115 protein-coding genes, 1 pseudogene and 1 riboswitch (2 of these 117 only partly in view) are annotated in these 114065 nt (G+C 48.5%); of the genes and pseudogenes, 39 read left to right on the top strand and 77 right to left on the bottom strand.

From position 1 onward, the window contains the following. On the bottom strand, positions 1-258 hold the 5' portion of the coding sequence (locus tag ACFVRY_RS01915) for a histidine phosphatase family protein (protein ID WP_387496561.1). It extends 363 nt beyond the left edge of the window; 258 of the gene's 621 nt are visible here — the first part of the coding sequence; it begins with the start codon at positions 256-258; its stop codon lies off the left edge, out of view. 117 nt (positions 259-375) lie between these two features. Here ACFVRY_RS01915 and ACFVRY_RS01910 point away from each other — a divergent pair, with 117 nt between their 5' ends. Beyond that, positions 376-1299, top strand: coding sequence for a LysR family transcriptional regulator (locus tag ACFVRY_RS01910; RefSeq protein ID WP_387496558.1), 924 nt, complete (start codon positions 376-378; stop codon positions 1297-1299). Between the two features lie 125 nt (positions 1300-1424). On the opposite strand, the gene deoD is transcribed toward ACFVRY_RS01910, so the two are convergent. The 5 genes from deoD to ACFVRY_RS01885 form a co-directional block, all read right to left on the bottom strand. Beyond that, positions 1425-2132: a purine-nucleoside phosphorylase gene (deoD, locus tag ACFVRY_RS01905; RefSeq protein ID WP_066370252.1), complete on the bottom strand. Its 708-nt coding sequence runs from the start codon at positions 2130-2132 to the stop codon at positions 1425-1427. A gap of 26 nt (positions 2133-2158) precedes the next feature. Continuing rightward, a complete protein-coding gene (gene deoB / locus ACFVRY_RS01900; protein ID WP_387496555.1) occupies positions 2159-3340 on the bottom strand; it encodes a phosphopentomutase in 1182 nt (393 codons plus the stop codon). Positions 3341-3357: 17 nt separating this feature from the next. Then, a complete protein-coding gene (locus ACFVRY_RS01895; protein ID WP_387497725.1) occupies positions 3358-3759 on the bottom strand; it encodes a cytidine deaminase in 402 nt (133 codons plus the stop codon). A gap of 53 nt (positions 3760-3812) precedes the next feature. Next, positions 3813-4478 (bottom strand): deoxyribose-phosphate aldolase, encoded by a 666-nt coding sequence (gene deoC / locus ACFVRY_RS01890; RefSeq protein ID WP_387497723.1) that lies wholly within the window; start codon positions 4476-4478, stop codon positions 3813-3815. Between the two features lie 165 nt (positions 4479-4643). Next, complete coding sequence (locus tag ACFVRY_RS01885) at positions 4644-5579, bottom strand: DNA-binding transcriptional repressor DeoR (RefSeq protein ID WP_387496553.1); 936 nt, start codon at positions 5577-5579, stop codon at positions 4644-4646. A 198-nt stretch (positions 5580-5777) separates the two neighbouring features. On the opposite strand from ACFVRY_RS01885, the gene ACFVRY_RS01880 reads away from it, so the two are divergent. After that, entirely contained in the window at positions 5778-7079 is a 1302-nt protein-coding gene (locus tag ACFVRY_RS01880) for an MFS transporter (RefSeq protein WP_387496550.1), read from the top strand. Between the two features lie 408 nt (positions 7080-7487). Here ACFVRY_RS01880 and ACFVRY_RS01875 read toward each other — a convergent pair whose 3' ends face one another. Beyond that, positions 7488-9266, bottom strand: coding sequence for a sensor histidine kinase (locus ACFVRY_RS01875; RefSeq protein ID WP_387496548.1), 1779 nt, complete (start codon positions 9264-9266; stop codon positions 7488-7490). Between the two features lie 2 nt (positions 9267-9268). Beyond that, entirely contained in the window at positions 9269-10018 is a 750-nt protein-coding gene (locus ACFVRY_RS01870; RefSeq protein WP_387496546.1) for a response regulator transcription factor, read from the bottom strand. 473 nt (positions 10019-10491) lie between these two features. On the opposite strand from ACFVRY_RS01870, the gene ACFVRY_RS01865 reads away from it, so the two are divergent. The 3 genes from ACFVRY_RS01865 to ACFVRY_RS01855 all read left to right on the top strand — a co-directional run bounded on the left by ACFVRY_RS01865 (position 10492) and on the right by ACFVRY_RS01855 (position 14427). After that, positions 10492-11559 carry a M23 family metallopeptidase gene (locus ACFVRY_RS01865; protein ID WP_387496543.1) on the top strand — a complete coding sequence of 356 codons (1068 nt, stop codon included), beginning with the start codon at positions 10492-10494 and terminating at the stop codon, positions 11557-11559. A gap of 126 nt (positions 11560-11685) precedes the next feature. Next, positions 11686-12702 carry an ABC transporter substrate-binding protein gene (locus ACFVRY_RS01860; RefSeq protein ID WP_387496540.1) on the top strand — a complete coding sequence of 339 codons (1017 nt, stop codon included), beginning with the start codon at positions 11686-11688 and terminating at the stop codon, positions 12700-12702. A 108-nt stretch (positions 12703-12810) separates the two neighbouring features. Further along, complete coding sequence (locus ACFVRY_RS01855) at positions 12811-14427, top strand: helix-turn-helix domain-containing protein (protein ID WP_387496537.1); 1617 nt, start codon at positions 12811-12813, stop codon at positions 14425-14427. A gap of 43 nt (positions 14428-14470) precedes the next feature. On the opposite strand, the gene ACFVRY_RS01850 is transcribed toward ACFVRY_RS01855, so the two are convergent. From ACFVRY_RS01850 to ACFVRY_RS01830, 5 genes are all read right to left on the bottom strand, one after another. Then, positions 14471-15703, bottom strand: coding sequence for an aminopeptidase (locus ACFVRY_RS01850; RefSeq protein ID WP_387496534.1), 1233 nt, complete (start codon positions 15701-15703; stop codon positions 14471-14473). A 58-nt stretch (positions 15704-15761) separates the two neighbouring features. Continuing rightward, entirely contained in the window at positions 15762-17102 is a 1341-nt protein-coding gene (locus ACFVRY_RS01845; RefSeq protein WP_387496532.1) for a sensor histidine kinase, read from the bottom strand. 1 nt (position 17103) lies between these two features. Then, positions 17104-17829, bottom strand: a complete 726-nt coding sequence (locus ACFVRY_RS01840) for a response regulator transcription factor (RefSeq protein ID WP_387496529.1) — start codon at positions 17827-17829, stop codon at positions 17104-17106. Positions 17830-17977: 148 nt separating this feature from the next. Further along, positions 17978-18601 (bottom strand): hypothetical protein, encoded by a 624-nt coding sequence (locus ACFVRY_RS01835; protein ID WP_387496527.1) that lies wholly within the window; start codon positions 18599-18601, stop codon positions 17978-17980. A 118-nt stretch (positions 18602-18719) separates the two neighbouring features. After that, positions 18720-19067: a hypothetical protein gene (locus ACFVRY_RS01830; protein WP_387496524.1), complete on the bottom strand. Its 348-nt coding sequence runs from the start codon at positions 19065-19067 to the stop codon at positions 18720-18722. A gap of 82 nt (positions 19068-19149) precedes the next feature. Between ACFVRY_RS01830 and ACFVRY_RS01825 the strand changes: the two genes are divergently transcribed. Together ACFVRY_RS01825 and ACFVRY_RS01820 are read left to right on the top strand one after the other, a co-directional pair. Next, on the top strand, positions 19150-20292 hold the full coding sequence (locus tag ACFVRY_RS01825) for a VanZ family protein (protein ID WP_387496521.1): 1143 nt from the start codon (positions 19150-19152) through the stop codon (positions 20290-20292). A gap of 71 nt (positions 20293-20363) precedes the next feature. Further along, positions 20364-21800, top strand: coding sequence for a serine hydrolase domain-containing protein (locus tag ACFVRY_RS01820; RefSeq protein WP_387496518.1), 1437 nt, complete (start codon positions 20364-20366; stop codon positions 21798-21800). A gap of 76 nt (positions 21801-21876) precedes the next feature. Here the strand turns inward: ACFVRY_RS01820 and ACFVRY_RS01815 are convergent, their stop codons facing one another. Beyond that, complete coding sequence (locus ACFVRY_RS01815) at positions 21877-22635, bottom strand: exodeoxyribonuclease III (RefSeq protein WP_387496515.1); 759 nt, start codon at positions 22633-22635, stop codon at positions 21877-21879. Positions 22636-23029: 394 nt separating this feature from the next. On the opposite strand from ACFVRY_RS01815, the gene ACFVRY_RS01810 reads away from it, so the two are divergent. Continuing rightward, positions 23030-24193, top strand: coding sequence for an MFS transporter (locus ACFVRY_RS01810; protein ID WP_387496512.1), 1164 nt, complete (start codon positions 23030-23032; stop codon positions 24191-24193). 67 nt (positions 24194-24260) lie between these two features. Then, on the top strand, positions 24261-24602 hold the full coding sequence (locus ACFVRY_RS01805; RefSeq protein ID WP_387496510.1) for a hypothetical protein: 342 nt from the start codon (positions 24261-24263) through the stop codon (positions 24600-24602). Between the two features lie 83 nt (positions 24603-24685). On the opposite strand, the gene ACFVRY_RS01800 is transcribed toward ACFVRY_RS01805, so the two are convergent. Beyond that, the gene (locus ACFVRY_RS01800) at positions 24686-25546 is read right to left on the bottom strand and encodes a helix-turn-helix transcriptional regulator (protein WP_387496507.1); all 861 of its coding nucleotides are present in this window, start codon (positions 25544-25546) and stop codon (positions 24686-24688) included. A 124-nt stretch (positions 25547-25670) separates the two neighbouring features. On the opposite strand from ACFVRY_RS01800, the gene fabF reads away from it, so the two are divergent. Next, complete coding sequence (fabF, locus tag ACFVRY_RS01795) at positions 25671-26909, top strand: beta-ketoacyl-ACP synthase II (protein WP_387496504.1); 1239 nt, start codon at positions 25671-25673, stop codon at positions 26907-26909. A gap of 88 nt (positions 26910-26997) precedes the next feature. Here the strand turns inward: fabF and ACFVRY_RS01790 are convergent, their stop codons facing one another. The 3 genes from ACFVRY_RS01790 to ACFVRY_RS01780 all read right to left on the bottom strand — a co-directional run bounded on the left by ACFVRY_RS01790 (position 26998) and on the right by ACFVRY_RS01780 (position 28725). Beyond that, positions 26998-27267 (bottom strand): NifU N-terminal domain-containing protein, encoded by a 270-nt coding sequence (locus ACFVRY_RS01790; RefSeq protein WP_387496501.1) that lies wholly within the window; start codon positions 27265-27267, stop codon positions 26998-27000. A gap of 14 nt (positions 27268-27281) precedes the next feature. Next, complete coding sequence (locus tag ACFVRY_RS01785) at positions 27282-27428, bottom strand: hypothetical protein (protein ID WP_387496498.1); 147 nt, start codon at positions 27426-27428, stop codon at positions 27282-27284. Between the two features lie 229 nt (positions 27429-27657). Further along, the gene (locus ACFVRY_RS01780; RefSeq protein WP_387496495.1) at positions 27658-28725 is read right to left on the bottom strand and encodes an ABC transporter ATP-binding protein; all 1068 of its coding nucleotides are present in this window, start codon (positions 28723-28725) and stop codon (positions 27658-27660) included. Between the two features lie 234 nt (positions 28726-28959). Here ACFVRY_RS01780 and fabV point away from each other — a divergent pair, with 234 nt between their 5' ends. Further along, positions 28960-30150, top strand: coding sequence for an enoyl-ACP reductase FabV (fabV, locus tag ACFVRY_RS01775; protein ID WP_387496491.1), 1191 nt, complete (start codon positions 28960-28962; stop codon positions 30148-30150). Positions 30151-30250: 100 nt separating this feature from the next. Here the strand turns inward: fabV and ACFVRY_RS01770 are convergent, their stop codons facing one another. From ACFVRY_RS01770 to ACFVRY_RS01750, 5 genes are all read right to left on the bottom strand, one after another. Further along, positions 30251-31264 carry a phosphotransferase family protein gene (locus ACFVRY_RS01770; protein WP_387496488.1) on the bottom strand — a complete coding sequence of 338 codons (1014 nt, stop codon included), beginning with the start codon at positions 31262-31264 and terminating at the stop codon, positions 30251-30253. Positions 31265-31373: 109 nt separating this feature from the next. After that, positions 31374-32342 carry a sugar phosphate isomerase/epimerase family protein gene (locus ACFVRY_RS01765; RefSeq protein ID WP_387496485.1) on the bottom strand — a complete coding sequence of 323 codons (969 nt, stop codon included), beginning with the start codon at positions 32340-32342 and terminating at the stop codon, positions 31374-31376. A gap of 31 nt (positions 32343-32373) precedes the next feature. Beyond that, the gene (locus tag ACFVRY_RS01760) at positions 32374-33456 is read right to left on the bottom strand and encodes a Gfo/Idh/MocA family protein (RefSeq protein ID WP_387496482.1); all 1083 of its coding nucleotides are present in this window, start codon (positions 33454-33456) and stop codon (positions 32374-32376) included. Between the two features lie 47 nt (positions 33457-33503). Next, positions 33504-34601: a Gfo/Idh/MocA family protein gene (locus ACFVRY_RS01755; RefSeq protein WP_387496479.1), complete on the bottom strand. Its 1098-nt coding sequence runs from the start codon at positions 34599-34601 to the stop codon at positions 33504-33506. Then, positions 34594-35361 carry a sugar phosphate isomerase/epimerase family protein gene (locus ACFVRY_RS01750; protein WP_387496476.1) on the bottom strand — a complete coding sequence of 256 codons (768 nt, stop codon included), beginning with the start codon at positions 35359-35361 and terminating at the stop codon, positions 34594-34596. Before ACFVRY_RS01750 ends, ACFVRY_RS01755 begins: the two co-directional genes overlap by 8 nt. A 315-nt stretch (positions 35362-35676) precedes the next feature. Between ACFVRY_RS01750 and ACFVRY_RS01745 the strand changes: the two genes are divergently transcribed. Then, on the top strand, positions 35677-36495 hold the full coding sequence (locus ACFVRY_RS01745) for a helix-turn-helix domain-containing protein (RefSeq protein ID WP_387496473.1): 819 nt from the start codon (positions 35677-35679) through the stop codon (positions 36493-36495). Here the strand turns inward: ACFVRY_RS01745 and ACFVRY_RS01740 are convergent. Together ACFVRY_RS01740 and ACFVRY_RS01735 are read right to left on the bottom strand one after the other, a co-directional pair. Beyond that, positions 36492-36746: a hypothetical protein gene (locus ACFVRY_RS01740; protein WP_387496470.1), complete on the bottom strand. Its 255-nt coding sequence runs from the start codon at positions 36744-36746 to the stop codon at positions 36492-36494. The genes ACFVRY_RS01745 and ACFVRY_RS01740 overlap by 4 nt on opposite strands. Before the next feature lie 115 nt (positions 36747-36861). Next, a complete protein-coding gene (locus ACFVRY_RS01735; RefSeq protein ID WP_387496467.1) occupies positions 36862-37305 on the bottom strand; it encodes a hypothetical protein in 444 nt (147 codons plus the stop codon). A 278-nt stretch (positions 37306-37583) separates the two neighbouring features. Between ACFVRY_RS01735 and ACFVRY_RS01730 the strand changes: the two genes are divergently transcribed. Further along, positions 37584-38225 (top strand): TIGR00266 family protein, encoded by a 642-nt coding sequence (locus tag ACFVRY_RS01730; protein WP_387496464.1) that lies wholly within the window; start codon positions 37584-37586, stop codon positions 38223-38225. A 54-nt stretch (positions 38226-38279) separates the two neighbouring features. Here ACFVRY_RS01730 and ACFVRY_RS01725 read toward each other — a convergent pair whose 3' ends face one another. Next, positions 38280-38867 carry a TetR/AcrR family transcriptional regulator gene (locus ACFVRY_RS01725; protein WP_387496461.1) on the bottom strand — a complete coding sequence of 196 codons (588 nt, stop codon included), beginning with the start codon at positions 38865-38867 and terminating at the stop codon, positions 38280-38282. A gap of 94 nt (positions 38868-38961) precedes the next feature. Between ACFVRY_RS01725 and ACFVRY_RS01720 the strand changes: the two genes are divergently transcribed. Beyond that, complete coding sequence (locus ACFVRY_RS01720) at positions 38962-39516, top strand: hypothetical protein (protein WP_387496458.1); 555 nt, start codon at positions 38962-38964, stop codon at positions 39514-39516. A 102-nt stretch (positions 39517-39618) separates the two neighbouring features. Here ACFVRY_RS01720 and ACFVRY_RS01715 read toward each other — a convergent pair whose 3' ends face one another. Next, positions 39619-40212 (bottom strand): YdeI/OmpD-associated family protein, encoded by a 594-nt coding sequence (locus tag ACFVRY_RS01715; RefSeq protein WP_387497721.1) that lies wholly within the window; start codon positions 40210-40212, stop codon positions 39619-39621. A gap of 113 nt (positions 40213-40325) precedes the next feature. Between ACFVRY_RS01715 and ACFVRY_RS01710 the strand changes: the two genes are divergently transcribed. Then, entirely contained in the window at positions 40326-40568 is a 243-nt protein-coding gene (locus ACFVRY_RS01710; protein WP_387496455.1) for a hypothetical protein, read from the top strand. Between the two features lie 106 nt (positions 40569-40674). On the opposite strand, the gene ACFVRY_RS01705 is transcribed toward ACFVRY_RS01710, so the two are convergent. Beyond that, the gene (locus tag ACFVRY_RS01705; RefSeq protein ID WP_175374628.1) at positions 40675-41145 is read right to left on the bottom strand and encodes a Fur family transcriptional regulator; all 471 of its coding nucleotides are present in this window, start codon (positions 41143-41145) and stop codon (positions 40675-40677) included. Between the two features lie 285 nt (positions 41146-41430). Between ACFVRY_RS01705 and ACFVRY_RS01700 the strand changes: the two genes are divergently transcribed. After that, positions 41431-42006 carry a hypothetical protein gene (locus ACFVRY_RS01700; RefSeq protein ID WP_387496452.1) on the top strand — a complete coding sequence of 192 codons (576 nt, stop codon included), beginning with the start codon at positions 41431-41433 and terminating at the stop codon, positions 42004-42006. A gap of 87 nt (positions 42007-42093) precedes the next feature. After that, positions 42094-42765 (top strand): S-layer homology domain-containing protein, encoded by a 672-nt coding sequence (locus tag ACFVRY_RS01695; protein ID WP_387496450.1) that lies wholly within the window; start codon positions 42094-42096, stop codon positions 42763-42765. Between the two features lie 94 nt (positions 42766-42859). Here the strand turns inward: ACFVRY_RS01695 and ACFVRY_RS01690 are convergent, their stop codons facing one another. Together ACFVRY_RS01690 and ACFVRY_RS01685 are read right to left on the bottom strand one after the other, a co-directional pair. Further along, positions 42860-43219: a DoxX family protein gene (locus ACFVRY_RS01690; RefSeq protein ID WP_387496447.1), complete on the bottom strand. Its 360-nt coding sequence runs from the start codon at positions 43217-43219 to the stop codon at positions 42860-42862. A 25-nt stretch (positions 43220-43244) separates the two neighbouring features. Next, on the bottom strand, positions 43245-44750 hold the full coding sequence (locus tag ACFVRY_RS01685; protein WP_387496444.1) for a DHA2 family efflux MFS transporter permease subunit: 1506 nt from the start codon (positions 44748-44750) through the stop codon (positions 43245-43247). Positions 44751-44930: 180 nt separating this feature from the next. On the opposite strand from ACFVRY_RS01685, the gene ACFVRY_RS01680 reads away from it, so the two are divergent. After that, entirely contained in the window at positions 44931-45572 is a 642-nt protein-coding gene (locus ACFVRY_RS01680; protein WP_387496441.1) for a TetR/AcrR family transcriptional regulator, read from the top strand. 631 nt (positions 45573-46203) lie between these two features. Here the strand turns inward: ACFVRY_RS01680 and ACFVRY_RS01675 are convergent. Both ACFVRY_RS01675 and ACFVRY_RS01670 read right to left on the bottom strand, forming a co-directional pair. Continuing rightward, positions 46204-46698 carry a hypothetical protein gene (locus tag ACFVRY_RS01675; protein ID WP_387496439.1) on the bottom strand — a complete coding sequence of 165 codons (495 nt, stop codon included), beginning with the start codon at positions 46696-46698 and terminating at the stop codon, positions 46204-46206. Between the two features lie 292 nt (positions 46699-46990). Then, a complete protein-coding gene (locus tag ACFVRY_RS01670) occupies positions 46991-47479 on the bottom strand; it encodes a hypothetical protein (protein ID WP_387496436.1) in 489 nt (162 codons plus the stop codon). A gap of 105 nt (positions 47480-47584) precedes the next feature. After that, positions 47585-47691: riboswitch (TPP riboswitch) on the top strand. A gap of 62 nt (positions 47692-47753) precedes the next feature. Here ACFVRY_RS01670 and ACFVRY_RS01665 point away from each other — a divergent pair. The 6 genes from ACFVRY_RS01665 (at position 47754) to thiE (ending at position 52770) form a co-directional block, all read left to right on the top strand. Next, entirely contained in the window at positions 47754-48563 is an 810-nt protein-coding gene (locus ACFVRY_RS01665) for an ABC transporter ATP-binding protein (protein ID WP_387496433.1), read from the top strand. Beyond that, a complete protein-coding gene (locus ACFVRY_RS01660) occupies positions 48544-49320 on the top strand; it encodes an ABC transporter permease (protein WP_387496430.1) in 777 nt (258 codons plus the stop codon). Before ACFVRY_RS01665 ends, ACFVRY_RS01660 begins: the two co-directional genes overlap by 20 nt. Further along, entirely contained in the window at positions 49317-50354 is a 1038-nt protein-coding gene (locus ACFVRY_RS01655) for an ABC transporter substrate-binding protein (protein ID WP_387496427.1), read from the top strand. Before ACFVRY_RS01660 ends, ACFVRY_RS01655 begins: the two co-directional genes overlap by 4 nt. An 83-nt stretch (positions 50355-50437) precedes the next feature. After that, entirely contained in the window at positions 50438-51229 is a 792-nt protein-coding gene (gene thiM, locus ACFVRY_RS01650) for a hydroxyethylthiazole kinase (RefSeq protein WP_387496424.1), read from the top strand. A gap of 57 nt (positions 51230-51286) precedes the next feature. Then, positions 51287-52102 (top strand): bifunctional hydroxymethylpyrimidine kinase/phosphomethylpyrimidine kinase, encoded by an 816-nt coding sequence (gene thiD, locus ACFVRY_RS01645; protein WP_387496421.1) that lies wholly within the window; start codon positions 51287-51289, stop codon positions 52100-52102. Continuing rightward, positions 52099-52770: a thiamine phosphate synthase gene (thiE, locus tag ACFVRY_RS01640; RefSeq protein ID WP_387496419.1), complete on the top strand. Its 672-nt coding sequence runs from the start codon at positions 52099-52101 to the stop codon at positions 52768-52770. Before thiD ends, thiE begins: the two co-directional genes overlap by 4 nt. Before the next feature lie 88 nt (positions 52771-52858). Here thiE and ACFVRY_RS01635 read toward each other — a convergent pair whose 3' ends face one another. The 11 genes from ACFVRY_RS01635 to desA all read right to left on the bottom strand — a co-directional run bounded on the left by ACFVRY_RS01635 (position 52859) and on the right by desA (position 66601). Then, on the bottom strand, positions 52859-53563 hold the full coding sequence (locus ACFVRY_RS01635) for a pseudouridine synthase (RefSeq protein ID WP_387496416.1): 705 nt from the start codon (positions 53561-53563) through the stop codon (positions 52859-52861). A 43-nt stretch (positions 53564-53606) separates the two neighbouring features. Next, positions 53607-53810 carry a DUF3934 domain-containing protein gene (locus tag ACFVRY_RS01630; protein ID WP_387496413.1) on the bottom strand — a complete coding sequence of 68 codons (204 nt, stop codon included), beginning with the start codon at positions 53808-53810 and terminating at the stop codon, positions 53607-53609. Positions 53811-53951: 141 nt separating this feature from the next. Beyond that, positions 53952-55040: an aspartate-semialdehyde dehydrogenase gene (gene asd, locus ACFVRY_RS01625; RefSeq protein WP_387496411.1), complete on the bottom strand. Its 1089-nt coding sequence runs from the start codon at positions 55038-55040 to the stop codon at positions 53952-53954. Between the two features lie 149 nt (positions 55041-55189). Continuing rightward, entirely contained in the window at positions 55190-56407 is a 1218-nt protein-coding gene (locus ACFVRY_RS01620; RefSeq protein ID WP_387496408.1) for a VWA domain-containing protein, read from the bottom strand. A gap of 2 nt (positions 56408-56409) precedes the next feature. Beyond that, on the bottom strand, positions 56410-58794 hold the full coding sequence (locus ACFVRY_RS01615; RefSeq protein WP_387496405.1) for a DUF5682 family protein: 2385 nt from the start codon (positions 58792-58794) through the stop codon (positions 56410-56412). Next, positions 58791-59891 carry an ATP-binding protein gene (locus tag ACFVRY_RS01610; RefSeq protein WP_379466179.1) on the bottom strand — a complete coding sequence of 367 codons (1101 nt, stop codon included), beginning with the start codon at positions 59889-59891 and terminating at the stop codon, positions 58791-58793. The genes ACFVRY_RS01615 and ACFVRY_RS01610 overlap by 4 nt, the downstream gene beginning before the upstream one ends. Further along, on the bottom strand, positions 59892-61730 hold the full coding sequence (locus ACFVRY_RS01605; protein WP_387496403.1) for a HEAT repeat domain-containing protein: 1839 nt from the start codon (positions 61728-61730) through the stop codon (positions 59892-59894). A gap of 30 nt (positions 61731-61760) precedes the next feature. Then, positions 61761-63203, bottom strand: a complete 1443-nt coding sequence (locus ACFVRY_RS01600) for an SWIM zinc finger family protein (RefSeq protein WP_387496400.1) — start codon at positions 63201-63203, stop codon at positions 61761-61763. Positions 63204-63664: 461 nt separating this feature from the next. Then, positions 63665-64267, bottom strand: coding sequence for a response regulator transcription factor (locus ACFVRY_RS01595; protein WP_066370481.1), 603 nt, complete (start codon positions 64265-64267; stop codon positions 63665-63667). After that, on the bottom strand, positions 64264-65400 hold the full coding sequence (locus ACFVRY_RS01590) for a histidine kinase (RefSeq protein ID WP_387496397.1): 1137 nt from the start codon (positions 65398-65400) through the stop codon (positions 64264-64266). Before ACFVRY_RS01590 ends, ACFVRY_RS01595 begins: the two co-directional genes overlap by 4 nt. Positions 65401-65536: 136 nt before the next feature. Further along, entirely contained in the window at positions 65537-66601 is a 1065-nt protein-coding gene (desA, locus tag ACFVRY_RS01585) for a Delta(5) desaturase DesA (protein ID WP_387496395.1), read from the bottom strand. Between the two features lie 285 nt (positions 66602-66886). On the opposite strand from desA, the gene ACFVRY_RS01580 reads away from it, so the two are divergent. Beyond that, entirely contained in the window at positions 66887-67099 is a 213-nt protein-coding gene (locus ACFVRY_RS01580; protein ID WP_387496393.1) for a hypothetical protein, read from the top strand. Between the two features lie 154 nt (positions 67100-67253). Further along, positions 67254-68154 (top strand): annotated as a pseudogene (locus ACFVRY_RS01575) (manganese catalase family protein). A 106-nt stretch (positions 68155-68260) separates the two neighbouring features. Here ACFVRY_RS01575 and ACFVRY_RS01570 read toward each other — a convergent pair. Then, positions 68261-68419 carry a hypothetical protein gene (locus ACFVRY_RS01570; protein ID WP_175374604.1) on the bottom strand — a complete coding sequence of 53 codons (159 nt, stop codon included), beginning with the start codon at positions 68417-68419 and terminating at the stop codon, positions 68261-68263. A 418-nt stretch (positions 68420-68837) separates the two neighbouring features. Next, a complete protein-coding gene (locus tag ACFVRY_RS01565) occupies positions 68838-70343 on the bottom strand; it encodes an MFS transporter (RefSeq protein WP_387496390.1) in 1506 nt (501 codons plus the stop codon). 122 nt (positions 70344-70465) lie between these two features. On the opposite strand from ACFVRY_RS01565, the gene ACFVRY_RS01560 reads away from it, so the two are divergent. Beyond that, positions 70466-71287, top strand: coding sequence for a MerR family transcriptional regulator (locus ACFVRY_RS01560; protein WP_387496387.1), 822 nt, complete (start codon positions 70466-70468; stop codon positions 71285-71287). A 101-nt stretch (positions 71288-71388) separates the two neighbouring features. Next, positions 71389-73053, top strand: a complete 1665-nt coding sequence (locus ACFVRY_RS01555; protein WP_387497719.1) for a ribonuclease J — start codon at positions 71389-71391, stop codon at positions 73051-73053. Between the two features lie 82 nt (positions 73054-73135). Here ACFVRY_RS01555 and ACFVRY_RS01550 read toward each other — a convergent pair whose 3' ends face one another. Then, complete coding sequence (locus tag ACFVRY_RS01550) at positions 73136-74134, bottom strand: aldo/keto reductase (RefSeq protein ID WP_387496384.1); 999 nt, start codon at positions 74132-74134, stop codon at positions 73136-73138. Positions 74135-74230: 96 nt separating this feature from the next. Next, complete coding sequence (locus ACFVRY_RS01545; protein WP_387496381.1) at positions 74231-74581, bottom strand: stalk domain-containing protein; 351 nt, start codon at positions 74579-74581, stop codon at positions 74231-74233. Positions 74582-75446: 865 nt separating this feature from the next. Here ACFVRY_RS01545 and ACFVRY_RS01540 point away from each other — a divergent pair. Continuing rightward, complete coding sequence (locus ACFVRY_RS01540; protein ID WP_387496378.1) at positions 75447-76118, top strand: tetratricopeptide repeat protein; 672 nt, start codon at positions 75447-75449, stop codon at positions 76116-76118. A 187-nt stretch (positions 76119-76305) separates the two neighbouring features. Here ACFVRY_RS01540 and ACFVRY_RS01535 read toward each other — a convergent pair whose 3' ends face one another. The 5 genes from ACFVRY_RS01535 to rpiA form a co-directional block, all read right to left on the bottom strand. After that, on the bottom strand, positions 76306-79470 hold the full coding sequence (locus tag ACFVRY_RS01535) for an MMPL family transporter (protein WP_387496375.1): 3165 nt from the start codon (positions 79468-79470) through the stop codon (positions 76306-76308). Continuing rightward, a complete protein-coding gene (locus ACFVRY_RS01530) occupies positions 79467-79910 on the bottom strand; it encodes a MarR family winged helix-turn-helix transcriptional regulator (protein WP_387497717.1) in 444 nt (147 codons plus the stop codon). The genes ACFVRY_RS01535 and ACFVRY_RS01530 overlap by 4 nt, the downstream gene beginning before the upstream one ends. A 186-nt stretch (positions 79911-80096) precedes the next feature. Beyond that, positions 80097-80537, bottom strand: a complete 441-nt coding sequence (locus tag ACFVRY_RS01525) for a GNAT family N-acetyltransferase (protein ID WP_387496372.1) — start codon at positions 80535-80537, stop codon at positions 80097-80099. 18 nt (positions 80538-80555) lie between these two features. Then, complete coding sequence (locus ACFVRY_RS01520; protein ID WP_387496369.1) at positions 80556-81017, bottom strand: VanZ family protein; 462 nt, start codon at positions 81015-81017, stop codon at positions 80556-80558. Then, the gene (gene rpiA, locus ACFVRY_RS01515; RefSeq protein WP_387496366.1) at positions 81014-81700 is read right to left on the bottom strand and encodes a ribose-5-phosphate isomerase RpiA; all 687 of its coding nucleotides are present in this window, start codon (positions 81698-81700) and stop codon (positions 81014-81016) included. The genes ACFVRY_RS01520 and rpiA overlap by 4 nt, the downstream gene beginning before the upstream one ends. Before the next feature lie 320 nt (positions 81701-82020). On the opposite strand from rpiA, the gene ACFVRY_RS01510 reads away from it, so the two are divergent. Next, positions 82021-82218, top strand: coding sequence for a hypothetical protein (locus ACFVRY_RS01510; protein ID WP_387496363.1), 198 nt, complete (start codon positions 82021-82023; stop codon positions 82216-82218). A gap of 3 nt (positions 82219-82221) precedes the next feature. Here ACFVRY_RS01510 and ACFVRY_RS01505 read toward each other — a convergent pair whose 3' ends face one another. Further along, the gene (locus tag ACFVRY_RS01505; RefSeq protein ID WP_387496360.1) at positions 82222-82713 is read right to left on the bottom strand and encodes a GNAT family N-acetyltransferase; all 492 of its coding nucleotides are present in this window, start codon (positions 82711-82713) and stop codon (positions 82222-82224) included. Positions 82714-82780: 67 nt separating this feature from the next. Next, positions 82781-83230, bottom strand: coding sequence for a hypothetical protein (locus tag ACFVRY_RS01500; protein WP_387496357.1), 450 nt, complete (start codon positions 83228-83230; stop codon positions 82781-82783). Between the two features lie 278 nt (positions 83231-83508). On the opposite strand from ACFVRY_RS01500, the gene fsa reads away from it, so the two are divergent. Next, positions 83509-84156, top strand: coding sequence for a fructose-6-phosphate aldolase (fsa, locus tag ACFVRY_RS01495; RefSeq protein WP_387496354.1), 648 nt, complete (start codon positions 83509-83511; stop codon positions 84154-84156). Positions 84157-84307: 151 nt separating this feature from the next. Here fsa and bcbE read toward each other — a convergent pair whose 3' ends face one another. The 3 genes from bcbE to ACFVRY_RS01480 form a co-directional block, all read right to left on the bottom strand. Next, the gene (gene bcbE / locus ACFVRY_RS01490; protein ID WP_387496352.1) at positions 84308-85588 is read right to left on the bottom strand and encodes a bacillibactin exporter BcbE; all 1281 of its coding nucleotides are present in this window, start codon (positions 85586-85588) and stop codon (positions 84308-84310) included. A gap of 180 nt (positions 85589-85768) precedes the next feature. Beyond that, entirely contained in the window at positions 85769-88117 is a 2349-nt protein-coding gene (helD, locus tag ACFVRY_RS01485; RefSeq protein WP_387496349.1) for an RNA polymerase recycling motor HelD, read from the bottom strand. Between the two features lie 321 nt (positions 88118-88438). Next, positions 88439-89467: an FUSC family protein gene (locus ACFVRY_RS01480; protein ID WP_387496346.1), complete on the bottom strand. Its 1029-nt coding sequence runs from the start codon at positions 89465-89467 to the stop codon at positions 88439-88441. 226 nt (positions 89468-89693) lie between these two features. Between ACFVRY_RS01480 and ACFVRY_RS01475 the strand changes: the two genes are divergently transcribed. Next, positions 89694-90188, top strand: coding sequence for a hypothetical protein (locus ACFVRY_RS01475; RefSeq protein ID WP_387496344.1), 495 nt, complete (start codon positions 89694-89696; stop codon positions 90186-90188). 50 nt (positions 90189-90238) lie between these two features. On the opposite strand, the gene ACFVRY_RS01470 is transcribed toward ACFVRY_RS01475, so the two are convergent. Next, complete coding sequence (locus ACFVRY_RS01470) at positions 90239-90841, bottom strand: phosphatase PAP2 family protein (protein ID WP_387496341.1); 603 nt, start codon at positions 90839-90841, stop codon at positions 90239-90241. 158 nt (positions 90842-90999) lie between these two features. Here ACFVRY_RS01470 and hfq point away from each other — a divergent pair, with 158 nt between their 5' ends. After that, positions 91000-91221 (top strand): RNA chaperone Hfq, encoded by a 222-nt coding sequence (gene hfq, locus ACFVRY_RS01465; RefSeq protein WP_217492827.1) that lies wholly within the window; start codon positions 91000-91002, stop codon positions 91219-91221. Between the two features lie 118 nt (positions 91222-91339). Here hfq and ACFVRY_RS01460 read toward each other — a convergent pair whose 3' ends face one another. Beyond that, complete coding sequence (locus ACFVRY_RS01460) at positions 91340-92461, bottom strand: lactonase family protein (protein ID WP_387496338.1); 1122 nt, start codon at positions 92459-92461, stop codon at positions 91340-91342. A 218-nt stretch (positions 92462-92679) separates the two neighbouring features. Here ACFVRY_RS01460 and ACFVRY_RS01455 point away from each other — a divergent pair, with 218 nt between their 5' ends. Both ACFVRY_RS01455 and ACFVRY_RS01450 read left to right on the top strand, forming a co-directional pair. Then, positions 92680-93018 (top strand): LytTR family transcriptional regulator DNA-binding domain-containing protein, encoded by a 339-nt coding sequence (locus ACFVRY_RS01455; protein WP_387496335.1) that lies wholly within the window; start codon positions 92680-92682, stop codon positions 93016-93018. A 196-nt stretch (positions 93019-93214) separates the two neighbouring features. Further along, complete coding sequence (locus ACFVRY_RS01450) at positions 93215-94381, top strand: peptidyl-prolyl cis-trans isomerase (RefSeq protein ID WP_387496332.1); 1167 nt, start codon at positions 93215-93217, stop codon at positions 94379-94381. A 106-nt stretch (positions 94382-94487) separates the two neighbouring features. On the opposite strand, the gene ACFVRY_RS01445 is transcribed toward ACFVRY_RS01450, so the two are convergent. The 9 genes from ACFVRY_RS01445 to ACFVRY_RS01405 form a co-directional block, all read right to left on the bottom strand. Then, entirely contained in the window at positions 94488-95087 is a 600-nt protein-coding gene (locus tag ACFVRY_RS01445; RefSeq protein WP_387496329.1) for a nitroreductase family protein, read from the bottom strand. Positions 95088-95360: 273 nt separating this feature from the next. Then, positions 95361-96881 (bottom strand): copper amine oxidase N-terminal domain-containing protein, encoded by a 1521-nt coding sequence (locus ACFVRY_RS01440; RefSeq protein WP_387496326.1) that lies wholly within the window; start codon positions 96879-96881, stop codon positions 95361-95363. A gap of 91 nt (positions 96882-96972) precedes the next feature. After that, on the bottom strand, positions 96973-97641 hold the full coding sequence (locus tag ACFVRY_RS01435) for a TraX family protein (RefSeq protein ID WP_387496323.1): 669 nt from the start codon (positions 97639-97641) through the stop codon (positions 96973-96975). Between the two features lie 339 nt (positions 97642-97980). Beyond that, positions 97981-98970: an aldose 1-epimerase gene (locus ACFVRY_RS01430; protein ID WP_387497715.1), complete on the bottom strand. Its 990-nt coding sequence runs from the start codon at positions 98968-98970 to the stop codon at positions 97981-97983. An 86-nt stretch (positions 98971-99056) separates the two neighbouring features. Continuing rightward, positions 99057-99773: an MgtC/SapB family protein gene (locus ACFVRY_RS01425; protein WP_387496320.1), complete on the bottom strand. Its 717-nt coding sequence runs from the start codon at positions 99771-99773 to the stop codon at positions 99057-99059. A gap of 192 nt (positions 99774-99965) precedes the next feature. Then, positions 99966-100757 (bottom strand): SDR family oxidoreductase, encoded by a 792-nt coding sequence (locus ACFVRY_RS01420; protein WP_387496317.1) that lies wholly within the window; start codon positions 100755-100757, stop codon positions 99966-99968. Positions 100758-100954: 197 nt separating this feature from the next. Next, complete coding sequence (locus ACFVRY_RS01415; protein WP_387496314.1) at positions 100955-101749, bottom strand: ABC transporter ATP-binding protein; 795 nt, start codon at positions 101747-101749, stop codon at positions 100955-100957. After that, positions 101742-102662 carry an ABC transporter permease gene (locus ACFVRY_RS01410; RefSeq protein ID WP_387496311.1) on the bottom strand — a complete coding sequence of 307 codons (921 nt, stop codon included), beginning with the start codon at positions 102660-102662 and terminating at the stop codon, positions 101742-101744. Before ACFVRY_RS01410 ends, ACFVRY_RS01415 begins: the two co-directional genes overlap by 8 nt. Positions 102663-102722: 60 nt before the next feature. Then, a complete protein-coding gene (locus tag ACFVRY_RS01405) occupies positions 102723-103799 on the bottom strand; it encodes an ABC transporter substrate-binding protein (RefSeq protein WP_387496308.1) in 1077 nt (358 codons plus the stop codon). 336 nt (positions 103800-104135) lie between these two features. Here ACFVRY_RS01405 and ACFVRY_RS01400 point away from each other — a divergent pair, with 336 nt between their 5' ends. Beyond that, positions 104136-105062, top strand: coding sequence for a C40 family peptidase (locus tag ACFVRY_RS01400; protein WP_387496305.1), 927 nt, complete (start codon positions 104136-104138; stop codon positions 105060-105062). A gap of 102 nt (positions 105063-105164) precedes the next feature. On the opposite strand, the gene ACFVRY_RS01395 is transcribed toward ACFVRY_RS01400, so the two are convergent. Further along, a complete protein-coding gene (locus tag ACFVRY_RS01395) occupies positions 105165-105569 on the bottom strand; it encodes a DUF2500 domain-containing protein (RefSeq protein WP_387496302.1) in 405 nt (134 codons plus the stop codon). 181 nt (positions 105570-105750) lie between these two features. Here ACFVRY_RS01395 and ACFVRY_RS01390 point away from each other — a divergent pair, with 181 nt between their 5' ends. Then, entirely contained in the window at positions 105751-106125 is a 375-nt protein-coding gene (locus ACFVRY_RS01390; protein ID WP_387496299.1) for a hypothetical protein, read from the top strand. Between the two features lie 46 nt (positions 106126-106171). Further along, a complete protein-coding gene (locus ACFVRY_RS01385; RefSeq protein ID WP_387496296.1) occupies positions 106172-107038 on the top strand; it encodes a YitT family protein in 867 nt (288 codons plus the stop codon). A 132-nt stretch (positions 107039-107170) separates the two neighbouring features. Here the strand turns inward: ACFVRY_RS01385 and ACFVRY_RS01380 are convergent, their stop codons facing one another. From ACFVRY_RS01380 to ACFVRY_RS01365, 4 genes are all read right to left on the bottom strand, one after another. After that, on the bottom strand, positions 107171-107458 hold the full coding sequence (locus ACFVRY_RS01380; protein WP_387496293.1) for a stage VI sporulation protein F: 288 nt from the start codon (positions 107456-107458) through the stop codon (positions 107171-107173). A 66-nt stretch (positions 107459-107524) separates the two neighbouring features. Next, on the bottom strand, positions 107525-109576 hold the full coding sequence (recG, locus tag ACFVRY_RS01375; RefSeq protein ID WP_387496290.1) for an ATP-dependent DNA helicase RecG: 2052 nt from the start codon (positions 109574-109576) through the stop codon (positions 107525-107527). Between the two features lie 12 nt (positions 109577-109588). Further along, positions 109589-110449, bottom strand: coding sequence for a DegV family protein (locus ACFVRY_RS01370; RefSeq protein WP_387496287.1), 861 nt, complete (start codon positions 110447-110449; stop codon positions 109589-109591). A gap of 89 nt (positions 110450-110538) precedes the next feature. Beyond that, the gene (locus ACFVRY_RS01365) at positions 110539-112314 is read right to left on the bottom strand and encodes a DAK2 domain-containing protein (protein ID WP_387496284.1); all 1776 of its coding nucleotides are present in this window, start codon (positions 112312-112314) and stop codon (positions 110539-110541) included. Between the two features lie 189 nt (positions 112315-112503). Here ACFVRY_RS01365 and rpmB point away from each other — a divergent pair, with 189 nt between their 5' ends. Then, the gene (rpmB, locus tag ACFVRY_RS01360) at positions 112504-112692 is read left to right on the top strand and encodes a 50S ribosomal protein L28 (RefSeq protein WP_066370676.1); all 189 of its coding nucleotides are present in this window, start codon (positions 112504-112506) and stop codon (positions 112690-112692) included. 99 nt (positions 112693-112791) lie between these two features. Here rpmB and spoVM read toward each other — a convergent pair whose 3' ends face one another. The 4 genes from spoVM to rsgA all read right to left on the bottom strand — a co-directional run. Further along, complete coding sequence (gene spoVM / locus ACFVRY_RS01355) at positions 112792-112872, bottom strand: stage V sporulation protein SpoVM (RefSeq protein ID WP_006675261.1); 81 nt, start codon at positions 112870-112872, stop codon at positions 112792-112794. Positions 112873-112891: 19 nt separating this feature from the next. Then, complete coding sequence (locus tag ACFVRY_RS01350; protein WP_387496281.1) at positions 112892-113014, bottom strand: hypothetical protein; 123 nt, start codon at positions 113012-113014, stop codon at positions 112892-112894. A gap of 101 nt (positions 113015-113115) precedes the next feature. Next, positions 113116-113781, bottom strand: coding sequence for a ribulose-phosphate 3-epimerase (rpe, locus tag ACFVRY_RS01345; RefSeq protein ID WP_387496278.1), 666 nt, complete (start codon positions 113779-113781; stop codon positions 113116-113118). 2 nt (positions 113782-113783) lie between these two features. Then, on the bottom strand, positions 113784-114065 hold the end of the coding sequence (gene rsgA, locus ACFVRY_RS01340) for a ribosome small subunit-dependent GTPase A (protein WP_387496275.1). Its footprint extends 624 nt past the window's final position; the window shows 282 of its 906 coding nt (coding positions 625-906); the start codon falls outside the window, past its right edge — the gene reads right to left on this strand; the stop codon is at positions 113784-113786.

Genomic DNA, 114065 nt, shown 5'->3' with positions numbered 1-114065 from the left:
GTTTATTTCTTTTAGCTCAGCTTTGGTCCGAAGTTCCTCAGTACTGTCACCCTGAATGATATAGGCCGTGCTTATTGCCCTAGGACTATTACTACTGTATATGGCCTCAAATGGCACCTTCTGCAACCGTTCTTGAAGCCACTTCGCCTGCTGTTTTCCTGTAATAGTTAGCGGAGAATCCTGATGTCCCTGCATCCGCCCCTGCAAATTCCACTCTGTCTGACCATGTCTGGTCAAATACATTGTAGTCTCAGTCATGTTGTATCTCTCCTTCGCTGTGAATGTAATTGGAGTATACTATGTATATCTATAGATAAAAATTATATTATATCTATAATATATAACTTCAGTATATAAAGAGGTGCGGCGTAATCTATGTTAAATCTTCATGTCTTGAGACTGTTCTACACAGTTGCCACTACAGGCAGCGTAACTCGAGCCTCGCAAAAGCTAAATATCAGCCAGCCTGCCATTTCGGCCCAAATCCACAAGTTTGAGAAGGAACACAATATTGTATTGTTTGAGATACAAGGTAGGCAGCTTGTACTTACACCGCTTGGAGAGCAGCTGGTCCAGCCGCTTCAAAAGCTATTTGCACTTGAAGAACAAGTGCAGCTACTCATCGAAGACCATCACAACCATCCCAAGGGCAAGCTGCGTATTGCCGGCAATTACCTCTCTACCAGCATCCTGATTCCCTCTTGGGCCGCCTTGTTCAAGAAGAACTATCCGGAGGTAGAGGTCCATATCAGCACCACTACTTCCCGAGAAGCGCTTGAGAAATTAATGAATTTTGAAGCAGACGTTGCGATCTACGGTCTCGGAGACATGCCTCTGCCGGCTGCGCAAGGACTCCACTGGACTGAATTGTATGCTGACGAGTTCTTGTTCGTGGTGTCTCCAGAGCATAAATATGCCAACCAGGTAATCTCGCTGCAGGGCATGATGGCTGAGCCCTTTATCATGCGGGAGGCAGGCAGTGTAGCGAGGGAACGGCTCACACAGTTATGCAAGGAGCACCACCTCCCCGCTCCTAATATTGAACTACAATTCACTGGAATGAGCGGGTCCATTCATGCGGTTAGTGCCGGTTATGGAGCGAGCTTCATTTCATTACTAGTCGCCAATTCCTATATAACCCATGGAAAGCTTGCCAAAGTGAATGTAACGGATGTGAATTTGAAGAACACTATAGTCATGTGTACTAGACAGCAGGAGCATACCGAGCCACTAGTGGAGAAATTCGTAGCGATTGCCATGCACAATAAAGGCTCCATGAGTAGTGAACATATTTTATGAAAAGGCATGAATAAAGAGCTTGTTATAGCCTCAGCCTCCATTCGATTAATGTATTCTGCATATAAAAAAGACATCCTTGGCGACCGTTTCCGGTACAAGGATGTCTTTGCTTGCGGTTATGGCTATTACAGGGAGTGCACTGTATCCAGCGCTACTTCCATCATATCGTTGAACGTGCTTTGACGTTCTTCGGAGGTTGTTTCTTCTCCGGTCAGCAGGTGGTCGCTTACAGTCAGAATTGTAAGGGCGTTTACGCCATATTTTGCAGCCAATGTGTAAAGTGCAGTGCTCTCCATCTCTACACCCAGCACACCATGATCCATCAGCTTTTGCACAATGGCTTTGTCATCCCGGTAGAATGTGTCCGAACAGAAGACGTTACCGACATGCATTTTCAGACCTTTAGCAGTACCACGCTCATAGGCAGACTTGAGCATTTGGAAATTCGCGATCGGCGAGAAGTCGTACCCCCCGAATACGTGACGGTTCACGCTGGAATCCGTACATGACGCTTGAGCGAGAATAACCTCACGAACACGAACGCTTTCCTGCATAGCACCACAGGTACCGACGCGAACCAGGTTCTTCACGCCATACTCGCGGATCAATTCATTAACATAGATACTGATGGAAGGTACGCCCATTCCTGTACCTTGTACAGAAATCTTCTGTCCTTTATAGGTTCCGGTAAAACCGAGCATACCGCGGACCTGGTTATAGCAGGTAACATCCTCAAGATAAGTCTCGGCGATAAACTTCGCACGAAGCGGATCTCCCGGCAATAGTACCGTTTCGGCAATCTCGCCTGCTTTGGCTCCAATATGAACACTCATGGTCATTTCTCCTTTAGGCTGGTTAATTATTTCAGATCCGCTAAAAAGCTCTTACCATACTCCGGCATGGTGACGTTAAAGTTCTCCGCCACGGTTGCTCCGATATCTGCAAAGGTCTTCCGGATTGGCAAGGCTTGTCCGCCTCCCGCAAAACGCGGCGAATAGACCAGAAGCGGCACATACTCACGAGTGTGATCCGTTCCTCGGTAGGTTGGATCATTGCCGTGATCCGCTGTGATGATCAGAAGATCGTCGCTGGTCATTTTGGCGAACACTTCAGGCAGCCTGGTATCGAAATCCTCCAGAGCATCGGCATAGCCCTGCGGGTCCCGGCGGTGGCCGTACAACGCATCAAAGTCTACCAGATTTAAGAAGCTGAGTCCATGGAAAGGTTCATCCAGCGTGGCAATGATTTTATCCATCCCGTCCGAATTGGACACCGTACGGATACTCTGTGTAACACCTTCACCATCGTAAATATCCGCTATTTTCCCCAAGGCAATCACATCAAAGTCAGCATCCTTCAAGGCATTCATCACCGTCGGGCTGAATGGCTTCAACGCATAATCATGACGGTTCGCGGTACGTTTGAAGTTACCCACCTCACCGACGAACGGTCTGGCAATAATTCTACCCAGCATATAAGGATCTTCGAGCGTAATTTCCCGGCAATATTCACAAATCTCATACAGCTCTTTCAACGGCACTACGTCCTCGTGGGCTGCGATTTGCAGCACGGAATCCGCCGAGGTGTATACGATGAGCGCCCCTGTCTTCACATGCTCCTCACCAAGCTCGTCCATAATTTCTGTTCCGCTGGCCGGCTTGTTGCCGATGACCTTGCGTCCGGTCTTTTGCTCGATTTGGGCAATCAGCGCTTCCGGGAAGCCATGCTCAAATACGCGGAAAGGTGTATCAATGTACAGGCCCATGATTTCCCAGTGACCGGTCATTGTATCCTTACCACGTGAAGCCTCCTGCATCTTCGTATAATAGGCCAATGGCTGATCAGCAGCAGGTACGCCCTGAATTTCTTCGATGTTGGATAACCCGAGTGCTGCGAGATTCGGCATGTTCAGCCCCCCGCGCTCACGGGCTATATGTCCCAGTGTATCTACATCAAAATCATCAAACTGGGCAGCGTCAGGCGCTTCTCCTATCCCTACAGAGTCCATAACAATTAGATGGATTCGTTTAAATGGCTTCATTCGTGAAGACCCCTTCTCTATTTACTCATATCATCCGCTTGGAAGGCACCCGGCAACAGCTTGGCCATGGTCCACTCCTCGGTATTTCCGTTTAGATTAGTCAGATAAATCTTGGTATTCTCGTCGCAGAATTCGGCCAGCACTTGACGACAGGCACCACACGGTGACACTGGACCTTCAGTATCCGCCACTACAGCAATAGCTTCAATTACATGCTCTCCCTCGGAGACTGCTTTGAAGATGGCTGTACGTTCTGCACAATTGGTCAGCCCATAGGATGCGTTCTCAATATTGCAACCTTTGTAAACTTTCTTGCCGCCGGTAAGAACCGCGGCTCCCACTGCAAATTTAGAATAGGGTACATAAGCAGCATTGCGTGCTTCTATAGCTTCCTTAATCAACTGTTCTTTCATTATGATTCCCTCCTGAGAAGGCCTGTCCCTTGTAGGAACAGACCTGTGATTGTAACGGTTTAGTAGGAAGAGGTGGACTGCTCGCCTTCCATGATTTTCACGCCGGAACTGGCTCCGATTCTGGAAGCGCCCGCTTCGATCATGTTCTGCATGTCCTGAAGATTACGTACACCGCCGGACGCCTTAACGCCAACGTTCTCGCCTACAGTCTTGCGCATCAACGCAACGTCCTCTACAGTAGCACCACCCGTCGAGAAGCCAGTCGATGTCTTCACGAAATCTGCGCCTGCCTTAACGGACAATTGAGATGCGATTACCTTTTCTTCATCCGTAAGCAGACTAGTTTCAATAATAACCTTTACAATGGCTTTGCCAGCTGCTGCATCGACTACAGCTTTGATGTCTTGCTCCACATAAGCATGGTCGCCATCTTTCAGTGCACCGATATTGATGACCATATCCACCTCAGTAGCTCCGGAAGCAATCGCATTTTGCGCTTCAAAAGCCTTAGTAGCGCTAGTGCTCGCTCCCAGCGGGAATCCGATTACGGTACAGACTTTGACTTTGGTACCAGCCAACCCTTCAGCAGCATAGCTTACCCATGTCGGATTAACACACACAGATGCAAATTCATATTTCTTAGCTTCCTCTATCAACTTCGAAATCTCCGCTTTCGTTGCGTCTGCACGCAGAAGCGTATGATCAATCATTCCTGCTAAATTCAACATTTACTCCATCACCTTTCCCGTGAACAATTCTTGAGTCTATGCTACCATATCACGCGTTTGAACACTTGTAAACACACGCATGAAATTACGTTCATGAGCTGATCTACACGTTCATATAAAGTATAGCCCCTATATCCTTATGCTAAAAAAACGAACGTCCCCTTAGCGCAATAACGCTTGTGCTGTGAACTGGTCCGTGATCAGAATATTGGCATATCTGCCCGTGAGCGCAGCGTGGATCGCTTCGGTTTTGCGCTGACCGCCGGCGACCAGAATGGACTTCTCTTTTTTGCCCAATTCAGCAAGATCAATACCGACCGTACGGTTGTTTAACTCTTCACTGCAAATCATCCCATCCTTATCAAAAAAGCGTGAGCAAATATCGCCCGCCCCTGTACGGCGCAGCAATTCCTGCTCTTCCTTATTGAAATACCCGAGACGGAACAGCAGTGTATCCTCCTCCACCGTCCCCACTGTAAAGGCAGCGATATTCGCTTGGCGACCAAGCTCGATGATCCGCCGAATATGTCTGTCCTCCTCTACCATGGTCCTCACGGCAACACTGTCAAATATTACAGGCAGAGGCAAATAGCGCGCGATCGTCCGAAAAGCTTCGGCGAAGAGATTAACAATCTCCGCCGCATAATTGTTGACCTGGGAATGGCTCACGCCGCCCTTCAATTGAACAACTTCCACACCCTTTACAGGCTTGGAATGCAGTTGAAGCGCTACAGCATGCATTGTGGTGCCCCAAGTCACGCCGATAATATCGCCGTCCTGTACAATCTCATGGATATAGTCCGCTGCTTTTTTACTGATATGCTTCTTGATTTCCTCTGCGTCATTGGTGGGCGAATTGCACAAGACAACGGTATCCAGCCCGTATTTTCGTTTCAAATCGCTGGCGAGTAGGTCCAGATCCTCACTGGGATCAATGATTGTGATATTCACGTATCCCTGATCCTTGGCATATTGCAGCAGTCTGGAGACGGTCGGGCGAGATAAGCCCATTTTGACGGCAATCTGCTGCTGACTATAGTCAGACTGATAATAGAGTCTCGCTGCTTGTATGCTCAAACGTTGCTTTTCAATGTCCATGGTCACCCCAACTACCTTAGTATGTTTTGTCCCGCAAGATCCTATAGCGATTTTAAACCATAATGAAGGATGAAAATAGAGGAAAATAAATTGACAATAAATAGTGCCAATCCTATAATGATCTTAATTCAATTATTTAATTGAATTATTGAGGATTGTAATTCTCTATTTCATTAAATTCAGGGGGAAAACGTTACAATGAGTACAGAAATAGATGCTAATGCATCAACCAAAGCAAACTCATCCAGACTGCAACAATATGTTCAGTCTCCGGAAGAGCAGCAGCGCTTGTATCGAAGGTCGTTGTTCGTTGTCGTGCTATCACAAATGTTTGGGGGCGCGGGACTGGCTGCCGGTATTACCGTAGGAGCGCTGCTCGCCCAGGAAATGCTGGGTGCAGATAGCTTCACAGGGATTCCTACTGCTCTCTTTACGTTTGGTTCTGCCGCTGCAGCGTGGATCGTTGGCAGACTCTCGCAACGGTTTGGACGGCGGCTCGGACTGGCTGGAGGTTTTCTGACTGGCGGACTCGGAGCCATTGGCGTTGTGCTGGCAGCTCTAACCACTAATCTTCCACTACTATTTATTTCTTTATTCATCTACGGTGCCGGGACAGCTACGAACTTGCAGGCTCGTTATGCAGGAACCGATTTGGCCGATTCGAAGAAACGGGCTACAGCGGTAAGTATAGCTATGGTCGCAACCACATTTGGCGCGGTTGCAGGTCCCAACTTAGTTGAACCTATGGGCAGATTTGCAGCGATGCTGGGAGTCCCTGCTCTGGCTGGTCCGTTCATTCTTGCCGCTGCAGCTTATATTGTAGCCGGATTGGTATTTTTAATATTCCTGCGTCCTGATCCTTTACTGGTAGCTAAAGCCATCGCAGAACATCAGAGTATGGATAAGCTGCAACAGTCTCAAGAAAAACTAAGAGCTACATCCGTTAATAAACACGGGATCGCTATTGGGGCAATCATCATGATCCTAACGCAAATTGTGATGGTTGCGATTATGACCATGACCCCTGTACATATGAAACATCATGGACATGCGTTAGGGCAAATAGGGCTTGTTATTGGCATTCATGTAGGAGCTATGTATTTGCCTTCGCTCGTAACAGGCTTGCTAGTGGATAAAATTGGTCGCAGGGCAATGGCGATTGCCGCGGGTGTTACCCTGCTTCTAGCCGGGATCTTGGCAGCCATCGCACCAGCACAATCTACGATCGTGCTGATCATCGCTCTGGCCCTGCTTGGACTGGGCTGGAACTTCGGCTTGATCAGCGGGACAGCGTTCGTAGTCGATGCCACTACTCCATCCAATCGGGCCAAAGTTCAAGGATCTGTGGATGTCCTAATCGCCCTGGCTGGTGCCTCTGGCGGAGCCTTATCCGGAATGGTGGTGGCCCACTCCAGCTATAGTATCCTTTCTCTAGCCGGAGGAATTCTTGCCCTGCTGCTTGTGCCTGTATTGGTGTGGCCTCGTGCCCAAAGATCATAGGGAACGGAATCTGCGCCAAAAGCAACCAGGCAGCGTTGTGCTTCCGTGCTAAAATTGTTCGTTGAAAAGGAAAAAAAGAGCACTCAACTCACGTTGAAGTGCTCCTACAAAAAAACGTTCATTCCACCAAAAATTCGACCAAAGACATTAAAATAGATCATGAGAATTGACAGTATAAGAGCTATCGGTAGAACGTACATAAACTGCATTTTCTTTTTCGGAATGCTAAATAGCAAAACAAGGATCATGACTAGATAGATCCCTATAAGGTATGGAATTAAGTAGTAATGAGTGCTACCCCTCTGTTATCTCAGTAAATTTAGGATATCAAAGCCAAAGAAATAATTGTACCATTATCTAACAATTCATCCTTTAAAATAAAAAACCTGCGGAACAGCATCCACAGGTTCATTCATATCGCTTCGTATTAGCTTCGTTTTGATCCCAAATTAACCAAATCGACGTCCCTTTGCCAAGGACCGACTTCACAACAATCCGGCCGCCCATCGCTTCTGTGAGCCCTTTGGAGACAGCAAGTCCGAGCCCAGACCCATCTGTTGAAGCGCTCGTATTACCTCCACGATAGTAACGCTCGAACAGATTGCTAACCGTTCGCTGATCCATCCCTTGCCCATTATCGTTAAAATGAATCATCGTGCCCTTCCCCGTATCACCGGTAAGGGTAACTGTAAGCTTGGTGCCGGGAGAATTGTGGAGCAAGGCATTGGCTGTCAGATTATTCACGACCCGCTCCAGCCAAGGTGTATATAGATAGACCCTAATCTCTTTGGAAGCAGCTTGATAGATAATTCTCTCCTCGCCGTATGCGGGATTGGCTGCGGCTTGAGCCAACGCATTGGCCAACCAGCCGTTCAGCTCGATCTCTTCGGTCAGCGGCGGCGTGATGCCGTTTCGAATACGGTAGGAGATCGCCAGATCACTGATCAATGTATCCATATGCGCGGATTTCTCCAGCATTATAGCTGAGAACTTACGCACTTCACCGGCTGACCATTCATATTCCTCTTCCGCTAGTAAATGGGCATACCCCTTGATAGAGGACAATGGCGTCTTCAAATCATGGGTAATCCCGCTAATCCATTCCTCACGCAAGATCTCCGTCTGGCGACGGGTCTCCTGCTCGCGCTGCAAGCTATCCGACAATTTGTCGATGGATAACATGACATCTCCGAACACGCGATAACGCCGTCTCCATTTGCCAGATTTCATCCGGCTACGCGGCTGCCCTTTTCGGTCAGCCGGTTCTTTAAAGGAGGATTTGCCGAGCGAATCCAGCCAGGCTAGCATATGCAGCATGGGGCCACCAAATCGGTGGGCGTTCAGAAAAGAAAGCAAGGCAAAGATGATCAGGGTTGCAGTAAGCATAATCGCTGCGCCAGTCCAAATGATACGAGTCTCGGCCGAGATAAAAAACTCTTGCGCCGAATAAATGTTGGCGTTAAGGGGTAATCCAATTACCCAAGTCAAACTAGTAACTTCATCATAAGAAGATGAGATATCATAACCGTATCTGTCACCATACTCTGAGCGCAGCGCTAGTTCTTGAACATTATAATGGTCCGGGACCGATGAGGGGCGGTTGAAGGAGGCTACTTCCGCGCCTGAGGTATCAAGCAGTTGCACATATCCTTTTTTAGCATACATACGATCGGCTAAGTCATCCGGAAGCAGCAGCCTCCCCCCCGAATAGGATGGACTGCTTTCCGTGAGCTTTTTTAGCAAAGGCTCCAAGGTTTTGGGAACGCCGTACAGCAAGGTGTAGAGCACGCCGTTTTTCTCCTGAATCCACAAATACAGTCCATAAGGAAATTCCTTTTGTCCATGCCAATACGCAATCAACTCTCCCGGCGCATAGTGCTTGGGCACATCGCTTGGCGTATTGTAGGATTTCTCTACTTCTCCCACTTCGTTGAGGCTTTGCAGCCAGCCGTTATTCTTCTTTACCTGCTCCAGCAGTTCAGGATCGAAGATAACGCCATCCTCCCCAAACTGGGAAGACTCCACGAGTCGCTCTAGCCCTACGGAATAAAAATTGTTCTGCAGTCTAACATCATTCATGCGCTCCATCACCCACCAGATGGTACAAGCAGCGATCAAAAGCACGACCAGGCCAGCAATGACAGCATGCAGAACAAATCTCATTGTTAATTGTCGCTTGATGTTCATGTTTACAAGGATCTCCTCTGATTCTCCTGTACGAGCTTGTATCCCATTCCTCTTACATTCACCAGAAAGACCGGGTTCGACGGCTCCCGTTCAATGCGTTCTCTGATTCTGTGGATATGAACCATAACTGTATTGTCGTCGCAAAAGGCTTCTTCGCCCCACACACTTTCGTACAGCTCCGTTTTGGTGAACAGCCGATTAGGATGCTTGCACATAAACAGCAATAGTTGAAACACTAATGCGGGGCAGGCAACCGTTTGCCCCTCTACCCTTAGCTCTCCGGCGGCTTCATCGACCTGAAATCTTCCGAAATCATATACGTTCGCCGATTGGCTGCTATCCTTACCCGTATCACTCGGCGTACCTGTTGTGGCTGTTTTCTCCAGATAACGACGCAATTGCGATCTGATCCTCGCGACCAGCTCCAGCGGATTAAACGGTTTCGTTATGTAATCATCGCCCCCAACCGCGAAGCCGGTCAGCTTGTCAAAGTCGGATACGCGGGCAGATAGGAATAAGATCGGTGCATTCGTCTTTTGCCTAAGAAAAGGACAGATCTCAATCCCGCTTCGTCCCGGCAGCATCACATCCAGCACGATCAAATCATAGGTAGTCACGGAACAGGCTTCAATGGCCTCTTCTCCGCTTCCGGCAGAATCAATATGGGTATATCCTTCCTTACGTAGTACGGTCTTCATCAGCTCTATAATGGAATCCTCATCATCCACGAGCAAAATGGAAGCATCATTCATCCCGGGTCCTCCCCCACACTTCATGTCTTTCCTCATCTTAACATGAATTCATTCCATAGAAGTGTTGACTCGCACCTTAACAGAAGCTTAATTCTTCTAGATAAGACGAATTTAAGATTCGAACGTAAGACTCGATCGTCACTACGGTGAATGTTTGGACTTTCGGCCGCTGTTGTCCCCAGATTTCTTCTTTAGAAACCGCTTATAGCGGTTGAAATCCGGTGAGGGTATGCTTCCGAAGGGAGCTTTCCTACGGAAAGCTTTCAGGCGGACGCTTCCGCTCTTACAGTTCCAAACCTTCCCCTTCATTCCTTCTTGCTATTTGTTATTTTCTTTTATTCGTTTTATACAGGCCTACTCTGCTAAAAATTAAGCTACTGATAAGCCTCCGTTACATAAGCCGAAAAGTTAAGCCGTTACAATAAAGGTGTGAGAAGAACAGATGGCAAGTAACAAGCCAAGGAGGAACAGAAATGAACAAAAAGCACAAGAGATATGGCAGGCGAACGATAGGGTATACCAAAATGATAGCGGGAACAGCAGCGTTAGCCGTTCTGCTCACCGCTTGTGGAGGAGGAAAGGTAGTGGAGAATAAGGAGAAGACAGGTTCAACAGGTCAGCAACAGGCAACGGCGAGTCCCAACACATCTATAGAGAAGCAGCCGGAGAAATCAGCCACATCCGAGGTTCAACCCGAGGCGCTGGCACAGGAAATGTTGAAGGGTAATTTCAGCGGTATCTACCAGCGTTTCAGCGACCCTTTTAAAGAAGATATTACGGAAAAAGAATTCACCGAGATGTCCGCCTCCTTCATAGCAGGCGTTAAGTCCTTCACTCCCGGCTACGCGAGCTTTCTGAATGGCGGAGATCAGCGCTTCTGGAAAAGCGATGCCGGAGACAAAGGAATTACGGCCCTTTTCGATCCAAACGGGACCATCTTTCAAATGGCCATTACCTACCTGGAGACTCATCCTGATACCGACAAGATCAAAACCAAGATCGCCTATGAGCTGCCCCTGCACGGAGACTGGTATATCTTCTGGGGCGGGAACAATCAAATGGAGAATGCACACTACTCCTATGCCGCCCAGCGTTACGCCTATGACATTTTCCGAGCAGTTGACCATTACACCTTTAAAGGCGATCCGCTGAAGAATGAGAGCTACTACGCTTTTGGACAAAATGTACTGGCTCCAGCCGACGGCACTGTTGTCTCCGTGGTGAATGATATCGCCGATAATGTGCCTGTCGGAGTGATGAACGAAAAGCATCCTGAAGGCAATGTGGTAGTCATTGATCACGGTGGCGAATACAGCTATCTGGCCCATCTCAAAAAAGGCTCTGCTACCGTAAAGCCCGGCGACCAGGTGAAAACGGGTGATGTCATCGGACTGCTTGGCAACTCAGGCAATTCCAGTGAACCTCATCTGCACTTCCAGGTATCGGACGGCGCAGATCTTTTCAAATCGCATGCTATCAATATTCAATGGAAAAATAATCTTGATCCGAAAAAAGGAATGACCGTCACCGTTAATCCATAGACATGGCGCCACACTTTAATCCCAAAATAAACTCATTTCTATCCATTTCCCTTCTGTGTAATGATGTAATATAGTTATTCAGAGTCATTCATGAGAATGATTATCATTACTGGAGGGTAAATAACGATGAAAATGTTCAGAAAATCAAGAGTGGCCCTGCTTGCCGGGCTCCTCCTTCTTACTATGCTTGCAACAGCTTGCCAGGGGAGCAACAACGCAGCAAAAACATCAGATACTGCCGCAACCGCTGCGCCAACAACCTCTGCTGAGACTGCAACAACTCCCCAGGCTCCAGCCGGGACTGCCGGTGGTACCCGCCAGTATACGGATTATAACGGCAAAGAGATTACCATCCCTGTAGACCCCAAAAATATCGTAGCGATCCAATATGCCGGCGATCTGTTAGCGCTTGGCGTGAAGCCCGCCTATGTGACGGACTATGCTAAGAATACTTACGGCGCGGCCTTGGACGGAGTTAAAAGTATTGGCAACCGTCCGGTGAGCCTTGAGAATGTTCTGGCCGCTGCTCCTGACCTGATCCTGACCGATGATACAGGCGATGCCAGCGAGGGAGAGCAGTTAGCCAAAGTTGGACCAACAATAACCCTGCCATTCTGGACGGAAGACCCTTTCCTCCATTTTAATCAGCTTGCAGAGATTTTGGGCAAACAAGCGGAAGCTCAAGTCTGGCTGGAACAGTACCATGCCAAAGCCAGTGAGGTGAAGAAAGTTATTGAACCAAAGGTAAAAGAAGGTGAAACGGCGCTGCTGCTCATCATCTCCGGCAAAGATTTGGGCATATCCGGCATCCGCAATGGCGGATATACTCTTTACCGTCAGCTAGGCTTCACGCCAACTCCAGAAATGAAGCCCCTGCTGGATAAGAACGAGAACTTCGGCTTTGAGACCCTTTCGCTTGAAGTTCTGCCCAAGTATAGCCCCGATAACCTGTTCGTGGAGATGGATGACGACAGCGAACTAACGCAATCTACCTTTAAGCAGCTGAAAGAAAGTGGGGTCTGGAAATCTTTGAATGCTGTAAAAAATAACAAGGTTTACACCGTTTCCAACAAATGGGGTCTCGGTGACGCTTCTTCTCTATATGCCCAGTTGGAAGAAGCACAAGCGCAAATTGTAAAATAAACAAATATAGCAATTACGTGAAGAAATCTTTCAGCCAGATGGTTGAAGGATTTCTTTTTTTGCTTTACTATTGTGATAATTATTCTCAATTAGAAAGAAGGCTGCTGCATGAGCGCTTCCGAATCCTCTCCTTTGAATGACCTGCTGTTTATTCAGCAGGCACTGACCTTACAGAAGCGTGATGCCAACTGGACGTCATTCAGCACCTGCCCAGACAACACCTATGTACTGATTGCCGTTACCGAGGGTATGGGGAGTCTTCAGCTCAAAGGACAGCACCGCCGGCTCCAGTCAGGCGATTGCTATTTGTTTCTCCCGAACACGGTGGTGGGCATCACCAATGATTCTAATGCACAGTTAAATTATTACGAATTAATCTTCACTCCTCTTGTTGCGGCAATTCAGGGACAAAATTCCGTTGCTCTACTTCCTTACGAGGGGAAGCTTACGGTGTCTCCATTCTTTCAATTATTAGATTATCTCCATAAAATATCAGAACCTCAGACCAGCCGCAGCGGTCTGAACGCCCTTCGCGCCCATCTGGATTTTCAGGAACTGTTATATTTCCTGTTCAAACAGAACGACAACGTTCAGCCCGTGCCAAATTCCTTACTTGCGGTACAAGAAACCATTGATCAATTGCTGCAAAATTACGGTGATGACATTACAGTGGAACAGTTGGCGCAGAAAGCCAATATCGGAATCTGGCAATATCGGCAATTGTTCAAGCAATTGACAGGCCTTAATCCGACCGAATATATTACACAGCTCAGAATCAACCGGGCCAAGGAAATTTTACTGGTGTCCGATGCTCCGCTGAGTGATATCGCTCATAGTGTAGGCTATAAGGACGAGTACTATTTTAACCGCAGATTCAGAGAAATTGTCGGCACCTCGCCCCGCCAGTATATACGCAGCCGCAAGTCGAAATTGAAAACCGTTGCTTTTACCCATTTGGGCGACATTCTCTCTCTTGGTACCAAACCCCTGGCTGTAGAAAAGCATCTGCTGAAATGGCTAGATAACGGCTGTACCGAGGGAATTCAGGGCATTGATACATCCTCCTCTGGTCTGGACGAAATCGCCCGGCTGCAGCCGGATCTAATTCTTGTCAATGACTACACCGATCCCCGGTTTAGGGATGGTCTGGAACAGATTGCACCCACTGTCCAATTAAATACCCGACGCGTAGATATCTTTGCTGGATTAAAAGACGTCTCCGAGCTTTTGGGAAGGCAGCCGGAGGCCCGTGCTTGGCTGACCCGGTACCGGCTGAAGGCTAGACAACTCAAGGAACGCACGCGGACAAGCATCCGCAGAGGGGAAAGTGCTGTTTTTTTCCATGTCGTTCATGACAATATCTATTTGTACCGACCGGAAGAGTGCCCTGTGTTGTATGACGTACTGGGGCTGGAGGTTCCCTTCCCGCTTCAGCAGTTGATCGCAGTCTCCCCTTCAAGGATGTTCATCCCCGCTGACCGCTTTGCCCACTACGAAGCCGACCGGATTTTTATCGTCTGCGGCCATATGCCCGGAGCCCGCGAAACTTTCCAGCAGATCGTGCACAGTGAAGCATGGAAGGCTCTGGAGGCGGTTCGATCAGGACATGCCTACTATGTCAATGAGCATTGGACACTGGACAGCACTATTGCCCTGGAATGGCAGCTGGACGGCATGCATGCCCTGCTCAACAGCAAAAAGGCCGTAAACCCACTTTACTGGTGAGGTTTACGGCCATATCTTTTTTAACGTTTATTTCCAAAGCAACTTACAGTACCCAATTCCCTTTACGGAATACAGGTTCAACGGTTCCATCCGCTAGTTCACCATCAATGTCTAGCTCTGCGGAGCCGATCATGAAGTCGACATGCGTCAAGCTGACGTTCGCGCCTCTAGCCAGCAGCTCTTCGTTGCTAAGCTTCGTGCCCCCTTCAATATTCACCGGATAGGCGCTTCCGAGCGCAAAATGACATGAGGCATTCTCATCAATCCCTGTATTATAGAAGATCCGGTTCAATCGAGAAATTGGCGAATCATGCTGCACCAGTGCCACTTCTCCAAGATAAGACGCACCTTCATCTGTCTCAAGCAATGATGTCAAATGCTCACGACCTGATTCAGCTTCATAGGCCACCACCTTACCATCCTTAAAAGTGAACGACAGTCCTTCAACCAAACGTCCATTCAGATTCAAAGGAAGTGTACTAGCAACCGTACCATTTACTCCTGTACGATGTGGCATGGAATAAATCTCTTCGGTTGGCATATTCGCAACAAAATATACGCCATTATCGTTCTCACCGCCACCTCCACGCCATAGATGCCCTTCTGGAAGCTCCACACGCAGATCCGTTCCCGGAGCACGGTAGTGCAGGCTTTTATAACGTTTAGCATTCATTCTATCCTGACTTTCTTTCAACCCAGCAATATGCTCTCTCCAGGCTGCTACAGGATCTTCGCTGCCCACGCGGGTCATCTGGAATACAGCTTCCCACATGGCATTAATCCGCTCTTCTTCAGGAAGATCAGCAAATACTTTATTCGCCCAAGCACGGGTTGGAGCTTTGACAAGTGACCAGCTAATCTTACTATTACGGGTATATTTAGAATAGTTCTTACGTGCAACAGCAGCCGCTTTAACAGCTCTTGATACCTTGGAAGAATCAATTCCATTGAACAATTCCGGATCAGGTACTTTAATATGTAAAATAGCGCCGTTCTCTTCAGCAAATTTCTCCATCATATCGGCCTGCCACTGCGGATAATAATCGAAGGAATCTTCTGAGGCTTTTTCGTAACGGATACGTGTTGTTGCCTCATCTTCCCAATCCACAATTACATATTTCGCTCCCGCTTCATAGGCCTTGCCTACAATCAGGCGGGTCAGCTCTACGGTTTCCATTGGAGCATGCACCATCAGCACCTGTCCGGGCTGTACATTAACCCCAACCTTCACTACTAGCTCTGCATATTTGTTAAGCATGTGCTCAAAGTTATCCATTATATTTGCCTCCATCTCTCTAATCTTTGGACTCTAACCATTAAATGATATGCCGGATCTATCCGCCCGGAGAAAAATCATCCTCATATTTCAGGAAGCTAAAGCACGCCCCTCCAAGTGATGAACGCGTATAACTCAATTCGCCATTTAGCCTTGCTGCGATTCCCCTACTTATCGCGAGTCCCAATCCGGTTACACCATTGGATCCGGTATAAAAGCGTTGAAATACAGCTTCTTGCTCCTCGTCATTCAGACCAGGACCGTCATCTTCTACATGGATAGCCCAGATAGTTCCCGTTCCAGGCCCTTCAATCCGTACCCTAACCCGGCTAGATGTATGTCTGACGGCATTTTGCAGTAGGTTGAGCAGAATGCGGAATAACTGCTCGCCGGGAATCCTCACTGGAAATCCTGCCCCCTCAACTTCCAGCCTGACATTCCTCTCTGCAGCAGCAGGAAGAAGGAGCTGCACCGCTTCCTCAGCAATGTCTCTAAGGTCCAGTACTTCGGCGGGCCAATACTCGTCGACTGCCTCCAGCCGCGAGAGCTGAAGCAGCTTGTCGACCATATTCATAAGCCGTTGGGACTGAACAGTAATAATGTTCAGCCCCTCTTCCTGGGAGACGACCTGATCTTGAATAGCATATACAAAGCCGTGAATGGACATCAGCGGTGTCTTCAATTCATGAGACACGTTCTGCAAAAATTCAATCTGATTGCGTTGATGCAGCCGGATACGGCCGGACATGGAATGAAAGGTTGTGATTAGTTCGCCGATCTCGGTCCGATCCCCTTCAGGGAAATCCTGGATTTGAGCGCGATTCGGTTCGTAGCTCCTTACCGCCTCTTTCAAGCGGTTCAATGGGCGAACGAGCCGGGATACGGTCAGAAGTCCGATGACCAGTATACCAAAAAAGCTCGCGGCAATCGACAGCAGCGTGGTCCGCAGCAGCGATCCATACAAAGCTCTAAGCGAAGAGAGCGGAGAATAAACAAAAATACGATAAGGCAGTCCTCTTACCGACTCCTCATTGTAAAGGACTTTTTTACCGTGGAGTGTAGTGATCCCTTCGCTGGCCCTCACCGGATCATGCAGTGTCTTCCCTTCCTGTCTGGAATCACTGGCGTCGATAATTTTGTTATGGCTGTCGAGCAGAAGATAGTCGGCATTCATCATCAGACCTCGCACGACAAAACGAAATTCGGTGCTGCTCAGGCCATTGATATCCCCTTCGTGCAGGATTCTGGCTGCCTTCAGCGCTTGGACATGCAGTTGGGACTTCACTTGGTTCACCAGAATATCATCAATCAGACGTACAAACAGTACCACGGTGATTCCGACGGTAACCAGCATGGCAATGAACAGGGAGAGCAGCATTTTAGCCCGGATCGTCCTCATGCTACACCTTCCGCACTATGGCTTTATAGCCGAAGCCCCATACGGTGTCAATCTGCAACATGGAATTCAGTTCGCCCAGCTTTTTACGGAGTCGCTTCACCAGATCGTCCACCACCCTCACATCGCCAAAAAAATCATATTTCCACACCTGTTGAATCAGATGTTCACGTTCAAAGGGACGTTCAATATGCATAGCCAGGAACATCAGCAGCTCGAATTCTCGCGAAGTCAGGCTAAGTGAGATGTTACCCACGGTTATTTTGCGGAACTCTGGCTGAATCTCTACATTGCCGAATTTGTAGATACTTTCACTAGTCTCAAGCACAGTAGCTTCTTCTGCAGCAGCAATGCCGCCTGCCCCTCCTGACTTAGCCAGACGAAGCATCGCTTTAACCCGGCCTACCAGTTCGCGGGGGTTGAAGGGCTTGCTTAGAAAATCACTGCAACCGAGCTCCAGCCCCTGGATACGATCATTCTCTTCACCCCGCGCAGAGATCATAATGATCGGCATTTCGGTAAATCTGCGCAGCTCTGTTAACAGACTCAGCCCGTTGATCCCGGGCATCATGATATCCAGAATCAGACAGTCCGGCGTGTTGGCTCGGACATGCTCCACTAAATTGTGGCCGCTGGAAAAGGAGGTTACATCATAGGTTTCCTTACGTAAATACTCGGAGAGCAACTGCAGAATGAAAAGATCGTCGTCCACGACTACTATTTTGCTCATAATACCTAACCCCTTCACCGTTCGTTGTTCAAAAATCTGTTCTTACAGGTTATCATAAATGACAATAGACGGGTATCCCTTTACGGTCCCGTCTATTGCATAATACTGTTCTATTATTTATTTTATAACTGCGACCTAGTTGCTAATCTTATTTCTTTTTAGGTTGAACAATTACTGGATTCGCGGCAGTTTCCTTTTTAGGCGTGCTTTTTACCGGAGCTTTCGCCACTGGTTTTTTCACTATTGGTTTTTTGGCCACCGTTTTTTTCACTACTGGTTTCTTAGCCACTGGTTTTTTGGCAACAGTTTTCTTGACAGCAGTTTTGGTAGTTTTAGATTTTGCGGTAGTTTTAGATTTTGCTTTAGCTGTTTTAGCTTTTGCAGGCGTTGCTTTAGCAGTTGTAGTTTTTGCTGGAGCCGCTTTAGTTGGTGTTGCTTTTACAGGCGTTGCTTTTGCTGGCGTTGCTTTAGTTGTCGTAGTTTTGGCGGGTGTAGCTTTGACAGGTGTTGTTGCTGGTGTAGACTTCTCAGGTGTAGTGGTTTTTGGTGCAGTAGCAGTCTTGGTTGTTTCTGGTTTGACAGCAGTCGTTTGGGGCGGAGTGACTTTAACGCTTGAGACTGGCTTGGTGGTAGTCGTTGCAGGCGTTGTTACAGTTTTTACAATTGGGGTAGCCGGTTTAACCGGTCCTGCGGCTGCAAACGCGCTAGTCGCTCCACCCAGTACACTCACTACTGCCATAACCGAGATTACTTTTTTTGTCCATTTGTTCATCTTGAACACCTCTTTCTTTAAAGTATCTTCATCTTAGCAGGCGGTTACGGCATTTCTGTGGGAAAAATATGAGAAAAGTATATGAAAAAAGGCCGCAGCAGTCTGCGACCTTTTGAAGCTATTTTTTATCCACTTGAAGCAAAGTTACTGTCTTTAACGTATAGGTATGATGGATACGCTCATCTGAGATCACGTTCAGCTTCACAAGACTTGCCACTTTGGCCGGGTCTGCTCTGGACAGCAAACGCCACACCTCGGGGTCAGACAGCGTCTCATAGAGTCTGGCATCATCGTATTCCTTGCGGTTCTGCACAACAAGCTTGACCTTATAACTTCCAAGCTCGGCATCACTAGAATCCTGGTTGCTACAATAAGCGATAATCTCTTCACGGAGTCCCGCCAGTTCCTTCTCAATCTCTTTCTGCTTCTGCTTGAGCTTATAGTACTGCTGTACCTTCTTCTCCATTGCATCACGCTCCTCTATGACATATCTATGCCGGAAGAGTCGATTAAATAAGTATGCAAAATAATCAAACGGTAGGTGTATCATGTTTCAATCGTATTTGTTTCCTATTTCTTATGCTTTTATGACGTTTCCGCTTGCAGCACTGTTCTTCACGCTGCCTTTTATGATCGTCCAATATCGCAGACATGGCTATATCCATAAAGTTAGGGCGTTAATGCTGTATCTGCTTCTGCTCTACTTGATGAACGCCTTCTATCTGGTCCTTCTCCCTCTTCCGGCTTCCCGGCATAATCTGCCACCAACCGGCAACTCGATCCAGAGTATTCCCTTCCAGTTTATTCAGGATATCATGCAAAGTTTCCGTGCGGGATCTACGGATGCTCCGAAGTCCTACTGGTCCGTACTGAGTGAACCGGCCTTTCTTCAGATCCTGTTCAATGTTCTTCTAACGGTGCCTTTTGGCATGTTCCTGAATTATTATTTCCGTACCCGCTGGGTGGTCTGTCTCATGCTGTCCTTTAGCTTATCTCTCTTCTTCGAAGTCACACAGATTACAGGAATCTATGGGTTCTACGACCATCCTTACCGTGTCTTTGATGTGGATGATCTCATGGCGAACACGTTCGGCGGAATTCTCGGCTTCTGGGTAGCTTCTTGGATATCCGGATTGCTTCCAAAGATTGAACAGCTCGATGCGGAGGCCAATCTTGTAGACAAAAGGGTAACTTTCCTACGGCGCAGTATCGCGTTTATGATGGACAGTTGCGTAGTCTTCCTTTTCTACCTGACACTTCGCTTCCTTTACGTACCAGGTGCCTATTGGATTGCAACAGGCGTCTACTATATCCTGCTACCGTGGCTGACTAACGGGCGAACCGTTGGCAAATGGGTTGTACGAATTCATCTGCAAGGATTAAATGGAGCAAAAATCTCCCTCTGGGGGCTACTAAAGCGGTACGGGGTACTTTATTGCGTATTCTTTGGTCTGCAAGTGCTGCTCCTTGAACCGAAGGTAGTAGATCTCTTATCTTCTGCATGGTATCTACGGTTACAAGGATTGTTCCTGCTGATCGACCTTCTATTCTTTGTTCATCTCATAATCAAGGTCTTCAAGAAAGACTCCATGCTGTTCTATGAGAGCATCAGTGGAACCATTCATGCCATTTCCTGGCCGGAGAAGATGGGGTCCCAAACAGAGGATGTACCCCCAGTTTCTGTGAATTAGGGATTGTTCATAGCAATGGAAATTGATTACAATAGATGAAGCAACATAATCAGAGCAGAGGAGAGAATAGAATGACATCTAGCATAAATGTAAGCCTGCCAAGAAGCCATCCTGAAGCACTTGGCATAGACTCTAGGGCGATTGAACGTTTTCTTGCCACTATAAACAGCAGTGGAGTGGAACTACATAGCTTTATGTTGCTCCGGCACGGCAAGGTTGCCGCCGAGGGCTGGTGGAACCCCTACAGTGCTGATCTTCCACATGCGCTGTATTCAGTCAGTAAGAGCTTCACCTCAACCGCTGTAGGTTTTACTGTAAAAGAAAAGCTTCTGACGGTAGATGATCTTGTCATTTCATTCTTTCCAGAAGATCTGCCGGAGGAGATCACTCCTTATTTGGAACGGCTAGCAGTCAAGCACTTACTGATGATGGCTTCCGGACATACACAAGACACTACGGAGAGCATGAGCCAACAACCAGATGGTAACTGGGTCAAAGCTTTTTTCGGAGCCCCTCTGGAGAAAGAACCCGGCACTCATTTTCTTTATAATAACGGAGCTACCTATATGTTATCTGCCATTATCCAGAAGGTGAGCGGACAGAATCTACTTGACTATCTGAAACCCAGACTGTTCGACCCGCTTGGCATTGTTAATCCGGTTTGGGACACTTGTCCACGTGGAATCAGTGCAGGTGCGTTTGGCCTCAGTGTGATTACAGAAGATATCGCTAAGCTGGGACTCCTATACCTGCAGCAAGGAGTATGGAACGGAGAACGCCTTCTGGACGAAGAATGGATACAAGCGGCAACCACGAAGCAAATTGACAATGGGGATAACCCAGATAGCGACTGGAACCAAGGTTATGGCTATCAATTCTGGCAGTGTCGCCATCAAGCTTACCGTGGTGACGGCTTCTTTGGCCAGTTTTGCCTGGTTATGCCGGAGCAACAAGCCGTGATCGCCATTACAGGCGCACAAGGCGATATGCAGATGGTTCTTAACACGATCTGGGATCATCTGCTCCCAGCGATGGAACCTGAGCCGTTAGCTTCAAATGAGGCCGAAGCAGAACGGGTTGCTGTCCAATTAAGAAAGCTTGCCATTTCTCCACCCCATGGTCTGGATTTTTCGGAAAATGAGGAAATGATGAACGGGCAAATTTATAGATTGGAGGACCCGCATGGCTGGCAATCATTTTCTGTAACCTTCAACGGGAATGAAGCCGTGATTACAATGATCCACAAGGAAAATTCATACATCATTAGTGCCGGACGGAGTTCTTGGCAAGCAGGAAGAAGCAATCTCATAGAAGAAACTGATCTTAAAGTAGTTAGCTCCTTCACCTGGACAGACGCAGATACGTTTGAATACAGTATCCGGTTTATTGAAACGGCTATCCTCATCACAGTGGAAGTAAAAGTGGATGGACAAACCATTGCGCTGAAGGAAAAAGTTAACGTGGTTCCTGATACAGTTAATCGTGACGCCATAATCGGAAGAATATAGTTCTCCAACCTCCACTCTTCAAATTACACACAGGGCGCTCCGCACCATTGTACATGGCTGCTGGAACGCCCTTTTCTTATAACTCTTCAACAACCAGTGTGATCGGGCAATGATCACTGCCCAGTACATGAGATTCAATGCCTGCGGACACTAGCTGCGGAGCCAATCTGGACGAAGCCAGGAAGTAGTCGATACGCCAGCCGACATTCCGTTCTCTCACTTTTGGCATATAGGACCACCAGGTGTAAGCCTCCTCTAGCTCAGGATTAAAGGTTCTAAACGTGTCTATAAAGCCAGCGTTTAGAAGCTCTGTCATCTTGCCTCGTTCCTCATCTGTGAAACCGGAATTACCTCGATTAGACTTGGCATTCTTAAGATCGATATCCTCGTGGGCGACATTAAGATCACCGCATACGATGACCGGCTTGATGGCATCCAGTCCTTGCAAATAACTGCGGAAGCGATCCTCCCACTCTAACCGGTAATCCAGCCTAGCGAGATCACGCTTGGCGTTCGGAGTATATACGTTCACCAGATAAAAACCCCCGTATTCCAAGGTAAGTATCCGTCCTTCCGCTTCTTCATCGCTCTCCAATCCATATCGCACGCTAAGCGGCTCGACTTTGCTGAATACCGCCGTCCCCGAATAGCCCTTCTTCTGCGCATAATTCCAGTATTGGTGATATTCTTCATGCTGTTCCAGCGAGATTTGCCCTGCCTGCAGCTTGGTCTCCTGAACACAGAAAATATCGGCATCCATCTCTTTAAAGAAGTCATTAAAACCTTTGGTTACGCAGGCCCGCAGGCCGTTCACATTCCATGATACTAGCTTCATAATCTCATTTTCTCCATCTCTGTTGTTTTGGGTCAACCACTGATTCTAACTTATATAAGCCGAACTTAAGACTCGGTCGTCACTACGGTGGAATGTTTGGACTTCCGGCCGCTGTTGTCTCCAGATTTCTTTCAATTTTTCCGTTGGTTGCGGTGAAATCTGGAGACAGTCTATGCTTCCGATACGAGCTTTCCTGCGGAAAGCTTTCAGGCGGTCGCTTCGCTCCTACAGTTCCAAACTTCCCCCTTCGTTCCTTCTCCCTTTTAGTTTCTTTTTTTGTTCGGTTTATATAGATTCATTATTTTCGTTTTATTCATAGCCTACTGGAAAATCATGATACAATATAAGGACGAGTCAATATAATCTATGGAATACGTGAGGGATCAGAATTTCTATGAACGCACCAAGACTTTTAAGAGGCTTTAATTTTTTGTATTTTGCACTACTAGCGATGTTTATTCCCTTTCTTCCCGTTTATCTGGGCGAGCAGGGTCTGAACCCGGCCCAAATCGGATTTATAGTCGGAACCGGGGGCTTCGTCACGCTTATCGCTCAACCGTTGTGGGGGATGATCAGCGATAAAACAAAAACGGTCCGCAAGGTACTGTTGCTTCTGCTGCTGTTCTCCAGCGTTATCGGATATCTGCTATATGATTCTACCAGCTACATCTTGCTCGTCCTGTTCGCCATGTTGTTATATTTTTTCCTCATGCCGATTGATCCGCTGACTGAAAGCCTGAATTTCAGCATCGCCGAGGCTTCCGGGGTCAGTTACGGCTCCATCCGTACATATGGTGCGCTAGGGTATGGAGTGACCGCTCTGGTGACTGGTTATGTGATGTCTTATTGGGGGGCGCACAGCATCGCCTGGCTGTTTGCAGCCATTGGTGTAATCAGCTTTGCTATAAGTTGGATTATGCCTGATGCACCAGTCGCCAGCAAGCCTGTCACACTCAGCAGTCTCAAGCAATTCCTGAGCAACAAAGAGACCTTATTATTCCTGGTGCTGATCTTTATCTGCTCCGTTCCCGCCCGAATGAACGATATCTTCCTCGGTGTCTACATCAAAGAACTAGGAGGTAGCCCGGAACTGGTTGGACAAGCATGGTTCTTGGCGGCCTCCAGTGAAATTGCCGTGTTCGCCCTCAGTTTCTGGTGGCTGCGCAAGGGGAAGGAACTGATCATTATCACCATCTCGGCTGCTTTTTATTGTGTTCGCTTTCTCCTCTCAGCGTGGATTACCGATCCTCACTGGCTGGCCTACCTGCAAATTCTGCAGATCCTGACATTCCCGGTTTTCTACTCTGCCGCGATTCAGTATCTGTACCGAATTGTCCCAGTGGAGTGGCGGGCTACAGGTCAGACCGTCCTTGCCCTGCTGTTCTTCGGTGTCTCTGGTATTCTCGCCTCTTATGCAGGTGGAGCAATGTACAATACCTTTGGCGGCCAGACGCTATACTTGACCATTTCCATCATGTCCTTCCTGGGTATGACCGTCGGATTCCTGCTATACCGGGTGTACGGAAAGCGACCTCTCCGTGGTGAAAATGTTGCGTAGCTAAGTCGAATCACTTTATATTAGCCCTATTAAAATGTGCTTACCTCCTAAGTCATATAAGAGAGCATTGATAGATTTCCAGCATATCATATTCTATCAAAGCGCAAAGGAGGTCATTATAATAGCTATCCTATTACCGCAACAATCCTTTTCTCTGCAACCTGTCGTCGGCAAATCCTATTACGAGAATCTGGCTGGAGGCATCAATGCTGCTGTTACTGTACAGAACAATTCTGCTTTTCCTGTAGAGCTTGTTCTTACCCGTGTTAATGCACCGGTAGTCACTTACACAATTCCTGCTTTCAACAGTCTCACACTTTCCGTGAATAGACTACTCGTTGCCGGACTGTTAAGTACAGCTGCCGGAGCCGTATTCGGCACAATTGAAATCGCCACCTCCGATTTCTAACGCTTTACCGAGTATCCGCCCATACTCACCCATTGAATTCCCCCTCCTTGGCATCACTGACCGCACTTTGGTTGGTGATGCTTTTAAATATGAGGACCTAACTCTTGCTGCTCTAACAATTGCTTCAGCTTTGCTTCTGTATTAGAATCTCCTGCCGGCGTATAGATGCTACACCGTAGATCCGTAGTGCCGTGTACCTGAAGTGAGGTGAGATGAAAGAGCATTTTCCCGGCCTTGGCATGCCTGAATTCAAGCACCACATCCGGGGCCGTACTGACACGACTCTGCTCCCAAAGCTCGTTAAAATCAGGATGTGTGTCTTTCATTTCCGCGATAAAATCATCGTACCATTGATCCTCCACATACTGTCCGTAGTAGGCACGGAAGATGGACAAGTAGCCACTCACGAACTGCTCCCAATTCACTGCGAGACGCTGAAATTCCTTGCGGACAAATAACAGCCTAATCATGTTCCTTTCTTCAGCAGGCAGCTTGGAAAAATTGAGAAATACATGCGCTGCTGCCTCATTCCAGCCGACAATCCCGCAGCGCCGATCCGAAATAATCGTCGGGCAATACTTCAGCTCCTGCAGAATCTTCTGCAAGGATGGGCTGATGGCTGATGGCTCCTCCTGCGGAAGCACAGGGCTTCCGGTTCCCGTCTCCAAAGCCAGCGCGAACAAATACTTTCGTTCATCCTTGGTCATCTGTAGTGCTGCCGCTATACAGTCCAGTACGGACGAAGAGACCTTAATATCCCGCCCCTGCTCCAGCCAGGTATACCAGGTACTACTGACGCCTGCCAGTTGGGCGACCTCTTCTCTCCGCAGGCCCGGCGTACGCCGCCTTGATCCCTCAGGTAGTCCCACGGAAGACGGCGAAATGGCCGCCCGGCGCGCTTTAAGAAAATCGGACAACGCCTGAAGTCTCGTCTGATTGGACATACTGTTAATCCCCTCCTTAACACTGAATTTATTATATCACTGATTATACTAGGATAAACTACAACTTGTAATAGGATATTGAAAATGAAAAAATAAACCTACACTTTATTTGGGAGGTTGCATTATGGAACGCGTAGTTATAACAGGCATGGGATTAATCTCGCCGCTAGGAAATTCGGTGGAGGAATTCTGGAATGGTTTGGTTCAGGGGCAATCTGGCATCACGCAGATTACTTCTTTTGATACATCGGCCTTTAAGAGCAAAATTGCGGGGGTGGTACATGACTTCGATGCAGAGGCCAGGTTTGGCCGCAAGGAAGCCCGGCGAATGGATCGATTCACTCAGTTTGCACTGGCCGCCGCTGAGGATGCCTGGAAACATTCCGGGCTTGAGCTTGACCAGATTGACCGCGAACGACTGGGCGTGTACGTAGGCTCTGGGGTCGGAGGCATCCAGACCCTGATGGAGCAGGAAGCTGTATTGAAAACACGCGGCCCGCAGAAGGTCAGCCCGACCCTGATCCCCATGCTGATCTCCAATATGGCGGCAGCAACAATCAGCATCAAGCTCGGTGCACAGGGACCTACATTATCCCCGGTTACAGCATGCTCCATCGGCAATACTGCGATCGGGGAGGCGTTCCGCCTGATCCGTTACGGGGGCGCCGATGTCGTAATTTCTGGAGGCTCCGAGGCTGCTATTACAGAAATCGCGCTGGCCAGCTTCGGTAATGCCACTTCGCTATCCACGCGCAATGACGAACCAGCCAAGGCCAGCCGCCCCTTTGACGGCAGCAGGGATGGCTTTGTCATCGGTGAAGGCGGAGCGATCGTCATCCTCGAATCTCTCTCACACGCCCTGCGTAGAAACGCCGTCATCTACGGTGAGGTTATTGGTTATGGCGCCAGCTCGGATGCCTATCATATGGTCGCCACCCATCCCGAAGGCATTGGTGCCTATCAGGCTATGAAGCTGGCCCTTGCCGAAGCAGGGATTCAGCCGGAGGATGTGGACGTGATTAGCGCACATGCCACCAGCACCCTTGTCGGCGACCGCTCCGAGACTATGGCGATCAAGAAACTGTTCGGCGAAGCCGCTTATCGCATCCCGATCACGGCGAATAAATCCATGACTGGACATGCCCTAGGTGCCGCTGGTGGCCTGGAAGCCATCGCCCTGATCAAAAGCCTTCAGGATGGTATCATCCCTCCTACCATCAACCAGGAAACACCTGATGAAGTCTGCGATCTGGACTATGTACCAAATACAGCGCGCAAGGCGGATCTGAACCTCGGAATCTCGAACTCCTTCGGATTTGGCGGTCATAATGCAGTCATCGTGGTTCGTAAATACGAGGACTAAACTGACCAGATGAATCCTTGGGTATCATATCTAAAAACCCCTCAGAATCGCACACTTGCGATAACTGAGGGGTTTTGTGGTTGTTGTCCTACTCGTATACCGTAGTAAAGGCTTGCTCCACTTGTGGCAAAATTTGATCCCACTCCGCATCCGGGAGTTTGCTGACCGTCACGAAGTCACGAATGCCGAAGATATTATCAATACCTTCAATCGCCAGCAGCGCTTGTGCCAACGGGTGCTCTGTCGCGTCTCCCCTTTTTAAGGATGTGCTCGAGGGTCCTTCAAAGATAGTTTGGTTGGTGTTGATTTTAACCGAATTGGGATTAGGTGTGTTCTGAACATTGATTTGAATAGACATGGTACCACTCTCCTTCACAAGCCATTGTAGCACGGCTGTCCTGAATTGCCCAATTTGCGCACTTTTTCGAAAGGTCCCGTCCATTTCTGAACCCATCCCCCACCGTCTTTAGCCTTAATTCTGACGAACTCGAAGTATTCCTGCCCAATCCAGAGATTCATTCACGACCAAGTGATCAATTTTCAAAGAATCACCTCACCTGGAATGATTTCTTTTGGTAAAATATTATAATTTAAGTGTATCAGAGGCTGCCGCTATTGAGAACTCGAGGACTACAGCTAACTTTCTCCTAAAAATACAAAAACCGGGCCGCTACAGCGACCCGATTACTATATAAGCCCCTTGCAGGACTTAAGCATTGCTATTAAAGTTAACTTGTACAGCTATATGTTACAGAACTACGCCTTCAACCAAGACAGGCTGCTCATACGTGTTCTTCAGAACGCGTTGTCTATTCTTCACCACATCAGGCGGTTCTACAGCAGGCGCCATCGGGTGCAGCAGCCAGGACTTCACGAAATGCGTATCTGATACTTTGTAAAGTGGTGGCTCTTTCTCCATGTCAATCTGCATAGCATACGTACTGCGCAGGGCAAACGCATCGCCCTTAGGCGGTTTGATCAGATCGGGAGGTGTTCCCGGAATCGCGGTTAGCAGAGAGCCTTTGCTCTCCAGACTTGGCATCGAAGCCAACAGACCCCAAGTGTACGGATGTCTCGGATCATAGAAAATCTCTTCCGCAGTACCTGTCTCAACAATCTGTCCAGCATACATCACGGCAACCCGGTCGGCCATTCTGGCAACGACCCCGAGATCATGGGTGATAAAGATAATCGCAGTACCAATCTTCTTCTGCAGATCCTTCATCAAATCCAGAATTTGTGCCTGGATCGTTACGTCGAGTGCAGTCGTTGGCTCGTCCGCAATCAACAATTTAGGGTTAGCTGCCAGTGCCATCGCAATAACGACACGCTGACGCATCCCGCCACTGAATTCATGTGGGTACTGCTGGAACCGTTTCTCCGGGGAAGGAATTCCCACAAGCGAGAGCAGTTCAATACCACGTTTAATTGCGGCTTCCTTGGTGATCTTCTCGTGCTTGAACAGCACTTCTGTAATCTGCTTACCAACCTTCATCATCGGGTTGAGCGAGGTCATCGGGTCCTGGAAGATCATGCCGATCTCCTTACCACGAATCTTCTGCATTTGCTTCTGAGACTTGCTGATTAATTCCTGTCCATCGAACAGGATCTGTCCGCGCTTATAAGTACCCTGTGGTTCAGGTACGAGCTTCATTACGGCTTGTGAGGTTACACTCTTGCCAGAACCGGATTCACCGACAATCGCAAGTGTCTCGCCTTTATCTACATGGAAGCTAACACCCCGGATGGCTTGTACTTCTCCACCACGTGTGTTGAATGAAATCGCTAAGTCTTTTACCTCTAATAGGCGCTCCATCTTATCACGTCACCCTCTCAATTTCCCGAAAATTATGATAAAAAATCTCATTCCACGATGAGCAATAAGTATAATTTTATCTAGTTTTATAGCCCTACGTCAAGCGTTTTCTGAAATTAACAGGTGTTCAATTTTTATTTCAGCTTCTCCTTTGAAGAAGTCCTTGTTAAGATAAGAACGAGCTATGTCAATAGCTATTCCCCAATTCAACCAACGAAATGAGGTAACGTCATAATGATGATCAAACCGAGAACGCGCGGCTTTATTTGCACAACAGCCCATCCCGAAGGCTGCGCTGCTCAGGTGGCGGAGCAAGTGGAGTATATCACCTCACAGCCGCCGATCAACGGCCCGAAAAAGGTCCTTGTGATTGGAGCCTCAGCCGGATACGGGCTTGCTTCGCGTATTGCTGCAGCCTTCGGATCGCAAGCAGCCACCATTGGCGTCTACCGCCCCAGCACGGCGAGCGACACCCGTACGGCTTCGGCTGGCTGGTACAATTCCGCTGCTTTTGAACAGCTTGCGGCTGACGCCGGCCTTCAATCCTACAGCATCACTGGAGATGCGTTTACCGACGAGACAAAGGCTAGAACCATTGAACTGATCCGCAGCGAGCTGGGACAGGTCGATCTCGTTGTCTACAGTGTAGCCACTTCGCGGCGAACTGATCCCGCCACTGGCATTACACATACGTCTGTACTAAAACCTGTTGGCCATGCATATACCAACAAGACTGTCAATTTTCATACCGGAGAAGTCGGCCTCGTGACCCTTGACCCCGCAGCCGAAGAAGAATTGGACGCTACAGTAACGGTAATGGGCGGTGACGATTGGAAGCTGTGGATCACTGCCCTTGACGAAGCCGGTGTACTCGCTGACGATGCCGCGACTGTAGCCTTTTCTTACATCGGGCCTGAGCTAACCCGTGCCATCTATCGCGATGGTTCCATCGGGAGAGCCAAGGATCACCTCGAGGCAACTGCCAAAGAAATGAATGCCCAGCTCACACCACGTGGCGGAAAAGCCTATGTAGCCGTCACAAAGGGATTGGTCACGCAGTCTAGCTCCGCTCTTCCTGTCGTCCCGCTGTACATTTCCTTACTTTATAAGGTCATGAAAGAGCAAGGGCTTCACGAAGGTTGCATTCAGCAGGCCTATCGGCTGCTCTCAGATCGTCTGTATGCCCCAGAAGGCACACCCGTGGATACAGAAGGCCGTATTCGCTTGGACGATCTGGAGATGCTCCCTGCGGTACAGGAGACAATAGCCCAGCTATGGGACGAGATCAGTACAGAGAATATCTACGAGCTATCTGACCTTCAAGGGTACCGGCGTGAATTTTTCCAGCTGTTCGGTTTCGAGACAAAGGGCATAGATTATGAAGCTGAATCCAATCCCATTGTCAGTGTTCCCAATATTCGCTAACCATTTGCACAATCTATCTTTAAAAATACATCAAACAGGCCGAAATCCTCACTTCAAGGGGATTCGGCTTATCTAGGGTCACCATGTAATACTATAAGATCTAGACCACTGAACCCGTCTCTTCTTTACCGCAAAATATTGTCCAACCCTGAACGAAATTATCTTGCGTCCATTTCACATGGCCTTGATCCTCATATTTCCGTGAATAGCATTCGATGACCATAATGAGATCAAAGTAGAGATCATAGAGCTTATTGCGCGCACGTTGGTTTGGACTATCTATTGTCATCCCATACCCTTGATAAAAAGCGGGAGAATTCTCGTGACGTCTACAGTAGTATTCAATCAGTTCATCACCCCACAGTGCCCGCTCCCAGTCGATAATCGCTGTAATTATCCCGTCTTTTACGAAGACATTGCCGTTCCACAGATCCCAGTGCACCAGTCTGGGCTGAGTGACTTCATCGAGAGCTGGAAGCTGTGTATTTATTTTCTCCCTAATCTCCGCATAAGCAACCGGCAGCCCTACGCCTAGTCGCTCGCCATCTTGCAGCAGATTGTCTATCATGACGCCAAAAGTTGCACGCCATGTGCTTGTCTGGCCGCTCCTCACCTGATGAAAATAGCCAAAGTGTTCCCCCTTGACCTCGTTAATGCACCTGTTATATCGCCCAATCTGTGTCTCTATCGCTTCCCTCTCCTGTGGAGAGAGACCTTCCTTGATTTCGTTGTATGGTTGTCCCTCGATCTTCTCCATAAAAAAATAAGGATACGGGATAAGCTTCAGACTCAGATCATAGCTGAACACCTCCGGCACTGGCACAAGTCCAGTGACGCGGATCAGCCGAAGCGCTTCAACTTCGGTGCGCATAATATCTTTTTCACAGCTTAACGTCTCCGCTTCCGCCGACGGTGCAACCTTCAGAATAACGGATCTGCCGTCGTTTAATTCCAGATCATACCCTGTGTTGAACATGCCTGCGGTCAGCTCTGTTACCCGGTTGATGGCTGTCGCCGCGCCAAATGCTGACTTGACGAGAAGATCCAACTGCACATCGTTTAATTTTGGCTTGATTACGCTCTCCATGAAATAACCACCCTTATTATCTATCATGCTGCAAGCATCTATTGAAAAATGCCTTCGCCACAGCAGAAAACCGCCAGCAACTGGCGGCTTCTTGGAGGGAAATTTGCTATGTTTTATATTCTACAGCTATTGATGATTACACCCACCACATATCGGCCAATGGTTCCTCGATCAGAACTTGACGAAGGTTGTCAACGGCTTTAGAGAAGCCTTCTTCTACCGACATCAGACCGTCTTCGTGTTCAATACTCACTACATAATCATAGCCTACCAGACGCAGCGCGCTGATGATGTCCGCCCAGGTCTTCACGTCATGACCGAAACCAACGGAACGGAACTGCCAAGCACGATCAAGCATATTGGTGTAAGGCTGCATGTCCGTCAGTCCGTGCATGTTCACGTTCACCGGATCAATGACGGTATCCTTAGCGTGGAAGTGATGAATCGCGCCTTGGCGTCCAAGAATGTGAATCGCTTGTACAGGATCGATGCCTTGCCACCACATATGGCTTGGATCAAGGTTCGCTCCGATGACTTCGCCTGCCGCTTCTCTAAGACGAAGCAGTGTAGCCGGAGTATGTACGGAGAAACCGCCATGCAGCTCCAGACCGATCTTCACATCATGCTGAGCGGCAAAAGCGCCCGTTTCTTTCCAGTAAGGGATCACCTTATTCTCCCACTGCCAGGTCAAGATCTCTTGGTAGTCATTCGGCCATGGGGCCACCGGCCAGTTCGGATATTTCGCATCTTCATGGTCGCCAGGACAGCCGGAGAACGTGTTGACTACTGGAACGCCCAGCTTTTGAGCCAACTTCACAGAGTTCACGAAGTCCTCGTGATCCTTGCGGGCCAGTTCTTTTTGTGGATGCAGCGGGTTGCCGTGACAGCTCAGAGCGCTGATCGTCAGTCCGCGTGACTCCACTGCGTGCTTAAATTCTTTTAATGCTGTCTCATTCTCAAGCAGCAGTGCCGGATCGCAGTGGCTATTACCCGGGTTGCCCCCAGTGCCAATTTCCACGGCTTTTAATCCTTTGGATGCTACATAATCCAATGCATCTTCCAGCTTGCGTCCGCCGAAGAGAACCATAAATACGCCAAGTTTCATGATATGCCACCTCTCTAAATATGAGAAAATTTTAGTTTAGTACCAAAGATTCATACGTATCAAAATCCGTTACCGCTTGCTTAGTCCGGCTGGATTCAAAAATCGCTTCAATCAGCTTCAACACACGCATTGCTTCCGTATTTTTGACAATAGGCTCTGCAATTCCTTCAATAACATCTGCAAAGTTGTCGTAGAAGCCAGAAGACATCGTGTACGGTGACGGCAATGCTTCGGTTATGGTCGCACCCTCAGAAGGAGGCGCCATAGTCTTAGTTAAGCCTACGCCTGCCTGAATTGGCTTCGGTTCAACCTTAACTGAATCATGGTTTCTGGTCACAACTCTTCCAGCTAATGACCAATCCTCGATGATGGCCGTCCCTTCAATCCCTTTAACATACCATCTTGGCAGTTGGATGAAGTTCGTCGTTCCCACTTCTACCGTTGCAATTACGCCGTTCTCGAATTGCAGGTACGCTTCGAAGCCATCATCCACCTCGTCGCCGAGGATAAAGCTCAAGCGGCTAGACACACTACTGATTTTACTATCGATGAGATAGAGCAATTGGTCCAGCAAATGTACGCCCCAGTCCAGCAGCATTCCGCCGCCGTGAGCTTCCAGATGACGCCAGTCGCCCGGGATACCATTGGCTCCATGAACACGGGATTCGACCTGGAATAGTTCTCCGATTGTGCCCTTGGCATGCATTTCTTTGATCACCAGGAAGTCTTCATCCCAGCGTCTGTTCTGATTCACCATCAACACACGGCCGGTTTCCTTGGAGACAGCGATCATTTCTTCAAATTCCTGACTATTCATCGCCACCGGCTTCTCGCAGATGACATGTTTACCTGCCCGCAATGCTGAGATAGCTATGTCTTTGTGCACATCGTTAGGCGTAGCAATCAGGATTACCTCAACCGACGGATCGGCTAGCACCTGATCAAAGCTTGCATAAGAGGTATAGCCTGCTTCAACGGAGGCTTTGCGGCGATCTTCCAGAAGATCAAAAGTTCCTGTAACTTCCAGACGGCTGTTATTTTTGATCAATTTACTATGATAACTGCCCATGCCTCCGAAGCCAACAATAACCAGAGAATGTTTGTTTGCGCTCATCGTTTCCACACCTGCTTTTAATTGAAGTAGTGTTACTTTTGATTGTATTAATTATCGGATGTTCCGTCAAAATATACCGCACGACCCGTACGGGCCGACTCATAAACAGCTTCCAGAATTTGCGTAACTACAAATGCCTGCTCCGGCTTCACAACTGGCTCTTTATCTTCTCTGATTGCTTCCAGCCATAGACGCGCTTCACGGTCGGATGCATCCTCTTGGCCGCCGCTATAGAAAGCTACGCCTCCAGAAGACAAGTCTACTTTAGTCTCATACAGACGTCCGCCACGGTCGCCGTTAATGCGCAGACCATTCGTCATATCCGCACCAGCTTCTGTTCCTGCCAGCAAAGTTTTAGCTTCTCCGTACTCAGCAACGTTTAGTGCCCAGCTGGATTCTAGCACAATGGTAGCACCATTCTCCATCGTAATGAATCCGAAGGCAGAGTCTTCAACCTTGAATTCTTCTGGGTCCCACTGACCAAAAGCATTACCGGCATCCTTGCGGTCACCCAGCTTGTGGAAGGTAGAGCCAACAACACTACGTGGTTTGTAGTTATCCATCATCCACAACGTAAGGTCAAGGGCATGAGTACCGATATCAATAAGAGGTCCGCCGCCTTGCTTCTCTTCATCAAGGAATACACCCCAGGTAGGAACTGCACGACGGCGCAGCGCAATCGCTTTGGCGAAATAAATATCGCCCAGTTCACCGTTCTCACACATCGCCTTCAGATACTCGCTATCAGAGCGGTAACGGTTCTGGTAAGCGATAGACAGCTTCTTGCCTGTACGTTTGGCTGCATCCAGCATTTCTTGCGCCTGCGCAGTAGTCTTCGCCATAGGCTTTTCACACATAACGTGGTTGCCAGCTTCCAGGGCAGCTACCGTAATTTCGGAGTGGCTATCATTTGGTGTACAAACATGAACAACATCGAACCCTCCGTCCTTCAACATTTCACGGAAATCGGTATATACAGCAGCGCCTTCGGCACCGTACTTCGTAGCAGCCTCCTGAGCGCGTTCTTCAATAATATCGCAAAAAGCTACCATTTCAGCGTCAGCCTGACGTGACAAGCTTGGCATATGTTTACCGTTCGAGATGCCTCCGCACCCGATAATTGCAATTTTCAACTTGTTAGACATTTATATTTCCCCCTTGATTTGCGTATGCTTTTACCCAGTTCAAACTGTCTGTTACACTTTCAAACGCTGGACGGCTACAGTAATCCTGTTCTACAACGGCCCATTCCACACCCGCTTGCTCAGCTGCTTTCAAGATCGCAGTCAAGTTCACTTCGCCTTCGCCCAGTACAACCGTTTCCGGTGAACCATCTTCGCGTTTCTTCACATCCTTAAGATGGATGATTGGCAGTCGACCTGCATATTTGTTGATGTACTCTACCGGATCGTAGCCGGCAAAATGCACCCAACAAGTATCAAGTTCAGCTTGAAGCAGATCAGCCGGAACTTCATCGAACAGATAGTCCCAAGCCGTACGACCTTCCACTTGCTCGGTAAATTCAAAATCATGGTTATGATATGAAAGAACAGCGCCGTGTTCTTTGCATTGTTCACCGATCACCCGCAGGTTGGCCGCAACATCTTCCCACTTCCGGTCTTCTTCATTAAGGTACGGAACAATGAGGTTCGGATTACCGATATGCAGATTGAAAGCTACTTCCTGTTTTGCATCCTTAATCATGGCATCGTATGGGCGATGTGCCCCTAATGCAACCAGTCCGGTCTCATCCAGCAGTTGCTTCACTTGTTCAGCCGTACGTCCAAAGTAATTGTAGAATTCCACGCCACGGTAGCCCAGGGCTGCCACTTTACGGACGGTACCTTCGAAATCCTGCTCCAGTTCTTCTCTCAGCGTATACAGCTGAAGACCAATCTTCAACATAGTCTAATCACTCCAATTGGGTTAGGGTTAACTTCTGCTGCAATCTTCATTCAGGATACCAAATTATGGAGAGTATCCGAATTAACGACATGAACAATAGGGTCATGTATAAAATGAGGACATTATTACCATATTTTTGAACTAAAAATACGAAATGTCCTTTTTCAGGCTACAGCGCCCTAATTCAGCCTTCTGTGTTCAATTTCTTTCTCTTGAACCTAGCTACATGGTAATATGAGAGCGTTTATAATAAAATGAATAATATGATTTGAACATGAACAATTTGGTTATCATTTAAAAAACATTGGAGGACTAATGATACAAGCAGCTGACTGTCACGTACTATCCGCGGGTTTTTCTTTTCACCGCAAACCGTTCCGTATGTCGTTAAGCCAGGGGATCCAGTATTACCTTATTCGTCTCCAGAGCGAAGGCCGGTGCCGTGCTCTGATCGACGGAATAATCTCTCCGGTGGAGCCGGGCGATATTATGCTGTTCACGCCTACCGCTCCCTACAATCTCATCATCGACGAAGAGGAATTTTCTCCGGGCAAACCGCGTATCGAAAGTGGGGATTATCACATTTATTGCGGAGGGAGTTGGATTGAGGAATGGTGGTACAGCAGAAAACGTCCGGATAAGGTCAGTGTGCCGCTGAGCGACAACTTCCTGGGGTTATTCCGCCAGCTCGTGCTGGAGCAACGCCGCCAATCGGACTTTTCACCGGAAATCTCATCTTGCTATCTGCAAATCGTATGTATGGAAATTGACAGGCTGACGACCGAGCAACCAGCCGTTAGCCCCAAGGGGTTTCTGGCGTACCGTATGAAGCAATATGTAGAAGAGCATGCCGCCTTGCCGTTCAAACTAGAAGATGTAGCCAGTCATGTCGATATCTCTGTCTCACGGGCCGTCCACCTGTTCAAGGAAGCCTTCGGGACGAGTATTGTCAAATACCTGAACGACGTCAGACTGGAAATGGCGCGGGAGCGCATTACGTTCAGTCCGATGCCACTGGAGCATGTGGCGGAGACCTGTGGTTTTGCCAACTATACTTATTTTCACCGGATTTTCCGGAGCCGATTCGGCATGTCGCCGAAAGAGTACCGGGCTCACAGCAGATCTCAGATTTAGGCTGCGACGTCTATACAGTGTGAACTTAAAAATCTAACATCCCCAAAATTGCCCAACAAAAAAGGAGCGCCATCATGGAAGATCCGCTCCTTATGTTTTATTTTGTTCAATTGCTGACGTTTGGTCGGGGTCACCCGTTCGTGCTGTGAAATTGCGCTGTAGTCTTCATTGGTTCTGCGTTGGTTGACATTGCTCCAGATTCCCGCGCGCTCTGCTTTCAATAATGCTTTTTTTGTTTTTGTGCGTGCCATGCTGCGCCACTCTCCTGTTCAATATAATCATGTGATTTCCGGTACTCCTTAAGTTTAACACACTGTTAGGGAATACACAGCAGGCTAGCGGATTGCAGACATGGTAATAAATAGTTTAAAAAGTTGTATACTTAACCTCACCTGGCTCAAGTTTCCGGATGGACAGCAGGTTGCACAGCAGAACTACCGGATCATTCACGAATTTCTGCACGGTGTAAGTGATGACTACAGCATCTCCTGTCTCCAGCGAACTGATCTTCGGCTGTAGACCTTGCTTGAACTGCAAGGCTATCGGTTCACCGTATACCGAAACTTCAACCGTATGACCGTCTGCCTGCCCTTCATAGACGGCATGTACAGTCTTTTTAATCAAAGGTGTTCGCTCACGCGAAGCGGTTTTTTCCTGACTTTTAACAGATGTGCTACCCTGAGCCGGTTGGGCAAAAGCTACTTGACCGAACAGGGACACAAACAGGATAGACACTATCAACGTAAGCGCCACAATATGTTTTGAACTGCGCTTGCTTATGGCAAACTTCTTGAAGTTCTTTGTATTCATAGCTGCACCTCTTCTGTATGGCGTATTGTATCTTTCATATAACCGCAATAGCCATTTTTCAAACGAAGGGACAAGCTTTCTGGTGTCTACGGCTTAGTATATTATAGTATTTAGAATATGCTTTTATACCACTATGAGGAGAGAATTACTATTTCAAAAAATAGACTTGTCTTACGGTATTCTTGTTATAAATCATGGGGTTATATTACTTAGAACAAATGGCAGGCAGCAATTAATCCATAGAATCGGAGGAACAAAGATGAAATACGAGGTTGTGCATGAAGGTGGATCTGGACCCGGGTGAAAGTGTCAAGGCTGAGATGGGTGCGATGGTAGCGATGTCACCAAACGTGGAGCTGCGGGGGACCGTGGACGGCGGACTTATGAAAGGGCTAGGGCGAATGCTGAGCGGAGAAAAGTTCTTCTTTCAAGAGCTGACAGCTACACGGGGACACAGTGAAGTGCTGCTCTCGCCGAGGTCAATCGGAAATGTGCAAGCTTTTGAATTGGATGGCTCGTACCGATTGCTCGTGCAAAAGGACGGATTCCTTGCTGGAACGCAAGGTATCCAGGTCAGCACCAAGATGCAAAATCTGACCCGCGGTCTCTTTTCCGGTGAAGGCTTTTTTATTGTTGAAATCAGCGGCAGGGGCACCGTCTTCCTCTCTTCCTTCGGCGCCATTCATCCCATCCATCTGGGACCTGGAGAAGAAATAATCATAGACAACGGACACCTCGTGGCCTGGCCGGATTATATGGATTACAAAATTGAAAAAGCCGCATCCGGCTGGCTGAACAGCATCACCAGTGGGGAGGCCTTCGTCTGCCACTTCCGCGGGGAAGGTGTGATTTTCGTACAGAGCAGAAATCCCAGCAGCTTTGGAAATTGGATCAAATCTTTTGTACCTACCCGGGGTTAATGCACTGATATATAGCAACACAAAAAGCTGTCATGAAATCATGGCAGCTTTTTCTTAGACCATTAGACTGTCCAAATGATAGGCAACCAGCCGGGTCATCTCCTCCGGGGTCAATTCTTCCGGATGAAGAATATGGTGGACTACTAAACCATCTACCATGGCATGGAGTCGTTTGCTCTCCAGTTCCAAGTCTACTCCCTTCTTCAGCAAATTACGTTCGCAGAGATAATGAATCAGTCCCCGAAAACACTCATATAACTCGTTGTGTACCTTCAGTTTCAGTTCCCGCGCAGATGCCGCTACAGACCCGCCTACAAAAGCAAGCCAGACTTCTGCTTCCACACGCCGCTCCTCATCCAGCGGTAGCAGTTCACCAATTAACATCTCTGCGTTACACCGGGGATCATCTGAAAATGTCATACTCCGAATACGTTCTCCTGCCCGCTCCGACACCAGTCTCATGGAAAAGGCCAGTAGCTCGTCCTGGGTGACAAAATAATGCCGCAATGATCCCAGCGACATTCCAGATTCTTTAGCAACATTCCGCACAGACACGGCTTCCAAGCCCTCCCGGCGTATAATACGCCAGGCAGCTTCTGCAAGCAGCCTCCGACGTTCATCATGATTCACTATTTTAGGCATGACCCGATTATAACACAGTTGTATTAAATAATAGAAACATGGTAAACTCAACTCATAATTTAGTACAATCGTATTATAAAAGGAGGGTTGAGGCATGATCACTGCTTTTATCATCGGCTGCGAGATCGCCTTTTGGGTATTTGTGCTGGCTGGTTTAGTCTTTCGGTATGTATTGAAGAAGAGTAAAATAGGTGGAGCGCTCCTGATTTGTACTCCCATCGTGGATCTGGCTTTAATCCTGGCTACGATTCTCGACCTGCGGTCCGGCTCCACTGCCACCTTCGCACATAGTCTCGCCGCCGTATATATCGGGACTTCCATCGCCTTCGGACATGCAATGATCGCCTGGGCGGATAGCCGATTCGCCTACCGCTTTGCCGGCGGGCCGAAGCCTATAGCAAAACCGAAACACGGAGCCGTGCATGCCCGCAATGAACGCAAAGGCTGGTTTAAGCACCTGTTCGCCTTCTTAATTGGCTGCGCAGCGCTATACCTCATGATTCTCTTCGTGGGTGATCCAGCCCGAACCGGGAGTCTGTCAGACACAATCCGATTCTGGGCAATAGTGCTGATCATCGATTTTGCTATCAGCTTCAGCTACACGCTCTGGCCGAAGCAGGCCAAAGGCAACGTGGATAAGAACTTCTAATTGGATAACTTCTAAAGACAATTCAGGTTGTAATAAACCCTATAAACCGGAGTCATTGGTTTAGTTAAAATCAGAATATAGCATTTTTATAGGCGGACGATACTAATCATTTAATCCCTTACCATTAAGAATGTGCTGCATATGTTTTTCAACCCTAGCCGTTCGAGTCTTGGATTGTTTAGCTTCAGAGAAATGAAGAATGTATGCTCTTTGCCGTCCAGGCGTCAATGCTTCAAAGGCATCTTTCAAGGCAGGCATTTCAGCGAATTTATTCTGCAATTCTTCTGGAATGGTGTATTCTGTGTTCTTTTTTAATTCCACTTCCAAACCGGACTTTTCAACTTCGACGGCTTCAATAATATAGGCTTTTATAATGGTTTCTATATCAACTATTTCTTGAATATTGGTGAACCGAATCTGGCGTGCCGCCTGTACATTCTCCGTTTGTTGGATTAGAATGCCATGCGCATCCTTTAACAAGGCACCTTTATGAAATAGCAGTGCACAATAGTCTTTAAATCCATGGATTAAAACTATGTTTTTATTCTCATGCGTGTAGCAAGGATGCATCCACTTATATTCTTCGGTCAACCCGCAGTCAAGGATGATATTTCTCAACTTCTCATATTCTTCTTTCCACTTTTTAGCTTTATCTAAAAATTCATCAACCTTAGGATTCGTTCTACTAGTTGTCATTAAGTAACACCCTTCTTCTAATAATATTGTGTTTGCAAAATAAGATTCTAAAGCAACAGTAGTGCTTGTCTTCAAGAAACACCTCCAAACAACTAATCAGGAGTGACAACTAAATGAAGCTTCAAATTCACAATGAAACAAATAGTGAGCATCAGTCTTATATTGAGAATAAAATGTTCGAGTTCAATATGATGCATTTTCCTGACGACTTAAAAGGCAGATATCAAGTGGTCAATCTATTCCTGAAGGATGAAGATGAGCAAATCTATGGGGGACTTGAATTAGGATTTGAAGTGTTCGGCACTCTTGAAAATGCAGGCAGACACACCCATTATTATCTCAAAAAGGACATTTAAGTCCATCTTGTTGCCCACTAAAAAAAGCGGGGTTGCCCCCGCTCCTGACTCATCGTGCCAGTTATTGTCTGAATTCACCCAGAATGGACTGGCTTTAAGTTTGTCTTTAAACAGCCTTCTTCTCCTTGTCCCGCTTGCAGCCCGTATGCTTGCAGGTCCCATACGTACCCTTGAAATCCAGGCGATGATCAGTAACCGTGAAGCCGTATTCACGCTCCAGCCTCTTCTCCAGATCCAAGAGCCAATCGTCCTTGATCTCTTCGAGTCTACCGCAGACATGGCAAATCATATGATGGTGCATATGGGCATGCGTGTCGTCACGCAGATCATAACGGGCCACGCCGTCACCGAAGTTCATTTTCTCAACGATATGCAGCTCAGACAACAGCTCCAGCGTACGATATACCGTTGCCAGCCCCAGATGCGGATAGCTGTTTTTGACCAGCATATACACTTCCTCCACACTGAGATGTTCCTTCTCGTTATCCAGCAAGACCTGGACTATGGCTTCGCGTTGACGCGTTAATTTATACTTGTGTGCTGCAAACTGCTGGCTAATATTTTCAATTGGATTCATAAGTTTCCCGCCTTTCCGAAACGAATCAGCACCTGCACTCCCTTGAGACGATGCTGTTCCCAAACCATCAAACCTTAAATAGTAATCGTTACGATATGAGCATAACAAATTTACCATCACTTGAAAAGAGTCTAAATCTATTATAACATCCTTGTCCAGTGTTCCAAAACCTTATACAAATCAAAAATATTTTTCCGCATATGGTGCAAGCGCCCAATCAGATATAAGCCCAGCCCCCATACTTTATATAGACGGGTGTAATCTATATAAAGGAGGATGGTGAAGATGTCGCAATTGGTACGAAAGAAATCCCGGCCTCATGTCACCGCTTTTGTTTTACGCAAAACTGCCAGGGCCATGTTACCGTTCTATACAAAAATCGCCAAGGACGATAAGTTCGCCCGGCAGTGGTCAAAAGCGGTCGTTACAGCGAATCTCAACCTTATCGGTGATCTGTTGGCAAGAATCCCCTCACTGGCTGGAAATCAGAATTATGGAACGAATGCCATCGGCTACTTTATTTCTTTTCCCTTCACGCCGCCTGTCGGCTATTATACGAATGGAACCACGATCCCACCGGGACTGGTCCAATTTACTTTTAATACAAAAGCCCACCGCTACATTGCCCGTGCCTTACTCCCCTTCTATCGAAAGCTGGCTACGAACTGCCATTTTGCCAAGGCATTGGCATACGCAATCCGCCGCAAAGATCAGAGAACCGTGAAGTGTATGGTCAGAAAGCTCGTGAAGAGTGATGCCCTGCGCTCTGTAAACATCGAAGACAGCGGAATAGCCCTTTTATTCAGGACGCCGTTCAGTAGGTATCCTTACCGCAATCTGCTTTTTCGTGAATCCTATTAATTTGATCTGCAACCTTTCCAATCATTGCCTCGTCAAAGGGAACAAGCAATGGCCAAGTGGCCAATCCAATGACAAGGTGGAATCCACATGAATTTGAAAAAAAGCGCATTTGCAGCGATGGCTACAGTAACTCTTCTCACCTTCTCCTTCGGGAGTCAAGTTTTTGCCGCAGAGACTAACTTCAAGGATCTTGATTCCGTAGCTGGCAAAGAAAAAATTATTTCCCTTAAAGATCAGGGCCTGATCAAGGGAATTACAGAGACTTCCTTCCTGCCTGCTTCGAAAGTAACCGTTGCCCAAGGCGTACAATTCATTGCTGGAGGCCTTCAGCTCAGCCTGGCCGCGATTGATTTCAATATTGCTCCCAAGGCCAGCGGTCTGTTCACCAATGTGAAGGACAATGCCTGGTACGCAGAAGCTTTCATTAATGCGCACTACAATCGGGTAGACATTCCAAAAGATGTGAAACCGTCCCAGATTTTGACCAGAGAGCAATTCACCAGCATGCTGGTTCAGGGCGTGGAAGCCATCGGCAATCTGCCAAACATCAATATCAAGCCTGCCGACATCACAGATGACAGCCAGTTAGACCCTTCCTACCAAGGTGCCGTTCAGCGCTCGCTAGTTTACAAGATCAACACACTGGACAGCAATGGAAAGTTCAATCCCAAAGGTGAAATCACCCGTGCTGAAGCTGCCATCATGGTCTACAACGCAGTGGACTTCCTGAAGTCCCGCGAAGCCGCAGCTGCTGAATAATCAGCTCAATATTCGAAGGATTTCCCTCTCTATAATGAAAAAAGAACCTCTGTTTTCGCGATATGTGCGAAGCCGGAGGTTCTTCGTTATTTGTCTACTTGGCAAGGATATGACCCATGACCACAAATAAAGCTAATAATAAAAATACAATATTAATACCTACACCTTTTTCTTTTCTTCTTGCATGTAATAATGCTGCTAAGATCAGAATAATGGCTGTGCCAATGGCTGCAAGAAGGGTTAAGACTGGTAAAATCCCCAATACTCCAGGTAAAATTAAACCGATTCCTCCTAATATTTCAGCCACTCCAACAAATATTAAAAAGCTTGGTGAAGCCTCTCTAGCCCAGACCATCATTTCCATTGCCTTATTCTTTTGAAACAATTTCATGCTACCAGCCATAAAGAAGACAAGCGCTAATAAAATCTGGACAATCCATAATGCAATAGTCATGTTGAGTTTCTCCTCATTAAATTCTTCATCCGTGCATCATCTCGGTATGCGGCGCTTCTTCTGTCTTTTTGCTGCCTCTGCGGAGCAGAAGGCCCAGCACTGCGCCACCAATAGCGACGAACATCATAATATGGAAGGTGTCGTCGAAGCCCTTCACAAGTAAATTCTGCAGGAGCTTCACCGCTTCCGGCGAAGCTCCTGCAGAATTTGCTCCCGCGGCAGCTGCTGCTTCCTTCATTGCAAGAGCGTGCGTAGCTGTTCTGGAGGTCAGAATCGTCACAAGGGTCGAGATTGCCAGGGAGTTGATCACCTGCTGCATGGAATTGGTCAACGAGGTTACCCGATTCACCAAATGACGTGGCGCTTTATTAAGGAGATGCGTATTCATCGGCATGATCATCAGCCCCATACCCGCGCCACACATCAGCAGCGGCAAGATTAAATCTCGTGATGCTATGGTCAGATCCACATGGGAGTACTGATACAGCGCGCCGGAAATCAGACCGAGACCACCAACGATGAGCCAGCGCACTCCGATTTTATCAAACAGCATCCCGGCAATCGGCATCATTAGCCCTGAAGCAATGGCCTGCGGCAGCATCGTCAGGCCGGTATCAAAAGCTCCGAAACCACGGGCTTGCTGCAAGAATTGCGGCATCAGAAACAAAGCACCGTACAGTCCGAACTGCCCGATCCACTGGACGATGATGCCTAGACTGAAGTCTCTGGAACCCATCACACGCAGTTCCATTAGCGGTGTTCGCGCTTTTAATTCGGCGATAACGAACAGGATCAGGGTAATGACACCAAGACCCAGACCTACCAGTGTTTTGCTGGACGTCCAGCTCTCAGCTCCCTGGCTGACGCCATAGGTTAAAGCTGCAAAGGCTACAGGTCCGAGGATCATACCAAACTTATCCATCCCCGGGACCTCAGTTCGCTCCACCTTGGGCAACTTTCGCATGCCGATCACCAGACAGATGATACCAATTGGAATATTAATTAGAAAAATCCAACGCCAGGAATGGAATTCAACAAGCCAGCCAGATAGTACAGGGCCTATTGCCGGGGCAAACAGGACAGGAATGCCCATAAGTCCCATCACAACGCCAGCCTTACCAGGTGGGCTAAGCCGGTAGACGTACGCCATGGCTATCGGAATTACGCTACCTCCTCCAAGTCCCTGAATGACCCGAAATGTAATCAGCCATTCCGCACTACTCGGCATCGCGCACAGAATGGACCCGATCGTAAACAAAACAACAGCACTTAAGAACACTCTCTTGGCCCCGAAGCGGTCGGAAAGCCAGCCCGACAGCGGGATCACCGAAGCCTGCGCCAGCATATAGCCAGTAACTACCCATTGCAGTGTAGTCAGATTTGTATTGAAGTCCTTTAACAGTGTTGGTAGTGCAACGTTCATAGCCGTGGAGTCTAGTGCTACCATGAATACTCCGGCAATAATCGCAATCAGCGGGATCAGAATACTCGATATGCGAAATTCACGGTCCGCTTGTACCGTATGTTCCATTCTCTTCTCCTCCTCTATCGCCATCTCAGGAATCATTGACCTTTGAAATGGAACTAAATTATAATTAGTGAACGGACAATTGTCCGTATTGGCATCACTTAGTCTACGGACAATTGTCCGCATTGTCAATTCTCTAATTTATTTTTAAATAAATATACGCTGTAGCCAAAAGGAGCCCGTATGAAAAAAACAGAGGAATCTTCGCTTGCCCCTATTGACCTAGCAAACCAACAAACGATCGATCCGTATCATGAACGAATATTGAATGCGGCCCGAGAACTTTTCAAAGCGTCAGGCCTGGAGAATGTCAGCATGTACAACATTGCTAAGCAAGCCGGCATCGGCCAGGGCTCCCTTTACCGTCGCTTCACGGACAAAGGTGAGATTTGCTCTGCCCTTCTACGGGACAGTACGGGTCGTTTCTTGACCGAACTGGAGCGGGAAGCACAGTGTCTCACTGCAGACGTGCCTGCACTCCAGCGTCTCCAGAACAGCATCGAGCAAGTAGTCGATTTCATTGACCAGCATGCAGAGCTGCTGCACCTGATCAAATCTGAGTTTGTGGGCAAGAAGCAGCTCACTCAATTCGAGCACCCTTTTTTCCGGCGGGTAAATGTTATCTTCACAGAATTGCTGTCCCAAGCTGCCGGGAATGGTGAGATCGTGGACATTGACCCGCATTTTACCGTGACTGCACTCCTGTCCGTGCTAAGCCCGGATCTTTATCTCTATCAGCAGAAGGCGCACCAATCTACCAAAGAGGATATTACTCAGGGGATAATCGCCTTGTTCATTGACGGACTTGCGAGAAAAAAAGAGTGAATATATTAAGTGGAATTGAGATTCAAACTGGGGGCCGGGCGTTATTCTAGTGAAGTTAAGGCTTTAGTTTAGGTCGCAACTTCTCCTATTCTCTGAACCGTTCTTGTTAACAAAGAAAAATGGCTCTGCATCCTCAACTAACAGCATTTTCGCACCTTATTTCCCTTAAATAGAGGTAAATTAGGGAAATAGGAGCATTTTTGTACCTTATTTTTGAAACAAATACGTTGAACGGCCTATTCTGGAAGAATTAACATACAAAATTACCCTTAATTACCACTGACCATATAGCTGTGGAATATTTAGGGTACAAAAATGCCGTTAATTGCACATCGGTACTAATTTCTGAGCTTTGTGTGTTACTTTAATGCGTTCTATGTAAGCAGCTTTTTTATCTCCTGAAGTACCTTGAAGCTGCAACTACTACATCAGAAGCGCTAATACTGAAAAAACCTCCGGTTCTGCGCATATGCGCGAAGCTGGAGGTTGATTACAATATCACCATTTATTCATCTTAAAACACCAAAATATTGCTTATAAAAGCATCTTTAATATTTTTTTGTTGACGTACGATCATTATTTCCAGTTTGCTCAGCTTTTCTAGGGTTATTAGTCCTTCTTGCTGTTCTAATCAGTTTCTTATGTATAAGTTTGCCTCTCTTGCTATTTGATTAAATGTTCTGTAGTCTTCTGAAAAACTATAAATCGGCCAGGATAAATCAAAGTTGCCAACGACTACTGTCATCGCTTCAACAAAATAGATGTTATAAAAGCCTTCTTCTCGAGCAATCTGTTTTATAATATCCAGCAATTCATCACTTTCTTCTATTTTGAACACGTTCTCACGGCTATCCCGTCCTGCATTAATTGGGCACCTCTTAACAAATATCCGACCTGGGATGGTTTGTACACATCGGCGAAAGTAATCTACAAATTTAGATTCATTCCTGCTAATAAGCTCCGAGCCTAGTATCGACGCTGCTTCCTCTTCAGATAAGCGCTTAGCGTGTACATCTAATATTCCTATATATTTAAAAATAGAACCAGGATTGTCATACTCTTCAACATCCAATCTTCCGAATAAATCAAGGATATTCAACTTTTCTGCTTCAGATGCTTTTTGCACTTTATTACTCCTTATAGAGGTCTAACACCTCTTATTTCCTCTAAATATTTGTTACATTTATTACTTTTTTTGTTCTCAACCGCAAGAAACACAGACATTGGTATAGGTAGGAACACTAAAGTTATCACCCAAGTGGGGCGCTCTTGCACAATATTTAGCAACAACTGTATCGATGAAATTACGATAAACACTATCCAAATAAAAAAAATACTTGTAAAGTTGATTTCGCAGTCCTTTCTTTCATCTTGACGCTCCTTTCATTACAGCGTTGTTATCAGATACTACTAACAGTTTAGAGTAGCCCCGAGATATCTTCGTCTTCTGATCCTTCACCTAGTGGTAATGATGCTTTAAGTAATTCGCCTTGGTTATCCATTTGTCGCAAAAATGCATTCACAGTATCAACATCTATCCTTTGCACTATTATCATGTGTCCTATATGAATCCCTGGTAATTCTGGTGCTGCTAGTCTAGCAAAATACTGCTTTAACTTATCCGGTGTCGTAATGATGCACCAACGTTTTACTCGATCATTAAATGTTAATGTAATTTCAATGAATTCCATTGTTTCAACATCATCATCGAATTTCCAATCAGTCAATATAAGCACTTCTTCGTCATTAAAATAAAAGTAATACTTATTGATCCAAACTCTCCTACCTTGGTCTCCGACGATTCTGATCATTTCTTCTTTTTCATCTAATATTTTATATTTCTTCCCCTTAGTCAGTGCATGTTTATAACTACCGACACTACTACAGGTTGCTTTGTTTAATTCCAATGAGATCACCCTGGTTGAATGAATTTAATATGCCCTGCTATTTACAATACTATAAAATATGGTATATTTATAACCGAATTATGAAACTTGATAGCGATAAAAGTATTTTTTCACTAGGGGAGCCTGAATTGGCTGAGACGAATGCGGTAAGCTTCGGACCCTTGGAACCTGATCTGGATCATACCAGCGGAGGGAAGTGGAACTGAAATTCGGGTATTGCATGGCACTTCTTTTTGCAAACTTAAATTTTAGGCCCCTTTATTTCCGCCGGGAGATGAAGGGGTCTTTTTATCGTGCTAAGGAGGTTACGCGGATTACGGAAATCATCTCTGTACACAATTTATCTTACGCCTACGCCAAATCCGCAGATGCACCGGTACTCTCAGATATATCCTTAGCGGTTCACCAAGGTGAGTTCGTTTCCCTTGTTGGAACCAGCGGATGCGGAAAAAGCACGCTTTTCAAAATTATTGCCGGATTGCTTGAGCCAAGCAGCGGGGATCTGCGTCTTCACGGTGTTTCGGTTACCGCCAAGCGGTTGGGCCAGGTCGCTTATATGCCTCAGCAGGATCTGCTGCTACCCTGGAGGACGGTACTGGAGAATTGCCTGCTTCCTTGGGAAATCAAGCGGAGCCGTAGCAAAGCCGAGGTTACTAGTCATGTAATTGAATTGCTGGAGCGTTTAGGTCTAGCCGGTATTGAAAACTCGTTCCCCCATGAACTATCAGGCGGAATGCGGCAGCGGGTGGCTTTTCTTCGAACGCTCATTACGGGGGGCGACCTGTTGCTGCTAGACGAACCTTTTGGGGCCCTGGATCACATGACCAAGCGGGAAATGCATAGCTGGTTGCTGGAGATATTGGATGTGCTGGACAAGACGATTCTCTTCATTACGCATGATCTAGAAGAGGCTCTGCTGCTCAGTGACCGCATCTACCTCTTACCTGGACAGGCCGGAGGATACGTGGAAGAAATACTCGTGGATCTCCCTAGGCCCCGGCATAGCAAAATGAATTATGAACCGCGTTTTATAGAGCTGCGGGCTGAATTGGAGCGCAAATTGTATGACAACCCGGCTGTTTAGAAAAAACTTGCAGAATTACGGACCGTTTCTTCTTCTGCTGCTGTTTATTCTCGGTCTATGGGAGATGCTGGCGCGGACCGGAGTCCTTCCACCATTCATTCTCCCAGGTCCTCTGTCGATAGGAGCGTCTCTGTTCGAGAACAAGAACATATTGTTCGGGCTGCATTTACCCGCTACGTTACAAGAGGTACTGCTTGGCTACGCCTTGTCCGTTACCTGCGGCACCTTGCTGGGACTTGGCATGCACACGTGGCGTCCGCTGGAAAAGGCACTCTATCCCTTTATTATCATCAGCCAGACCATTCCACTCATCGCGCTGTCTCCTGTCTTTATTATGTGGTTCGGATACACACTGTGGAGTAAGGTGGCGGTAGTATTCTTGACTGCCTTTTTCCCAGTGGTGGTTGGAGCATATGACGGGTTACAGCAGAAGAATCACGCTTATGAGGACCTGCTCCGCACCATGGGCGCCAGCACCCGCCAAATTCTGCTCAAGATACGGATTCCGCTGGCTCTGCCCTCTTTCTTCTCCGGCCTCAAGCTGTCAATGGTCTACTGTGTGATCGGGGCGACGATTGGCGAATGGCTAGGTGGCAGCAAGGGACTTGGATATTTTAGCCGCAGGATGGCAGGAAACTTGCAGAGCAAGGAAATGTTTGCCGCAGTGGTCCTGCTATCCGCGATGGGCGTTGGTTTATTTCTGATTATCACTATGATCGAAAAGATTATTTTCAAGAAAAGAGGATTTCACAAATGATTACAAGACATCACAGTTTCAAAAAAATTGTTCCGCTGCTGCTACTTGCAGTAGTGACAGCATTGCTTACGAGTGGCTGCGGCGAAGCAGCAAAGTCAGGAGGCGCTGGTAGCAAAACCGGGGAAGACTCCGGTAAGCCGCATAAGCTTACGCTGATGCTGGACTGGTATCCGAATGCTGTTCATTCCTTCCTTTACGCTGCTCAGGAGAACGGATATTTTGCTGAGGAAGGACTTGATGTAGAGATTCAGATGCCTGCTGACAGCAATGATGCGCTGAAGCTCGTAGCTGCGGGCAAGATTGATCTTGCGCTGAGTTACCAGCCACAGGTGCTGATGGCACGCGGGGAACAGATCCCTGTCCTCTCCATCGCAGCCATTGTCAGACACCCCTTGAATCATCTGATGGTTCCGGCTGATTCTTCTGTGAAGACGCCTGCAGATCTGACCGGCAAGACCGTAGGCTATTCCTCCATCCCGCTCTATGAAGCCATGGTGAAGACGATGGTCCGTAGCAGCGGTGGTGATCCAGAATCCTTAAAGCTCGTGGATATTGGCTTCAACCTCGTTCCGGCCCTCTCCACAGGGCAGACCGATGCCATCATTGGAGGTTTTATCAATCATGAGCAGCTGATCCTGGAAAAAGAGGGGCATCCAGTGACCTCCCTTAACCCAACGGATTATGGAGTTCCAGATTATTATGAGCTTGTGCTGGTAGCCAGCCAACAAGGAATGCAGAACTCTCAGGGTTATTTCAAAAAATTCCTGACCGCCGCCGCCAAAGGCCAAAAGTTCGTCAAGGAGCATCCGAAGGAAGCGCTCGACCTTCTGTTCAAGCATGAAGACCAGACCTCCCCGCTCGACAAAGATATCGAGAAGAAGAGCTTGGAAGTCCTGCTTCCACTAATGGATTCGGGGGAAGAACCGTTTGGTTATCAAGACCCGGCTTCGTGGAACAAGGTGCAACAATGGCTAAAAGAAAACGGTCTGCTGAAGGCTGAAACAGCGCCGGAAGAAGCATTTATCAATCTGTAAAGCAAGACAATGCAAAGCAAGATAAGCAATAGCAAGTTATGTAGCTCCGTGGTACAAATCTAATATTCTCGGGAGGCAATCGTATGACTTATTTGTCTAAGGTAAGGGAACAAAATCCGCTGATTCACAATATCACCAATATTGTAGTGGCCAATTTTTCAGCCAACGGGCTGTTGGCCCTCGGTGCTTCCCCGTTTATGGCGGACTCTCAGAAAGAAGTTACCGAGGTGGCCCAAATGGCGTCTTCTCTCGTACTGAATATCGGCACGCTGAATGAACAGGTTATCCCATCGATGATTCTGGCCGGACAATCCGCCAATGCCCATGGTACGCCTGTGGTGCTTGATCCAGTCGGTGCCGGGGCTACCGCTTACCGGACGAATATCGTTCAGAGGCTGGTCGATTCGATCTCCCTGACGGCGCTGCGTGGCAATGTCGCCGAGGTAGCCAATGTTGCCGGGGAGCAATGGGCAATCAAGGGCGTAGATGCTGGCACAGGTGACGGTGATGCTGTGGGGCTTGCGCAGAAGGCTGCACGTAAACTTGACTGCATCGTGATCGTCACCGGCAAAGAGGACATTATTACCGATGGCGTAACGACTTATATTGCTGCCAACGGTCACCCTATTCTGACCAAGGTCACCGGGACCGGGTGCCTGCTAAGCGCCGTAACCGGAGCTTTCCTGGCTGTCGGTGCGGATTCACCGCTGGAAGCCGTAGCCGAAGGAATTTCTTTCTATGGCGTAGCCGCGGAAATCGCTGAGGAGCGGACGCGTGGACACGGTCCAGGCAGCTTTCAAATCGAGTTCTTGAATCAGCTTTCACTGGTTACGCCGTACATTTACCAAAAGAGATCGCTGATTAAAAAACTCTAATTTGACGACTAAAATTTCAAATACATCAAGCAACGTTTTTGCGGAAGGAGAATTTATATGAGTGTCTATCAAGCTCTGACGATAGCCGGTTCAGACAGCGGTGGCGGCGCAGGGATTCAAGCCGATCTGAAAACCTTTCAGGAGCTGGGCGTATACGGAATGTCCGCACTGACGGCAATAACCGCTCAGAACACACTCGGTGTGCAAGGCGTGTATCCCCTTGACCCGGAGGCAGTAACAAGACAACTGGATTCCATAGGAGAGGATTTGCAGCCAGGGGCCGTCAAGACCGGGATGCTGTTCAGCAGCGAAATCATCGGTATTGTGGCCGACAAGGTAGCACAGTATAGCTGGGACCGGCTCGTCGTTGATCCGGTGATGGTCGCCAAAGGCGGCTCGCCCTTGCTTCAGCAGGAAGCACTTGCCGCCCTGATCACAAGGCTGCTGCCCTTGGCGTACGTAACGACGCCCAACATCCCGGAAGCTGAGCTGATTACGGGTCACAGGATCACCAGCTTGCAGGACCGCGAGCAAGCCGCACGTATTATCGCAGGCATGGGCTCACGCTATGTGATACTAAAGGGTGGGCATGACGAGTCGACAGAGCAAGTAATTGATCTGCTCTACGATGGACATTCGTTCTTTTATATGGAAAATAAACGGGTGAACACCCGTCATACGCATGGAACGGGCTGCACGTACTCTGCCGCACTGGCTGCGGAGCTCGCCAAAGGGCAGTCTGTGCAGGAAGCGATTCATACGGCCAGAGCCTTCATTCAGGCGGCCATTGAAGACGGGCTGGCCATCGGTGCGGGACATGGGCCGACGAACCATTTTGCCTACCAGAACAGAAGGCGGGGAAACCTAAGATGAAGGTAGTGGACAGCCACAAACTGCGAGAGCGGTTGAGCTTATATTTTATAATGGGCACCGCCAATTGCCGTAAGTCACCAGAAGAGACGCTGAGGGCAGCGATCAAGGGTGGCGCTACGATGTTTCAGTTCCGGGAAAAGGGTCCAGCCGCCCTCCATGGGCATGCCCTTCTCGAGTTGGCAAGCTCGCTCCAGACTCTGTGCCGGGCCGAGGGCGTTCCTTTTATCATCAACGACGATATTGAACTGGCTATTCAGCTCGATGCTGACGGGGTACATATCGGCCAGGAGGATGAGCCTGCGGCATCGATCCGGCAGCGTCTCGGGTCTGGCAAAATCATCGGTGTCTCCGCTCACAATCTAGCGGAAGTGCAGCAAGCCATCTCCGATGGTGCAGACTATCTTGGCATTGGCCCGGTCTACCCTACGCCTTCCAAAGATGACGCGCGGGCCGTTCAAGGCACCAGACTCATCACCGAGATCAGGCAAGCGGGCATAGACATGCCGCTTGTTGGTATTGGCGGGATTACGGCCGCCAATGCCGCACCGGTCATTGCTTCCGGCGCGGACGGCATTTCGGTGATCTCCGCTATTGCCAGAGCCACCGATGCCACTGCTGCGGCAAGAGCGTTTGTACAGGCTGTAGAGGCCGCGCATACAAGGCCGTAACTGTGTATTGACTAAGTGTAGAGTCAACCTCACTAAACCTAATAAAAAGGAGGTGTCCGCTAATCAGCGAGACACCTCCTTTTTCATACTATTTTGCCGCTTCATCCAGCCTTGCCAGCAGGTTCTGGAGCTCTTCATCTGCCAGGTGGCGCCATTGCCCACGTTCCAGACCGTCCAGCGTAATGTTCATGATTCGAATGCGCTCCAGCTTCAGCACCCTGTACCCTAGCGCTTTGCACATTCTGCGAATCTGAAGATTCAGCCCTTGGGTAAGGATAATCCGAAATCTACATTCACTCTCCCGATAGATCCGGCAGGGCTTGGTGATAACCCCCAGAATACCCACACCGCTCGCCATGGCTTGCAAAAATTCATCTGTCACTGGATGGTCTACATCCACTATATATTCCTTCTCATGCCCATACTCCGAAGACATCATTTTATTCACGATATCTCCATTGTTCGTCAATAGAATAAGTCCCTCCGACGCCTTGTCCAGTCTGCCGACTGCGAAAATCCGCGCAGGATAGTTAACGAAATCTATAATGTTGCCCTGAACCTCTCTAGCTGCCGTGCATGTAATGCCGACGGGCTTATTCAAGGCTAAATACACCGGTTCAGAACGTTCTTCTGGAAGGGCTTGACCGTCCACAAGCACTGTATCGCCCAGCTCTACTTCTGCACCTTCTTCGCAGACCAGACCATTAATGCTGATCCGCCCAGCAGCAATCAAGCGGTTGGTCTCCCTTCTGGAATAGACGCCGGACAGGCTTATGTACTTATTGATTCTCATGCTAAACCTGCACTCCCTGTTATGTGCTATGCCAGAAGCCGTCTTACCGGCTTCCACCGCTCTTATTCGCGCTTGGTTTTACTGACGAACCACTCTTGGCACCAGTTGCTCCTTTAGCGTCAGGAGCACCGGAGGTACCACCCTTCAAGAACTTGGGTTTTACTGGCTTTGCTGTCTTATTCCAGCGTGTCCATCCCTTGCTGCCTGTTCCACGACCTGTGCCGCCGCCTTTACTCTTTGCACCCATATGATCACTCCATTAGTATCTCTTTAGCACTTTTCACAGTTGTGCACCTGACTATCATACCATTACCTTCGCCAAAAAACCGAAAAAAAACACAAATCACCCGCCATCCAGAAGGATGACGGGTGATTATAGCATCATTTATTACGCTTTAGGCTGAATATAGCCTTCCGCTTTGAGCAGTTCGGCGATCAGTACCGCACCGCCAGCTGCACCGCGCAGCGTGTTGTGGGACAGCCCAACGAACTTGAAGTCGTGCAGTGAATCTTCACGCAGACGTCCGGTGGAAACACCCATACCATTCTCGATATCCCGGTCCAGCTTCGTCTGTGGACGGTTCTCTTCTTCGAAATAGGTGATGAATTGCTTCGGAGCGCTTGGCAGCTCAAGTTCCTGCGGACGGCCCTTGAAGCTCTTCCAGAGCTCCAGGATCTCTTCCTTGGAAGGTGTCTTCTTGAAGGACACGAATACCGATGCCATATGGCCGTCAGCCACTGGCACACGGATACACTGGGAAGTGACCACAGGTGTGGAAGCTTTCACGATACCCTCTTCGGTCAACTCGCCCCAAATCCGCAGCGGTTCTTGCTCACTCTTCTCTTCTTCGCCACCAATGTAAGGAATCACGTTGTCGATCATTTCTGGCCAATCCGCGAACGTCTTGCCTGCTCCGGAGATCGCTTGGTATGTGCTTACGACAACCTTCTCCGGCTCAAATGCCGCCAAGGCATGCAGTGCTGGCACATAGCTCTGGATAGAACAGTTTGGCTTCACGGCAATGAAGCCTGTTGTGGTGCCCAGACGCTTACGCTGCTGCTCGATCACCTTAATATGCTCTGGGTTGATCTCCGGGATCACCATCGGTACGTCCGCCGTCCAGCGATGAGCGGAGTTGTTGGAGATGACCGGTGTTCCAGTACGTGCATAGTCTTCTTCCAGCTTCTTGATTTCTTCCTTCTTCATATCTACTGCACAGAAGATCAGGTCCACATCTTTGGCGAATTCTTCTACCTGGGATGCATCCTGAACCATAATATTCTTCACGCTATCAGGAAGTGGAGTATCCAGCTTCCATCTGCCGGCAATGGATTCCTCAAAGTTCTTGCCTGCAGATCTGCTGCTTGCAGCAATTGCAGTCACTTCAAACCAAGGGTGGTTCTCTAGTAAAGCGATAAAGCGTTGGCCTACCATTCCTGTGCCGCCGACAATGCCGGCTCTAAGCTTCGTTGTCATGAAATCATACACTTCCTTTTAAGTTACTTCCCTATCATTCATTAGGCCGATTATAAATGATATATGAAAGTTTAACAATATGTGAAATGAAAGACGATCGTTCACTACTATCTATATACACATTCTGACTTGTCTATGTTCCCCGATAATTAGCCTTGAAAAGCACCCAACCGCTTCGCCAGCTCTGCCAGATCCTGACCTTTGAGCGCACCCTCAACCAAACCCGGCAGGAGTGCAGGCGTGCAGGCGAAGCAAGGAGTTCCGTCACGGGACAATTGTCCCGCCAGACGCTCGTCATAGAAAGGCTTCCCTCTATCCGACAAGGCCAGCAGACACATCGTTCGCACCCCAGACTCCCGCATTTCGCGCATCCGACGAACTAGTCCGGATTGATTACCGCCTTCATAAAGGTCCGAGACAATAATAAAGAGTGTCTTCTGGGGCTCTTCAATAAACTGCTGGCAGTATTTCACCGATTTATGAATATCCGTACCGCCACCGAGCTGAATACCGAACAGCATATCCACCGGATCATTCTCGCATTGCTCGGTCAAATCGACAACCTCTGTATCGAAGACTACAACCCGTGTACGCAGCGCAGGAATGCTGGCAAAGATGGAGCCGATGACCGAAGCCCAAATAATCGAATCCGCCATGGAACCGCTTTGATCGATATCCACAATTACAGTCCATTCCTTACTGCGGCGGGCACGGTCAAAATAATAGAAACGCTCAGGAATAAGCTGTCGTCTCTCTGTGTCATAATGCTTCAGGTTACGCTGAATCGTCCGCTTCCAATCCAAGCCACTAAGGGAAGGCAGTGGCGAATGCTGCCGTTTGTTGAGCGCCCCAGTCACTGCGCGGCGGATATCCGTCTCCAGCAGCTTCACTAGATCATCCACCACCGCTTTTACCAGCAGGCGGGCTGTGTCCTTCGTCTTCTCGGGGATTTTACCCTTCAGCGCCAGCAATGTGCCTACCAGTTGGATGTCCGGTTTCACGGTAGCAAGCATTTCCGGCTCGAACAGCAGCTGCTTCCAGCCCTTGCGTTCCATGGCATCCTGCTGAATAATCGACACGGTATCCTCCGGGAAAAAGGTCCGTACATCTCCTAGCCACTTGGATAGATGCACAGCCCCATGCCCCGTACCAGCCCCTTTGCCTTTACCGCCCGTTGCCGAACCTCCAGCGTTGCTGGCTGTTCCGGTATCATCGTATATCGCTGCTAATGCCGCATCCATGATTTGCTCTTCCGCAGTCAACGCAACGTTACCCGACTCCGAGTAGCCTGATAGCTGGTCATTCGCACCCTCTCCGAGAATGAGCCGCCATCTTTTCAATGTATGTTCCTGTCTGTTCTCTTCCATGGTCAAAAGTCCTCGAAGTCAAACTCATTCAGATCGTCCAGCATTTTCGTCTCTTCCTCCTTCAATTCACCCGTCAGGATCTCTGCCGCCTGCTCCGAGTTGACACCCCACAGCTCACCTAACAGCTCGGCGATCATGGTCTTCTCTCTTGGCGAGAAGGTGCTGAACGCCCTGCGCAAAAACACAAGCGCCCGCACAAACTCATCATCCTGCAGCGAGTTGATGTAATCATTGAGCTGCTCCCATAAGCTCATGCGCGACAACAAGCCGTAGCGGTTACGCATGGAAAGGCCCTCGAACCAACCGGCGCCCAGATCGGCAGGTATGCCTGGAGATAGCCTCCGCGAGACTTCGGCGGCACATTCTGCTGCGGTAATCGCGCCGCGTTCCATCAGAATGGCGCAGGCAAAGCCGGACAGCCTCGGGTTACGGTCGTCCCGCTCCGACAAATGCAGCAGCTCCTGAAGCCATAGCTCCCCATCGACGGTGTCGTCATGATCCAGAGCGATGGCGTTCAGCTCATTCATCGCTGCGGTCATTGCCGTGGCTGCTTCATCATTGCAGCCCGCAGCATCGGTCAAGAAGAGACAGCCTCGCAAGAACAGCTGCTCCAGCAGCGGCACTAAGGGCACAGTGTCGATCCTGCGGATATCTCCGTAGCCGATGATGATCGACAACTCCCGCGCAGCCGCTGCGATCTCAACCACATCACGGCTGTCTACAGCGAGGGTCTGCAACACCTGCCGGCCCTCCTCAATCTGTGAAGCCATGCCGCATTGACAGGCGACCTTAATCAGCGCTGAAGCTTCTGCAATGGAGCGGCATTCGTTCAGCTTTTCGCGGAGTACATAGGCACAGGCAATTTCTACCGTCTCGCCCAGCAGCGTGGATTCGACGACCTGAATTTCGACCTCCGGCGTCCACTGGATTACCCAGTTCTCCGCCCAGGTCGCTCCTTCCTGACCGCTCGGCTGACTCTTCGCGAAGGAAATGCCCAGTAAGCTCAGCCGATGAAACAGGATTGAACGGTTCAGATCCAGAAAAGCCGCTTCTGTAGAAGTTACCCGGCGGTTCTCCCGCAGATCCAGCGACAGATCTGAGGCTACTGTAGTTTTGTACTTCTCCAGCTTCAGCTTCTTGAACAACCGGTTCAGATCATCCTGAATCGGGGTCTGGCTAACCCCTTCGGCGAGGCTGCCGATAGCCGTCCCGACATCCACTCTGGCAAGCGCCTCGGCTATGACAGACAGATCTCCGTGACCAAGCAGTGTCTGTGCAGCATCATGCAAATCACGCAGAGTCGGAGCGCTTCCGCTATGCAATGCGGCCAGCGCTTCCGCCAGCCGAACCGCTTCAATAACTTCAGCAGTAGAACGGTGGGTTCCCCCGCTGCGTACAAGCCGGGCAACGGAGGACAAATATAGATAAGGCAAATCCTCCGGCGTACCGGCCACCATCGCTTCCCACATCATCTGGAAATAATGGGGAGCCCGATTCCCCGCCCCGTAACCGGACATCGTGGACAATTTATAATAAGAATAAGGCATCAGTGTCAACTTCGTGCTACGCGAAGGCAACAACGCCAGTTCTTCATCAGTCATGTAATCCGTCACATCAGCCAATGCCGCTGCGTGATAGGCTCCGCAGATGACCACGATCCGCTCCGGGTCATGACCAGCGGCAATGGTATCTCTAATCTGCCGTCTCATATAGGATTCACGTACGTAGTTGTAGGCATGCTCAATAGGCTGTTCCCGCTGCTCCTGTACTTCAGAGAGATTCCGCATCTCAGCAGAAAAGGAGAGGATGGCTTCCCGGTAAGCACCTGGGCTGGCATTGTGCTCATAATTCCGTTCCCAATACATGTCGTAATCATGCTCACCCGCGACACTGGCAATCCGGCTATAGAGCGAAGGCGATGCGTCTCCATACGCCTTCTGCTCTTCTGTCCCCTTTTCCGGATCGGTTTCCAGCGCAGCCGGTTCACCCGCCTTCCCGGAATCCGGTGCCTTGTCATGCTCTAGCTCTGCTGAACGTCTTGAAGTGTCCTGCAGCGCCAGAATGACTGACGATGGCAGATCAATGAAAGTGGCCATCGCCCCATTCGCCTCCGCCCATTGCAGGCCTTGCAGCTCGGGTGAGTACACGGCAAACGGCCATAGCGCTGTCCGTACCGGTAAATCAGCGGTGAATGCCAATACAGCAACCGGAGGTTTGGTTTCTTTATTCGTCAAATGGCGAATTTCTGCCGTGGCGTCTGCCGGGCCTTCAATCAGTACCGCCGTCGGCTGAAGCTCATCCAGGTAATCCAGCAGATGCTTTGCACCGCCCGGAGACAGATGCCGCACCCCAAAAATATGCACAGCCGCTTCAGCAGTTGGTCTCACTCGTTCATCTCCTTACAGGCTTGATACAGGCCGCGCCACTCGGCTCCTCTTTTCTTCATTACATTATTCAAATATTCTTTCCAGACCAGCTTATCCTTGTCATCATCTTTTACAATCGCCCCCTGAAGCCCCGCAGCGAGATCCTCGTCTGTCAGCTCGCCGCCGCCAAAGCTTGCTGCCAGCGCCATGCTGTTCGTGAGCAGGGAAATCGCCTCGGCCGTCGAGATTACACCTGCCGGGGACTTCACCTTCTCTTTCTTGTCAAGTGTCATGCCGCTGCGCAGCTCACGGAAGATCGTGACCACCTTCAGTAAAGCTTCATCGGCAGGCACCGCAGCCTGCAATTCGTAGGAGGATGCAATCTCGCCAACCCGTTTTTTAACGATAGACAACTCGGTTTCCAGGTCCGACGGTGCGGGCAACACAATGATGTTGAACCGCCGCTTGAGGGCCGCCGACATTTCGTTGACCCCTCGGTCCCGTGTATTGGCGGTGGCGATGATAGAGAAACCTTTGCGGGCGCCGGTTTCTTTGCCTAGTTCAGGAACCGAGATCGTCTTCTCGGACAAAATGGAGATTAGTGCGTCCTGTACCTCCGAAGCGCAGCGGGAGATTTCTTCAAAACGGGCAATCCCGCCTTCTTCCATCGCACGCATAATCGGACTTTTCACCAAGGCCTCAGGCGTTGGCCCGTTCGCCAGCAGCATGGCATAGTTCCAGGAATAGCGGACATGCTCTTCGCTGGTTCCCGCCGTCCCTTGAACGACAAGACCCGAATTGCCATAGATCGCCGCTGACAAATTCTCGGACAGCCACGATTTGGCCGTGCCCGGCTCCCCGATCAGCAGCAGCGCCCTGTCAGTCACCAGTGTAGCGATGGCCATTTCAATTAATCGGGTATTGCCGATGTACTTGGGTGTAATAACTGTCTTACCGGCCTTGCCACCCACGATGAAGGTCAATACCGATCGTGGAGACATCTGCCAGCCGGCAGGTATTTTCCCCTTATCCGCTTTGATCAACGCCTCCAACTCCTCGCGGTATAGAACCTCTGCTGGAAGGCGCATGTAATCTTGAAGCTGAGCTTGCTCTGTCATTTATTGTTCTCCCCTTTGGCTTAAAGTTCTTATCACGTAAGACAACTGCTCGCCTGCTTCATATCTGTACGCAGGAAGCACCGCTTCCAGGCGTGGCAAGAAAGACGAAGGCAGCCCACAGAGCAGGTTAAACACATATATATCGAATACATAACAATTGTTGTTGCGCTTATCCTCCAAAGCAGCCATCAGCGCTTCTTGCCGCACGTCAAGTTCAGCACCGACCCGTTCCAATCCCATAAGCAGAAGACCAGCGTATTTATTGCGGAACTCCGGATTATTGTTCAGCTTACGCAGCAAATACTTCTGTATCAAGGGCTCCCCTGGTCTAGCAAACGCACTGACCAGTTCCGGCTTGTTCTTCTCCAGCGACCAGCGCAGCCAGCGCGGGTCCCAGCAATCGACGATTTCCTCTGGAGAGACCGGCTCCAGGGAAGAGAAGGAGTAGTACCTGCTGGAAGACGGTCTCCACACCGCGTCATACATTTGATACGCTCGTTGCACTACCAGATCTTCGATGACTTGAAGCAACTTTTGTTCACGCTGTTTGGTCCCCTTGTCAGGTGTTGCATCAGGCTGATTCGCCAGCGGCTCGGCATACTGCTCATACAACACTGCCGGAGACCAGAGACGGAAGGCAAGCTGGAAGGCATGTGGAAGATAGCGGTGGTTCTTCTCCTCTACTTGCTGGATCAAAGTAAGTCCTTCAAGGGTGTTCAAGCCCCCTATGTAATTAGCTGCCCAATCCACAAGCTCAATCCAACCTAATGAAGTATACAAGGAATGCTGTTGCAAAATGCTGCTGTAGATTTCCGTCAGACCTTCACTGTATTTGCCCACTACGGCCAGTTGATAATGATTCAACCGGGTCCGCAGACTTTCTTCCTGCTTCTTGTTTCCCTTTACTTCTGGCGTCTTCTCCAGATCAGCTGCAAAATCAACCACAATTCGTGCGTCCAGCCGTTCAGACTCGCTTAGAGCGCTGGCCGCAAGCTCGATATCCTTGCCGCTGAAAGCCTCGTACAGACGGTCGGCTGCCTGAACCGATTCGCTCGCCGCCAGAGCCCTGAAGGCCGCTTCCCGGATCGGCTTTTTCTTCTCCAAGGAGAAATTCAGCAGTGCAGCTTCATAACCGGCATATCCAGCCAGCAGCCTGATCGCCGTTGTCCGCACTTCATCCGAGCCATTCTCTGCTGCTTGACAGATAAAGTCCATCTGTTCTCCCTCGCTCACCCGTTCAATCACTTGCAACTTACGAGACTCGCTTTTCCCCCCGGAAGGATCAAAGTCCTCCAGCAAAAAAGGCGTTATAGGCTTGCCATAGGCCGGGAGGATGGCATCCCGCGCGAATTCGGCTAGCTCAGAATAAGGATCTCTCAGCGCAGCTATAGCGGCGGGAAGCAGTCGCAAGTCCTGAAAAACACCTTGTTCATAGGCATCCTTCACAATCTCGTAACGCCCGCTGCCGGTTGTGGACAATGCCTGCTGCACCTCTGCCAGCTTGCGATAGGATAGATTGGTCTTTAGCAGCATGGGCCGACTTACAAGCTTGCCCGGTTCGGTTAAGGGGGCTGTGGAGCCTTGGGTGTATAGTATCGAACCCAGTAGAAGGGCCAGATCCTGGAGCTTCACGGCGGAGGCTGCCCCCTGTTCTTCCGTCGGTTCTACCAGAGCGGAGACCCCTTCTCCCAATCTTTTAAATACAGGTGACCGTTCACCAAGTTGCTGGAACTGGGGCAAAAGACGCTTAAGCCGGAAATCGCCCGCAGCCAGATCACTCCCGGCAATATACAATCTTCTAAGCTCTTGGTTAAGCTCTTGCAATAAAGCGGTACTCATGGGATAACCCCCTATTATAATTTTGGATGATTAGTATAAAAGACGGGTTATCCCGGCATCGTTGACAACAGTAAGCGGCTGGGCAACAAGGCGCCCTTGGTCAGACAAATGTTCAAGCATGACAAGTACGGCAATGTCCTCATGCCATTCGGATGCAAGAAACGGCAGCAATCCTGTCGTGCCCTGCGGCAAGGACGGGATATCCTCCAGCACCAGATGCTGGCCCGATTCATCCGTCAGCGTGTATTGTCCGCCCTCCGTCTGGCCCAGCCTTACGGCATGCAGCAGCAGGACAGGATTCTTTTCTCCAAGCGGATTCTTCAGCTCGTTCTTCGCTTTCTTCAAGGCTTCCGCATAAGAGCGCTGCGCATTGGCCGAGACAGCGGCCAGGTCAGTACCAATTACAGCCCTCGGCAGCATTTCATCATACCGAACCCGGACGTTCATTTGACCAGGATAACGGTACAATAGAGGAAGCTGCGCCACTTCAAAAAAGCTGTCATCCTCCCGCAAATGCTTGGCAGCCTTATAGGGCCGGTATTGCACAGTTCTGTGAATGTCCCCTGTAGCCTGCTCCAGCCAGTACCCAAGGTCCACATATTCCTGACGGGCAGCGTCATCATAACTATAAAAAGCAAGCTGAAGCAGCTCTGCTCCCTCTGTCACGAGTCCAACTTCCTTCAGCTCCGCGAGCTGCCAGGCATGCCCTAGCCATTCTTCGATAGTAGATTCATGGTCACGGGCCAATTCAGGGTCTTCCTGCTTGGCAGTCAGATAGGCCCGGCCCTTCTTGATGAACGCATGCAGACGAGTTAATTGCTCCACCGCATATGTATAGCTCTCCTCATGATCCTGACCCTTAGATAACAGCAATGCGAAGCGGCGCAGCTCGGTCTGCGCACCAGGCAGATAATAATTGCCCATCTGCTTCACATGCTCATTGACCGTCTTAATCGTTTTGCTATCAATCGTCGCAAGTCCACCGCGGATCAGCGAAAGGATCAGCTTCTCCAGCACATCAAGTCCTTCCAACTGGACCGTGATTTTTTTCTTTAGAGCAGATTTATTGACTTTTTTGGGCTTTGGTTCGCTACTACCTTCCTCAGCCTGCTTCGCCTTTGTCTCCTCCCGCTTTTCCGCTTTTTCACGTTTGGAGAGAATATCCTCCGGTACGGGAGCAATCTGAAACTCTAGACCTTCACAATAGGCATACATCAGCCCCAGGGCATGCTTGCAGGGAAACTGGCGGCTGGGACAGGTACAGCGGGCAACCGGCTTCTCAGGAACCACAAAATCGACTGAACAGACATAATTGGACTTGCCGCTACCCGAGCACTGGCCGAACAGTAGTTCACCATTCTCCGAGCGGTTCAGCTCCACAAAGCTTTTCTTCTTCACAAGCCCTTGCCCATTCTTGATGGCGGCCGCATTAGGGGCCAATGAATCCACATAGGACGAAGTAAGTTCAAGCAAAATATGATTCCTCCCTGTTACGAACAGTTATGAGATATGATAATAGATAAGATCACATGTTTGCATATTATCTTATCAGAAAGAATTATATGTTCCAATCCGAGCAGGAAGACCTATAGATAAAGTGGTTAATCGGTCTCAGAAAATCTGAGTATATAGACTTATTTGAGAAGGATATCGGTGCAAAGATGCAGGAAGATATACTGTATGTCAACAAGAAGGAAATGGGCGCGTTGGTCTAAGACAGAACGCAAAAAGGATACCCTCGTAGCACCATACTACGAAGGTATCCATCATATTTAACTCACTTATAATATATATGGTAAACTCGAAGTTTCTACGTATCGAGAGTATTCAGCGTTGACCATTGCAACTGTGCTCCGATTACATATGTAATCTTTCTTGGGGACGGACGGCTTAGCTAACGTCGGTAGCTAACCTCAGTTGCAATGCCGGTTCTTTCATTTGAACCAGCCTTTTTCTTTGAAACGGGTAATCGCCTCGATCCGGTTACCCACGTCAAGTTTATCCAGAATGACAGAGATATAATTGCGGACCGTGCCAGTCGTAATATACAACTGACTTGCGATTTCTTTGGTGTTCTTACCGTCAGCGATCAGGCCCAATACTTCCTTTTCCCGTTCCGTCAAGGGATTAACCTCTCCACCGTAGGCCTGATCCATCAGTTCAGGAGCATACATCCGCCGTCCAGCCATCACACTTCGAATGGAGGAGGCTAGTTCTTCACTTGGACTATCCTTAAGCAGATAAGCATGGACGCCAGCCTTCACAGCACGCTCAAAATACCCTGCCCGCGCAAAGGTGGTCAGAATCATTGTCTTGCAGCCGGAATTCTTCAGCGCTTCCGCTGCTTCCAGACCGCTCATCGCCGGCATCTCAATGTCCATGATACAAATATCCGGTTTATGTAGCTGCACCAGCGACACCGCTTCCTCACCGTTACTCGCTCGCCCCACCACCTTCATATCCTCTTCCAGATCCAGCAGCGAAGCCAGCGCTCCGAGCAGCATACGCTGATCCTCGGCAATTACAATCTTTATCATGTTGTCTCCTCCTTCACCGGTTGTTTGAATGCATTGGGAACTCTAATCACAAGGGTGGTTCCTCCGTCTTTCACAATATCCATGGTGCCGTTGACAAATTCAAGTCGTTCTCTCATCCCTTGCAGGCCGTGTCCTTTAGAATAAATGTTATCCCCAGAAATCCCCGTCCCATTGTCTTTCACAGTGATTGTCAGATCTGTCCGGGAAGGCCGGATCATTATCCAGCACGCCATGGCATTGCTGTGCTTCACCACATTGGTGACCGCTTCTTTAATGCACATGCTGAGTACATTTTCCGTAATGAGGGAGGTATTGGTTAGCTTCGGGTTGCCCTCCAGCAGAAAATCGATCTCTGCCGCTTGAAGAAACTGACGGATGCGTACCAGCTCTTCCTCCAGCCGAATCCCCCTCATCTCTGTCACCATTTCCCGCACTTCCTTCAGGGCACTCCGTGCCGTTCGGCGCACATCGCCTATCTCAACAACTGCCTGCGCAGGATTCTTGTGAATCAGCTTGCCGGCGAGGTCGCTCTTGAGCCCGATCAGAGAAAGCTTTTGTCCCAAGGTGTCATGCAGATCGCGAGCAATCCGCTGCCGTTCCTCAAGTTTGACCAGCTCCGAGATACGTTTGTTGGCATCCTCCAGCTGGCCCTGCAGCTTGTCCTGATTATTGCGGTTATAGGTGGTAACGGGCAGCAGCACAACCGCGATCATACTAACCAGCACAAATGGCAATTGGCTGATAAATACGGGATTGCGCGAGAGCAGCACGTAGTTGATGGACACGATGGTGGTTAACAGATGAATGGAATATAGTGTGAAGAATCCGACCCTGTTCTGGATATTTCCGATAAAGAAAGCCAGAAACAGCGCAAAATACACATAGCCAAACAATAACGTCATCGTAATGGAAACCACAATTTGCACGCTTGTCCAGAAGTACACCAGCCAGCCTTTTGATATAAAGGATAGTACATAGCATACAAAGAACAGCATGATCATGACGATGCCGGATACCACTTGATAGGTGGAAGAAGACCGGAAAATGAAATAGAACGGAAGAATGTAAAAGACGACCCACACATAAGGGCTGAGTCCGGTGCTTTTATGAAAAATAGAATACCATTTCTGCATGTCTGCCATCCTTTTGTTCAGAGTTGTTCACCCTTATATTATCACAAACCTGACGTGTATCGCTTCAACGGCAAAACAAAAGGAAGAACAGCTCCGAACTAATATCTTCGGCTCTGCACTTCCTTGGGTATAGTATTCAATCTCCCTGAAGAGTCGGTTTATTCACAGTCAGGACTTCTGCCACACGCTTGGGATTTCGCAGTCTGGCCTTCATCTCCTTGAAGCTCACGAAGCCTTTATTCTCCTCATCCCACAGACGGAAATGGATAGCTTTGAGACTCGTGCCAATCGTAATCGTAGTCGCCTTTTGCAATGGCGGGGTCGAGTTATGCACTTGTTCCAGATTATAGTTAGGCACCTTCGGGCTTAAATGATGCACATGGTGGAAGCCAATATTGCCGGTAATCCATTGCAGCAGCTTCGGCAGCTTGTAGTACGAACTTCCTTCTACCGCAGCTTTCACATAGCTCCACTCGTCTTCGTTCTCAAAGTAGGAATCCTCGAACTGATGCTGTACATAGAACAACCAGATCCCGAGGAAGCCGGATACAAAGACGATAGGCAGTTGCACCAGCAGGAAGGCCGGCCATCCAATAGCCCAAATAAGCACACCATACAGTACAACTAGAGAAACATTGGTGAGGTAAGTGTTCATCCGCTCTTTGCGCTTGGCTCCCTTAGCGTTAAACCGGTATTGGAGCAAGAACACAGCGATCGGCCCAATACCGAACATAACAATCGGGTTACGGTAAATCCGGTAGTACAGCCGCTTCCAAGAAGAGGCCTCAGTATATTCATTCACGGTCATGATCCAGATGTCGCCAATCCCTCTTTTGTCGAGGTTGCTGCTGGTTGCATGGTGGATAGAATGGCTATGCTTCCACTGCCGATAAGGAACCAGTGTCAGAATACCGGTAATGGTGCCTACGATATCGTTGGCACGGCGGCTTTTGAAGAACGAGCCATGGCAGCAGTCATGAAAAATGATAAATGTTCGAATCACGAAGCCTGCGGCTGGGATCGCGAACAACAGTGTAAGCCAATAGGATACGGATAGACTAAAGTAGGCGCTGGACCATAATACTACAAGCGGCAATAGCGTATTTATAAGCTGCTTTATACTTCGTGTACGATCCGTTTTCTCATAAGGGGCTACACTTTTTTTTAGGCTAGCGAGTTGGGCTGACTGATCTTTGCGCATGGTCGTCGTTCCTCCTTGATGTATCCCCCTGGGGAAACACTCTTCTGCTTTTAAGTATAGAGAAGATAATGTCATCCTATAAGATACAAACATCAAGTAGGCAGTATGACATATGTCATACTCTAGCCCGGGGCGTATCGCGACCAACCCTCTATGTTAAGCTTTAATTATAAACCAATGAGCGTGTTCTATTGGATTTATAGCTAGAGGACATGTATACTATTTTTACTTCTATGAGGGTATTGAATTATATTTATGTTTATTAATAAAGGAGAGAGTCTCGACATGCCTATTAATCGTCCTCTATTTACGGATATTGACCTGCAGGAGGCCGTAGATCGGCAGTACCCTGTGCGCGTCTTCCAGGATGATCATCTGGTGAATTCCGGCGGTTTCATTGTCCGCTTCACGGATTCCGATGTAATCATTCAATCCCGGGTCAGCGACTTGACCTACTATTCCCGTTCGAACTGCCAGTTCTTTGAGGTTAGACCTTAGTGACTGACTGCAATTACGTCTGAAATAAGAGTTGGACAGAAAAGTGACACAAGAGCTTATTCGGTATAACTGGGTATAGTTCACCACGGTTGGAGACACTAAAAGCGATGAATGCCGCTTTTGGCAAATTCAACCGATAATGAGGTGCTAGCCTATGTTTAAACGTTTTGACGAAATTGCCATTGAGATACCGGAGGTAGAACGCCCCGATCCCAATGCCGCTGCTGCCGTTCAGGAACTGATGGGCGGGAAATTCGGCGAAATGTCGACCCTGAACAACTACCTGTTCCAATCCTTCAACTTCCGCAGCAAAAAAAAGCTAAAACCTTTCTACGATCTGGTTACGAGCATCACTGCAGAAGAACTGGGCCATGTCGAACTGGTCGCCCATGCGGTTAATAAATGTCTACGCGGCTCCACGAAATACAAAGAACCGGACCAAACCCCGCTAAATCCGTTGAAAGATATCCGTAATTCTTACTTTGGACTAGCCGGCGCACAGTCCGCGCTTCCCATTGATTCCATGGGCCGACCCTGGAGTGGAGAATATGTCTTCAATAGCGGGAATCTAATTCTCGATTTGCTGCATAACTTCTTCCTGGAGTGCGGAGCACGTACTCACAAAATGAAGGTCTATGAAATGACCGATCACCCTGCTGCAAGGGAAGTTGTTGGGTACCTGCTCGTCCGCGGCGGGGTGCATGTCGTGGCCTATGCCAAAGCGCTAGAGGTAGCAACAGGTGTGGATGTCAGCAAGCTGGTGCCGATCCCTTCCCTCAGCAACAAGGCATTCAACGAAACCCGAAAGTATGAGGAGAAAAGTCTTCATACCAAGCTGTATACGAACAGCGACGGGGATTTTACAGCGATCAAGCAGATCTTGGAAGGGAACTCATCCCGAAGACGGACAGCCGCTTGAAGTTATTGAAGGCTCACCTAAGGGGTATCCGATTGCTGAAGCACCTGAAGTGCCAGAAGAATTCGCCCCTGGCATCTCGGAGGAAGACTTCAAAGAGATTGCCGCCAGGTTGCAGCAGGCCGCCAATATCCGGTAACACGCTGGCAATTGAATCAATTAAACTTTAAAAAGCCGGGCGACATGACTTCAAAGGGTCATTCGTCCGGCTTTTCTATGTGGCGCTATGTTGAGTTTCCTGAATGTCACTTTTTGAGACCGCTGCCCGACCTCATCTTCTCCTTCAGTACGTCACGGAAGACGACCATCTTCTCGTCCGCTCTCTTCTGCTTGGAATTGGCCACGGGTTGAGGCCTGAAATACTGATGATTGAAAGCCATAAGACTATGTACTGTCATATTCATGCTGGATTCATCCTCCCTTCCGTAATCTTTTCCCTGTCAACATGTCCAAACATTAGCTGCTTTCTTCTTTATTAACCCGTATGCCATACTCTTAAACAACTTAAATGCATTTCTACGCCAAAATATTCGTCTTCAAACGTAAGTGTAATTTTTCACGAGTATTAAAGATCTGCTACCGTAGTGCGATAAGTTCCAAACCCTGCATCACAAACCGTTTTGACCGTTTCCATAATAAAACCACCTCGTATATGTTGTAAGGTCGGCGATTGTCGCCTTCGAATCTCTATGTCGCGAATAACACTTCCTTTTATAGGAATAGAACTTTTTTTCATGTACCGGGCTTACTATATTGAACTTTGCAAAGACCCCTATATACAAGAAAAAGCGTCGCCCCCGAAAGGACGACGCGATTTTGAATTTACTGTCTTGAATTTGTAACTACTCGTTTCTTTGATCGTGCTCCTATCAACATGATAATTAGTGAAGCAGCTACCAAAAACACAGTAATCGCAGCAATTACAGCAAAAAATGATTGATTAAAAGCGGCTCGTGCAGCCTGTTTCAGCGTTTCCGAAGCTGTCCCAGTTAGACTCTCTGCTACTATTAAAGCTTCATCTAAGCTATCTTTCACATTGACTGGAACATTCAATCCTGCTGGAATTTTCATGGATAACGTGTACACAAGACCAGACAGACTTCCGATTATCGCTATTCCTGTAGCTCCACCTACTTCATATCCTACCCCCTCCATAGATGCAGCCATACCTGCTTTTTCATAAGGGGCACTGCTCATTATAGAATGAGAAGCCACAGTCATCCCGCCACCTAAGCCCGCTCCGAAGAGTGCTAGTCCGAGAATCTGCCCAGCAATGCCTGAATCAAATTGTACAAGATAGATCCCCGAACCTACAGCTGCAATTAAGAGAACAATGCTCTTGATACGAATAACATCAAATCGATGTAATAGCATTCCTGTCAGCGGAGCAGCAATAACCGCTGCAAACGGTACAGTTAACGTATACACTCCGGCTAATAGTGGACTGAAACCCTCAACCAATTGAAGGCGTTGAGTTATTATATATTGAATCCCTGTCTGAGCAAATAAACCTACCAATGCCGTAATAAATCCTGTGGTAAAAAGAGGTATCTTAAACAATGAGAGGTCAATAAGCGGGTTAGAGCTTCTGTTTTGACGACGTATAAAGGCAATAAGAGCTACGATACCGACAAACGCGGCAAGAATGGCAAAAGTTATGGAACCTTCACGTCGGGTACACTCTTTAATTGCATAGATTAGAGTCACCAAGGCAATCATAATTTGAATCGAGCTGGTTAGGTCAAACTTTTTATATTTATCGCCTTCATGTTTTGGAACAAACACTAAAGTTAGGATAAATGCAAGTATCGCGATGGGTAAATTGAGTAAGAATACAGAACCCCACGAAAAATGCTCAAGGAGAAGTCCACCGACTATAGGTCCTAGTCCTGCACCTCCAGAGGCAATAGCCCCCCAAATACCAATAGCCAAACCTAACTCACGCGGATCTTTAAAAGTAACTCTAACGATAGCCATTGTAGCAGGCATCATAATAGATGCTCCAACCGCAAGAAGTACCCTTGCCGATACCAAAACATAGGGATTAGGAGCAAAAGCAGCAGTGAGTGAAGCTATTGAAAATATAATCAATCCGAGCGAGAAAACTCTTCTATAGCCTAGGCGGTCACCTAACGTACCCATTGCGGGAAGCAGGCCCGCCATAACGAGCGAGTAACCATTTAATATCCATAATTTTTGCGAAGCAGTCGCACCCAAATCATGCGTTAACGTTGGCATAGCCGTGTAAAGAATCGTCATATCCATAACGATGAGTAAAAGTGCACTGGATACAATTGACAGAACCATCCAGCGTTTGAATTTTGACATACTTAACATTCCTCCATGCAAATTATTTTGAACTTTTAACAATTTGAACTATAATCTATAGGGTAACCCTATAGTCAATTTATAATTTTAGTATTTAGATAAAGAGTCGCGGAGGACAGAAAATGTCAAGTATATCAACCGGATATTTTACGACTAGTGAGTTAGCTAAAACCTGCGGAGTGACTAAACACACGCTTTTTCATTACGACCATATTGGACTCTTAAAACCCGAATTCGTTAATTCTAAAGGCTATCGTTATTATTCTCTTCAACAATGTCTTGTTCTTGATATTATCAATGTACTAAAAAAAGCAGGTAGTTCATTAGAGGAAATAAAGGAGTTTATTCAGAAGCAGAATACACCCCTATTCGTAAATATTTTAAAAGAGAAACAGACGGATTTAGAAAAAGAACAACTTAGAATCACTCGAATGCAAAGTATCCTAAAGAGTGCTGTCAAGATGACAGAGGAAGCCACAGAAGAATTGCGAAATACACCAACAATAGAAATATGCGAAGAAGAATTTTTCATAGTTACGCCATTAAAATTAGGGGATGGGGATAAGGAGTTTGCCCGGAAATTAAGCGAACATCGAGACTACTGCGAAGAACACTATATAGATCACGAATTTCCAATCTGGACTATTTTAAGTAAAGACCGTTTTGAATCGGGAGATTATTATCCTGACTACATGGCTAATAAAGTAAATACCCCGATTCCAGTTGAAAAGATGCTTATCAAACCTGAAGGTTTTTATGCAGTTATGGATCACAAAGGGTCCTATGAAAGCATGCCAAAAACCTATTCTATAATAAAAAAATTCATAGAAAGTAAAGGGATGAACGTAAGCGGAAATGTGTATGGATTGGAACTACTGAGCTATCTGACAGAAAAAAATCCAGACAACTATAAAATACGGATATTTGTTGGGGTATCAAATTAAGGATCAGTGCGATTTGATTGTGTTTTTTTCATAGCAGGATAATCCAGGGGATTTTCATCCATAATATAGGAAAATTCAGTTGGGGGGAACTGCCTGTGAAAATGTCAGGAGCACGGCTCTGGATCGCTGCACTAGGCGGCGTCAATGAGATCGGCAAGAACATGTACCTCGTACAGTATGCAGATGATATTATTGTTATCGATTGCGGTGCCAAATTTCCCGATGAAAGTCTGCTCGGCATCGACCTGATTATTCCTGATGTCAGCTACTTGCTAAACAATATTGATAAGGTACGCGGACTGATTGTGACTCACGGACATGAAGATCATATTGGCGGCATCCCTTATCTGCTGAAACAACTGAACATCCCGATTTATGCTTCCCGTCTGACACTAGGTCTGATAGAAAACAAGCTGAAGGAACACGGCCTTCTGCGGCAGACGAGCCTGCACTGCATTAATGCGGATTCAACATTGGACTTTGGCACCATCACCACAACCTTTTTTAATACCAATCATAGTATCCCGGATTGCCTCGGGGTTGTATTCGATACGCCCGAAGGAACCATCGTACATACCGGAGACTTCAAATTTGATATGACACCCGTCAACAATCAGTACCCTGATCTTCACAGAATGGCTGAAATCGGCAAAATGGGTGTTAAAATCCTACTTTCGGAAAGCACCAATGCTGAGCGCCCTGGCTTCACTCCGTCCGAACGACTAGTAGGCGCACATATGGAAGAAGCATTCAAGAATGCTGAGCAGAGAATCTTTGTCTCTACCTTCGCTTCCAATGTGCACCGTCTACAACAGGTTGTGGATGCCACGCATCATACGGGGCGCAAGCTCGCTCTGCTGGGCAGGAGTATGGTCGCTGTGGTCGGCGTAGCCCAGGAATTAGGATATCTGGATATTCCGGGTGACCTGTTGATAGAACCAGCGGAGGCCGCCAACCTGCCGCCTGAACAATGTGCCGTCTTATGTACAGGAAGTCAGGGTGAGCCCATGGCCGCCTTATCCCGTCTGGCGAACTCCAGCAATCGGCTGATGGGAATTCAAGCCGGGGATACCGTATTGATCGCTGCCAATCCAATCCCCGGTAATGAACGAAATGTCGCCCGGATTGTAGACAACTTGTACACTCTAGGTGCACGGGTCATCTATGGCTCCCGCAGCGAGCTTCATGTATCCGGACACGGCAGTCAGGAAGAACTGAAGCTGATGCTGACGCTTATGAAACCGGAATACTTTATTCCGGTCCACGGGGAGTACCGCATGCTGCATCATCACAGCCTGTTGGCCGAGGCAGTAGGTGTGAAGCATGAGAACATTTTCATCCTCAACAATGGCGACATTGTGGAATCCGCAGGTAGTGTTGTCAGACAGTCCGGCAAAAAACTAACTGCGGGACAGATCCTCGTCGACGGTCTGGGCATCGGGGATATTGGCAATGTGGTACTGCGCGACCGACGTCAGCTCTCTGCTGACGGCATCCTGATCACAGTCATTACACTTAGTCTGACCGATGGCCGGCTGCTGAGTAGCCCCGATACCATTTCTAGAGGGTTCATCTATATCCGCAACTCGGAGACCCTAATGGACGAAATCAATCAATTGGTCACGGACACCCTGCACAAAATGCACAAAGTCGACCTTGGCCAATGGAATATCATGAAGCAAACAATCAAGGATGTACTGGGTAAATTCCTGTATGAGAAAACCAAACGGCGCCCCATGATCCTGCCGATCATTATTGAGGTATAACAATTTCAGCATGGGTGGACAGACAAAGAACCTTCAAGTGACCAAGGGTCCTTCGGAGGCTCTTTGTATATAGCTTGCTATGTTATTTGACCGCAGCCCAGGAGGCCTCATTGAGTTGTTCCAATTCATCGACCGTGAGCTGGAAGGTCATCGCACCGATGTTTTCCTGGGCATGCCGCACCTTGGATGCACCCGGGATCGCCACTACCGTATCACCGTGATAATGAATCAGCCAATTCAACGCGATCTGCCCTGAGGTCGCACTGTATTTTCTTCCGAGGGTATCCAAAGCTTCTATTAACGGCCGACTGCGGGCCAGGCTCTTCTCATTCAGGCCGGACATTAGTCGGCGGCTGCGGGCCAGAGCTTGAATCTGCGCTGGATCATGATGGAAACGGCCCGTCAGCAATCCCTGCTGTAGCGGAGAATAAGCAATGATTGAAATGCCATGCTCCTTCGCAGCCTCCAAAATTCCGTTGCGGTCAATCGCTCGGTCGAGCAGATTGTATTTAACCTGATTGGAGACCAACGACAGTCCCTGCTCCTGCAACAGGCGATGAGCCGCGACCATCTGCTTCGCCGAATAGTTGCTGACACCGACATAACGTATTTTACCCGCTTTAACCAACCCCGCCATCGCCTTCATCTCCTGCGCGATGGTTGACAATGAGAACGGCTGGTGAATCTGGTACAGGTCAATGGTTCGTCCACCCAGGCACCCAATCCGCTCCTCAATCGTGGAGGTAATCGAACCCGCGGTACGGAAAAGTGGCCACCACTTGGTCGCGATCAGCGGAGCTGCCTGGGGACTTCCCTCCTGCCGCAGCTGGTCGAGGACCTGTGCCAGGGCTTCCTCTGATTTGCCTCCACCGTAAACCTCTGCCGTATCCACCCAGTTCATGCCGCCTTCAAGACTGACCCGCACAATCTCGAGAATATCTCCTTCATTCAGGTTGCTCCAATAGCTGCCCACCAGTCCTTTTCCCCGGCTAAACTGCCAGCAGCCCAGACCCAGTGGCGAGACGGAAAGCGAAGACTGACCCAAGGGGCGCAGCTTCACCGCTGTCAAGTTCTGCTCCATCACTCATCCTTCTTTCCCCGCTATGAAATAAAATCCATGGATATGATTATGATTACGCCTAACATATCATTTATTCCCTGTAATTAGAAGAAAACTTTATTGCTGGATTAGTTGAATCAAATTTTCTTGTTTAGCCTGCAAGGTTAAACCGTATGAACCGCCCTCCCACTTTGCAGTAAAGCCCAGCGCCTGTGCTAGTTGGGATGCGGGAACCATCGAGGTGTAGATCACCTTAATGCCTTCACCTATGGGTATGGTTCTGCCATTTCCAAGCTTGTAATTCCCATCCTGAAGCGCAACTACGTTGCCATCCTTGGTCAATGTCATGATGCCGTCCACAGACCCTATGGTATAACCCAAACTTTGGGCCACATCTCGCAGCGGCCCCAGCATACGTATGACCCCAAGTCCAGACTGTACCATCCTTACGGACAGCGGCAAAACCATTCAGATTCAGCCCCAGTCTAGTGATATCGCTCAATGTTGTAATTTTCTGACAGCTTGAGATATGGACACCCACAGTAAAGCTACGCATAATACAACACTAAGCATAAGGAACTTGGATCGAAATAACTTCATCACCTGATCTCCTTCTTATTCAGATTATGGTATAATTATCCTGGCTGAACACATTAAAATAACAAATAGCCTATCTTATATAAGCCGAACAAAAGAAACTAACAAAAGCGAAGATGAGCGAACGGGGCAGTTTAAAACTGTAGGCGCAAAGCGCTCGCCTGAAAGCTTTCCATAGAAAAGCTAGCACCCCAACATAGACTGTCGACAGATTTCAACCACTAAAAGCGGTATATTCCTCTTCCCTTCACCAGGCGTCTTAACCGTGAAAAAGAGGGGGCTTCTCCCCAACTAAAAGCATTTTTGTACCTTATTTCCCTTTAATATAGGAAAACAAGGGAAATAAGGGTATTATTGTATCTTATTTTTCAAAAAAGCATGCTAGACTGGGTATTCTGGAAGATTTAAGGTGCAATATTGCACTTAATCTCCATTAACCCTTAGCCGCAGAGGATTTAAGGTACGAATTTGCCGTTAAATATAGAATAAAAGAATTTATAATCATGATTTCCGAATTGCAATTAACGGCATCTCTATTCTAAATACGCCAGTAATAATTTTCGGGAAAATATGAATAGTACTGTACAAAGAATTTACCATGTTAGTACTTATCTTATATCGTATTTTTTTAAAAAAATCAGCTAGAACAATGCTCTTCTTCCCTTTGTTTGGCTTAGTTAGGGAGATAGAGCTACTTTTGATAATAATCTTAATTTCATTCATCTAGGAGGATAACATGTTCAAAATTCTCGGATTCATCCTGTTATTTCGATTTATCGGCAATCCTTTTCTTGCCCTACTAATTCTGCTAATTATTCTGTATGTATTGGATCGCCGTTTCGTCGGCATCCTGCCTAGCATAGCAAAACCCTTCCGCAGATCACGGCAAATCTCCAAGCTGAGAACTACTATTTCGCTTAATCCCAATGATGTATCAGCCAAATTTGAACTGGCCCGGTATTTGTCGGAACGCAAAAAATTCAATGAAGCCAAAACCCTGCTGCTGGAAATCGAAGACCGTTATGAGCAGTCTGCGGAATATTGGGTCGAAATTGGACATGTGAACCTGAAGCTAGGAGAGATGGAAGAAGGCGAGGCCCAGGTACTGAAGGGATTGGATATTAACCGCAGAGCCCAATACGGTCAACCCTATCTGCGACTGGCTGAGATTTTCCGTCATACAGACCGCGACAAGGCGCTTCACTATGTCAGCGAGTTCCAAGAGATTCAATCTTCATCCAGTGAAGCTTATTATCTGGCTGGATCAATGTACCGGGCGCTCGGAAGGGAAGAAGAAGCAAAAGGTGCTTTTGCAGAGTCCACAGCGATCTACCGCTCACTTCCGAAATATAAGAAACGCCAGGAACGCGGCTGGGCGCTACGCAGCTTTTTTGCCAAAATGAGATAATCCACACCTAAATATTCCGATATAACCAAACGAAAAGCTTCTTTCCATCACTTCATGTGACGGGCAGAGGCTTTTTGGGCAAGAAATCAAAAAAGAGTGTCCCACAAAACAGCCAATCGGCCTGGGACACTCTCTATAAAACTAAAGATTTCACGCAGACTCTTAACTGGAGCCTACAAGACAATAATTAAGCATCCAATGAGCCAGAGTTCTCCTTACTAGCACTAGAGCTGTCAGGGAATGGCCACCAGTTGGCCCGCCCGAACATCTTCACCATCACCGGCACGAAGAATGGCAGGAAGATGAAGGCATACAGAGCCAAGCCGGCAAGCACTACTGTAGCGATCTGCATCATCGACAGCACGCCCGATGGATACATTGAGGCAAATGTACCGCCCAGAATCACTACAGCCGATAGAATAACAGTTCCCATGTTGCGCATGGCATGCAGGATAGCTTCTTTCACATCCCATGACTTATTCTCGTTGAACCGGGCCATGAGGAAGATACTATAATCGACGCCAAGCGCTACCAGCATTACAAAGCTGAAAAATGGCGTGGACCAGGTAATTCCGGAATAGCCGAGCATATTCACGAAGATCGCTTCCGTCACCGCTAGTGCCGTAAAGTAAGTGATCACGAGCGACAGGATCAGGTAGAGCGGCATGATGAAGGAACGGAGTAGCAAGACCAAGATGATGAATATACCGCCCAGCATCAAGATCACTGTCCGGCTATAGTCCGCATTGGAGATGTTCTGCAAGTCATTGTAGGTGCTGGTAACACCACTGATGGCAATTTCCGCATTCTCCAGCTTCGTTCCTTTCACAGCACGTTCGACAGCAGATTGAATATTGCTAACACTGTCGATGGCTTCCTTGCTGTAAGGGTTCTGCGCGAACACAATATCAAGGGTCATAATCTTGCGGTCATGTGTCAGGTAGTTGTCGAACACCTGCTGGATGCCATCGGCTTTGAGAGCCTCATCCGGCACAAAGAATCCGCTCAGTTCATCATCCTTGGCGTTATGAATCTGATTCAGGAAATCCTGTGCTGAGCCGAGGCCACCGGAGATCTGCTTCAGCCCATCAGCGCTGTCGCTTAGCCCAGCCGTTAACTGACCGATCTGGCCGGTTAGCTGACCGAAGCCGTCCGCCAGTTGCTTCTGTCCACCTTGCAATTGATCCAGACCGCCCGTAATCGATGGAATCTTCCCAACGATCTGACCTTGACCATCAGCAGCCTGGTTCAGTCCCGATTGTAGCTGACCAATCCCGGCCACAAGCTTCTGCAAGCCCTGTGCCAGTGCAGTCTGACCAGCCGCAGCTTTGGCATAACCGGCATTGGCTTCCGTTAGGCCGCCAGCCGCACCCTTCAAGTTCTCCGAAATCTGGCCGAGGCCTGCCGCCAGTCCAGCGGCACCGGTCCCGGACTGAGTCACTGTGCCTTTAATGGTCTGGTAATTGACATCCTGCAGCAGATCCGGATAGCTGGTCTCAAGCCCAGCGAAGGAAGTGCTCAGGCCGTTCAATGCCGTTGCTACGCCTTGCAGCTGGCCTTGAATCTGGCCAAGTCCGCCATCTAACGCCGTCAGACCCGCGCCGATCTTCTTGTAGCCGGCAAGCAGCGCCTGATTGGCATCCGCCAATTGCTGTGCACTTGTGGCAGCCTGCTGAAGTCCGGCTTTGATCTGCCCGGCCCCGGCAGAGCCGCTCTTAATGCCGCTCTCAATCCGGGATAGACCGTCGCCAAGAGCGACAATCCCGGCTTTCAAGTCGGCCGTTCCCTCCGTCAGCTTCTCGCTGCCGGACACGGCTTCAGCCAGCTTAGGCGCATTGTCACTAAGCTGCTTGCTGGCTTCGGACAAGCCGCTCTGAATCTTGGACAAGCCGTCATTCGTCTTGTCCAGGCCGTCTGAAAGCGTCTTGACCTGTGTAGGAATCAGGAAGTCATTAATCGCTTCGCCAGCCGGACGCGACATACTGCGAACGGTCTTGATTCCTTCCACCTTCTCCAGCTCACGGCTGATCTTCTCCGCAAGCCCGATATACTCCGAATTGTCCATACGGTCGTCATTCTTGATCACGATTTTGCCTGGCATAGATTCACCAGGACCAAAGCTTTCGGATATTATATTGAAGCCTTTGACCGAGGCATAGTTCGAGCCAATCTCATCCATACTGTTAAAGGACAGCTTCCCATCGTAGGTGACCAGGAAAGGCACAACAATAGCTGCTACGATTAGCAGCGCTGCCCATGGTCTTTTCAGGGAGAAGGCGCCAGCCGCGCCCCAGATTCGGCTTTCGCTGTGTTCCAGCTTGCCGCGCGAAGGCCAGAACATTTTTTTGCCCAGGACAGCCATAAAGAAAGGTACAACTGTCACAAGTGCAAGCAGCATCACTGCAATGCCTACAGCCACGGCAACTGCCGAGCGATACAGCATGAATTTGGAGAAACCGATAGCTACAAAGCCTACAAATACAGCAAGGCCGGAGTAGAACACCGTACCGCCTGCTTTACGATATGTCTCAATAATTGCAGTTTTGGTATCCGCCGAATCAGCTAGTTCTTCCTTGAATCGGCTAATCAGCAGGATACAGTAATCCGTCCCGATCCCGAACAATACGGCCACCATAAAGATCTGGGTGAACGTGGATAACGGGAAATCATAACGATCGACCAGAAACGCTACAACCGACTGGGCCACCACATAACTCAGTCCCACAGTCAGCAGCGGAACAAATGGAGCTACGAATGAACGGAAGACCACAAACAAAATCAGAAGAATGAATACAACGGTTATATATTCCGATTTCTTCAGCCCCGCTTCGGAGCTGGCAATCGTGTCTTCAGTAATCAAACCTTCACTCGTCAGATAATGATCAGCGTCCACATCTTTCAATAGGGCGTCTACTTTACCTGGAAGCACCTTGACGTCTTCATCACTACCCGCGACAAACAACGCCACCATAATTGTTTTGCCATCTTTGGCAATCAACGTGTCTTTCAGCTCACTTTGCGAGAACGGGTCGGTAATGGAGTCCAGCTTGAGATCAGCTTTGTTCTGGTTCAGCTTCTCAACGCCTTGCTTAATGCTCTCCATTTCCTTGGTCCCAATGCCTTGCGGCTTGTTGAACACAAGCGCAACCTGGTGGAGCGTCTCCCCGCCTTTGGCCTCAGCAGCTTCTTTCATGATCTCGGCTGCTCTGGATGAAGAATATCCGGCCGGAACCGCAATCTGTCCCTTTTCCCGGACTAGGTCGGACATTCCCGGTGCCGTCAACATCAATACAACAGCCGCTGCAATCCAGATCACAATGATGGCCCATCTGGCCTTAAGTATGGTCTTCAATCGTCTTTCCCTCCTGAGTCCTGCATCATTCTTGCCAACTTCTCGAACATCATAATGAAATTCTCAATCTCTTTCTCTTCAAAATGGGAGAAGTACGGCGACACCGTATCCATGACATGCTTACCCGCCACTTCAAATACTTCACGTCCCTGCTCCGTCATTGAGAGATAGACCTGCCTCCGGTCATTCTCGTCGCGCGTACGCACCAAAAGTCCCGCATCGACCAGCCGGTTGCTGATGGCTGTAATCGAGCTTTTACCTACAGCGAACGATTCGGCCAGATATGTGGAGGTGCAGCGCTCCTTCCCGTTGATCAGCCGCAAGATCAGGTATTGGTCTGTCGTAAGTCCGCCAGCGATACTATCCCTGATTTGGGCACTGATATTTCTCGATACCGCCAGATAGGCATCTAGATAACGGTTTATCCACTGTTCTGCCACTTCATCCAAAGCTTAATCCTCCTTACAATCCCACAATAGTTCATGTGTAGAATAGTTTCACTTTAGAACTATATGACTTCAGCACTCAAAAGTCAAATGTAATGACTTAGTGCTTGTATTTGCATAAAAAAAATGACAGGCCAACAAAACTCCTTGGCCTGCCATTCTATGTCGTTCAGGGTGAGGTTATTCCTCATCCTCAAACTCTTCAACCTCATATACACAGCGAAACATCTCAATTCCCGCTGCATTCACACCAAGACTATAGACCATAAAGCCCAGGGCCCGGTAGAAATCGGCTGCTACCTCATCTTCGGTCTCTGCCAGTAAGTAACGTGGCTCTCGAGCGGTTAGCAGTTCCAAAATCATCCCACGGGCATACCCTTTGCCCCGATTCTCCGGCAGTACGGCAATGTGGCGGATATCCAGCGAGCCATCTTCTGTTTCCTCGAATCCTACCAGACCAAGGAGCAATTCCTCTTCTTCCCAGCCAAACAACTGCAGCCCAGGTGAATTGCGGTATTCTTCCGTAGTCTGCTGAAGGGTCTCGGTTTCCTCAATCACCGCATACTCCAGCAGTTCATTCACTTCAGCTGTTCCGATGCGTGGTGTTAAATCAATCAGCATGTATGTAATCCCTCCATCTTATGAATTCCTTCCAGTTCTCCCCAGCCGAATTACTGCATAGCCAGCCCATACCCCCAGCATATTCAGCAGCAAATCGTCCACATCGAAGCTTCCAACGTGTAGCAGCATCTGCAGACATTCTAGCAGCAGAATAACAGGGATCATGACTAGCGCCAGTCTGGCCGCAGAAGACAGCTTGTTCCAAATCAGGGGCAACAACAACCCGAACGGAACAAATACAGCCACATTCCCCAGCAGGTTCACCGCTCGATTCCAAATGGAAAGGCGGTTCCCCATGTCCAGATAAAGAGAGACGGTCTTCCATGGTACCAGATTATACTGCCACGGTCCACCCAAATGGACTTCACGACCAAAACCAAGGAACATCCAGTAGAGCAGCAGCGCACTGTATAAAATAAGAACGGACTGCACCCCTCGCCTACGTCTATGCTTGGGTCCGGACCCTGGAAGGAAGATCAACGATGCTTCTCTCCTTCGATAACCTCAATGCTGCCATCGCTTTTGCCGATAATTGCAAAGTTTGCAATGCCAATGAAGAGACCGTGTTCAACTACTCCTGGTATGCCCTGCAGCGCCTTAGCCAGCTCCGGCGCCGAATGGATTGCTCCAAAATGGCAGTCAGCAATGTAATTGCCGTTGTCACTCTTGTACAGCTCATCCCCGGTGCGGCGCAGTACCGGCTCACAACCGAGCTTGGCGAGATCACTTAGCGTCCATTCACAAGCGAATGGAACAATCTCTACAGGCAACGGAAATTTACCTAGTGTCTCCACTGCCTTACTCTCATCTGCAACCACGATCATGCGCTCGCTCCCCATAGCGACAATCTTCTCGCGCAGCAGAGCGCCGCCACCACCCTTAACCAATTGGAGTTTGCCATCCAACTCGTCTGCACCGTCGATCGTGAGGTCCAGGCGATCAATGTCACCGAAGCCCACGAGCGGAATTCCCAGCTCACGCGCCTGATCCTCAGAAGCCTGTGACGTGGCAACTGCCGTAATCTTTAATCCTTCAGCCACCCGTTCGCCAAGCTTGCGGATCGCCCAATAAGCCGTCGAACCGGTACCAAGGCCAACCTTCATACCATCCTTCACATATTCTACTGCTTTCTCAGCGGCTAACTGCTTTACATTAACACTCATTTTATTCCCTCCACATTTCCGTTATAATATTATGATACAAAAACTATATAAGATGAACAAAAGAAAGTAACAAAAAGCGAGAAGGAACGAAGGGGAAGTTTGGAACTGTAGGAGCGGAACGCTCGCCTGAAAGCTTTCCGCAGGAAAGCTCGCATCGGAAGCCTAAGCTGTGTCCAGATTTCAACCGCTAGAAGCGGTTTATAAAAAGAAATCTGGACACAACAGCGACCGGAAGTCCAAACATTCCACCGTAGTGACGACCGAGCCTTATGTTAGGATCTTAAGTTCATCTTATATAACCAAACTCCAGGAGGAGCAAGATGAGAACTGAAAACCAAATCCAATCCAAAATCAATGAACTGACCCTGCAGCGCAGATCGCTGGAGTCGCGTCTTACCCCTTTGGCAGAGGAAGATACCCAGCGGAGTTCATTACAGGCCCAGCTTGTACGACTTGAAGATATGATTCTAATGCTGGAATGGGTACTTAACGCGCCCGTCGGTAAATATCACGCCTGACGCTCATTCTTCTATCAGCGTTTTGCCGTAGCATAGACTGTCAGGATCTCCAACATAAGGACCAAACAGATCTATCGGCCGGTAGCCGTGCTTGACATACAGCCCAATGGCTTCCGGCTGCTTGATCCCGGTCTCCAGCAGGATTTCCCGGTACCCGGCGGCCAAGGCCTTTCCTTCGAGAAACAGTAGCATTTTAGTCGCGATCCCCATTTTGCGGCAGCTGGAATCTACATAGAAACGTTTCAACTCCATTGCCCTTCTCTCGGGGTCCAGATAATCCAGCGGACGCAATCCACCGCAACCTACCGGCTGTCCATTCACGTAAGCCACAACGAAAGTCATCTCCTGAACCTTGGGATCACTGAAATCCACTACATAAATCGTCTCATGTGGATATCTCTCCAGCAGTTCCTCATCCAAAGTGACAATGAGCTCTCGCAAATCCTTGTTATTCGGAGCTACAACTGCAAATTCCACATCTGTTACAGGCAACATTTATTACTCCCTCCACGCACTTTCTGCACTCATAATAAACTACATTCCAACCACGCTGATCGGCTAATTAGACGGCTTCTTTTACAGCTTTCTCCAGATTCAGGATCAGTTCCTGCTCAAGGTCACTGACTCCAACCTCCACAAAAGCAACATATTCAATCGGCTGTCCCTGACCGGACAATTGCCTGATCCTGTTCAGCATATAGCGCTGTGCATCCGGCAACACCATTTCTCCTTGCCCTGTGTCATCCCTGCATAATGTAATCCAAGCGTATTCCTGTCCTTCAGTCACTGATGCAGCTGATTCCAGAGGCAGCCTCAAACTGAATAAAGAGCCTCCTCCAGAATCCCCAATCTGGCTCGGTGTAACTTGGCTAAGCACAGAATAACGCCCGGGCGGCATGCGCACTGCTGCTCCACGCGTCTTGCGTCCGGCAATCAGCCGGCTGTTCTGATAGGCAAACCATCCCGAGGCCAGCAACAACAGGAGTGCAGCAGCCAATACCGCCAGGATCATTCATCCTCACCGTCCATTTCTAAATAACAACACTTCCTTTATCTTATCACGGTAGCAAGACGGACGGGAATGGGGATTTTGCAGACATATCATTTTGTAATCCACCTTCTGTATGTCTCACCTTCCAGTGAACCATAATAACAGGGACTACGGGAGAAATTCTATAAAGTCATTTTAAAATATTCAAAATAACAGTTGAAACTTTTTCGGCCATGTCCCATAATAAAAAATGAAAGCGGCTAGCCAATCCATTAGGAAATCAAGGGAGGATATCAGCAATGAAATTTTTCTTGGACACAGGGAATATTGAAGAGATCAAACGTATCACCCGCCTCGGTTTGGTGGATGGCGTAACGACAAATCCTTCACTGATCGCCAAAGAAGGCCGACTGTTCAAAGACGTTATCAAAGAAATCGTCGAAATCGTGCCAGGGCCTGTCAGCGCTGAAGTCATCGGCCTGAAGGCTGACGAAATGCTCAAGGAAGCTTATGAAATCGCTGAGTGGGCACCGAATGTGGTAATCAAGCTGCCGATGACCGAAGATGGTCTGGAAGCCTGTTACGAGCTCACGAAAAAAGAAATTAAAACCAATGTGACGCTTATCTTCTCCGCTGCCCAAGGTTTGATGGCCGCCAAGGCCGGCGCCACCTATATCAGCCCATTCGTAGGACGCCTGGATGATATCGGCGTGGACGGGTTGCAACTGATCAGAGATCTCAAGACCATCCTGACCAACTACGGCCTGACTTCCGAAATTATTGCAGCCAGCATCCGTAACATTGCCCATGTAGAGCAAGCCGCCTTAGCCGGTGCACATATCGCTACAATTCCTGGTTCCCTCCTGCCTTCTCTCTGGAAGCACCCGCTCACCGATAACGGTATCGAGCGTTTCCTCAAGGACTGGGAAACAGTTCCAAAAGCTTAATATATTTTTACTTGATGGTGAACACCAAGCCCTTGTCCGAAGATCTGGACAAGGGCTTTTTAGTATCATTATTTACTTACTGGGCATTCATCCATAAAGGTATAGCTAAAATAAATACAAGAGGGTGCCTCAGTCAGCTCCTCTCGGTGGCTCAGCGGGCCCGGGCCCGCTGAGTGCGGATCGAGAAAGACTTGGCTGTCTTTTGAGCTCCATCCTGTCCATCTTCTTCTTTGCTTGGCGTTACAGCAAACAAACTCAACAAACCACCCACAGCACCCAATGCAGCCATGGTTCCGAATAGCACCCAATGGCCCCGGGTCATCAGCAGCGAGACGACGGGAGGCCCTAATGCCACCCCGATGAATCGCATACTACTATATAGCGAAGTAATCGTTCCTCGGTTCTCCTTTTCAAATGCCTCGGTGATCAGCGCATCCATGCAGGGCAGGACCACCCCAATACCGATGCCGCTCACCGTCAGGAACGCCACCATCATATAAATTCCCTTGTTGAAACCCGTAACCACCATCGCCCCCGTCAGCAAGACCATTCCGCCAAAACCCAGCCATTTCATCAAGGTCTTGTTCTGGCCGATGATCTTCCCGCTTCCGTAGGAAGCCAGACAGAGCAGTGCCAGCGGGATCGCCAGCACCAACCCTTTCATTGCTCCATGCAGCTTATGTTTGGTTTCCAGGATCTCCGACAGATAAAAAAGCACGCCAAAGGTCACGAACATGCAAATGCCGCCGATGGCAAATATCGCGTAGAGCCAGCGCCCTCTTTTGTGCAGAATATCCTTTATCCCGGATAAGAACTTGCGCAGTGTCGGTTTCTCCTCTGCAACCTGATCTTCCTTTTTCGGCGGCTTGACCAGAAACAGCACCAACACAAATGAAAGGATGCAAAGAAACGGAATCGCGATAAATGGAGCGAACCAGAGCAGTGTTCCCAGGTATGCGCCCAGAATCGGGCTAAGCACTTTGCCGAAGGTATTAGAGGTCTCAATTAACCCTAAGCTTTTGCTGACCTCTTTCTCGTCCTTGAACAAATCCCCCACGAACGGCAGCACGATTGGAAAAGCGCCTGCCGCGCCGATTCCCTGAAGCAGTCGCCCGGCAAGAATCACCCAATATGCACTGTACCCTTTCATAAACCAGGCGGCGATTACACAAACCACCCCGCCTATAGCTGCTAGCATAAGACTGGGCAGTATCACAATTTTCCGTCCATAGCGGTCGGAGAAAAAACCGGCAACTGGAATCATTAAAATGGCAATCAGACCATAAACCGTGATGATCATGCTGACCTGAAAAGAATTGATCCCCAGGGCATGTTCAATCTGCGGTAAAGTTGGCAGTAGCATGGAGTTGCCTAGCGTCATTATCAGCGGAATGGAAGCCAGTGCAACCAGATCCCATTTTTTATCCTTCATGGACTGACCACCTTTATCTTAGTTGACATTACCCTTTATTGTGGTTTGTTCCCCTCTCTTTATACACCGTGTTCCAAATAAATAACCTTTTGTAGACTGTGAAAAAAAGTAAAACCGTACTTCGCGAGGCGAAGGGCGAAGACGGTTTTTAAGAATTTTGAAACATTGAATTTGTTTATACTACACGCTGCCAACTGTAAGTGACTCGGTCTTCGATGTCGGCATGAAGCGGCTCGGACGTCCCAGACAATAAATATGCAGTAAATGCATCGCCCGGGTACAAGCCGTATAGAACAGCTTACGTTCGCTTTCCCGATTATACTGCTGATCTGACCCATCATAAATAATAACGGCATCGAATTCTACACCCTTCGCCAAGTAAGCCGGAAGCACCAGCGTACCCTTCTGGAAGTTCGGTGTATCCTTCGTCACCAGCCTGGCTGGCAATTTGTCCTCAAGTGCGGAATGAACACGTGCGCTCTCTTCCGCTGTTTTACAGATGACCGCCACATAATGATAGCCCTGGGCATGCAGCTGCAAAATATCCTTTTCCACCGCGCTCATCAGTTCTCCGCCAGTTGACACGACCTGTACTTGTGGTTCTTCACCGCGCCGGTTGAATGGCATGATCCGCTCCCCGCCAGGAATCATCGATCTCGTGAACTCGACAATTTCATAGGTTGAGCGGTAGCTGCGCGTTAGCGAGATGACTTCCGTATTCTCTTCCCCATAAATGCTCACAAGGTTGCCGAGCTCACCAAGCACTTCGCCTTGGGCATAAATCGCCTGATTGAGATCCCCAAGCACCGTCATTTTTGCCCGCGGGAACAGACGCCGCAGGAACTCCAGCTGAAACGGTGAATAATCCTGCACTTCATCGACAATTACATGCCGAATCAATGTGTTGGTCCGGAAGCCCTGGCTCAGTTCCTTCAGATAAAGAAACGGCGTGGCATCTTCATAATAGAGCTGATTCTCTGCGAGGGCAGACACGGTTTGTTGACTAATCTCATCCCATTCAGCTGGAAGAGGTCCGTCGTTCAAGCTTGCCATCAGCTGACGATCGCTGAACAGCTTGCTGTACAGCGCTTTGACATCCACAAAGCGTCCGCGCTTAATCCAGCCGCGAAGCGGCTTGAGTCGCTGACTGACCACATAGCGGGCCAGCACTTCTTTTTCCGTGTCAAAATCGTCAAAGCTGCTCTCCGTCCCCCGCTTCTTGCGCCGCATCATCTGGTAAGCCCGGTGATAATCGCTGGAATCCAGCAGCTCAATCTGGCTCTCCACCCATTCTGAGCTACGTTCCTCGTGGCTATAGGCCGCCAGCTTCTTGAGCAGCCATCCAGTCATCAGCTCTACCCGATTTGCCAATCGGATCGCTGAATCATAGCTATAGAACTGAGCCGCCATCTCTTCCTTCGTGACCACGATACGGCCCATGAATACGACCGGCTTGAACTGGATACCTTCCTTCTCCAGCATGGTGGCATACCTGCGAATAGCATCCAGGAAAGCTACCGAGGACTTATATTGAATACCTTCCCTGCGGATACGGGCTTCAGGACCGTCCGGCGCGTTCAGCAGACTTTCCGTCTGGCTAAAGACATCTTCCAGTTGAAACTCTTGAGCTAACCGATGCTCCAAATACATCTGGAACGTAGTTTGCTGCATGTTCTCCTCGCCCAGTTCAGGTAGAACGGTGGAGACATAGCTGTTAAACAACGGGTTGGGCGAGAACAGCAGCATTTGGTCAGCTTGTAGCACTGCTCTGTATTTGTAGAGCAAGTACGCCACCCGCTGAAGTGCTGCCGAAGTCTTACCACTACCGGCCGCACCCTGAACCACCAGCATTCGGCTTTTATCATTGCGGATAATGCCATTTTGCTCCTTCTGGATCGTGGCCACAATGCTCTTCATCTTGTCATCCGCACTGTGGCTGAGCACTTGTTGCAGCAGTTCATCCCCGATGGTCACCCCGGTATCGAACATGACCTCGATCTTCCCGCTGTCAATCACAAACTGGCGTTTCAGCTCCATATTACCGGAAATGATCCCGCTAGGGGTATCATAGGAAGCCGGTCCCGGTGCTCCGTCATAGTAAAGGCTTGAAATCGGCGCACGCCAGTCATAAATCAAGAAATGACCGTCATCCTCCATAAGTGATCCAATCCCTAGATAAATCTGCTCCGCTGCACCACTAGGGCCTTCTGAGAAATCTATACGGCCAAAATAGGGAGAGACGACCAGTTTTTTATATTTTTTAAGAGCTTTGCTGGACTGCAGATGATGGCGTTCCCGTTCGTTAAGAATCTGCGCTTGCTGACGCAAACTAGTCGAGGTCTCACCCAAATCGTCGGGACTGCTGAAGTTGACAGTTACCTCTTCCCAGAATTCTTTACGCATATCCACCACATCGGTCCGGTGCAGCCCGAGTTCCTCAGATAGCTGCCGGATATGACCCGACAAGATCTGGGTGACCTGGGTTACCCGCTCCTGTTCTTCTTTCCATTCCTCTTGCTGATTTTCCACTTCATTTCATCCCCTTTTGAAGGTTGACATTTCAAATTATACATGGTAAAATTATATTGAATAACTGTGTTTTTACACAATATTTTCTTGTCTGGCGTTTTTTCATTGTATCAATTCCATCTCTTTTTTTCAAGTTGAATAGTAACTTTATTCTCTTATATGCTGCACATACGAATCTGTTTATAAATCCGGCCCTCTGGGGACCGGATTTTTTTGTGGTCTTTCTTTTGAATAACTTCACGTTAAAAACCAGCCTGTTTCCCATTACAGAGTCAGTCAGACTGGTCATTAGTAAGTGCACTTAATATTCTAAAAAGGATATTATTCCTTCTCCTCCGACATTCGGTGGATCTGATCCGCTACTTTATCGAGACGCTCCAGCTGATATCCGTAATCATAGATGGCGCCGGCTACGACAGAAAGACGCAGTTGTCCGAACTTCTCACCGTTGTACCCCTCGATCGCCGCCTCCAAGAACTTATCATTCTCTTCCGAAAGCGTCTTGCACTCGGCAGCTCCCGGCTTCAGCTTGTCTTCAAACTTCAGCAGAATATGCTCATGATATTTGATCAGTAGTTCCAGATGACGGTCAAACAACTGATCTGTCTCCTCCGTACGCTCCGCCTGAAAATAATGGCGATCCACTGCCTCCAGTACCGCATACCCCTTCAGCAGAGACGCCAACAGGTTCTTGTAAACGACCATTTGCCTGGTCTGACTGTACTTAGCCCGTCTGAGCTGCTTCTGCTCCTCTTCGAACAGGCTGTATTTGTCCGACAGCGATTTGATCGAGCCTTCCAGTGCGTGCTTCTCATCACGGAACACACTTTCCTTCATCTCATGCGACACGCAAGTTCTTAGCAACAAGGACAGACTCGCGAAGACACTCTCAATTTGCTGGATATACTGCTTACGAGGCTTCGGTGGAAATACAGTTATATTAATTAAGAAGGCTGAGACGATCCCCGTCAGCGTAAGCAGAAAGCGGGTCAGGGCGAATTCCCATTGCCCCGATGCTTCCATTACGGAAATTACAGTAACCAGCGTCAGACCAATGGTGTCGGCCCGTTTCATTTTCATGCTTATCATAATCACCAGAATACACACCAGTCCTACCGCAAGGGGTTCATTCGACAGCAGCATGCCGCCTAGCAAGGCCAGCACCGCCCCCATTGTACTCGTCTGAATCTGGTCCAGGAAATAGCGCCAAGATCGGTAAATGGAAGGCTGCATGGCGAAAATAGCAGCGATCGCCGCGCCGACTGGAGATGAAAATTGCAGCAGCACGGACAGGTACAAGGCCAGGGTAACTGCCATCCCTGTTTTAAGAATGCGGGCTCCAAAAGCCAAATCCATCCCTCCTTTAATTTCGTCAAACATATGATCTGAACGTGAAGCTCGGTCGTCACTCCGTTGAATGTTTGGACTTCATTCTCATTATAGTACAAACATTATTACCCCTGGAGCAAGCTGACGAAATTTAGACTCTTTTAAGCCTCTACTCAGGATCATTTCAGCTTTTCGGGGATACTAGTTCAAGAGCCTGACTATTTAAAAATCTACAAGAGGTGATTCCATGAACAACTCTGTCTCCAAAATAGCGGCGTGTGCCGCCGCTGTGCTTCTGTTCACCGCTGCCTCCACGCTAACGCTCCCAAACAGCGTCCAAGCTGAGAATGTGACACCGTCCCACGCCCCTCAAATTCAACGTGAGCCCCATAACCACCAGAGCAGGGACGGGAAATTCCGCACTGGCGGCGGCCACTTCATCATTACCGAAACAGCAAAACTGCTGGAGATGGACCGATCAGAGCTTGTCCAGAACCTGAAGGGCGGCAAGTCACTGTATGCTCTCGCCCAGGAAAAGAAGGGCTGGAACAAGGAGCAATATGTGCAGAAGCTAAGTGAAGCAGCCGGTAAGCGGCTGGACAAAGCTGTTACGGAAGGCCGGATCACCAATGCCGAAGCCCAAAAGCTGAAGGCCGGCTTGCCTGTTATCCTCAAACAACGAATCGGCCAGGTCGGACAATTCCAGGACCGTTCGGTTGATCCTCACCGAAACAACATCTAAGAATATCTACAGGCGGGTACCCTATTCTCGGGTCACCCGCCTGTTATCTGTCAAGCTGCGGTTGTACGCTTTCTTCTGGAACGATAAGATTCAAACCACCCGATGGACAACATCAGCCAAGCCCCGCTTGCTGCATAACCACCGATAACATCACTGGGATAATGTACCCCGAGATAAATGCGGCTCCATCCAATGCCTCCCGTCATCAATACGGCAAGAATAACCAGTATAGCCCGTTCTCGGCGTCTCGGCAAGTGCCTCCAGAGCAGATAAGCAATTACCCCATACAAAGAGAACGCGGCCATAGAGTGTCCGCTTGGAAAGCTGTAACCTACTTCCTGAATAATTCGGTGGATATTCGGCCGCTCTCTGTGAAACCATTGCTTCATTAACGAGTTGAGCAGTTGTGAGCCCAGGCCAACCCATATGAACAAGAGCAGCTCCATCCGGTGCTTGAGCAGAAAATAGAGCAGAATTATGGTCAACACAGATATGCCAATTGCAAGTTTGGAGGAACCCACCAGTGATAGCATTTTAGCCAAGGCTGTTAATGTTGGTGATTCCATAGATTGCACTGCATTAATGATAGGACTGTCAAAAGAAGAGACATCGCCGAGTGTCACCCATGCGGCGATCAGCCCGAAAACTAGCACAAACCATATAAAAAGACGATACCCTCTGGGCCATTGTCGGTAATTCAGTGTGAATCCCCCTCTCTGTACATGAAGCAGCAAACCACATTTCCATGAAGGTCTTCCCGTGGTATACTTGCTAGAGAAATTGAATCTATAGAAGATGGAGTGCTGCCAAAGTGGAAAGTCTAAAACTGCAGGAACGTTTGTTGAACCAGGTGATCTCAACAAAAGTGCCGGTAACGATTTTTACAACTAACGGGGTCAAAATGCAGGGTCTTGTTACCGCATATGACGCTTACACCATTTCCTTGCAAGGCCAGGGTGATGGCAGGCAGAATATCCTCTTCAAATCGGCGATTTCCACCATTGTTCCGCTCAAGCCTGTCTCTCTTAAATAAGGTCTCCATTAAAAGTATTCTCCATCCCATGTTTCACCTTTTGCAATTCAAAGGGAACACCGGCATTTTCCGGTGTTCCCTTTGTTTTTCCCTAGGATGTAATGGGATTGATCCAGTATTACAGCGCAGCAGTCACAGATGGAAGAAAGGCAGGCTTCACACAAACCGGCTTGGACAACTCCGCCGTGTTCCCTGTAAAGGTCAGCTTGCCGCTGCTACTATCCACAGAGAAAACGACAAGATTGCCCGCATCCCGGTTAGCAGCAATCAGATACGCGCCGTCAGGAGTTAACGTGAAATGGCGAGGATGGCCGCCGTGCGTAGAGACATGCTCTACCAGAGTCAGACCTGCTGTTTCACCATCAACCCCAAATACCACAAGGCTGTCATGTCCACGGTTGGAACCGTACAAATAACGGCCATCCGGCGTCAAGGCGATTTCGGCGCAAGTATTCTCTTCCGCGAAATCTGCGGGCAGCGTAGGAACTGTAACAACCGCCGTCAGCGAGCCTGTCTCACTGTCATATGTAAATGAGGTGATGGTAGAATCCACTTCGTTGATCACATAAGCGGATTTACCGTCTGGATGGAAGGCCAGGTGACGTGGACCCGATCCTGGATGCAGCACGGTATCGCCATGCGCTTCCAGAGTCTTCTTATCACGGTTGATGACATAAGTGCGGATAAGATCAAGTCCGAGATCCGATACGAACAGGAAACGACCGTCAGGGCTGAAAATAGCCGAATGCGGGTGTGGACGGTCCTGACGTTCCGGATGAGCTCCGTGTCCACTATGTATGGCTGTGTCCGTTAAGGCAACGGGCACACCTTGAGCATCCAGCGAGATTAGTCCAACTGTCCCTCCATGATAACTGCATACCACTAAGAATTCGTTCTGCGGCTCACGGTTAATATGGCAGGTTGTCGCTTGCTTGCCACCTTCTGCAGGCATAGTGGGGATGACGCCCAGACGAGTCAATTCACCGGTCTGCGGATCTATCGCAAAAGTCACGATCTCTCCTTCTTTACTGCCTTTACCGTCTGGCTGCTCACCGATAGCATAGAGCCGTGACCTTATCGGATCTACATTGACAAACGTTGGGTTGGTGATGCCTTGAGCCGCATCTAGTGGCTTAAGCGTCCCTCCAGCCTCGCCGTCAAACTCAAACACCTGAACACCGTTCTCCTCTGCGCTAGCATAGGCACCTGTATACAATAAAAGTCTGTTATGCTCACTCATTTCGTGTTCCTCCTCCATAGTAGTTCTCTTTAAGGCTTTTAGTCCGCTGATGGACAAGTAGCTATCCTTATTAATTTACAGTTTTTCAGCGTCCATGACAAATACAACGTTAAAAATGTCCTAAATTATTTTAAAAATAAGGCTTTTCACGGGTCGATTGTTATGATATAATGAAAGCGCTAACATCTATTTTTAATCCTTATAAAGGGGGAACATGAATGAGTAGCATCCTGCTGGAAGCCAGAAACGTATATGAGGACTTCGAGGTGGAGACGGACATTCTGTTCTTTAAGGTCGGAGACCATGATTTGGTCATCTTTCACGGCAGAAACTATAACATTAAAAAAAGAATGACTGCCGAGCAACTGAAGCGCTTATTATCCAATCCGAATTATTATCAGGTCTATGGGGGCTGTTACGTTAATCTTAACAAGATTAGCTCCATCACAGATGATTGCATCTACTTCGGAGAAATGGGTGCATTCGCCAAAAATGTCCGTGTGCCTAGACGCAAACAGGAAAGCATTCGCCATTTGCTGAAAAAACGGCACGCCTAGGGAGACATTGATCTGTCATTTCCCAAAAAGCCGGAAGCTCATGATTACATGAGTCTTCCGGCTTTTTTCCATATCTTAATAAAAACTTAAAAAGAAATTGTGCATTTTTATACTTTCTTAAGGTTTGGGAACACGATTTCTGGTAAAGTTGTAGAAAGACAGGCAACACCTATATTGAAGGGAGTCATTAATTCTAATGGACAAAAAAGATTTGAATGAAAATGAACACCTGGACAACAACGGTAAGACGGAAGAACTGGATTCTCCCGAAGCTGTAAACGAGACAGTTATCGAGGGAAGCACCCCTTCTGAGACCGTTCAAGAGGACAAGCTTGCTGAACCGGTCAGACTGGAAAATGAAGAAAGCGTTCCCGTTATGAACAAAATCGGCGACAACGTTCCGCCAGCACCTGCAGCCCCTAAAAACGGAAAAGGCTGGATGATCGCCTCTATCGTATTGGCTGCCGCGCTCATTATTGTTCTGATCAAGCCCCCTTTCCAAAAGGGAGACGACAATACAGCCGTAGCAACGGTTAACGGTGAGAACATTACAAAATCTCAGCTTTACGACAAGATGGTGGAAGCCGGTGGTCCATCTACTCTGCAATCCCTGATCACCTCTACACTGGTGTCACAGGAAGCTAAGAAAGCGAACATCACTGTAACCGATGCTGATATTGCTGAAGAGCTTACAGATCTGAAAGCCCAATTCGGGGGCGAAGAGGCTTTCAACAGCGCATTGGCTCAAAGTGGAATGACCTTGGATGACCTCAAGAAGCAAATGCCGCTTCAGGTGGAACTGCGTAAAATTCTTGAGCCACAAGTGAAGATTACCGATGATGAAATCAAGAAATACTATGATGAAAATAAAGCGCACTTCGATACCGAAGAAGAAGTACGTGCCTCCCATATTCTGGTGAAAACTAAAGAAGAAGCAGATGCCGTCCTCAAAGAATTGAAAGATGGTAAAGACTTTGCTACGGTTGCCAAGGAAAAGTCCACGGACACAGGTTCCAAGGATAATGGCGGAGACCTGAACTTCTTCAAACGCGGAGATATGGTGCCTGAGTTCGCCGATGCAGCATTCAAGCTGAAGGTTGGGGAAACAAGCGGTGCAGTGAAATCCCAGTACGGATATCACATCATTAAGGTAACCGACCGCAAGGAAGCCAAGCATTATACCCTGGACGAGAAGAAGGATGAGATTCGCAAAACTCTCGTTTCTCAGAAGATCTCTGAACTGTCCTCAACTTGGCTGCAAGAACAAACGGAGAAAGCCAAAATCACCAACACTTTGACCGATGCCAAGAAAGATGCTACTCCATCTGAAGCACCGGCAGCAACAGAAGCACCTGCAAAGTAAATAATAATATTTGTGGGGACGTTACTTACTATAGCGTGCCCGCAATCACAAAAAGCCTCCATGCCCTAGTACTAGGACATGGAGGCTTTTTATTGTTAAGTCATGCTTATTTAATGAATTTCACGCGTTCTTCAATCGGTTGGAATTCTTTCTCTCCAGGTGCAGCTACGGTCTTGCCGAACGGCAATTGCGCGATCAGCTTCCACTCTTGCGGAATACCCCATTCCTTCTTCACTTCATCATCGATCAGTGGGTTGTAGTGCTGCAGGGATGCTCCCAAACCTTCTTCAGCAAATGCAGTCCATACTACGAATTGCAGAATACCGGAAGATTGGTTAGACCAGAGCGGGAAGTTGTCAGCATAGGTGGCAAACTTTTCTTGAAGTTGTTTAATAACGTTTTGGTCTTCAAAGAACAAGACGGAACCGTAACCAGCTTTGAAAGCACCCAGTCTTTGTGCAGTCGCTTCGAACTGATCAGCCGGAACAATTTTACGGAGGGCCTCTTCTGCAATATTCCAAAGTTTATCATGATTTTCACCGAGCAGAACTACAGCTCGAGCGCTTTGGGAGTTGAAAGAAGATGGGCTATGTAATACAGCCTCTTCAACAATTTCCTTGATTCTCTCGTCGGAAATCGTGGATTCTCTACTGATGGCATACACGGAACGTCTACCTTTAACGGCTTCAAAAAAATTCTTGGACATAAAATAACTACCTCCATTAATTTTAGTTGCTTACTTTTTTACATCATAGCACTTTTTTTCAAGATTTGCAACAGTAATACTCTACTTTTTTTGTCGGATATAACTTCTTTTCATTGCTTATTTTCGCTGTCCTCGTGCTTTATTATTCACCGTTTGGAAGATAGCTTGTAAACGGTATAAATTAGAGCCGGATAGACACGCAAAAAGCCGCCCTCCCTGCAAGTTCTTTGCGGAGAGGACGGCTTTTCTCTTACCTATAATTCATTATGTGTACTAATCACGATTAATGTAAATCCAGCCCTCTTCGTCTCTGGTTACCTTGCCATGCAGGGCTTCTGCCAGAACACGGAGTGGCACATTGGCATCACCGTACTCGTCAATAAATACAGCCTTACCAAGATTGATCTTGAGTCCATTCAGCGTAGCTTGGGCAGAACCGACTTTGAAGACCAACTGGTCACCTTGAAGATCGTCAGTGACAGTGATCGTTCTGGTTGCTCCATCCCACTTAATGGTTGCATCCAAATCCTGTGCCAAGTAACGCAGCGGAACATAAGTCGTGTTGTTAATCACAACCGGATAGTAATAATCATCATCCGGACCAATCACCAGCGACTTTTTGGTGATGCCGATCTCGTCCTTGAGCAGACGGTAAACGTCGGACCCTGGTTCAAAGCTTCTCAGCGTCTCCCCTGGTGTCAATTGCACCTTAGTAACATCCAGGGCACCGTCCGTACTGAGGTGATCAGCTGTTACTTTGCCCCCAATGTTCCAGGCTTGCGACTCTGCCTTTAGAGAGATACTTTTCAGCGGAATGCCATCCACTTGCGGAAGAGCGATCTTCAGATCGACATTCTGCTTGCGGATATGCAGGCTGCTGTCGACATAGAGGTCGACTTGAAGCTTAGTATCCTTGCTCAGCACCGTTTTCAATTCAGGTTCGTATTCATACAGATTATCAAGCTCCTTGTCATAGACAAGCAGCAAGGAATCTACAGCCAGCTTCGCCGCGTCATGCAGGACGGTTACAACACCCTCTTTGTCATCCAGCGGAAGATCGCCGAGGCCAAGATTGAGGTAGTCGTCTGCGTTAACACCCGAGGCCTTAATAATTGGATACAGGTAGTCATAAAGACCGCTGATCAAATTAGTGAACCCCTCAGTATCCTTAGAGATCGATTTGAGGAACGTTTTCAGAAGCGCAGGCAGTTCTTGGCCAGTCACCTCTGCATGCAGCTTAGTCAGGTTAAGTTGCTCGCCATAGACCGCTTCACTAACGTTTGAGACGTTAATTACACCCGGATTCGGCAGATTCTTAACAACAAATTGTGTAATCAGTTTGGACAGATCCTCTGCCTTGGCTGGATCCAGACCCGTGACCCCTAATTCCTTCTCGTAAGAAGTAATTGGGAAGTAGAACGGCTGCTTCGCACCCTCTACATTAAGTACAATTGCTTCCTTATCCATAAAGAATGCGAACGGCAAGTTCAGCTTCTTGTAGCCCACAGTTCCTTTTGCGGAAATATCTCCATTATCCTGCAGCTTTAAGTTGCTTACATTCAAAGATAAAGAATTAATAAGATCTACAATCTGTTGATCCTCTGCACTAAGTTTGTCACTAGACGGCACAGCAGCCAAGGATAACTTCGTGCTGTATTCGGACGACTTTACATCCAAATCTCCAAGCAGCGCCTTGTTAACATCGAATCCGCCAACAGATTGACAACCTGCCAGAACCAGTACCAGCGCAATGAATGGCATAAACCATAGGGCTCTCGATTTGATTTTTCTCATAGCATGTCTCCTCTTCCGAATTTTGTGAAATCAATTCATTATCTCAACCAGGCCAAGATTTGTAAACGCTATTCTTGTCGATGATGCCCCACTACAGCTTAAGCAGTTGCATCCAGTCTATAGACACCCACTGACCATTCATTAGCCCTCTCACAATAGCTAACACTGCGAGATGTACCGGATAGAAAGACCACCATACCCAGCGCGGCGCACGACGACGCTGCAGGATTGTCCATATGGCCGGTGCGTATACAATAGCCAGGGTGGGAACAAGACTCGCCATTTGTATCAGCCAGCCGTAGTAGAATAGATAGAATATGTTGAGTGCCAGATGCGCCAGCACCAGCCCATGCGATCTCGTGTAGCGAAAAATGAGAACCAGCAGCAGACCGTAAGCATTATAATCCAGCGGGTAATATTCCATCAAGAGCACAGCAGTGGCAACGACCGGTACACCCAGCCAGGGACTGGGCAGTTTGTCTAATACGATCAGCACAAGCGCCGAAAGCAAGAGTGTAAATACGACGTTCCATCCACCTGGATTCAAGGCCAGATTGTATGGGATCTGAGCAAGCAGGGCGATGAAGAACAGCCGCAGTACATATTTGGAACGGGATGAGGTATGAATGTACCCCTGTGCTAGTGCATAGCAATAGATTGGAAAAGCAATTCTCCCTATATATCTCCAGGTCATTTCGCCCGGAAAAAAGATGGCGCCGATATGATCGATCAGCATGGTCACCATTGCAAGAATCTGCATTCCACTCCTCCTTTAGGCTCGGGAAGGGACAGATTGATTTTCACCCTATTATCCAATGGTTTATCATCAACCGCAAGCCTGTCCCCTCTACTAATATATAAAATTCATACTAACTAGATCTTACGCAAAAACGCAAATCCCACATGAACAATAACGGTTTAAAGCAGTGAATTATAAACGCGATGAAGAACCCATTATAGGCGGGATATAGAAACATAAAAAAACCGCTCTCTTAATGGCACAGGGTCTCTGTTCCCATTTTCAAAAGAGCGGTTCTTATTTCGCCACAGGACCTTAGGACCTATCTTCCAAATACTATTTATGATGAAACAACCTTTGTTATTTTACATATAAACGACTGGTCTCTTCCCAATATTCGCCCGCCTTTAAGCTGAACAAGCCAATCTCTTCCGCCGGAAGATCCACATTGGGAGCATTTACAAGGTTAATCTGCGGTTCAGGGCAGAAGAAGCCCTCTGTCGCACCATTGTTCCAGATCATCCATTGCTTGTAGGAGGTGCCTACATCATAGACTAGCGTAACACCGGCTTGACTGTCTGCCAGTTCCATCCGATTGCGCCCATTCTGAGCCACAGCTGTGTAATGGTTATCCATTGAAGCATAGAACGGATTTACGCCTTCATCGCGCAATTGAAGCTCTTCGGGCTGCAGTTCCTGGAAGGATCCGGTGGGCAGCATCCGTTCATTCAGTTCCCAACGTTGTCCCAGCGTAAGCTTCACTCGGTAATCCTGTGGGGTGCTACCCGGAGCAAACGGTGCATTGATCGCCGTATGGAATGCCAAGAGGCAAGGCATTTCCTCTGTGCCGTCATTATGTACCAACAGTTGCTGAGACAAACCACCTTCTCCGAGGCTGTAGCGCAACTTGATCGTATAGTTGAACGGCAAATATTGATAGGAGGGATGATTCTCATCCACTTTTATTTTGACAGTAACATAGCTTTCGGTCTTGCTGCTGCCAAACTCCTCAACCTCCCAGGCTGCCGTATGAAGGAACCCATGCAGGTGATTGCCGGTTGCCGCTTCATTCACAGGGAACTGATAAGTTTGTCCCTTCCATGGGAATTTACCATCCTCGTAGCGGTTCGGCGGAAATAGTACCGGAATGCCATGAATGCCGGGACTGGCTTTAAACGCTTCCATCTCTTCGGCTCCTGGCTCGTGCAAGAAACGGTAACCGTTTTCGGTATCACGGAAGCAAATCAGATTGCCGCCGATCCCCGGTAGTAGAGCTGCTTCATAATTCCCGGCTTTAAGCCAAATGGCGGCTTCGCCTTCATATTGCCCTTCAAATGCTGTAATCGTCATGATTGTGTACAGTCTCCCTTCAGTACCTTCAGAAATACTCTCCACTTGTTAGATTACCACAACTTCGCAAGCGTTAACATGACCTTTTATAACTGCTCTACTTCCACACTCATAACATGCTCAATCTTCTTGATATCATAATAGATTTCCGTGGCATAATCCCGGTCTGGTGTAGACAGGACCATGTCAATCAATTGTCTGCCATCATCCAAATCCTTGATCTTTATACGACGTATGGTTCTGACATAGCCTTTCGGTCGCTTCTGCGAGACGGCTTCAGGCTTCTCAATTTTAAGAATGACGTCGGTCAACACATAATTGGGTTCCATGATGATTTTGACAGAGACTTCATGCTTGTTAAGCACCTGTGGCCCGATCGCCTTAATCAGGTGGGGAACAGCATTCACAGCAAACATCAGCAGCGCAACCGCATAAGCCGCTTCCTCATAGAATCCTGCACCTACTGCGATCCCGATGCCAGAAGCCGTCCAGATCAGCGCCGCAGAGGTCAGGCCTGAGATCGCATCGCCTCCTCTACGCAGAATCACGCCCGCCCCCAGAAAACCAATCCCGCTCACAATTTGCGCAGCTAGTCGCATCGGGTCCATATTGGGATGATCAGGTCCAGCGAACTTATCGAACGCATGAATAGACACGAGCGTAACCAGACAGCTCGCAATACTGATGACCATACTGGTCCGAATTCCCAGCGGTTTCTGTTTAATCTGTCTGTCGATACCGATGAATAGCCCGAACAGCATGGCCACGCAGAGTTTAATAATCGATTCAATATGTAATTCCATCCTGTATCCTCCTCTCCTCACAGATAATCCATTATAACTGAAACCCCTCCCCCTTTCTATAAGCAAAAACGGTATTTCAACCCCTGACAGGCACTGCCTAATACACCGTTAATCTGACGGGGCGGAAATCCGTTTTAGGTAGGAAAAGACTTTCGGTTCATCATATGCAAGGTCGGCCCGAATTAGTCGAGACTAGCCGTGTAGCAATGACTCTGCCCCGTCACAGTAAATTTCCGTGCCCGTGATATGGTCGGAGTTGTCAGAGGCCAGAAACAATGCGAGCTTGGCGACTTGCTCTGAACTTCCCGGTCCCTCTTCTAGCGGCTGATCCCCTTCGGGGAACTCCACGGGAATTTGCACCTCACCTAAATCATCTGAAGGAAAGGTATTCTTATCAATGTTGGTTTTGATGGCTCCAGGGCAGATTGCGTTAACACGAATCTTGAATTGGGCCAGCTCCAGCGCAGCCATCTTCATAAAGGCCACCTGACCCGCTTTAGTCGTACTATATGCAGAAAATCCAATATTGGAGAAGACTCTGTTTCCGTTAATCGAACTGGTAATCACGATGCTGCCTCCCTTTTCTTTCAAGTAGGGAATTGCATATTTCACGGTAGCAAACGTTCCGCGTAGGTTAATCTGAATGGTCTGATCCCAGCTTTCGATATCCATCGTCTCAATCGGCGCCAAGGCGCCATTGATACCGGCGTTGGCGAAGACAATATCCAGTTGTCCCCAAACCTCAGCCGCTTGCTTGACTGCTGCCTCCACCTGCTTGGGATCGGCAATGTCGCATCCGATGACCAGAACCTGGCCACCCTCCTGTTCCACCTGCCGTTTCACCTTCTCTGCCTTATCCACCGTCCGGTCCAACAGAGCCACCTTTGCTCCTTGTCTGGCGAACTCAAGCACTGCCGCGCGTCCTATGCCCGAGCCCCCGCCTGTCACTATCGCCACTTTGCCTTTCAACTGGTTCTCTGCCATGGTTACCATCCTCCTTATCGTATTGCAAGCTTCAAGTTCAGTTCTTTCCCTAACCTTTACCTCGCATACGAGTGCATGAATCGGCAGCGTATCTTCTACAAAATAAAAAGGCAGGGATATATAGTCCTCAACGGACCTTATATCCCTGCCTCTTTGTCTGTAGTTAATTGCTTATGATATACATGTTGTAATCATCATTATCCAAGCACAATCCGGTCATCTGCCAGCTTGTGCCCGCTAATAACCTCGAATTCTCCCAGCAGGCGCTCCACGGTCAGATCCTGCTTCCGGCTGGCATCGATATCAAGAATAATCGCTCCCTTATCCATCATAATCAGCCGGTTCCCCAGGCGAATCGCTTGCTCCATGTTATGGGTGACCATCAAGGTGGTCAGCTTCATTTCGCGGACAATGGACTCCGTCAGCTTCGTGATCAGCTCCGCACGGGAGGGATCAAGCGCTGCTGTATGCTCGTCCAACAGCAGAATCTGCGGCTGCGTGAAGGTCGCCATCAGCAGGCTGAGCGCCTGCCGCTCCCCGCCCGACAGCAGCCCTACCTTGGCCCGTAGTCGATTCTCCAGGCCAATGCCCAGACGCTCTAGGTGCTCGCGGAACATCGTCCGTCTCGCCGCATTAACCCCAAAGCTCATTCCTCTGTTCTTACCTCTTTTATAAGCCATCGCCAGATTCTCTTCAATTGTCATATGCGGTGCTGTGCCTGCCATCGGGTCCTGGAAGACCCGACCCACCCAGCGGCTACGCTGAAACTCAGGCAGGCTACTGATTGAACTGCCCTCAATCAGCACTTCGCCAAGATCGGGCTTCATTACCCCGGAAATAATATTCATCAGCGTGGACTTACCGGCCCCATTACTCCCGATGATCGTAACAAAATCACCAGGGTGAAGCTCCAAATCAATACCAAGCAGAGCAATCTTCTCGTCAGATGTGCCGGGATTAAACAGCTTCGAGACATTGTCCAGTTTAAGCATCGAGAGCGCCCCCTTTCTTGCTGCGGAGTGCTTGCTCAGCCAATTCTTCTGTCCGCTTGCGTCCAACATTCTTCTGCTTCAAGTAACGCTGAATTGAAGGGAATACCAGCGCCACGATAACGATAACGGCTGTAATGAGTTTAAGATCCGAAGCATTCAGCCACGGCACTCGCAAGGCCAGTGCGACTACGATCCGGTAGACGATGGACCCCAGAACGACTGCCAGTGTTGCCCGGAATACACTCCCCGAGCCAAAGATCGCTTCGCCGATAATTACTGAGGCCAGACCGATGACGATCATCCCAATCCCCATGGAGGAATCAGCAAAGGTGGAGTATTGAGCGATTAGCGCACCTGACAGTGCCACCAGTCCGTTTGATAAGCTAATGCCCAGAATCGTAGTATTGTCTGTATTAACCCCAAAACTGCGAATCATCCGCGCGTTATCTCCGGTCGCCCGCAGGGCTAAGCCGAGGTCAGTGCGCAGGAACAGGTCCATTAGCAGCTTTATGGCAAGAACTACAAACGGCATGACGAGCAACGGATTCACAGAGCCAAATATCAGATCCGCACCCATTAACGACACGTTGGGTTTGCCCATAATACGCAGGTTAATCGAATACAGGGCAATCATCATCAGGATACCCGATAGGAGACCGTTAATCTTGCCCTTGGTATGCAGCAGTCCCGTACACATGCCTGCGGCCATCCCTCCGGCCAATGCTGCCAGCGTTGCCAACCAAGGCGAATACCCGTGCGAGATCATAACAGCGGCTATTGCGCCACCGGTAGTGTAACTTCCATCCACCGTAAGATCCGGAAAATCTAGTATGCGAAAAGTAATGTATACCCCTAAAGCCATAAAAGCATAAAGTAAGCCCAGTTCCGTAGCACCAAGCATCGAATTCATCATCGCTGACTTCCTCCCTAAGCGGCAAAGGCGTTCTTCAGAACCGCCCCCTTGTGTCATGTCTTATTGAATAATGCTGTTAGCTGGGTCTTTGACTGCGCTCTTCATCGCGTCGGTAACCTCAATGCCCTGTGCTGCTGCCGCTTTCAAGTTCAGAATAACATCAAGTTTTTCCTGCATGCTGACCTTCATATCCCCCGGTTTTTTACCATCCTTCAGCACTTCAGCAGCCATCTGTCCAACCTGGTAGCCATGGTCAAAGTATTTGAAACCTACTGTGGCAAAAGCGCCCTTCTCGACCGTATCCCGATCACTTGAGAAGAACGGAAGCTTGTTGGCATTTGCCGTTTGGATGATTGGCTCAATCCCCGCCACCACAGTGTTGTCCAGTGTGACATACAACGCATCAACACGACCAACGAGCGATTCAGCAGCCTGCTTCACTTCGGAAGTATTTGTAATCGCCGCTTTCACCAGCTCTATGCCATGCTGGTCGAGCGCTTTCTTGGCTATTCCCGCCATGGTTACTGCGTTAGGCTCTCCTTCATTAATAACGAGACCCAGCTTCTTCACATTCGGAAATTGTGCCGCAATGAAATCCATAAGCTCAGTAATTGCTGCCGGATTTGTATCGGATGCCCCAGAGACATTTCCGCCTGGATGATCGAGATCCTTAACAATTTTCGCATCAAGCGGGTCCGTTACTGCCGCGAACAGAATCGGGGTGTCGTTCTTGATAGACTGTACTACCGCCTGTGCAGAAGGTGTCGCAATCGCCAGTACAAGATCATTGTTATCCCCTGCGATCTTTTGAGCAATGGACAAGTTGTTGGCCTGATCGGCCTGGGCATTTTCAAAATCCACCTTCAGGTTCTCGCCCTCAACTATTCCAGCATCCTTAAGCGCAGCCAAAATCCCTTCACGTGTAGCATCAAGCGATGGATGCTCAACATACTGCGAAATGGCGATCTTGTAGGTTTTGGCATCCCCGCTGCCCGTAGTTTCCGTGGTTGCAGCACTTCCTGCGGAATTACCACCAGTCCCAGAATTGACGGCCGCATTGTTACTATTAGAACCACAACCAGCTGCCACAAGCAGCATACACATGCTCAAGCTTAGCAAAATATTCTTTTTCTTCATTAGATGACCCCTTTTCTTGTACAGTATCAGCGCGTGCATCGAAAGTAGTGGTACAGCATTATCGCTTTTATAGATGAATGCACTAAAGCGAAAGCTTACACGAATCTCACAAAGATGCATGCCAATCTATTAAACTTATATTATATGGAGGTTGTATATCCGTCAATCACATATAACACGCTCATATTTAACAATATCCCAACAAAATCGCATCCAATATGTAGAATAGCTGACACTCATTTAGCAGGTTGGAATGGATTAACTGACTTGAGCTCACATAAAAAAAAGCTTCCTGTGCAAACTTAACACTAAAGCTTACGATATGGAGCGTGTGATATGATGAGAAATTTCAAAAAAAATAAGGCTGTAGCCGCCCTTATATTTTGCACTGTCTTGGCTTGCACAGCCTGTGGCTATTATAAGCCCCAGGAAACCGCAAAAGTAAGATCGCTTACTCCCGATGGATCACCTGCTACCAGCTATTATGAGAAAGCCAAGGTCACCGACGCCAACGGCAAGTTCTGGATTCCTCTCTCCCCTGCTATTGCCTCCATCGGCTACCAGATGAAGGACGAGAAGAAGCCGGATGGATATACCAGCATAGGTTACACTGATGTGATGTACAAGCTTCGTCCTGGTTCAACCGAAGTCTTGTCATTGGGTGAAAAAGTTTCCTTGAGCGATGCTCCTCAGCTCCGCAATGGCCAGATCTATATTACGCCCAAGGCGCTTTCCAAGCTACTCCAGACGAAAGTGGCCTGGAACCAGTACACCGGGGAGATTAATATCGCAACCCCAACAGTAAAAGATACTGCGATTGAAGAAGGTCAGAGCCAGCTCGCCAGACCCTTAAAGATTCAAAGTCTCTCTCCTTCGCAGAGCAGCGAGCTTGTGTCGTACGCCAAATCCTTTCTAGGGGTCCCTTATGAATTCGGAGCTGCCCCTTATGAAGAAAGTAAAAAGTTCGATTGTTCTTCCTTTACACAGTATGTCTTCAAGAAATTCGGGGTAAATCTGCCCCGTCTGGCCAAGGATCAGGATAATCTGGGGTCACGTGTGAACCGGAACGAACTGCAAAGTGGCGATCTGGTCTTCTTCACCGTTCCCGGACGATTCGAAAATAATGCCATACCGGGTCATGTCGGCATTTACATCGGCGATGGAAAGTTCATCCACACCTGGGGCGATCCCGGTGTCCAGATCAGCGAACTGGATACCGGCTATTGGAGCAATGTGATTCTGCATATGCAGCGGGTGCTGTAGTGAGTGTGGTTAGATCACAAAAAGGGAAGACTCGGGAAGATTAACCCCCGAGCCTTCCCTTTTTCACTTAATAACAGAACAGCTTCATAATCTCCACTCGCTCTATAACCGTGAACCAGATCTGCTTCCTTGCCGTTGGAAATCCTTGAATCTTGTCCCCTGGTAGGTCAACTCTCCGGCATCACCTTCAATAATATATCCGTATGCCGAATTCGGAACCTGCAGCTCTACACGGTTGCCTCCCTCATTCTCAAAGGTCACATAGTAACTAGTGCTGGCGCTGTGCTCCCCTGAACCTCCCCATACCTCGCTGCGTTTAGCAATAGCTTGATAATACCCTGTGGTCAATGGTCTGGCTTTGTATACTAACCAGTTCTGTATCATTTTAAAAATTATAAAAATAAAAACAAGCAAAAAGATCAGAAAGAAAATCTTGAAGAATGGAGGGGCATCCCCAAGAAACTCTTCAAAGAAACTTCGCTTATGAAAACCGTCCCAACTGTTCAAATCCATCCCTCCTATTCAAAAAATTATCATTAATGCGTTCATTACTACAGCTTACGCGGTTTTTGCAGCTCGGTTTCGTTTGTTCATCGTTCGAAAGGCCTGTTTTTTCGCAATCGGGTTTGGAGCAATCTCAGAACGTATGTTATGCTTTTAGTAATATATGCAGAAAGGAGGTGTTCCCTTGGTACGATCTGCAAGCCGTTTTGTATTGGTTTGGCTGTTGAATATTACACTCAGTGTGGTGCTTTCTCTGACCCTTCCGCCTGCTTGGTCTTTCGAGACTTTTAACAGCAGCGAACAGGAAGCAGAGAATTACGAGTCCGAACGTTATGAACGCAGAAGCATGCCTCATGCACGCCTGAAGCCCTATAACGACATGACCACACCTGTGTTAAAAACAAAGCCATCAGGGAACACCGTCCCAGCCCCTGAATTTGTTATACTGCCTGTGCTCTGTATACTTTTCTGTCCGCAAATCTATAAATGGTTACTGCGACAATGGCTGGACCCGCTAAAATTCACTTCAAAATTCGTGGATCCTACTAGACTTACATGATGAACTAAATAAAATAAAATGTTCCCTGCTGAAGGGAGGAATACTTATGAAGACTGGCTTCGCCGGCATTCGGAGGCGCCCAGGCAGCAAAGGATTTCGTATTCTCGCTGTCATCGCAGGCGCGCTTCTGGCCGCAGTTGGCCTCGAATTGTTTCTGATGCCCCACGGCCTGGTTGTTGGGGGTATCACTGGGCTGTCTGCCCTATTTGCTCATACTACAGAAATGCGGCTTGGACTGTTTTTGTTCTTGTTTAATCTGCCCTTTATCTTTATGTCTCGCAAACAACTCAATTTGCGGTTTGCTCTCTATACAGTACTGGGGCTGGCCTGCCTTACGATGGGTTCTCTAGCATTACACCAGTTCCCGGCCATTATCGGCGATCCACTGCCCGCCGCGATCGCCGGAGGCATCTGTCTTGGCCTTGGAGTCGGCATCTCCGTTCGCTTCGGCGGAATGAATCAAGAGGCCAGCGCCAGCGATCAGGGCTACTCTCTGCTGAGCGGCGGACCGCCCCGATCTTATGAGATTGTAATCATGCTGCTGAATTGCGCCATCCTGTTTGCAGCAGGAGCCCTCTTTGGCTGGGATCAGGCGATGTATTCCATCATCGCCTACCTGTTGGCCTTTGAAGGCGTGCGCCTCTCTCTACGCGGGCTATCGCCTTCCAGGTCCGCCTGGATTACCAGCAACCGCTGTGAAGACATCCAGCGGGTCCTCAAGGAGCAACTCGACCGAGAGGCGGCGCTTATTGGCGAGGGTGGGCATGACGGCCAGCCAGGCACCTTGTTCTGCCTCACGGACAGAACAGAGGAGAACGTGTTATCCGAACTGATCCGTAAGGCTGATCCTGACTCACGGATTGTTTTCAAATCCTCCGAGAGCGCCCGGAGACGCAGAATTATTTTTAAATGACTAGAAAGAATAGCGCCTGCGTTAGTAGGCTAAAAGCATTTCAGATTTTGCAAGTCAAAAAAAGCGTTCCCCGTCAGGCTGACAGGGAACGCTTTTTTGCTGTGAAGAAGAGCTGACCTGACTTAAGGTGCCTTAACGGAACATCCCCCAGAGCCGGATCAGGTGAAACGTATTGTTCGGGTCTATTTTCTGCGCAATCACAAATTTTACAATCTGCTCTTCCTGCGCAGAAGTCAGTTTCTCATTGAGCACAGCAGATGAATTGCGTACTAATTTGCGGACAGTCATCGTTTCCTGCAGCTCTTTCTTTGAAACTCCGGTAATCATAGTTTTAATGCGTTCCTTGACCGCCTTATTCTTCATCTTGACCTTGATGCGATCAACGAGTTGGGGACTGATTCCATATTGCTGGTAACCCAAGTGCAGCACCTCCCGTCATATCCAGTCTTTCAAAGTATATGAGGGAGCCTTGTCCCATGTGCCTAATTAGTCAATTAAATCCCCCTGAAAAATTTGCTCATTCTGCAAATAATTCCGTAGCGGCGCATAGTCGGGAGAAGTCCAGAAGGAAGCCTCTCGCAGCAAGCTGGCAGCATCGTCACGGGCCTGCTCCAGCACTTCAAAATCAGCCGTCATATCCGCCAAACGGAATTCCGGCAGTCCGCTTTGCTTGGTGCCGAAGAAATCCCCCGGCCCGCGCAGCTCGAGATCGCGACGCGACACCTCGAAGCCGTCATCGGTATCCGTCATAGCCGTCATCCTCTCACGTCCAATCTCCGACTTCGGATCAGCCACCAACACGCAGTACGAAGCATGTTGGCCCCGGCCCACACGGCCCCGCAGCTGATGCAACTGGGAGAGCCCGAAGCGGTCTGCATCCATAATAACCATCAGGGTGGCATTCGGTACATCGACGCCGACCTCCACGACTGTGGTAGAGACGAGCAGCTGCAGTTCGTTGCTGTAGAACGCACGCATCACCTCATCCTTTTCCCCGGGTGTCATCCGTCCGTGCAGCAGCCCGACCCTATAGTTCGGGAAGGCTTGGGACATCTGGATATGAAGATCTATCGCATTCTGCACATCCAGCTTCTCCGACTCCTCAATCAACGGACAGATCAAATACGCCTGCCGGCCCTGGTCGATTTCACGGCGAATCAAATTCAAAACCCGCTCCATCAGATCATGCTTGACCCAGTAAGTCGTGATCGGTACACGTCCCTTTGGCCGCTCAGACAACGTGGACACATCCATGTCGCCAAAAACAGTAATGGCCAGTGTACGCGGTATGGGAGTAGCCGTCATTGTAAGCACATCCGGGTTATAGCCTTTTCGGCGCAACACACTGCGCTGGTTGACCCCGAAGCGGTGCTGCTCATCAGTGACTACCATACCAAGATTTTTGAAGAAAACATCCTCCTGGATCAGTGCATGGGTGCCTACCACCACATCAATCATTCCCATCTGCAAGGAAGCCAGCAGATCTTTGCGCTTGCGTCCGTTCACACTTCCTGTCAGCAGCGCTACAGTAAGGCCGAACGGTTCAAACATTCTCGTAAGAGAACGCATATGCTGCTCCGCGAGAATCTCAGTAGGCACCATCAGCGCACCCTGAAAACCGGACTTCACCGTAGCGTACAGCGCAATAGCTGCAAGCACCGTTTTACCGGAGCCTACATCTCCTTGAAGAAGACGATTCATACAATAAGCAGCGCGCATATCATGCAAAATCTCCAGCTCGACCTTCTTCTGGGCGTCAGTAAGCTCAAAAGGCAGGCTGCGGACAAATTGCCGAACCGTCGCGTTGTCCATCGTATGCACTACTCCGTCCATTCTCCCGCGGTTTAACACACGGAAGGCTTGTACCTTCAACTGGAACAGGAAAAGCTCCTCATAGACCATGCGGCGCCGTCCCTGCTGTCCTTCCCGGCTGTCTTCCGGCTGATGAATGGTCGCAATTGCCCGTTTACGTGGCATAAAGTCATATTTTTGTAAGATTACCCGCGGCAAAATTTCTGGGATCAACTCTCCAAATTGCTGCAGCCCCTGACTAATCGACTTCCGTATCCAGGATTGTGTAATTTTGCCTCCGACAGAATAGACTGGCTGCAAGGTTCCCGTCTTTCCTTCTCCACGGTCCGGAAATTCATAGTCCGTCACAGTAATTTGACTGCGCTTCTGATCCCATTTGCCGGATAGCACGATACCGCGGCCTGCGGTTAGCTGCTCACGGATATAATGCTGATTGAACCAGGTAGCCGTGAACATAAACGGTTCCGAGACCATTTTACAACTAAGTCTGGACTTACCACCAAAGCGCTGAAGTACCGGAATACCAATCACCTTGGCTTCCACCGTGACCTTGTCCCCATGCTTGACTTCGCTAAGAGAACGCGGACGATAATCTTCGTAACGGAATGGATAATACTCCAATAGATCCTTCACTGTAAAGATGCCAAAGGCGTGAAGCTCGCCTTGCTTTTGAGCACTCACGCCAGTTACTTTTTTCACTTCAACTTCATTCAAAGAAAGTGTCATGTTCATCCCTCATTATGCGGGCCAAATAAATACAGCCAGCGTTCCGTTCCCAACATGGCTGCCTACCACAGGGCCAATGTTGGTCAGCACTTTCTCCTCAAGCGTAAAATGCCGGTCGAGTTCACTCAGGAACTCTTCACCAGAAGCCGGTTCTGCGGTATGTCCCACGGCCACATTGATTTTGTCCACGCCCGGTAGATCGTTCTTAAACAGCTCGATCATACGAGCAACGGCCTTCTTGCGGCCCCTTACTTTCTCCACTGCATAGATAATGCCTTCAGCATCAATGGACAGGATCGGCTTAATATTGAGCAGTGTGCCAAGAATGGCCGATGCTTTGCCGATTCTGCCTCCTTTTTGCAGATACTCCAGCGTATCGACAAGGAAATACAACTTACGGGACTGACGTAGTGTTTCCACTGCCTTAAGGATCTCCTGCGGCTCTTTTCCCTCTGCCGCTAGTCTGGCAGCATGTACGACCATTACTCCGAACCCATAAGAGGCAGACAGGGAATCTACGACTGTGATCACTTCCCCGTCCTCCTCCAACATGGATTTGGCCAGCGTAGCGGATTGAAAGGTACCGCTGAGACCCGACGAAATATGAAAAGACAGAATAGGGCTATCCGGGTATCGGTCCAAAATACTGCGGTAAACATTCATATATTCAACCGGTGACGGCTGCGAAGTAGTCGGCAGCTTCTGTGAGCTGGGAAGACGCTCATAAAACTGCTCCGGTGTCATATCCACATTGTCCCGGTAGGATTGATCACCGAACATTAATGTCAGCGGCACAACCTCAATGCCATACTTTTCGGCCATCGCCGGTGGAATATCTGATGTGCTGTCAGTGACAATTATGGTACGGTTCATGAATTTCCTCCCCAAACTATAGTTGGTCAGCCCTCAAAGCAATCAATCAGAACATCCTACTTCACTTTATCCATCAGAATAGGTCCAGCCTAAGGCTCCACGGAGAACAAGTAATAGTATAACGGCTGTCCACCTTCATGAATTTCTACTTCTGCATTAGGGTACACAGAGCTAATCCACTCGCTAAGCGCTTCAGTGATTTCCTCCTGTGCATCTTCGCCGCTCAGGATCGTTACGATCTCGTCACCGTTCTCCAGCATGTTGGTTAGGAGCGCCTGACTCGTAGCTAGCAAATCATCTGCTGCAGCCACGATTTTGGAGTTGGATATCCCTATAAACTGACCGGATTTGATCTCCAGCTCATCATAGAGCGTATCTCGAACGGCATGTGTAACCTGTCCGGACTTCACTTGTGCGATAGCTTCAAGCATATTGCTTGTGTTGCTATCTACCGCATCATCCTCTTGGAATGCAAAAGCTGCGGAAATCCCCTGCGGAATGCTCTTGCTCGGAATTACAGTGATCTCGCGCTCACCATCAAGCAGCTCTTTGGCCTGTTGCGCAGCCAATACAATGTTAGAGTTATTAGGCAATATATATACATGCTTCGCAGAAATCGAAGAAATGGCATTTACGAAATCCTCGGTGCTTGGATTCATCGTCTGTCCGCCTGCCAGCACAACATCGACACCAAGACTTTTGAAAATATCAGCGATTCCCGCGCCTGAAGAGACGGCGATGAATCCGTATGGAGCCAAATCATCGGCAGGTGGCACAGCCGGAGCCTGTATGCTGACCTCTTCCTTCGGAATATCGGCAAACACGTCCGGCATCGGAGCAATGTCCATACCCGCTGTCAGCAAATCCCGGTGCTGCTCACGCATGTTAAGAATATGAATCTGGGTGATCTCCCCATAAAGTAAAGCAAGATTCAACACTTCGCCAGGTGCCTTGGAGTGAACATGTACTTTGATCGTTTCATCGTCCGAAATAACGATGATGGAATCCCCATTCACTGATAACGCTTTCCGAAATGCATCTTCATCAAAAATTGCTCTCGCGGAACCGCCCAACTGACGGTTTATAAAAAATTCCATATCATATAAAAATTCAATATCTTCTGTGGAAAGCTGCGATTGTGCAGATGTCTGCACCGAGGCCAAATTAGGCTCTGGTTTGATCAGACCTGCTGTCACTGCAACTGGTGCAGGAATGGTAGCCTGTCCTTGAGCAGCTATACCTGTGATTCCACTGGTCAGGTGCTGATGAAAACCTTCGTAGATATAGACAAGCCCCTGTCCACCGGAGTCTACTACTCCGACTTGTTTCAATACAGGCAGAAGTTCAGGCGTGTTCGCCAGCGCTTCCTTCGCTTTGGACAATACCTCCGTCATCAGCTCTGTCACATCATTGGTGCGTCGTGCAAAATAAACCGCATGCCGCGCAGCTTCCTTGGCAACCGTAAGTATTGTTCCCTCTACAGGTTTTACAACTGCCTTGTATGCTGTATCCACTCCGGTCTGCAGCGCCGCTGCAAACTGCTGTGTGTTCAGCTCATCGTGCTGCGCCGCATAGCGACTGAACCCCCTGAACAACTGGGAGAGAATAACGCCTGAGTTCCCTCTGGCACCCATTAACAAGCCCTTCGAGAGTACACCTGCAGATTGGCCAATAGAAGCCGTATTATTCCTTTTCAATTCATTCGCGCCTGCGGTCATCGTCAAATTCATGTTTGTTCCCGTATCTCCATCCGGAACCGGAAAAACATTCAACGAATTGACGTGCTCTGCATGCTGCTGCAGCTTCTCCGCTCCGGTGAGTACCATTGCGGTAAAATCTGTTCCGTTGATAGAACGCTTACTCAATGAGAATTCCCCTTCCTAACTTCATGCCTAATCAACACTAGATCAACTGGACATAATACACTAATTTATATTGTACTATAAGAGACTAAAGAAATAAATGTTTTTGAGCGGTTGACGAAGCATTTTTTACTGTGATATTATATTTAAGTATTGTTTTATGCAGGTGTAAGTAACAAGGAGGTGTAATCTGTGTCCCGTAAATGTATCGTAACAGGCAAGAAGCCGGGCAGTGGTAACCACGTGTCTCACGCGAACAACCACAACCGTCGCACTTGGGGAGTTAACGTTCAAAAGGTCCGTATCCTCGTGAACGGCAAGCCGAAACGCGTCTATGTCAGCACCCGTGCTTTGAAGTCCGGTAAAGTTGAGCGCGTCTAGTCTTTAGCATTTTAGATCGAGCGATATCTCATATCAAGCAAAAAGCACCCTTTACATATGTAAGGTGCTTTTTTTCATGTCTTTTTTTCTTTTACAGCCTCAACTCTTCTGAAAAGTATTCAAAATCGCCTTAACGAAACCTCCTAAAAACTTTGGCAGTTTGAACGTGTAAAATTTCATGGTTTACCCTCCCATCAATTCATGCCGTACGGTAGGAGACTTTATATTCTCTTTCGCTGACGGTTACATCCTGCAGACCTCTCCCAATCGCCAGAATTTCTCCGTAACCTTGGACCCTTCCTTTGGCTTGCCTCAGGTTCACGCCGGAGACGACGAAAAAAAAGGCTACATGAGATTTCTGCTCATGTAACCATATTTATGCGCTGCAGACTTGGCCTATACCAGCAGTCTGAACAGTGTATTCTATAGCTTGGCCTGTGTTGCCACGTTTCGAATCGACTCGATAGCCGCTGCACGGTCACTTCTACCGAAGACCGCATTACCTGCGACCAGTACATTTGCGCCAGCTTCCACAACCAGTGGTGCCGTAGCTTCAGCAATGCCTCCATCCACTTCAATCAGCAAATCTGGATGAACTTCATTGGCCCATTCGCGGATTTGACGGATTTTGCGTAGAGTACTCGGTATAAAGGCCTGTCCCCCAAAGCCTGGATTCACAGTCATTACCAGCACCAAATCCACATCCTCCAGCACTTCACGCACGGCAGATGCCGGTGTACCCGGGTTAATGGCTACGCCCGCTTTGAGTCCCAATTCCTTGATCTGGTGAATCACACGATGAAGATGCACGCAAGCCTCAGCATGTACTGTAATAACAGCGGCTCCCGCTTTGGCAAAATCCCCGATATAACGTTCAGGATTCTCAATCATAAGATGTACATCCAGCGGCAATGAAGTATGCTTGGAAACAGCATCGACAATTGGCGGTCCCAAGGTGATATTCGGGACAAAACGTCCGTCCATCACATCGACGTGAAGCCAGTCAGCACCGCTGTCCTGTACTTCCTTCACTTCTGCTCCAAGTGCGGCAAAATCCGCGGATAACAACGATGGGGCTAAAATAATCATGATCAGTACCTCCGCTTTTTATCTTTCATTTCATTAAAAAACAGCTTGTAATGCTCATAGCGACTCGGGGCAATCTCCCCTTGTTCCAGTGCTTCAACTACCTTGCAGCCCGGTTCATGCAGATGACTGCAGCCGCGGAACTTGCAAGCTTCCGCATATGGAGCGAACTCTCGGAAACAGGTGGACAACTCCTCCACACCAAGCTCCAGGAAATCGAGCTGACTGAAACCTGGGGTATCCGCTACAAAGCCTCCGCCCCCAATGTCCATTAGCTCGACATGACG

The sequence above is a fragment of the Paenibacillus sp. NPDC057934 genome (genome assembly GCF_042887565.1).
Lineage (GTDB): Bacteria > Bacillota > Bacilli > Paenibacillales > Paenibacillaceae > Paenibacillus_AQ.
Note: the sequence above shows the minus strand (reverse complement) of the source record. Positions and strands in the feature narration are given on the sequence as shown.

Coding starts and splice junctions, on each gene's coding strand:
- ACFVRY_RS01910 (WP_387496558.1), top strand. CDS start 376: ATGTTAAATCTTCATGTCTTGAGACTGTTCTACACAGTTGCCACTACA.
- deoD (WP_066370252.1), bottom strand. CDS start 2,132: ATGAGTGTTCATATTGGAGCCAAAGCAGGCGAGATTGCCGAAACGGTA.
- deoB (WP_387496555.1), bottom strand. CDS start 3,340: ATGAAGCCATTTAAACGAATCCATCTAATTGTTATGGACTCTGTAGGG.
- ACFVRY_RS01885 (WP_387496553.1), bottom strand. CDS start 5,579: ATGGACATTGAAAAGCAACGTTTGAGCATACAAGCAGCGAGACTCTAT.
- ACFVRY_RS01880 (WP_387496550.1), top strand. CDS start 5,778: ATGAGTACAGAAATAGATGCTAATGCATCAACCAAAGCAAACTCATCC.
- ACFVRY_RS01875 (WP_387496548.1), bottom strand. CDS start 9,266: ATGAACATCAAGCGACAATTAACAATGAGATTTGTTCTGCATGCTGTC.
- ACFVRY_RS01870 (WP_387496546.1), bottom strand. CDS start 10,018: ATGAATGATGCTTCCATTTTGCTCGTGGATGATGAGGATTCCATTATA.
- ACFVRY_RS01865 (WP_387496543.1), top strand. CDS start 10,492: ATGAACAAAAAGCACAAGAGATATGGCAGGCGAACGATAGGGTATACC.
- ACFVRY_RS01860 (WP_387496540.1), top strand. CDS start 11,686: ATGAAAATGTTCAGAAAATCAAGAGTGGCCCTGCTTGCCGGGCTCCTC.
- ACFVRY_RS01855 (WP_387496537.1), top strand. CDS start 12,811: ATGAGCGCTTCCGAATCCTCTCCTTTGAATGACCTGCTGTTTATTCAG.
- ACFVRY_RS01850 (WP_387496534.1), bottom strand. CDS start 15,703: ATGGATAACTTTGAGCACATGCTTAACAAATATGCAGAGCTAGTAGTG.
- ACFVRY_RS01845 (WP_387496532.1), bottom strand. CDS start 17,102: ATGAGGACGATCCGGGCTAAAATGCTGCTCTCCCTGTTCATTGCCATG.
- ACFVRY_RS01840 (WP_387496529.1), bottom strand. CDS start 17,829: ATGAGCAAAATAGTAGTCGTGGACGACGATCTTTTCATTCTGCAGTTG.
- ACFVRY_RS01835 (WP_387496527.1), bottom strand. CDS start 18,601: ATGAACAAATGGACAAAAAAAGTAATCTCGGTTATGGCAGTAGTGAGT.
- ACFVRY_RS01830 (WP_387496524.1), bottom strand. CDS start 19,067: ATGGAGAAGAAGGTACAGCAGTACTATAAGCTCAAGCAGAAGCAGAAA.
- ACFVRY_RS01825 (WP_387496521.1), top strand. CDS start 19,150: ATGTTTCAATCGTATTTGTTTCCTATTTCTTATGCTTTTATGACGTTT.
- ACFVRY_RS01820 (WP_387496518.1), top strand. CDS start 20,364: ATGACATCTAGCATAAATGTAAGCCTGCCAAGAAGCCATCCTGAAGCA.
- ACFVRY_RS01815 (WP_387496515.1), bottom strand. CDS start 22,635: ATGAAGCTAGTATCATGGAATGTGAACGGCCTGCGGGCCTGCGTAACC.
- ACFVRY_RS01810 (WP_387496512.1), top strand. CDS start 23,030: ATGAACGCACCAAGACTTTTAAGAGGCTTTAATTTTTTGTATTTTGCA.
- ACFVRY_RS01800 (WP_387496507.1), bottom strand. CDS start 25,546: ATGTCCAATCAGACGAGACTTCAGGCGTTGTCCGATTTTCTTAAAGCG.
- fabF (WP_387496504.1), top strand. CDS start 25,671: ATGGAACGCGTAGTTATAACAGGCATGGGATTAATCTCGCCGCTAGGA.
- ACFVRY_RS01790 (WP_387496501.1), bottom strand. CDS start 27,267: ATGTCTATTCAAATCAATGTTCAGAACACACCTAATCCCAATTCGGTT.
- ACFVRY_RS01785 (WP_387496498.1), bottom strand. CDS start 27,428: ATGAATCTCTGGATTGGGCAGGAATACTTCGAGTTCGTCAGAATTAAG.
- ACFVRY_RS01780 (WP_387496495.1), bottom strand. CDS start 28,725: ATGGAGCGCCTATTAGAGGTAAAAGACTTAGCGATTTCATTCAACACA.
- fabV (WP_387496491.1), top strand. CDS start 28,960: ATGATGATCAAACCGAGAACGCGCGGCTTTATTTGCACAACAGCCCAT.
- ACFVRY_RS01770 (WP_387496488.1), bottom strand. CDS start 31,264: ATGATAGATAATAAGGGTGGTTATTTCATGGAGAGCGTAATCAAGCCA.
- ACFVRY_RS01765 (WP_387496485.1), bottom strand. CDS start 32,342: ATGAAACTTGGCGTATTTATGGTTCTCTTCGGCGGACGCAAGCTGGAA.
- ACFVRY_RS01760 (WP_387496482.1), bottom strand. CDS start 33,456: ATGAGCGCAAACAAACATTCTCTGGTTATTGTTGGCTTCGGAGGCATG.
- ACFVRY_RS01755 (WP_387496479.1), bottom strand. CDS start 34,601: ATGTCTAACAAGTTGAAAATTGCAATTATCGGGTGCGGAGGCATCTCG.
- ACFVRY_RS01750 (WP_387496476.1), bottom strand. CDS start 35,361: ATGTTGAAGATTGGTCTTCAGCTGTATACGCTGAGAGAAGAACTGGAG.
- ACFVRY_RS01745 (WP_387496473.1), top strand. CDS start 35,677: ATGATACAAGCAGCTGACTGTCACGTACTATCCGCGGGTTTTTCTTTT.
- ACFVRY_RS01740 (WP_387496470.1), bottom strand. CDS start 36,746: ATGGCACGCACAAAAACAAAAAAAGCATTATTGAAAGCAGAGCGCGCG.
- ACFVRY_RS01735 (WP_387496467.1), bottom strand. CDS start 37,305: ATGAATACAAAGAACTTCAAGAAGTTTGCCATAAGCAAGCGCAGTTCA.
- ACFVRY_RS01730 (WP_387496464.1), top strand. CDS start 37,584: ATGAAGGTGGATCTGGACCCGGGTGAAAGTGTCAAGGCTGAGATGGGT.
- ACFVRY_RS01725 (WP_387496461.1), bottom strand. CDS start 38,867: ATGCCTAAAATAGTGAATCATGATGAACGTCGGAGGCTGCTTGCAGAA.
- ACFVRY_RS01720 (WP_387496458.1), top strand. CDS start 38,962: ATGATCACTGCTTTTATCATCGGCTGCGAGATCGCCTTTTGGGTATTT.
- ACFVRY_RS01715 (WP_387497721.1), bottom strand. CDS start 40,212: ATGACAACTAGTAGAACGAATCCTAAGGTTGATGAATTTTTAGATAAA.
- ACFVRY_RS01710 (WP_387496455.1), top strand. CDS start 40,326: ATGAAGCTTCAAATTCACAATGAAACAAATAGTGAGCATCAGTCTTAT.
- ACFVRY_RS01705 (WP_175374628.1), bottom strand. CDS start 41,145: ATGAATCCAATTGAAAATATTAGCCAGCAGTTTGCAGCACACAAGTAT.
- ACFVRY_RS01700 (WP_387496452.1), top strand. CDS start 41,431: ATGTCGCAATTGGTACGAAAGAAATCCCGGCCTCATGTCACCGCTTTT.
- ACFVRY_RS01695 (WP_387496450.1), top strand. CDS start 42,094: ATGAATTTGAAAAAAAGCGCATTTGCAGCGATGGCTACAGTAACTCTT.
- ACFVRY_RS01690 (WP_387496447.1), bottom strand. CDS start 43,219: ATGACTATTGCATTATGGATTGTCCAGATTTTATTAGCGCTTGTCTTC.
- ACFVRY_RS01685 (WP_387496444.1), bottom strand. CDS start 44,750: ATGGAACATACGGTACAAGCGGACCGTGAATTTCGCATATCGAGTATT.
- ACFVRY_RS01680 (WP_387496441.1), top strand. CDS start 44,931: ATGAAAAAAACAGAGGAATCTTCGCTTGCCCCTATTGACCTAGCAAAC.
- ACFVRY_RS01665 (WP_387496433.1), top strand. CDS start 47,754: ATGAAGGGGTCTTTTTATCGTGCTAAGGAGGTTACGCGGATTACGGAA.
- ACFVRY_RS01660 (WP_387496430.1), top strand. CDS start 48,544: ATGACAACCCGGCTGTTTAGAAAAAACTTGCAGAATTACGGACCGTTT.
- ACFVRY_RS01655 (WP_387496427.1), top strand. CDS start 49,317: ATGATTACAAGACATCACAGTTTCAAAAAAATTGTTCCGCTGCTGCTA.
- thiM (WP_387496424.1), top strand. CDS start 50,438: ATGACTTATTTGTCTAAGGTAAGGGAACAAAATCCGCTGATTCACAAT.
- thiD (WP_387496421.1), top strand. CDS start 51,287: ATGAGTGTCTATCAAGCTCTGACGATAGCCGGTTCAGACAGCGGTGGC.
- thiE (WP_387496419.1), top strand. CDS start 52,099: ATGAAGGTAGTGGACAGCCACAAACTGCGAGAGCGGTTGAGCTTATAT.
- ACFVRY_RS01635 (WP_387496416.1), bottom strand. CDS start 53,563: ATGAGAATCAATAAGTACATAAGCCTGTCCGGCGTCTATTCCAGAAGG.
- ACFVRY_RS01630 (WP_387496413.1), bottom strand. CDS start 53,810: ATGGGTGCAAAGAGTAAAGGCGGCGGCACAGGTCGTGGAACAGGCAGC.
- asd (WP_387496411.1), bottom strand. CDS start 55,040: ATGACAACGAAGCTTAGAGCCGGCATTGTCGGCGGCACAGGAATGGTA.
- ACFVRY_RS01620 (WP_387496408.1), bottom strand. CDS start 56,407: ATGGAAGAGAACAGACAGGAACATACATTGAAAAGATGGCGGCTCATT.
- ACFVRY_RS01610 (WP_379466179.1), bottom strand. CDS start 59,891: ATGACAGAGCAAGCTCAGCTTCAAGATTACATGCGCCTTCCAGCAGAG.
- ACFVRY_RS01605 (WP_387496403.1), bottom strand. CDS start 61,730: ATGAGTACCGCTTTATTGCAAGAGCTTAACCAAGAGCTTAGAAGATTG.
- ACFVRY_RS01595 (WP_066370481.1), bottom strand. CDS start 64,267: ATGATAAAGATTGTAATTGCCGAGGATCAGCGTATGCTGCTCGGAGCG.
- ACFVRY_RS01590 (WP_387496397.1), bottom strand. CDS start 65,400: ATGCAGAAATGGTATTCTATTTTTCATAAAAGCACCGGACTCAGCCCT.
- desA (WP_387496395.1), bottom strand. CDS start 66,601: ATGCGCAAAGATCAGTCAGCCCAACTCGCTAGCCTAAAAAAAAGTGTA.
- ACFVRY_RS01580 (WP_387496393.1), top strand. CDS start 66,887: ATGCCTATTAATCGTCCTCTATTTACGGATATTGACCTGCAGGAGGCC.
- ACFVRY_RS01570 (WP_175374604.1), bottom strand. CDS start 68,419: ATGAATATGACAGTACATAGTCTTATGGCTTTCAATCATCAGTATTTC.
- ACFVRY_RS01565 (WP_387496390.1), bottom strand. CDS start 70,343: ATGTCAAAATTCAAACGCTGGATGGTTCTGTCAATTGTATCCAGTGCA.
- ACFVRY_RS01560 (WP_387496387.1), top strand. CDS start 70,466: ATGTCAAGTATATCAACCGGATATTTTACGACTAGTGAGTTAGCTAAA.
- ACFVRY_RS01555 (WP_387497719.1), top strand. CDS start 71,389: ATGTCAGGAGCACGGCTCTGGATCGCTGCACTAGGCGGCGTCAATGAG.
- ACFVRY_RS01550 (WP_387496384.1), bottom strand. CDS start 74,134: ATGGAGCAGAACTTGACAGCGGTGAAGCTGCGCCCCTTGGGTCAGTCT.
- ACFVRY_RS01545 (WP_387496381.1), bottom strand. CDS start 74,581: ATGGTTTTGCCGCTGTCCGTAAGGATGGTACAGTCTGGACTTGGGGTC.
- ACFVRY_RS01540 (WP_387496378.1), top strand. CDS start 75,447: ATGTTCAAAATTCTCGGATTCATCCTGTTATTTCGATTTATCGGCAAT.
- ACFVRY_RS01525 (WP_387496372.1), bottom strand. CDS start 80,537: ATGCTGATTGATTTAACACCACGCATCGGAACAGCTGAAGTGAATGAA.
- rpiA (WP_387496366.1), bottom strand. CDS start 81,700: ATGAGTGTTAATGTAAAGCAGTTAGCCGCTGAGAAAGCAGTAGAATAT.
- ACFVRY_RS01510 (WP_387496363.1), top strand. CDS start 82,021: ATGAGAACTGAAAACCAAATCCAATCCAAAATCAATGAACTGACCCTG.
- ACFVRY_RS01505 (WP_387496360.1), bottom strand. CDS start 82,713: ATGTTGCCTGTAACAGATGTGGAATTTGCAGTTGTAGCTCCGAATAAC.
- ACFVRY_RS01500 (WP_387496357.1), bottom strand. CDS start 83,230: ATGATCCTGGCGGTATTGGCTGCTGCACTCCTGTTGTTGCTGGCCTCG.
- fsa (WP_387496354.1), top strand. CDS start 83,509: ATGAAATTTTTCTTGGACACAGGGAATATTGAAGAGATCAAACGTATC.
- bcbE (WP_387496352.1), bottom strand. CDS start 85,588: ATGAAGGATAAAAAATGGGATCTGGTTGCACTGGCTTCCATTCCGCTG.
- ACFVRY_RS01475 (WP_387496344.1), top strand. CDS start 89,694: ATGAACAACTCTGTCTCCAAAATAGCGGCGTGTGCCGCCGCTGTGCTT.
- ACFVRY_RS01460 (WP_387496338.1), bottom strand. CDS start 92,461: ATGAGTGAGCATAACAGACTTTTATTGTATACAGGTGCCTATGCTAGC.
- ACFVRY_RS01455 (WP_387496335.1), top strand. CDS start 92,680: ATGAGTAGCATCCTGCTGGAAGCCAGAAACGTATATGAGGACTTCGAG.
- ACFVRY_RS01450 (WP_387496332.1), top strand. CDS start 93,215: ATGGACAAAAAAGATTTGAATGAAAATGAACACCTGGACAACAACGGT.
- ACFVRY_RS01445 (WP_387496329.1), bottom strand. CDS start 95,087: ATGTCCAAGAATTTTTTTGAAGCCGTTAAAGGTAGACGTTCCGTGTAT.
- ACFVRY_RS01440 (WP_387496326.1), bottom strand. CDS start 96,881: ATGAGAAAAATCAAATCGAGAGCCCTATGGTTTATGCCATTCATTGCG.
- ACFVRY_RS01435 (WP_387496323.1), bottom strand. CDS start 97,641: ATGCAGATTCTTGCAATGGTGACCATGCTGATCGATCATATCGGCGCC.
- ACFVRY_RS01430 (WP_387497715.1), bottom strand. CDS start 98,970: ATGACGATTACAGCATTTGAAGGGCAATATGAAGGCGAAGCCGCCATT.
- ACFVRY_RS01425 (WP_387496320.1), bottom strand. CDS start 99,773: ATGGAATTACATATTGAATCGATTATTAAACTCTGCGTGGCCATGCTG.
- ACFVRY_RS01420 (WP_387496317.1), bottom strand. CDS start 100,757: ATGGCAGAGAACCAGTTGAAAGGCAAAGTGGCGATAGTGACAGGCGGG.
- ACFVRY_RS01415 (WP_387496314.1), bottom strand. CDS start 101,749: ATGCTTAAACTGGACAATGTCTCGAAGCTGTTTAATCCCGGCACATCT.
- ACFVRY_RS01410 (WP_387496311.1), bottom strand. CDS start 102,662: ATGATGAATTCGATGCTTGGTGCTACGGAACTGGGCTTACTTTATGCT.
- ACFVRY_RS01405 (WP_387496308.1), bottom strand. CDS start 103,799: ATGAAGAAAAAGAATATTTTGCTAAGCTTGAGCATGTGTATGCTGCTT.
- ACFVRY_RS01400 (WP_387496305.1), top strand. CDS start 104,136: ATGATGAGAAATTTCAAAAAAAATAAGGCTGTAGCCGCCCTTATATTT.
- ACFVRY_RS01385 (WP_387496296.1), top strand. CDS start 106,172: ATGAAGACTGGCTTCGCCGGCATTCGGAGGCGCCCAGGCAGCAAAGGA.
- recG (WP_387496290.1), bottom strand. CDS start 109,576: ATGACACTTTCTTTGAATGAAGTTGAAGTGAAAAAAGTAACTGGCGTG.
- ACFVRY_RS01370 (WP_387496287.1), bottom strand. CDS start 110,449: ATGAACCGTACCATAATTGTCACTGACAGCACATCAGATATTCCACCG.
- spoVM (WP_006675261.1), bottom strand. CDS start 112,872: ATGAAATTTTACACGTTCAAACTGCCAAAGTTTTTAGGAGGTTTCGTT.
- rpe (WP_387496278.1), bottom strand. CDS start 113,781: ATGATTATTTTAGCCCCATCGTTGTTATCCGCGGATTTTGCCGCACTT.